This window comes from Parafrankia discariae, from assembly GCF_000373365.1.
Classification (GTDB): Bacteria; Actinomycetota; Actinomycetes; order Frankiales; family Frankiaceae; genus Parafrankia; species Parafrankia discariae.
Genome location: NZ_KB891181.1, coordinates 1 through 115,343, shown reverse-complemented (window position 1 = coordinate 115,343; position 115,343 = coordinate 1). Strand labels below are relative to the sequence as shown.

Sequence of the window (115,343 nt, the reverse complement as noted above, 5' to 3'; positions counted from 1 at the left end):
CAAGGGCAGCGTGATGGCATCCGCATCACGACGTTGCATAGCCTGGCTAGGGCATTGGACGTACCTACAGCGACGTTCTTTGAGGTAGAGGAAGAGGCAGCGATGAGCGACAGCGAGTCTCTGATGCCGCTTCGGCGGCTGTTGGTACCGGGGCCCTCGGGTAGTCGGGCAGACGAGCCTGAGCTCGCGCTAGGGCCTCTACGGCAACGGCTGGCGATCCTGACTCAGGATTACCATCACGCACGCTACTCGCAGGCGGTCCGGACATCACCGGCACTGATCGAGGACCTTACTACGGCGACCAGCCTACATCAGGGGCAGGATCGCGAAGACGCATTCCGCCTATTGGCACACGCCTATATCATCGCTGCTAGCGTGCTAATACAGTTGGGTGGCGAAGACCTGGCTTGCGAGGCGGTTCGGCGCAGCATGGAATCGGCCGAATCCGCCGAAGATCAGATATTGCGGGCCAGCGGAGTGGCTTATTATCGTTGGGCCTTCATCCGTCAAGGTCGATTCGAAGACGCGGAAAGAGTCTCGGTCGAAACCGCCTCCCAAATCGAACCGTCTATCGTAAACTCCACGCCCGCACATCTGGGTGTATGGGGACGCCTGATGATAGGGGCTAGTGCGGCGGCAGCGCGGAATAACCGTCCGGAGACTGCTACCGAACTTCTCTCCTATGCTCGTTCCTCTGCGGCTAGAATCATTGACGGAAAGATGGACTACGCCAAATACTGGGCTACCTTCGGGCCTTCCGACGTCAATGCGATGGAAGTCGAGAACGCGATGACTCAGGGAGACGCCCCCCGAGCGTTGAGCCTGGCACGATCCGTCTACAAAGCCGAGAACATGCCAATGAGCAGTTGGACTCGCCATCTCTTGGCAGTAGCAGAAGCGCAGACAGCGGTAAGGGAATACTCTAGCGCTATCCGGACCATACAAGATATCCGCTCAATGACTCCCGAATGGCTCAAAGAACAGAATCTTGCGGGAAAGGTTCTTCGGGATCTTCTAGATGTCACCAGTGTACGCCGCGCCCGCAAGGCGGGCCTTACCGAGCTGGCCTCATTTGTCGGGATACAGCCCTGAGAGAATCACCTTCCTAATGGCTGGGATCGTGGAATGCGGATCTTCTTTAGATCCTCTCCAACTCGGCACAGCCAGCGACGGTCGTACGCTGGCTGTGCCGAGTTCAATCTTGATCATGGATAGTATTATTTTTGCGTCCATGGGCGGCGGGCGGCCCGCGTGTTTCGCGGATTTCTATTCATGTGGCGTTCCCGTGCGAGTCGGTAGAATTCGAGCGGCGGGGGCGGGAGTTGGTGCGGAGGTTTGAAGTACGGGTGGTTTACTGCCCGTGTCGATCCTTCGCTGTTTGATATCCGGTAGTCGAGTTCTAGCGCGAGTGTGAGAAGTAGTTTCTTCTCCGTGCGTCTGCGCATGTTCTCTCCGGAACGTCCGTAGACCGCACCGGCTTTTTCTCTGCGTTCCGTCTGGTTGAGAGCCACTTTGTGACTTCGGGGTATCGGGTCGAGGTTGTACAGCGCTCTGAGCGCGTCGGACCGTGGCCTGCCGATGGCGTTCACAGCGGCGATGAGTGCCCGCTGTGCGATCCGTGCGCGCCGGAACAGGTCTTCAGGCTCTCCGGGGGCTAGCCGGTCGATGAGGGCCGGTGCGCCGTGGATGAGATCGTCCGGCGTCTGCGCTCCTGTCGCCATCAGCTCATCGAGCAGGACCACGAGTCCGCTGGGGTCGTTCCTATTCTCACTCTTCGACATCGGTGCGTTGTGGGCGCTCCGGAGTGGGTCAGGGCAGGTCCCCACCGTCGGGCGCTCCCTCCTTCTCACTCACTGTCACCATCTGCCCGACGATCGCCACCGTTAGCAATCGTCTAACTACTAACAATGAGTCTGCCTACTGAGCGTTGATCACGCCTACCTTTACGCAGTCCGTTGTTCAGTAGTAGTTCGCACTCTGTTGATCGGCGCCCACTCTGCGCCCAGTGCGCGCCCACTTTGCGCCCGGTCAGCGCCCGAGGAAACGCGCGGTGAGCGGCGCCCAGTTTCCGCCCGGTGCCCGCCTGATAGGCGCCCGGTGCCGGCACTTTCCGCCTACTAACCGCGCGGAAAGCGCCCAGACAGGCCGTTCTTTTCGGGGCAGGATTGTTCTTGTGCAGCCGGGGTGCGCAACCCGGAAAGGCACAGATTCCCCTTCTCTCTATTCCTGCCCGTGGCCTGTTTGGAGTTCTGCTGTGCTCGTTTTCCTGCTGCTGCTCGTGCTTCTCGTGCCCCTGTTGAAGTGGGCCGGTCGGTTCTTCTTCGCGGTCGGAGCTCTGCTGCTGTTCCTGACGGCGGTGGACTTCCTCGCGGAGCACGGTGGCGGATTCGGCGTGGCCGTCATGGTGATCATCGCGGTGATCATGCTGTTCCGCCGTGCCGGCCGACGCTGACAGCCTTTGAATACCTCTTCTTCCTCGTCCTTTCCTGCCCGCGTTAGGGGTGTCATTTCCTATGTCCAGTCCTGACCCGTCGTTCGGTTCGCTGACCCTGTCCGACCTGGCCAACCGCGCTGACATCGCGTACAACGAGCACCTTGCCACCTACACGGCGTCCACGGTTCTGTACCGGATTCACATCGAGGTTTCCGCGGAGGCCGAAACCGCATTGGATCTCGAATTCCTGGACGTGCTCGACACCGTTCAGGAGCGTGTGGAGAAGTTCCGGGAGAGCACCCGCGCGCACTGGCGGAACACCTACACGGTCTGGGCAAACGCGGCTGGTGTCGAGATTCCGCCGGACTCCTTCGGTTCCGTCGAGTGAGTACCTCTCCTCTTTATCCACCGAATCCGCTCTCTGGCATCACGGAGACCAGCCCCATGGATTTTTCCGCCGTCATTCTCATTCTTGCACTTCTCGGCGTGGCGGTTCTCGCCCCTCGCCTTCGGGTGAGTCGCCTCGTTCCGATCACGTGCATTCTCCTCGGTTTCTTCCTCGGCAGGTTCGGTATCGGCATCGTCGCGCACGGGGTGTGGGACTTCGTCGAATCGGTACTCACGTTCCTGCCGGTCCGTGTGGAGAAGCAGGCATGACGACCATTCTGCTGTGGGTCCTCATGGCCGACGCGATTCTCGCGAACCTGTGCGCGCTGTTTCTCGCAGGTGGACAGATCGTGCAGGAAATCGTCAACGGACGTGACGAACACGCCACCGAACGCGCCACCGTGCACCACGACCACACCCGCTACCGCTGACCATTCTTTTTCCGGGGGTGCCGGCACTGCCGGCACCCCCGGCCCCTTCGCACCCTGGAGGTGGTTTCCATGGCAGAGAATCCTTCGCCATCCGACCCGGTGCCTGGTTGGATTCCTGACATTGCCGCCGCACGTGCTGAGTTCCCGGCGGTGCCCAACGCCGAGAGCTACGCGGTCGAACTCGACACCGACACACCGATGTCCGGCACGGTGGTGGATCTTCCCACCCCCGTCACGGGTCAGCGGGAGGGCGAACGTCGGGCGATCGTGCCGGACAGCCTGCGGTGGGCGCAGCTTCCGGCGACCGTGCGCCACGCTGGCGGCTTCTGGGCACATGTCGCGCTGTTCCACACCGTCCGGGCTCCCTGGTACGTCCTGGTAGCGCTGAGGGCCGCTCTCGTGGGTGCCGGACGGCTCCTGTCCCACCACATCCGATGGATCATGGTGGAGGAAGCGTCAGGACTGCGGCAGGCTGCCGCCGGCGGTGATGCTTCCACGTGGCTTTCCCTGCATCGCACGGTGCATTCCGCGCGGAAGCGGCGCGTCCTCGTGGCCCTGGGCGAGATAGCCGCCATCGGGTGCGTGATGACCATGATGCCGCCGCTGTGGCATTCCCTGCCGACACTGGGCAGGGTCGTTCTGGTAATAGGAATCCTCGCTCCGCTCATCGTAGCCGGACGGCCCCGACACGGCAGGCTTATCCCTCCTGCCGTGGTGACACCACGATTCCGACGTCTGACAGCGGACATCGTGCTCCGCGCCTACTACGCGGCGAAGCTCGGCGATCCCGAAAAGCCTGGCCAGCAAATTACCTTCGGTAGCGCAATGGCGCGTGACGGAGACGGTAGCCGGGTGCTCGTGGACCTGCCCTACGGAAGGGGATTCGGCGACGCCACGAAAAGCCATGCGGCGATTGCGTCTGGCCTTGACGTCGCCACGAGTCAGGTATTTCTGTCACCGGATCGGAGTTCTACCCGGCGGCATGTCCTGTGGGTGGCAGACCGTGACCCGCTGGCGATTCCAGCCGGCCGCACGCCTCTCCTGAAGCTGCAGGAGACGGACATTTGGAAACCGGCTCCGATGGGGTTGGACGAACGCGGCGGGAACGTGTTCCTTGACCTCATGTGGAACAGTATCCTCGTGGGCGCCCAACCCCGGAAAGGAAAATCGTTCACGCTTCGCCATCTCGGGTTGTACGCGGCAGCCGATCCCTATGTGAAGCTCTCCGTTTTCGACGCTTCCGGTCGCCCTGACTGGAGAGGTTTCACAGCGGTTGCCGACCGGTGTTCCTTCGGAATGGCGATGACCCGTGACGGTGACCCGATCGATCTCCTTGTGGAGACCCTTCGGGAGATCAAAAGGGATGTTGAGGATCGGTATCTTCGACTGTCGGAGATGCCTCCGTCGATGGTGCCGGAAGGCAAGCTCACCCGGACCATTGCCCGTGACCCGTCCTACGGCATGCCGGTGCGAATCCTTATTCTGGATGAGTTCCAGTTGTACTTTTCGACCGGGAACACCGACACCGACCGGGAGATAGCTGATCTTCTCGTCTATCTTATCCGGGTGGCCCCGGCCGCCGGTGTGATCATCGGTAGTGCGACGCAGAGACCATCCGGGATCGGTTCCGGTGGAGAAGTCTCCCGACGTTTCACGGACTACCGAGACAATCATATCCTCCGCTTTGCACTGAAAACCGGAAGCTACGTCGTGTCCGATCTCGTGCTAGGCAGTGGAGCCTACTCGGAAGGTCTCGATTCGAGCACCCTTGACCCCGAATACAAAGGGGTGGGAATCCTGCGTGGCGCGATGGACCACAGCCCGACCGTGCGTACTTACCTGGCCGATGCGGAGGACTCCGCGAAAATCCTGACGGCAGCCCGGGAACGCCGCGCGAAACTCGGCACCCTCACCGGTCAGGCTGCCGGCATCCCCTTCTCTACGACGATCCCCACCCGCAACGTTCTAGAAGACGTCGCGGCGATCTTCGGTGAGGATTCCGGGCTGCACTGGCCGGAAATCTCAGAAAGGCTCGCACGGCGCTTTCCCGAACACTACGCGGACGTGAACGCCGAAGTGATCAGTGTGCAGTGCCGCGCACTCGGCGTGCCGAGCGTGAACGTCAAGCGCGCCGGAACGGTCCTGAAGGGCGCACGGGCCGATGCCGTCCGCAGCGCGTTCCAGCGGGCCCCGGGGGTGCGCTCCAGGTAGCGCAGGGTGCCGCTACCGGTAGCGGCACCGTGTACCCGCCCGATCTCCCACCCGACCCCCGGACCTGCACTGACAGTGCGGGTAGCGGTAGCGGCCAGCACCCTCCACAGGCCCGAAACGGGCCCTCAGAGCCCCGTACGGGCCTGCCAGACCGCTACCGCCACCCCGGGGGCACCCGACATCAGAGAGGCTCTCAGGTGGCCACCCCAGACGCGCCACGACCGGCGGACGACCCCACCAACCCGACCGACACCGACGACGAACACGCGGCTGTACGGCGATGGATCACCGAACACGTGGGGAAGGCACCGCCACCATCCCCACCGATGATCGCCATCATTGTTCCCGTGGAGGCTCCCCGCCACGACAGAGTCGCCCTTGGCCGCTGAAGAACAGGCACCCGACCCCACCCCGGGGGAAGATGTCCCGAACATTCTTAGCGACCCTGGCAGCATCCCAGACGGTGAGAACGTCGTGATTCTCTCGGCGCAGGATTTCAGGCTCCCTGACGTACTGCGACACGTGGAGGCTGGAAGGGTCGTGATCGTCCTTCCAGCCCTCCCACGAACCACCTAGCGGCGTAGCGGCGCGGACGGGCGGTAGAACCTCAGTTCCGCGTGCCGCCTTCCCGGCGGAAACAGAATCCGTTACCAAGGTCTACGATCCCGTCCGCGCCCGTCGCGCCCGCGAACCCTGTGCCAATCTTGATTCCCCACTGTCCGTCATGCTCGGAAAGCTCCAGACCCCACGAGGCCATGATCGCGCGGATCATGCCCCGCTTTTCGTCGGTGCCGCCGGTCGTCCACAGGTGGCTGACTGTCTGCCCGGTTTCCGCGTAGTCGTACACGTCAGAGACAAGGTCGAACTTTTCGATGGACACCCGCAGAGCCTTGCGGGTGTCCACCAAAGCATCGAGATCATCATCGTCTTCCGTGACAGAAAGACGGCTTTTGATCTTGGCGAGTTCCGCCCGCATCTCGTCCAGCTTGTGAGCGTTTCCCGCCACACGCTGGAAGGCGAGAATAGGTGTCATGTCGCTGGAAAACATCGAATCAATCACGCCGATGATCGGGCTGGCGTCGCAACCCTTGAAAATACCGCACGCCTTGCGCTGCTTGGCATGGCCACCACAGCGCAGCTTAGGAGTACGCGGATTCCCGGCGGGAGTGTTACTGGCATTGAAATGCAGCTTCGCACCGCACGACGGGCATTTAAGAACACCACTGATCCAGTTGGCTGCCTGCGCCACAGGACGTCCACCTTTGTTCCCCCGGGCGTCCGTCAAGTTCGCGGCAATCACCTTGTTCGCACGCCACCACAGAGGCGAATCAACCACAGGGGCAACCTCGTGCATCCACGTTTCGGCCACACCCTCATACGTGTACCGACACTCCTCAACCCCGGTGTGGTTTGCTGTGAATCGAACAAGGTTCTTGATTGATCCCGGATACAGATCGTAGATCCGACCAATGGATTGCAGAGATTCACGGTTGGCGACACGCTCGTAAATGTCCCTGACGGATTCCGGGTCTGCGCAGTACGCCTGCTTTGCGTAGCGTTCCCCTTTGGTCATCCAGAACGACGGAAGTGCACCGTGGTGCGCACCGTTCGCGATAATCATCGAAATTCCGCGATACGTGGTCGCCTTGACCGTCTTGGACTTCTCGGCATTCGCGTGCTGAGCAACGAGAGTGACGATACGACCGGCGAAATCAGTCTTGCCGAACTGAGGTTCGGCAATCGAGATGATGTCGCCACCCGCAGACCTAATACCGAGCAAGATCTCTGCTTGCGCATCCAAATCGTCACGACGGTCAAGCCGCGACGACTCGGTAACCATAAGAGTCGTGTAATCCCGACGCTGAATATCGGCGATCGCCTCACGCAAGGCCGGTTCCTGCGCTCCGTGGCTAGCCGAGTACCCGTGAAGCGTGAACCACTTGACGATCATGATCCCGCGCTGAGCAGCCTCCTCAGTAAGGATCTTGACCTGCGACGTCTCGTCTTGGCTACCCGTGGAAACCCGAACAAATCCGGCGCCTAGCTCGCCCACTGTCCCACCCTCGCTGCCAGTGCTGATCACGACCTACACCGTGCACACTACCCGGCATCCTACGGTCGTTGTCGGCGTAGACCACCCGGGCTTCCGGGGCGATCCCCTGGGCGACCTCGTGCAAGTTCGGGCTGGTCGGGATGCCTGTCCCGACGTCGAGGAACTGCCGGATACCCACCTCACCGGCCAGATACCGGATCGCGCGGATCAGGAAGGCGCGATTCTCCCGAGCGGCGTCACGCAAAGTCGGGAAGACGGCGATAGCTTGTTCGGCGCCTTCTCTGTCGGCCGGGAAATTATCCTTCCCGCCAAGGTAGTAGTCGTACATGCGCGCGGAGTGCGGGGCGCCGGTCCGCAGTGCGACCGTGTCCACCGCGTCCACCAGGGTCTTCCAGCGACGGTGACCCGTCGGGAGGTCGCTCACGCCGGCCCCTCCCAGCATCATCAGTGATGGTCAGATCATCTCCCCGCCCGCGCTGTCCGCTCGGGCGGCCCGCTCTCCCGCAGGAGGTGGCCGGGAGCCGACGCTGTCGGGCGCGGTCAGGTCCCGGTGCTGTCCGTCGGGGGGCATTGCCGGGTTCTCGTCTCGGCCTCGGGCAGGACGACATTCCTGGCCGTCGCGGTCAGCGAGAGGCCCGACGCGTCGGTGGCCGCCCTGACAATGGTGAGGTCGAACGGAAGGGCACCGACGGGGATCGGGATCGCGGGAAGCAGATCACCCACGCCCCCGGGAACAGGAATGTCGAAGTTGAGGGAGCCACGCAGAGAGATCTCGGAGGGAACCATCGTCAGTCTGTCGTCCCGCACCTCGAAGGTGGTGACGCCGCCCACCTCCTGCGCGCCGAGCACCGGCAGGTCGGCGGTCCCGGAGACCTCGACCCGATCCCCGCCGTCCACCGGATTGATCTGAACCTTGCCGGGCTGATCAGCCAGGAAGGTGTTCACATCGGCGTAGTCGAGGCGAACCGTCGCCTCCACATCGTCGACCGGAACCTCACCCACACTGTTGGTGAGCATCTTCCGGACGGGAATGTGCAGTCCTTTGAGGTGCGCCTCGACCGATGAGATGCGCGGGCCGGGTGTGGGTACTCCTTCGACGGTCAGACCGATGTTCTTGAACTTCCCGAACGCCACCTGGGTGAGGAACGGGAATCCGCCGATGCTGACATCGCGCACGGTCGGCGGGATCACGTCGCAGTCGAGGCCCTCGGTCACGCTCGCCGCGATCTGCCGGGCCATCTGGTCCTCGGCGGCCGACACCGCGAACCGGTCACCCGCGACGAGCACCACGAGCACCACGAGCTGGACGATCGCGAGGATCGCGAGGATCCGCCGGCGCCGCCACCACCGGCGCCGACGCTCCGGGCCAGGCGTGCCCGCGGCTGCGTGATCCGCGGCGGCTTGGTGCGCGGCGGCTTGGTGCGCGGCGTCCGCGGGCTCGCGCCCGTCGCCGTCGATTCTGAGGTTCACCGAACATCCTTCACGTGGCACGGCACCGGTGGTCCCTGGTCACCTGCGGGGGAGGGACAACTGTGCACCGGAACGGTCGCGTTCCGCGTCGGCCGTAGGCAGTCAGTTCGGGCTACTGCGGGCTCAGTACTCCGTGGCGTCACGGACGACCGGAACTACTCCGCCGGTCGAAGCTGCCGGGGTGTGTGTACTGCGATTTCCGTAGCCGGAGGTTCCGGCAGGTGGACGACGACGGGAGGCACCTGGTTCACGCAGTCTTCTCGGGTACCCGAGAAGATGTGGAGACCTCACCCGTGGCGACTTTTCTCTATCGGCTGGGCCGGCTGTCCTTCCGACGGCGCCGATACGTTCTCCTGCTCTGGGTGGGAGTTCTGGTCGCCGCCGGTTTCGCCGCCGCCAGGGCGCCGGCCGCGCCCGACGACGCCTTTTCCATCCCCGGGACCGAGTCCCAGCGGGCGTTCGATCTCCTGGACGAACGTTTCCCCGGGTCCGGGGCGGACGGGGCGGTCGCCCGCATCGTCTTCGTCGCTCCGCCCGGTCAGACGCTGACCACCGGGGGGAACCGCGCGGCCGTCGAGAGCGTCGTCGCGCGGGCGGGCTCCGGTCCACAGGTCGTCGCCGTCGCGGACCCCTTCCAGGGCGCGGCGGTCAGCGGGGACGCGACGACCGCGTACGCGACGGTGACCTATTCGACGGTCAGCGACGATCTGACCGACGCCACCACGGACGGTCTGCGGAACGCGGTCGAGAACGGCCGGGCCGCCGGCCTGACCGTCGAGATCGGCGGGGACGCGCTGACGACCCGGCCCGCGGCGGGCGGGATCACCGAGGTCGTGGGGATCGCGGTCGCGGCCCTCGTCCTGCTGGTCACCTTCGGATCCCTGGCCGCGGCCGGGCTCCCCCTGCTGACCGCGATCGTGAGCGTCGGCGTCGGCATGGCCTCGATCATGGCCCTGGCCAGCACCTTCAGTCTTTCCTCGACCACCAGCACGCTGGCGATGATGCTCGGCCTGGCGGTCGGCATCGACTACGCCGTGTTCATCGTGTCCCGTTACCGGGAGGAGCGCGCCCGGGGGCACGAGCCGTCGGAGGCCGTGGCCGTCGCCACCGGCACCGCCGGGTCCTCCGTGGTGTTCGCCGGGCTCACCGTGGTGATCGCCCTGGCCGGGCTGTTCATCGTCGGGGTGCCGACGCTGACGAAGATGGGCCTGGCCGCCGCCGGCACGATCGTCGTCGCCGTCCTCGTCGCGCTCACCCTCGTCCCGGCGCTGCTCGGCTTCCTGCAGCGCGCCGTCCTGCCCCGCGCCGCCCGCAGGCGGCCGCGGCGACAGCAGGAGCAGGACCAGGGGCGACGGCGGGAGCAGGGGCGGGCGGGGAACGGACAGCACCGCCCCAACGCGGGCACCCGCTGGGCGCGGTTCGTCCTGCGCCGCCCGCTGCCCGTCCTCATCCTGGCAGTCCTCGCGCTGGTGGCGATCGCGCTGCCGGTCCTGGACCTGCGGCTGGGCACCGCCGGTGACGAGGCGAAGCCCACCTCCACCACCGAACGCCGTGCCTACGACGACCTCGCCCAGGGCTTCGGGCCCGGTTTCAACGGCCCACTGACCGTCGTCGTCGACGCGGCGGGTTCCGCCGACGCCCGGGCGGCGGTCACCACGACCGTCCAGCGGATCGCCGGCACTCCCGGCGTCGTCTCCGTCTCCGCGGCCCGGTTCAACACCGCGGGCGACACAGCCGTGTTCAGCGCCGTTCCCGCCACCGGCCCGAGCGAGGCCGCGACCAGGGACCTCGTCCACGCCATCCGCGCCGAACGCGCCTCGGTGGCGGCGGCCACCGGGGCGACGTTCCAGGTCACCGGCACCACCGCGGTCAACATCGACATGGCGCAGAAGGTCCAGGACGCGCTCGTGCCCTACCTCGCCGTCGTGGTCGGCCTGGCCTTCCTGCTCCTGCTCGTGCTCTTCCGCTCGGTGCTCGTCCCCCTCAAGGCCGCCGTCGGCTTCCTGCTCTCGGTGCTCGCCGCCCTCGGCGCGGTCGTCGCGGTCTTCCAGTGGGGCTGGCTGGCCGAGCTCATCGGCCTGGAACAGACCGGGCCGATCATGAGCATGATGCCGATCTTCATGGTGGGCATCGTCTTCGGTCTCGCCATGGACTACGAGGTCTTCCTCGTCGCCCGCATGCGCGAGGCGCACGTCCACGGCGAGAACGCCCGGGACGCGATCGTGTCCGGATTCGGGCACAGCGCCCGGGTCGTGGTCGCCGCCGCACTGATCATGATGGCGGTCTTCGCCGGTTTCGTCGGCGCGACCGAACCGATCATCAAGATGATCGGGTTCGGCCTGGCCACCGCGGTGCTGCTCGACGCCTTCGTCGTCCGCATGACCATCGTGCCCGCCGTCCTGGCCCTGCTCGGCGAACGTGCCTGGTGGATCCCCCGTACGCTCGACAGGATCCTGCCGCGGGTCGACGTCGAGGGCGAGGCGCTGAGCCGGCCGCCCACCCCGGAAGCAGCCGCCGACGCCGACGCCGACGCTGGCACAGCCGCGGGCGCCGGCCCGGCCGACCACGTCCAGTTGGAACCCACCACCGCCCGGTGAGCGCCGCCCGTCCGAGGACCGCCGGCGCCGGGCTGGCGGTCCTCGGACGGGGCCCGCACGGTGAGAAGTACGGTCACAGCACCCGACAGGAAGCCGTCATGACGATCAGCAGCTGGGGGCACCGGCTTCGGACCCATCCCCGGACGGGCACCGCGGTGGGAGCGCTCCTGGCGTTCGTGGCCGCCGGGCCGGCCAGCAGGCTCAACCCCCAGCATGTCGCCCACGACAGCTCCCCGTATCCCGCGGTGCTGCTCGCCGCCGTCGCCTGCACCGCGCTGCTCTGGCACGAACGCCATCCCCGCGCGACCGCGGTGGTGGCCGTCGCCGGCACCGTGGTCCTGGCCGGCCTCGGCTACCTGCTCACCTCGCTGATGATCGCCCCGGCGATGGTCGCGCTCTACTGGCTGGCCGCGCACACCGACCGCAGAACCACCCTGAGCATCGTCATTCCCTCCTGTGCCCTGGTGGTCGCGACGGCGCTGATCGCCGACCCCGACGGCTATCCCCTGGAGCTCAAGACCATCGGCCCGACCGCCTGGCTGCTGATGGCGACGTCCCTCGGCGGCGCGCGACGGATCAGGCAGGACTATCTCGACGCGGTCCGGGCCCGCGCGGAGTACGCCGAGCGGACCCGTGAGGCCGAGGCCCGCCGCCTGGTGACCGAGGAACGCACCCGGATCGCCCGCGAACTCCACGACGTCGTCGCCCACCACATCACCCTGGCCCACGCGCAGGCGGGGACCGCCGCGCACCTCGTCCGCACCCGCCCCGAGCAGACGGAACAGATCCTGACCAGCCTCACCGCCACCACGTCCGCCGCCCTGCGCGACCTGAAGGCCACGGTGGGCCTGCTCCGGCAGGGCGACGACCGGCCCGCGCCGCTGGAACCGGCTCCCGCGCTCGCCCAGCTTCCCGAGCTCGCCCGCGCGTTCGCCGCCGCCGGGCTCGAAGTCACGATCAACATTCGTGGCGAGCGGCCCCCGCTCTCCCCCGGCGTGGAGCTCACGGCCTACCGGATCGCGCAGGAGGCGCTGACCAACGTGGCGAAACACGCCACGACGAACGCCGCCCACGTCGACATCACCTACTCTCCCAGCAGCATCACCTTGATGATCATCAACGGTGACGGCCGTGGACCCGGCGGCGTGGGCGACAGCGGGCCCACCCGCCGCCGGCCCGGGACGGCGCGCGCGGTCCCGCCGCCGAACGGCGGGTCCGGGCCGAACGACAGGTCCGGGCTGAACAGCGGGTTCGGCCTGATCAGCATGCGTGAGCGCGCACTGTCCGTCGGTGGGCACCTCGAAGCGGGCCACCACCCCGACGTCGGATTCCACGTCACCGCGACACTGCCGCTACATCCCGGAAGCCCCCCGACACCGAAACCGGACTGCGATGACCATCCGCGTACTGCTGGCTGACGATCAGACCCTCCTGCGAGCGACCTTCCGAATCCTGATCGACTCGTGCGAGGACATGACGGTGGTCGCCGAGGCCGCCGACGGGGACGAGGCCGTCGCCGCGGCCCGCGAGCACCACCCTGACGTCGTGGTGATGGACATCCGCATGCCCGGCACGGACGGACTGGCCGCCACCGCCACCATCTGCGCCGACGAGACGCTGGCCACCACCCGGGTCCTCATCCTCACCACGTTCGAGATCGACGAGTACGTCGCCCGGGCGCTGCGCGTCGGAGCGAGCGGCTTCCTCGGCAAGGACGTCGAGACCGACGAGCTTCTCGCCGCCATCCGCACCGTCGCGGGTGGCGACGCCCTGCTCTCACCCACGGCCACCCGCGCGCTCATCGCCCAGTTCCTCGCCACCCCCGAACCCGGCCGCGCCGCCGCGACGGACCACGCCGCCCTGGCCACCCTCACCGCCCGCGAACGGGAGATCACGGCACTGGCCGCCGAGGGCTACTCGAACCAGGACATCGCCCGGCTGCTCGTCATCAGCCCGCTGACCGCCCGCACCCACATCCACCGGGCAATGGCCAAACTGCACGCCCGTGACCGGGCGCAGCTCGTCGTCATCGCCTACCAGACCGGTCTGTCACGAGCCACCCCGCCGATTTGACAAGCCGACAGCGCCAGAAATCCGAAGCGGTTTAACACTTGTCCTTCTTTTAACATTTGTCGATAATCGCGGCGTGGATACGGCTGGAGGGTCGGGCTGATGCCTGCCGGAACAAGCACCCGCGGCCGAGGGGTCGCGCCGGGCCGGCTGAGGGCGACGCTGCTCTGCTGCCTGCTCGCCGGCACCGCGACGGTGGCGGCGAGCTGCTCGGACGGGACACCGCGCGAGCCCGCGGCGTCCGCCGCCGGGTCATCGACGACCACCACGTCGCCCGCGCCGCGGCCGGCGGGACCGGCGGCCGACCTCCAGGAGCTCACCGGCGGCAACGGGGTGAGCATGGGCTCGCCGGTGACGGTCGACCTGACCGGGCCCGGCTACGTCCAGAACGAATACGCGGCGTCGGGCACCGCGACGTCCTACCGGCCGCGGGGCGCGCTCACCCGCGACGGCCGCTGGACCTTCCAGCCCGCCGACAGCGCCGCCTACCGCACCCGGGTCCTCGTCCGACGTCCGGCGGACACCGGGGACGTCAGCGGCACCGTGGTCGTCGAGTGGCTGAACGTCAGCTCCGGCGTCGACTCGGACGTCGAGTGGTACAGCACCCACGAGGAGCTGACGCGGCACGGTGACATCTGGGTGGGCGTCTCGGCCCAGCGCATCGGGGTGATGGGCGGGGACGCCCTCACACCGGCCGCCGCCGGCAGTACGACGACCGGCCTGCGGGGCGCCGACCCGGCCCGGTACGGGTCCCTCGACCAGCCCGGGGACGGCTACGCCTTCGACATCTTCACCCAGGTGGCCCGAGCGGTACGCGCCGGCGGCGTGGTCACGGGCGGCTCCGCGCCCAAGCACCTCCTCGCCGCCGGCGAATCCCAGTCGGCGTTCGCCATGGTCACCTACATCAACGGCGTGCAGCCGCTCACCCGGGCCTTCGACGGCTTCCTGGTCCACAGCCGGGGCGGCGGCGCCCTGCCGCTCGTCGGGCCGGGCCAGCCCGCCAGCCTCACCGACCCGGCCGCGGCCACACCGGCACTCGTCCGGGCCGACACCGGCGTGCCCGTGCTCGACGTCCAGACCGAAGGCGACCTCACCGTTCCGCTGAACTCGCTGCGGGCGCGTCAGGATGACAGCGACCGGTTCCGGCTCTGGGAGGTGGCCGGAGCCGCCCACGCCGACGCCCACACGCTCGGCCCGTTCGTGAACGCGCTCAACTGCGGTGTGCCGGTCAACAACGCACCGACCCACGTCGTGGTGAAGGCGGCGATCCGCGCCCTCGACACCTGGGTCCGGACCGGCACCCCACCGCCCACCGCGCCGCGGATCACCGTCACCTCCGGCGACAGTCCCGGCGTCACCCGCGACGCCGACGGCATCGCCGAGGGCGGCATCCGTACCCCGCCCGTGGCCGTGCCGGTCGACGTCCTCTCCGGTGTTCCCGCCGCGAACGCCTCGGTGCTCTGTCAGCTGTTCGGTTCGACGAAGCCGCTGCCGGACACCCGCGTCGCGGCGCTCTACCCCACGAAGGACGCCTACCTGCGACGTTTCACGGCCGCGGTGGACATGACCGTCAAGGCCGGTTTCGCGCTGGCCACCGACCGGGCCGCGCTGCTCGCCTACGCCCAGCCAGACCGCGTCCGCTGACCGCCCGGCGCGGGCCCCCGCCCCCGCCTGGCCCTGTCCTACCTACCTACCTGGCCTGGCCTGGCCTGGCCTGGCCTGGCCTGGCCTGGCCTGGCTGCCGAGTCTCGATCAGCGCTTGGTGTCCTTCAGGTTCTCGCCGGCCTGCCTGAGGTCTCCGCCGATCTTCTCCGCGGTGCCTCGGGCCTCCATGCCCCGGTCTCCGCTGGCCCGGCCCGTGGTCCGCTTGCCGCGGCCCGCGAATCGTTGCAGGGCGTTCCTGGCCTTGTCGACCACGCTCATCGAAGATCCTTCCGTCGGGTGTCTCGTGCGGGGTTGCCGTGCGGCTATACCCGGTACCGGCCCGGCCACCCGTGCCGGCGGCCACGTCCAGCCGGCTGGCGCCCCGACAGCTGGCTGGCACCCTGAGCGACGGCCGCTGATCCGGTTCGGGCCGGGATCCCCGTTACAAACCGTCCCTGCTGGGCACTACGGCCGTATGAACGATTTGAGCATTATCGGCGCCCTTGCCGCGATCACACTTATTGTGATTGGCGTCCTCCTCGCGTTCACCTCCGCCATCTCCTGGGACACGCAGACGACGTTCGGGGCCTTCGGGATTCTGCTGGGCACGATCGGCCTGTTCGGCGGCGGTATCGGCTCGTTGATCCGACGCCGGGCCTGAGGCCCGGAAATCCGCCGGCACGTCGATGCCCCGGGGCATCGGGGCATCGACGTGCCGCGACTGACGAACACGCATGACACGCTCCCGGTAACACGTGCGACGCGCTCCCGGTAATCCGACGCGGGCTGTTTCGTGAGTCGAGGCCGCGTTCGAAGCGGGAATCCCGGTGGACGTCATCTGGCCGGCGGAAGCGGCCCCCGGAGCGGTCACCGTCGCCCGAGGCAAGGCCGATGACCGAGAGGATGCGGTGGCCCTCCAGAACCTGCGCGGCTGGTTCCAGACCGAACCGCCCACGATCGACGAGGTCCGACCGACTCCGTGGAACCCCGCGCCCCGCGCGTCTCAGAGCGCGGGAGAGGCGAGGGAGGGGTCCGCACCGCTGGCGACGCTGCGCATGGACTGGTCGCTGCCGTACCAGTCCAGGCAGAAGACGGTCGCGTCATCATCCAGGTTTTCCCCGGTGACCTGTAGGACCCTGCCGGTGAGGTCCTGGACGAGTTCCCGTGGGTGCAGGTCCCGTGTCTCCACGAGCGCCGCGGACAGATCCACCTGTGCGGCGTTGCGTTCCATCATTCCGTCGGTGACCAGCAGCAGCCGGTCCCCCGGGTGCAGCCGAAAGCTGTGGATCTGGTAGCTCGTCCCCTCGAACATGCCGAACGGCGGATCCGCCGGGAACGAGATCGCCTGCACCTCACGAGCGCGCAGCCGGTAGAACGGCACGTGACCGGCGTTCACCACGGAGACGGCTCCGCTGTGCAGATCGACCTGCAGCAACAGGCCGGTGACGAACTCGTCGGGCCGGATCTGCGTCACCATCATCGTGTTCGCCCGGGTGACCTGTTTGGCCAGGTCACCACCGCCACGGCGGACGTTGCGCAGGCTGCTGACCAGCAAGGTCGCCAGCAGCGCCGCGGTCAGCCCGTGCCCCATCGCGTCGGTGAGTGACACGTAGAGCTGGGAACGCGAGAAGCTGTAGTCGAAGGTGTCCCCGGCCACGGTCCCGGCCGGCTCCAGCCAGCCGGCCACCGTCACCTGCGCGCCCTCACAGGTGAACGACTCCGGCAGCAGCCGGCGCTGGATCTCCGCGGCCAGGCCCAGCGGGACGGAGCGCTGGCCCCACTCGAACAGATCCGTGTACCGGCGACTTGGGATCACAATGTAGGCGAGCGCGTGCCCGGCGGTCGCGACGGCGTCGACGGATTCGGTGGCGCACCCGGCGGGCAGTAGGACCTCCAGCACCCCGATCGCCTCGCCCCGGGCCGTGACCGGAACGCACACGTGCGTGCCGGTAGGGCCACGCTCCACCCGCACCCGCTGGGTCCGCATCACCTGCCCCTGGACGGTGCCGTCCACGGGCACCCGCGCCATGATGTCGCCGTCCACGGGATGGCGCGTCGGGGCCAACCGCGCCAGGTAACCGCCCGCGTAGTCCGCGATCAGGAAGGAGGCCTCGACCGCGTCGATCGTCCGCGCCAGCTCACCGGCCACCGCCTGCACGGCATGGGCGGGCGCCGCTCGCTCCACCGCCGTCAGCAGCTCCCGAAGATCGACCGGGCCGGAAGGTACCACACCGTCAATGCTAGTCACCCCGGAGAATCCTGCCCGCCAGATCATGTCGAACCTGCCGTGAAAACACAATATAATCACAATTAACATGCGAAGCGGACATCAAAGATCTAGCCTGGATTCGCCAGCGAGAACTATTCCGATATTTCGCCCGGCCGTCACCAGAAAATCGGCGACACAACCAGGTCGGCCACCGTCGGTGACGGCGCGCCTACCATACCGCCCGTACCGACGTCCGGTCGGCCGACAGCTGGTGGCCGCAGATCCTTCTCGAGGAGAGGTTCGTCCGATGAGGGCCATTTCGGCGCCGACTCTTTTACCACTCGGCCATCCGTTCGGCGCGGCCGACGTCCAGACACTCGTCGACGCCATCGCGGACGCGGGGTTCGACGCGGCGCAGCTGACGAGTTCGCACCTCGCTGGTGCCGTCGCTGACGGTATGACGCCGGAGGAGTTCTTCGGTCACCACCGGGACCGGGGGCTGACGATCCCCACCGTCGAGGTTCTGATGGAATGGGTCGCCGCCGACCGGCCGGAGATAGCCGACCAGGCCCGACCACTTCTCGACATCGCGCAGTCGGCCGGCTCACCGACGGTTATCGCGACGATGTCAGAGACCGAGGTCCCATCGATCTCCGGCGTGGCGGAGCGGCTGGCCTATCTGTGCGATCTCGCGGCGGAGCGGGGCCTGCGGATCAGTTTCGAGTTCCTGCCCTGGTCGGCGGTGCCGAACATCAGGGCGGCGGTGCGGCTCCTGGACGCGGTGGACCGCGACAATCTCGGCCTGGTGGTCGACATGTGGCACTGGTTCCGCCAGGCCGGTGGGCCCGACTACGACACGCTGCGGGACGTGCCGGCCGGGCGGATCCACGTCCTTCAGCTGTGTGACGCGCCCACCCGGCCGGCCGACGACCTGGTGATGGAGACGCTCACCGCCCGTCTGCTGCCCGGGGAAGGAGACGTCGACCTGAAGACCACCCTGGATGTGCTCTTCGCGACCGGGGCCGACCCCGTCGTGGCGACCGAGGTGTACTCCGCCTCGCTCGCGGGCCAGGGGCCGGCCGAGGCCGCGCGGCGCGCGTTCGCCGCCACGGAGACAGTCCTCGGCGGACGCCTTCCGTAGCCCGGCCCGCCGTCGCCCGGGCCGCCGTAGCCCGGCTCGCCGTCACCGCGTGCGTCTGTTCGCTCGACAGCCGCCGCTGAGGTAGCACTGATCTCATGCAGCCTCTGTCGGTCGTCATCGTGCACCGGGACCAGCCGAAGCGACTCGTCGCCACGATCGACGCGTTCCGCGCCCAGGACGTCCCGGTGAGGATCACGATCGTGGACAACGGATCAGCGGTCATGCCACCGGTCGCGGCCTCGGACGTCACGGTCGTGCTGGCCGGCAGCAACCTGGGGTTCGGGCCGGCGGCCAACGTCGGCTACCGCACGTTCCTCGCCGACGAGGACGCGGGCGAGTGGGTCGTCCTCGCGCCGCACGACGCGCTGCCCGAGCCGACGTGCCTGAGTCGCATGCTGGGTGTGCTGGCCCAGCAGCCACGGGCGGGGCTGGCCTGTGCCGACGTCGGCGACGGGGCGACGCCGGTCGTCGACCCCTACTTCGGCGGGATCCTCCGGCCCGCGAGCGTGACCGAGGGCTGGGAGCCCGCCGGGCACCCGCACGGCACGCTGATGTTCGCCCGCCGCGCGTGCCTCGACGAGGTCGGCATCTTCGACGAACGCTACTTCGCGTACTGCGAGGAGGCGGACCTCGCGCTGCGGGCGAGGTCCGCCGGTTGGGAGTCCGGGCTCGTGCGGGGGGCGATGGTCAGGAACCCCACGGTCGGCTCGACCGCCGCGGCGATCGACTACCTGCAGCTACGCAACACGCTGCTGCTGGTGCGGGACCACTCCGGCCGCTACCACGCGTTCATCCGGCTCTGCATGGCGCTGTGGCACCTCGCCTCGGGCGCGGTCGTCCCGGCCCGGCGCGGCCCCTACTGGAACCCCGAAGGACGGGTCCGGGGAGTCCTGGACTTCCTCCGTGGGCGTTTCGGCCCTCCCCCGCCGCACCTGCTCGTCAGGCGCTGACCCACGGCGCGGCCAGCACGGGCGACGGCCAGGACGGATCCCCGCCCTGACAGGTACCCGTCAGGACAAATAGGTCTCGCCGAACGCCTCGAGGAACTCGAACGTGGCCGTGGACGACACCGACGGGCTCGACACCACCACCGCGGTCACGCCGGCCTTCTCGATCTCGGCGATCGCCTCGCGGTGCCGGTCGGGCTCGACGGTCGGCGTCGCGATGGAACGGTCCTTGTAGGAGTACTGCACGTCGATCGGGTCCGGCCGCCCGGCAGCCGCCGCGGCGTCCCGGATCTCGTTGATCATGCCGGCCAGTTCCCCCAGCGAGCCGATGGAGGTCGTCCGCACCGCCGCGCTGAGCTCCGGCGGGCCCACCAGCGGCATCCAGCCCTGCGCCCGCTGCGCGATGCGGCGCCGGCTCAGCTTCGAGTTACCGCCGATCCAGATGGGAATCGGGGTCTGCACCGGCCGGGGCCGGGCGATGACGTTCCGGGCGTCGAAGTGCAGGCCCTTGTAGCTGAACGGCTCACCGCTCCAGTGCAGCGGCAGCACCTCGAGGATCTCGTCGAACAGCGTGTTGCGCTCCTCCATGTCGACGCCGAGCGCGAAGAACTCGGTCTTCATGTACCCGGTGCCGAGGCCGAGCACGATCCGTCCGCCGGAGAGCTTGTCGACGGTCGCCGCCGCCTTGGCCAGCAGGAACGGATTCCGATAGGGCGCGACGGAGAGGTTCGTGTGCAGCCGCAGCCGCCGGGTCGCGGCGGCGACGTGGCCGAGGGCGACGAACGGGTCGAGGCTCTGGTGCCCCCCGGAGGCCAGCCAGCGGGCGCTCGGGGCCGGATGCTCACTGAGGCAGAATCCGTAGAACCCCGCCCGCTCGGCCGCTGCCGCGACCTCGGACAGCGCACCGGCGTCGAGCATGTCGCGCTCGGTGCCGTTGGTTTCGGGGTAATGGTAGATGAAACGCATTTTCACCTCGTCGAGAGGGGTTTTCGGGGGCAGGCCGGCCGGCATGGGGCTCCGCGGGACGTCGGGCCGGGTGGTGGCCAGACCCGCACCGGGCGTGCCACCCTGTATCACCGACTATGACCCGCCCAAGATCATCAGGATCGCCACGGCGCCATGGTGAAGCCGAGCGCCACGGTGAAGCCGCGTGTCGCGGCGAAGCCGGGTACCACCGTCACCCTCTCCCGTCACCAGCCGCCTTAGCGGCAGTAGGATGTCACTAATATGAGCGCCGCGGCAACACCCAGCCCGGACCGAAGCGCGGCGGCACCGGCTCGCCGGCGCTACGACAGCCCGCGCCGGCGAGAGCTGGCCGCCCAGACGCGCGAGCGGATCATCGACGCCGGCTCGGCCCTGGTCCACAGCTTCGCCACGTGGGACTGGCGTGACCTGACGTTCCGCGCGGTCGCCGAGCGGGCCGGCGTCGGTGAACGCACGGTCTACCGGCACTTCCCGACCGAGGCCGATCTCCACGAGGCCGTCCTGCGCCGCCTCGAGGAGGAGGCGGGCGTGAGCTACGAGGACCTCGACCTCGACTGCCTCCCCGAGGTCACCACCCGCGCCTTCGCGACGCTGTCGTCCTACGCGGTGCCGAGCTGGACCCCCACGGACCCCGGGCAGTCGGGGTCGACGCCCAGGGACCAGCGTCGCCGCGAGGCGCTCGTCGCCGCCGTGGCCGCGCACACCGCCGACTGGCCCGAGGCCGATCGGGCCATGGCCACCGGCATGCTGGACGTCCTGTGGCACATCCCGTCCTATGAACGGCTGACCACGATGTGGAACCTCGACGGTGTGCAGGCGACCCAGGCGATCGTCTGGGCCATCGGCCTGCTGACAGACGCGATCCGGGCCAACCAGCTACCCGGATCGACCCGCCCGGGCTCCGACCAGGGCTGATGACTTCCGTCGGGGAAAAGGCCCAGATCCTTCCCGACGGCTACCAGCGCAGGAGACGGTCCGGGTACTGCCCGGGCCGCGTCCGGGCTGAGGCGTGCCCCGAGCCCTCGCGCGAGCCGGGCCGGGCGCAACGTCTATATTAGTGACACCGTCCCGCCACGAAGAGGACTTGCACCGGAGGATCTCAGTGGATCTTGGTTTGGCGCCCACCACCGAGCGGCGCACGGACGGCTCCCGGAGCGGCGGCCTGGCCACGGCCACCCGCTCCCGCGACGCCGTAACCAAGAACGGAACGGGGATCGAAATTCTCGGCGACGGCGGGCGGATGGACGCCGCCCGGGAGTCCGGCCCGGCAACGGACCGAATACGGCCGGTCCGTTTCGGCACCGTCGTGAACCACAGGTCCGCGCGGCGTGCCCCGCACGGCCGCCATGACCTCCCGCCCGCACCGGCCAGCTGAATCACCAGGCCGGACAGAACTTCTGGGCGCGGGCGAGTCGGCACAGGATCCGTCGACTCGCCCGGAAACCCGCGTCATCACTCTCGTTCCTGACCGTCCAAGGGGATTCTCATGTTCTTAGCTGGCTTGGCGCGGCCACTGGGGTTGGCGGCCGCGGTCCTCTTGGGACTCGCGACGGCGGGCTGTTCGTCCTCCGGAGCCGAGAGCGCCGCGAAAGCGTCATGCTCCACGGTGGGAGTCACCTCCGACGCGGTGAATCTGGGATTCGTCTACTCGGACACGGGTGTCGGCAGCGAGGCGCTCGTCTCCGCCCGCGCGGGTTTCGACGCCAGGATCGGTCTGGCCAACGAAGAGGGCGGGATCAACGGCCGTAAGATCGTCTACCAGTGGCGGGATGACGAGAACTCCCTGGCCCGCGACGTGCAGGTGGTCGACGAGCTTCTCCGGCGCGAGTCCGTCTTCGGCCTGGTGACGGTCTCCGCCAACCTCAGCGGCTCGATGAACACCCTGGCCACGCAGGGAATACCCGTCGTGGGCCTCGCGGCGGAGCCAGCCTGGCATGAGCACCAGAACATGTTCTCGTACAACTACGGAGCCTCACTCGAGACCGTCGGCCGGGACATCAGGGCCAGCGGTGGGTCGAAGGTCGCTTTCGTGGCCTCCGGCTCGTCGTCCTTCACCGCGGAGTCCGCCGCCCGGTACACCACGGCCATGCAGTCGGTAGGGCTGACCATCGCCGGGATGGTCTCCTATTCGAAAAGCACCGACAACCCGGCCCACGTCGCGCGCCAGCTCGCCGACACCGGCGCGGACGCGCTGCTCAACCTGGGGACACCCGACGACTTCGCGGAGATAATCAAGGCCGCCCGGGCCGAGAACCTGAACTTCCCGGTCCGTGTCTCGCTCTCCGGCTACGACCGCGCCCTGTTGCCCACGGCGGGGCCGGCGCTCTCCGGAGTCTCCTTCCCGGTCTACTTCCGGCCCTTCGAGGCCGGTGGCGCGCCGATCGAGCGCTACCGCGACGCGATGACGCGCTTCGCGCCGGAGACCGCCCTGCCCGAGCAGCAGTTCGCGATGTTCGCGTACATCTACACCGATCTCTTCCTGCGGGGACTTCAGCTGGCGGGTGACTGCCCCACCCGGGAGGGCTTCATCAGCTCCCTGCGCAAGGTCACGGACTACGACGCCGGCGGCCTGATCGAGAAGGTCGACCTGAGCAGCAACATCGGGAAGATTCCCGACTGCAACGCCTTCGTCCAGATCGATCCGACCGGGCGGGCCTACCAGGTCTCCCATGGGAGCCTCTGCCGGGACGGCAGAGGCATCTGACCCCGACGTCCGACCCCGACGACGGGTACCGGTGCCCGGCCGCGGTCCTCCCGACCACGGCCGGGCGCCGCTGTCAGCCGATCGGCACCACGGCCGCGTCCCCGGTGTGGTGCCGCCTGGTCGTGTTGGAGGAATCCGGCCGAGGTGACGGCGGTCACGAACAGGGCCAGGCCGAGGTGACGGCTGCCCGCGGGCGGGGCCGTGGCGGGGCCCGGCCGCGCGGCGACGGCCGCACTGTCAGCACACATGCAGATACTCCAGAGAATGTGTCGGCGGAATTACCCGAGCTTCGTGTGATGGTTGTCGCGCTTGACGGGCCGACCAGCCCTGTGGGCACCGAAAATCACCCGACCCCGGAATTCTTCTTGTCTTTTCGGATCGAGTGTGGGCAGTGAGCGGCCGCCTTGGTCGTGGCCTGGCCTCAACGAACCTGGCGTGACGACTCCGGAACGGGACCGCCCTCGGCACCGGCTCACGTGGGCCCGGGCCGCCGGGTTCGGATCTCCGGGTTCGGATCTCCGGGCGTACCCGTCAACGCCATCTCGCATACCGCCGGCTACCCGGATCACGTGCGGAGCCGGGCCTGTACTGTGCTGACCGTGGTCCCGGTGGTGGCCACCGTTGTACGTCGGGCGGCTGGAAGACGCGCGCCCTTTCCTGGATCGCGGAGGAGTCGTCATGGCGCAGGCGCCCAAGCGGCGGCGTTGGAGCGCGGCCGACGTTCCCGACCTGACCGGGCGGACGGCCGTCGTCACCGGCGCGAATTCCGGAATCGGCTTCCAGGCCGCCAGGACGCTCGCCGGGCGCGGCGCGACAGTGGTGCTGGCCTGCCGGAACCCGGTCAAGGCCCAGGATGCTCTGGACACCATCCGGACCGCCGTCCCCGAGGCGGACGTCTCGGTACTGCAGGTGGATCTCGGCTCGCTCACCTCGGTGCGCAAGGCCGCCGACGCACTGGTCACCGAGCGCCCCGTCATCGACCTGCTCATCAACAACGCCGGCGTCATGCTGTTACCCCAGGGCCGGACGGAGGACGGCTTCGAACAGCATTTCGGCATCAACCACCTCGGCCACTTCGCCTTCACCGGGCTCGTCCTGGCGGCCGTGACGGCCGCCGACGCCGGCCGCGTCGTGACGGTCAGCAGCAACGGGCACCGGATGGGAAAGATCGATTTCGACGATCTCGACCTGGCTCAGAACTACCGGCCGTTCCGGGCCTACGCCCGGTCGAAACTCGCGAACCTGCTGTTCACCTATGAGCTGCAACGCCGGCTGGCGGCGGCGGGCGGGTCGGCGCGATCCGTCGCCGCGCATCCCGGTGGCGCGAACACGGAGGTCGGGGGCAACCCCAGCCCACTTCAGCGCAGGCTCAAGAAGGTCGTCGATCACATCCCCAACCCCATCGTGCACTCGGCGTTCAAGGGCTCTCTGCCCCTGCTGCGCGCGGCGGTCGATCCGGCGGCGAGGGGTGGCGAGTACTACGGGCCGTCCGGGCTGCTGAGGATGACCGGCCACCCGGTCCTGGTCACCTCCAACGCCGCCTCGCGCGACACCGGGACGGCCGAACGTCTCTGGGAACTGTCCGAGCGACTGACCACGGTGACCTACCCGCTCTGAGCCGGCGCCGACGCCGGGAGACAGCGCTTCGAGCTCTTCACCAGGTTGCGACGTTTTTATACTTGGTATAACTTCGTCGCAGCCTACGGCGAGGAGCTCACATGTCGACTGACAGTGCGGCGTCAGGTACGGCGTCGAGTACGGCACCCGGGTCGGGAAATCCCATGGAGAACCCCGCCTTCCTGACGGCGCCACAGGCAGTCTTCCCCGGGTTACGCGACCAGCGCACGGTTTCGCTGGGCGAAAGAGGAGTGCTGTTAACCCGGAGCGCGGACATCGCGACACTGCTCACGAACCCCGAGGTCTTCTCCTCCGGAGTCGGCGTGACCCAGACGGGCACCGAGCGGCCGTTGATCCCGTTGCAGATCGACCCGCCGAAACACCGTGAATACCGCAGGATCCTCGATCCGCTCTTCTCCCCGCAGCGCATGAAGGAGATGGAAGGGCCGATCACCGACCTGGCCCGCGGCCTCATCGACACGATCGCCACCGACAGTACGGTGGACTTCGTGCCGCGGTTCTCCCTGCAGTTCCCGTCGCAGGTGTTCCTCGCCCTGTTGGGGCTGCCGCTCGACGAGCTCCCCACCTTCCTCAAGATGAAGGACGGCTTCATCCGGCCCGAGTCCATCACCGGGCGGCCCCGAGGCCACGAGGACTCGATCGCCCTGCTGAAGACGACCGCCGCGTCGATCTACGAGTACTTCGACGCCGTCATCGCCGACCGGCGCTCCACCCCGGGCGAGGACATCGTCAGCCGCTTCCTGCGGACCGAGGTCGAGGGCGCCCGGCTCAGCCACGAGGACATCCTCGACATCTGTTTCCTGTTCCTCGTCGCCGGTCTCGACACCGTCTCGGCCTCGCTGGACTGCATGATGCTGCACCTCGCGCTCCACCCCGAGCGGCGGCGCGTGCTGGTGGACGACCCGGCGCTGATTCCGAACGCCGTGGAGGAGCTGCTCCGCTGGGAGTCGCCGGTGATGATGGTGGCACGGTTCGCGACCCAGGACACCGAGATCGCCGGCTGCCCGGTCCGCAGGGGCCAGGTCGTGACCGGTCTGCTCGGCGCCGCCAACACCGACGAACGGGAGATCCCCGAGCCCGAGGCCGTCCGGTTCGATCGTGAGGCGAACCGGCACATCGCGTTCGGGCGGGGGCCGCACCGGTGCCTGGGCTCGCACCTGGCTCGGCTGGAGCTGCGCATCGCCCTGCGGGAATGGCACGCCCGCATCCCCGACTACCGCGTTCCGGACAACTTCCAGCCGACCTTCACGACGACGATCCGCTCGTTGGTCGCGCTCCCGCTCCAGCTCGGCCAGTCCGCCTGAACCGGCGGCCCGGTTCGGGACGGGCTCGGCCCGCGGCCCGCGGCCAGCCGTGGGCCGCGGCCGGTGAGCAGTGAGGCATGCTGGGGAGATGCGTGAAGTGAGCATCGGTGGCGACGTCATCCGGCTCGGGCAGTTCCTCAAGCTCGCCGACGTCGTCGAGGCGGGTTCGGCGGTCAAGGCGGTGCTCGCCAGCGGGACCGTCAGCGTCAACGGTGAGGTCGAGACCCGCCGGGGCCGTCAGCTGCGGCCCGGCGACGAGGTGACGGTGCCCGGCGAGCAGCTGCGCGTCGGCTGATCTCCACTCGCCGTAGATCCACTGAAATTCGCGTTCCTGCCGTTGGTGACACGCGTCACCGATGGCCGGCCTGAATGTGAGCGGCGTAACCCGGCGACCCCGCTCACGCGGCACTTTTCGGCCGCATTGTGTTCCAGGCCACGGGCGTCGGTCACATTTTTTCCGGGTCCTCGCCGGGTGCGTCCGAGGTCACGTCGATCGGGCTTACAAGAACTCCGTGGTGCATGCACTATTAATTACGGCGGCTGAGACTCGACCGCCGAACTCCTGCCCCTTCTCGCACCCGGGAGCCCGCCGTGCTGAACGCCATCCATGCCGCAACTCACTCCAGCGGGTACGAGAAGCCAGCCGCCCGCCGCTCGGACAACCCCTGGCACTTCAGCTCCGAGGAGACCTTCCTGTCCCTTGGCGCGGCCACCGCGCAGCCGGAGCGGCGAACCACCCACGCCCGCCTCGACCAGGCCCGTGAGGCTGTCGGGCAGCAGCGCCCCATCCGTCGCCGGGTTCTGCGCTGGGCGCACTCGCACAGCTGATCACGACCACCCCTTTCGGTATCAGACCACTGCCGTGCGCACCGCCACCCCCTGGCTGTGAGTAGGCGACACGAAGAAAGCACCGCGGGAATTCCTCCACGGAGGACGGCCGTTCATCCGGGAACTCATCGTGGAGCATCCGAGAGTTCCCGGCGGTGCGACCGCACCGGAACAGGCCCGTCGGCCACGGCGGGCCCGCGCGTCAGCCATGCCGGGCCGGACGAGCCAGTTCGGGTCGATGCCGGTCGACCCGCTGCCGGCGGCGGGCCAGGAGCACGTCCGCGAGGGCGTCCGCACGCTCCATGTCATCGAGGGTCGCCCGCGATCGCCCGTCGACCGTGAGGATGGCGGCGAGCAGCTCGGCGGACAGTCTCGTGCGCGCCGCGACCCGGGCCACGCTCGGCGGCAGGCCGCTCGACGATCGGGCGGACAGCGGGCGGGGCTCATCGGCCACTCGCTGCGACGGGAGCCGCGTGCCCGGCGCGACGGAGTCATCCTGGGCGGAGTCATCCTGAACGGTGCGCGGGACGGTGCGCGGGCGCGGCCGGACTCCGAGGAGATCGAACATACATTCGATTCTGGCCGCGATAGATCATCCTGTCAAGTACCACGGCGCCGACCGGCCAGGTGCTGACCGGCCCAGGTCTCGAGATCGTCCGGCAGCTCGTTTCGCGACGACTGATCGATCACGGCGTGTCGTGCCGGTTCGGGTGCTCCACAGCGGATCATGATCGGCCGTGGTTCGTGGTGGCCGCGTCTCCGGACAACCGGTGCGCGCGGGGGCGCCGGCGCCCCCGAGGTCGGACAATTTCGACCCCGCGACCTGAGGTAAACCCGGGGTGCGGCTGAATCCGGGCGGCTGAATCCGGGCGGTGGAAACACCAGTCCGAGGCCCGGACGGCGCCCCGGACGCCACCGCGGGGACTCCTGGCAGAATTTGCCGGAACCGTTCGCGCACGCGGACTGGAAGCGGCGCCGCCGGTGAGTGGCGCCACGGCGGATCGCCGGGCCGGCGAAACCGCCGGGTCCGCGCGGCGGGAGGAGGTGGGCGGTGACCGGGGCCGAACGGGCCGATGCCGCCCGTAATCGCGCGGCCATTCTGGCCGCGGCGGCGGACCTGTTCGATCGCGAGGGGGCCGAGGAGGTGTCGATGAACGACATCGCCGAGGCCGCCGGGGTCGGCAAGGGCACCGTCTTCCGCCGGTTCGGCGACCGCACCACCCTGGTCGAGGCCGTCCTGCAGCCCCGGGTGAAGACGCTGGGCCAGCGTGTCGAGCACGGGCCCGCCCCACTCGGCCCCGGCGGCGGCCCGACCGAGTCCCTGCGCGCCTATCTCGACGCCCTGCTCGACTTCGTGGTGGCCAACCGGACCCTCATCCGGGCACTCGAGCACCGCGGGCCGAACGCCTACTATTCGAACTCGTCGAGTCGGTACTGGATCGCCGAGCTCACCCGGCGCCTCGCGATCGTGCGGCCCGGGGAGGACACCGACTATCTGGCGCATATTCTGTTCACCGCGCTGCGCGCCGATGTCGTCGACTATCTCGTCGCGGCCCGCCAGATGCCCCTCGATCGTGTTCGCGCCGGCCTGCACAATCTGGCCGGGGTGTGACCTCCGAGCTGTCGATGATCGCCCGGAAAGGACCAGCCATGGCCCGGAAGTCGAACCGGCGGTCGAAACCGCTGTTGTTCGGCAGACGCGTGGGAAACCCGGGAAACCCGTCGCCGGGCACTCCGAACTGAACGGCACCGGCACCGGCACCGGCACCGGCACCGGCACCGGCCGACACTTATCCGGAGCATCCGGCGCGTTATCCGGGCGGGTGCGCCCCGGTGGGCCCGCCCGGCCTGATCATCGAGTTCACCCCCTAAACGGTGATCCGTTCGACCTTCGAGCGAGGCCGGCTACTTCGCCACCCGGGGCTACAACGTCCGGGTCTCCGGCGGCGCCGCCGACGTCCTCACGCCCAACACGAGCCCGGTCGACGTGACCGTCAGCACCGGCCCGGGAACCTCCACGCTGGTCATCCCGACCGTGCCCGAGCAGGGCGGACCCGGCGGGCGGGCGCATGGTCGGGGCAGCGTCGGCGTCCCGCACCCGCAGCGCGGCGAGCAGCCCGAGCGCGGCCAGCGCCGCGGCGACGGCGAACGCCCACCTGAAGGAGCCGGTGTCCCCGACGACCGACCCGCCGCCGGATCCCGTGGCGGCGGGTCGGGCCAGGCTGAGCGCGGTGGAGACCAACGCGACGCCGATCGCGGAGGCGAGCTGGCGCTGCGCGTTGAACAGCGCGGAGGCCTGGGCCGTCGACGCGGCGGAGATGGTGGCGAAGGCCGCGGTCTGGGCCGGCATCATCACGAAGCCGATGCCGACGCCGACGCCGAACAGCAGCCCGCGCAACGGCCAGAGGGATCCGGCCGAGTCGAGGAAGCCGAGGGAGAGCATCGCGGCGGCCGCGAGGACCAGGCCGCCGGCCATCAGCCGGCGCGGCCCGACCCGCGGGTAGAGGCGCCCGCCGATCTGGGTGGCGGTCAGCACGCCCAGGGCCTCGGGGAAGACGACCAGCCCGGAGGTGGTCGCGCTGGCGCCCCGCACCGTCTGCATGAGCTGCGGGACGAGGAACAGCACGCCCATGAAGGCCATGAACGCGATGGACAGGGTGAGGCTGACGGTGCGGAACAGGTCGTTGCCGAGTACCCGCAGGGCGAGCAGCGGCTGGGCGCGGCGCAGCTCCCACCACACGGTGGCCCCGGTCGCCAGGAGCCCGATCCCGGCGGTCGCCAGGGTCCCGGCCGACAGCCAGCCGTGCTCCGGCCCGACGGAGAGCGCGTAGAGGACGAGGGCGAAGCCACTCGCCGAGAGCAGGAAGCCCAGCGCGTCGAAGCGGCCGGCACCCGGCACCCGGGAACCCGCCAGGAACACCAGGCCGAAGACGAACGCGGCGATCCCGATCGGCACGTTGACCAGGAACACCCAGTGCCAGGACGCCTGGTCGGTCAGTACTCCGCCGAGGATCGGGCCGGCGGCCGGCGCGACGACGGTGGGCACGATGAGGATCCGGGCCGCCCGGGCCCGCTCCGCCGGGGGGTAGACCCGGTAGAGCATCGCCATCCCCACCGGGGTGAGCAGGCCGCCGCCCACTCCCTGGAGCACCCGGAAGATCACCAGGGTGGTGACGCTCCCGGCGAGCCCGCACAGGGCGGAGGCCGCCGTGAACACGCCGAGCGCGGCGAGGAACACCGGCCGGCTGCCGAACCTGTCCGCGAGCCAGCCCGACGCCGGGATGGAGACGGCCAGGCTGACCAGGTAGGCGATCACGACCTCGTCGATCGACCCGGAGCTCACGCCCAGATCGGCGGCGATGGAGGGGAGCGCCACGTTGACGATCGTGGTGTCCATGATCGTGATGAACATCGTCGCGACGAACAGCGTGGCGACGACGGCGCGCTGGCTCGGGCGGCGGTCGTGGGGGACGTCCATGCCGACTCCTTCCGTCCCGCCGCGGCCGAGGTGCGACAGGGCGCCGGCGTCGGACGTTCACGGGCCGGCGTCACCCGGCCCTCATAGTGAGGCAACCTCACTATGAGGGCCGGATGGAAGGGTCGTCAACCGAGGCGGCGGGTGGGGCCGCTCACCACCACCCGCCGCCCGGGGGGCTCAGGTCCCCTGGCCGTTGGCGCAGAGCCGCTCGCGCACCACCCGGAACGCGTCACCGGCCGGATTGACCTGGACGAACGCGGCGCACTGGAGCGGGGTGGTCGGGTTGGTGCGCAGGTTGGTCGGCTCGATGAGGCCGCCGGCGTCGTAGTCGGTCACATTGCGCAGCGCGTTCATGAAGCCCTCGCGGGTCGGGCAGTCGCCGGCCAGCTCAAGGCCACGCACGAACATGTCCGCGTAGATGTAGCCGTACATGGCGAACTTCTCTTCGGGCTGGACGGCCTGCGGCGCGAAACGGGCCATCGCGGCACGGTAACGGTCGATGGCCGGCCCGCCCGCCTCGAACGGGCGGAAATAGACCGGAAAGGAGACCCCGCTCAGTGCCGGCCCTGCCGAGGCGAGCACGCCGCGGTCGTACCCGCTGGTCGAGACGGTCGAGGTGAGAGCCAGGTTCGCCTGGCGGGTGGCCTGCACGATGGCGGCCAGGTCGTCCACGGTGGTGAAGCCCATGAGCGCGTTCGCGCCGCTGTCGGCGATCTGCTGGGCCACCCTCGCCGGGCTGTCGGCGCTGGCCGCGAAGGGAATCAACGGGGCCACCTGCAGGCCGATGGACTCGAACGCGCTGCGGTACCGCGCGGCGAGATCCACCGTGAACGTCGCCCCCCCGGTGCTCACCATGGCGACCTTCGTCCCACCGTTGGCCAGGAAGTACCGGCCGATCGTCTCCGGCGCCGCGTCGTACACGTTCGCGAAGACATTCGGGTACTTGGCGTAGGAGGGCTGAGTGAGACCGATGTACGGGACTCCCTCCTTGGCCAGGGCGTCGAGGGAGCCGCCGCTGGAGGAGGTCACTCCCACCAGGCCGAAGGTGGAGCTGCTGAGCGCCTGGGTCACCCGCACGTTCGTGGACGGGGAGGCCGCGTCGTCCCGCCAGTCGTAGATGATGTGGCGGCCCTTGACCCCGCCCTCCTCGTTGACCAGCCCGATCCTGGCGTCAACTCCCAGCCGGGCCGACGAGAGCGCCTCGCTGCCCGTGCCCGTGTCGGAGAAGACGAAGCCGAACTTCACCTGGTCGGCCGTGACTCCGGGGCTGTCGCAGGGGCCGTTCGCCCCCGCGCCGGCCCCGGACGTGGAACAGGCGGTCAACGCGGCCGCGACGATCACGACCGCCAGACCTAAAGGTCCCGCCACTCCACTTTTGCGCATTCAGATCATCCTTAGGGTCCGTCGACGGAAGCGCGGGCGAAGCCGCGAGCCCCGGTGAACAAAGCCCCCCGTGACCCAGTGATGCGAGCCCCCGTACACATAGATCATTTAATTTGGTTTAAGGGATAGTAGCGACCGCCCCCCAGGACGCCGCACAAGCCCCCGACCCGCACAGACCTTGTTACTGACGTGCAGCGGACGAATTCGCAGGGCAGCGAGGACCGGCGCCGAAGCCGCCACGAAATTGTACAAATCGGCTACCGGTCAGCGGCCGGGGCGCGCCAAGGCGGCCTGCTCCCAGATCTGGCGGGACACCGCCTGCGGATCGGCCGCGAGGCGGGACGGCACGTCCCAGATACGGGTGATCGCCTTGCCGGCCCGGTAGACAGGCCAACCCGGGTCGCCGTTCGCCGCGAACGAGATCCAGGCCGAGCGCATCTGCTCCGACAGGTCGACGACCCCGGCCGGGACGGGATTGCCCAGCAGCATCGACGACATCGTCCCGACGAAGTTGCCGAACGTGAGCGGGTTGTCGATGCCGTGGCAGGCGCCGAGCGCGCCGCCGAAGGCCGGGCTCTGCCAGGCGAACTCGTAGCAGAAGGCGCGGCCGGGATGGTTGGCGACACACCACAGCGACGGCATCCGGAACACCGCGTCGGACAGGATCAGCGCGTGCAGGTCGGCGTCGGACAGCTCCGGGTGGGCCGCCCGGTAGGCACCGACCGCCGACGGCGGCAGCCCGACGGTGGCCGCGGTCGCCGCCGGGTCGACACCCGCGTCGTTGGCGCCGAGGACGAACAACCGGTACTCGTCGCGGGTGGACCCGGCCACGAGGTCGACCTCGCCACGCAGCCTGCGCCACGGCAGGTCGGGGACGAGCTCCCCGCCCAGGACCGGCGCGTACGGAGTGATCCGGCCCTCCTCACCCTGGACGGCGTGGATCGCCTCGGGGCCCACGGCGGCCAGGTCGCCGGCGGTGGCGCGCACCCCGAGGGCCGCGGCGATGCGCTCCGAGGTGGCCCGGGCGCGCTCCTGGGTGAGGAAGTCACCGGCGACGCTCTGGGCGATCGCGCGGCCGAACAGTCCCCGCCCCTCGTCCGCCGCCACCAGCACGGCCACCGAGGTGCCGCCCGCGGACTGGCCCATGATCGTCACATTGCCCGGGTCGCCGCCGAACTGCGCGATGTTGTCCTGCACCCAGCGCAGCGCGGCCAGCTGGTCGAGCAGGCCGCGGTTGAGCGGCGCGTCGGGCAGCCAGCCGAAGCCCTCGAAGCCGACCCGGTAGTTCACGGACACCACGACCACTCCCCCGCGGGCGAGCGTCGCGCCGTCGTACTCGGGCTGACTGGCCGAACCGATCATGAAGGCGTCGCCGTAGAACCACACCAGGACCGGCAGACCGCGACCGGTGGGATCGGGCGTCCAGACGTTCACGCTCAGGCAGTCGGTGCCGTCGCCGGGATGCCACAGCGACTCGGCGCCTCCCATCCAGGAGGTCTGCGGCGGGCTGGGGCTGAACCTGGTGGCATCCAGGACCCCCGTCCACCGCCCGGCTAAGCGGGGGGCGTCGAAGCGGGCCGGGCCGTCCAGCGGGGCCGCGTAGGGGATCCCGCTGAATACCGCGATGCCGTCGACATGGTCGCCTTGGACGTGACCGGCCGCCAGGCGCCTAACAAGGTTCATGTGAAGACCCCCAGGACGTAGCAGGTGCTCCCGGGAGACCGCTGTTCCACCCGGGACATCGAAGTCTCGCGCGTGACCTGCACTTTTGCGCTCATTGCCCGGGTGTCAGACCAATCGTCGAGAAAACAAATCGGGCAAAAACCGCTAAAAGTTCAGCAGTCGACGGAGGCGACAGCGTCTCCGTGCGAGGTGTGACCAAGAACCCACCGGTCGTACACGGACATCCCGCCGATGTGCGTGATACATATAGTTGTACTGTACAGCTAGTCTTGGGGTGCACATGGTCGCCAGCGGAGTCCCGAACGGAGCGAGCCCGAGCCACGGCCCGGGCACCGGAACCGGGACGGGCGCGCCGTCGCACGTCAGCGCCAGCGCCGTCGTCGCCGTCCTGGCCGCGGTCGGCGTCGTGGTCTCGCTCATGCAGACGCTGATGGTGCCGCTGATCCCGGTACTGCCGAAGCTCCTGCACACCAACGCGGGCGACGCCTCCTGGGCCATCACGGCGACCCTGCTCACCGGGGCCGTCGCGAACCCGGTCTTCGGCCGGCTCGGCGACCTGTTCGGCAAGCGGCGCATGCTGCTGCTCTCCGGCTACATCCTCGTGGCCGGCTGCCTCGTCTGCGCCCTGAGCGACTCCCTGGTGCCGATCGTGGCCGGCCGGGCCCTGCAGGGCCTCGGGCTGGCGATCATCCCGCTGGGCATCAGCATCATGCGTGACCTGCTCCCGTCGAAGCGGCTGATCCCGGCCATGGCCCTGATGAGTTCGTCGCTCGGCATCGGCGGCGCGCTGGGCCTGCCGATCGCGGCGATCGTCGCGCAGAACTTCGACTGGCACGTGCTCTTCTGGGGCTCGGCCATCGCCACCCTGATCCTCGTGGGGCTGGTGACGATCGTGGTTCCCGAGTCCCCCGTCCGGGGCTCCGGCAGCTTCGACCTGCCCGGCGCGGTGGCCCTCTCCGCGGGCCTCGTCGCGCTGCTGCTCGCCGTGTCGAAGGGGAGCACCTGGGGCTGGGGCAGCGGCACCACCCTGGGGCTGCTCGGGGGCGCGGTCGCCGTCCTGCTGGCCTGGGGCCGCTGGGAGACCCACACGAAGGCCCCACTGGTCGACCTGCGCACCTCGACCCGGCGCCCGGTGCTCCTGACGAACCTGTCCTCCACCGTGCTGGGCTTCGCGATGTACGCGATGTCGCTGATCTGCCCGCAGATCATGCAGCTGCCGAAGGCCACCGGGCACGGCCTCGGCCAGTCACTGCTCGCCACCGGCCTGTGGATGGCGCCGGCCGGGCTGATGATGATGGTCGTCTCGCCCTTCGCCGGACGCCTGATCACGGCCCGCGGGCCGAAGACCGCCCTGCTCTCCGGCACGGCCGTGATGACCGTCGGCTACGTCGCCGCGCTCGGGCTGATGGGCAGCCCCGCGGGCGTCATGGTCATCGCCTGCTCGATCAGCGCCGGCGTGGGCCTCGCCTACGCGGCGATGCCGACCCTGATCATGGCCTCGGTACCCGCCTCCGAGGGCGCCGCCGCCAACGGCCTGAACACCCTGATGCGCTCCATCGGGACGTCGACGTCCAGCGCCGTGATCGGCGTCGTGCTGGCGAACCTGACCGTCTCCTTCGGGGCGGCGCAGGTCCCGTCGCTGACCGGCCTGCGGGTGGGCTTCCTGATCGGCGCCGGCGCGGCGCTGGCGGCCTTCCTGGTGGCTCTCGCCATCCCGGCCCGCAAGGCGCCGGCACCCACCGTCGTCGTTCCCGACCAGCGCGACCCGCGCGCCCGATCGACCGACGCCATCGAGGCCGCCGAGGCCGGGGGAGTCACCGTGCCCGCTGGTGGGCCCGGCATCGACAGACCCGCCACCCTCACCATCCACGATCATTAAGGCACGCAAAGTCGCGATCGAGCCGTCAGTCGCGTTTCGGTGACCTCGGCATCCCGGTGTGCTTATGCTCTGAGCTGAATATTGATTAACGGCTAGCTATGGCGGTGGCTGCATGTACGCGGAGTCCGGCCCGGGCTGGGCAGGGGAACGCTTCGACCGCGGGCGCCGTCTCGCCCCGGGGCTCGGGCGGGCGGCGGCATGACCCGTCGGCCGCTCGCGGGACTGCAGATCGTGGAGTGCGCGAGCTTCGTCGCCGGCCCGACCGGCGGGATGACGCTCGCGCAGCTCGGGGCCGACGTGATCCGGGTCGACCCGATCGGCGGCGGCAGCGACTACCAGCGCTGGCCGGTGGCCCCGACCGGCGAGAGCTACTACTGGACGTCCCTCAACAAGGGAAAACGGTCCGTCGCGGTCGACCTGCGTTCCGGGGCGGGCAAGGAGCTGGTCGCCGCGCTGATCACCGCGCCGGGACCGGATCGCGGCGTCCTCGTCGACAACGTCGTCGGGCGGCGCTGGATGTCCTACGACACCCTGGCCACCCGCCGGCCCGATCTGATCCACCTCCGCGTCCAGGGCTATCCGGACGGGCGGCCCGCCGTCGACTACACGGTCAACGCCGAGGTCGGCCTGCCGGGCATCACCGGCCGGGAGGAGGGCGGCGCCCCGGTCAACCACGTGCTGCCGGCCTGGGACTTCATCACCGGGCTGACCGTGTCGACGGCGGTTCTCGCCGCGTTGCGCGACCGCGACCGCACCGGGGCCGGCGCGTTCGTCGAGCTGGCGCTGTCCGACGTCGCGCTCAGCGGCGTGGCGAACCTCGGCTGGCTGTCGGAGGCCGCCGCCCGCGGCACCGAGCGGCCCAGGCACGGCAACCACGTGTACGGCAGTTTCGGCGTCGACTTCACCTGCAGCGACGGCAACCGGGTGATGGTGGTGGCGCTCACCGAGGGCCAGTGGGCCGCGCTGTGCTCGGTGACCAAGACCGGCGAGGTGTTCGCCGCCCTGGAGACGGCGCTGGACGCCGACCTGGCCCACGAGGCCGACCGGTACCGGCTGCGGGAGACCATCGCCGCGGTGCTGCGTCCCTGGTTCGCCGCCCGGGACTACCAGCAGGTCAGCAACGAGCTCGACGCCGCCCGCGTGCTGTGGGGCCGCTACCGGGGCATGTCGGACGTCGTCGCCGCGCACGCCGCGAACCCGATCCCGCTGCTCGCGGAGGTCCGGCTGCCGGCGCACGAGCCGTCCTCGGGAATTGTCACGGGGATCACGGCGCGTTCACCGATGCGCTGGGACGGCGAGTACGGCGCGCCCGGCGAGGCGCCGCGCCTGGGCCAGGACACCGCGCCCGTCCTGGGCGAGATACTCGGCCTGACGGACGCCGAGATCGGCCGGCTGATCGACACCGGCGTGATCGCGCCCCCGGCCGGGGCGAGTGGGACGACGGGACGGGCGGGGCGGGCGGGATGACGATCGGATCGGTCGCCGAGGGGCCGTACTTCGACGAGCTGGCCGTCGGGCAGCGGTTCCGCTCCGCGCCGGGGGTCACGCTGACCGCCGGCCTCGCGGACGTCCACCGCTCGATCGTCGGCGGCCGGCTCGCGCTGGCCCTCGACACGGCCCTGTGCGCCGAGGTGACCGGAGCCGCGGCGCTCGCCCCGCCGAACGTCGTCTGGGACGTCGCCATCGGGCAGTCCACGGTGGTCACCCATCACGTGAAGGCCAACCTGTTCTACCGCGGGCTGGTCTTCCGCCGGGCGCCCGAGATCGGGGACACCCTGCGGACGTCCACCGAGGTCGTGGCGCTGCGGCAGAACAGCGTGCGGGCCGGGCGCCGGCCGACCGGGCTGGCGGTGCTGCGCATCACCACCGTCGACCAGCTCGACCGGCCCGTCCTGGACTTCTGGCGGTGCGCGATGCTCCCGCTGCGCGACCCCGAGCGGGCCACCGGGCACCGCGACGACATCGACGCCATCGGGACGACCGGCGCCGGTCCCGGCCCGGCGGGGCTCGGGGCCGTCGTCGAGGGCTGGGACCTCGGGCGTTTCGCGGCCGCGACCGAGGGGGCGGGCTTCGCCGATCTCAAGGTCGGGCAGAGCTGGCGGGTCGGCGGCGGCGACGTCGTGTCCAGCGCGCCCGAGCTGGCCCGGCTCACCCTGAACATCGCCCAGGTGCACCACGACGTCCAGGCCGGCGGCGGGCGGCGGCTGGTCTACGGCGGCCACACCATCGGCCTCGCGTTCGCCCAGGTCACGCGGGCGCTGCCACGGCTGGTCACCGTCACCGGCTGGCACGGCTGTGACCATGTCGGGCCGGTGTACGAGGGCGACACCCTGCGCGGCGACGTCACGGTGGAGGACCTCACCCCGCTCGCCACGGGTGGCGGCCTGGTCAGCCTGCGCTCGCGGGTCCGCGCCGACGGCGGCTCCGGCGGCAGCGGCCCCGGCGACAACCGACCCGGCGACGGCGGCCCCTCCCGGGAACCCGACCGGGACGTCCTCGACTGGCGCTTCGTCGCGGTCCTGCCCTGACCGACGCGCCGGCCGCTCCGGCCCGGTCATGAGGGCCCGCCGGGCGCGGCGCCGGCTGCCCCGATCGGGCAGACGGTCAGGATGATCGTGCAGGTGCCGCGAGAGAGCTTCCAGCCGTCCGCCGTGTGGATGAACCAGGCGGCCGTGGAGTACGAGCGGGGTCCGTCCGGCCGCCCGGCGATCGACAGCGGGACGGCCGGGTCGGTGAAGGTCAGCGTGAAAGTGGCCACGGCGTGCTCCGGTTCCGGCAGCGCCACGTCGTGCACGGTCACCCGCAGGGTGCTGGCCAGCCCGGGAAAACGCGCGAGGTAGCGCAGCCTGTCCTCGGCGAGCGCCGATCCGCCCTCGACCGCCCCGAGCGCCCGGTCCGCGGGCCCGCTCGTGGCGAAGGCCCGTGTGACGGTCTCGCGGACGGCCCGCTCGGTGTCCGGATCGAGCGTCGGCCGGACCCCCACGTCCAGTCCTTCGGCGACGCGGCGCAGTTCGTCCTCCGTCGTCGGGGTGCCACCGCCGACCTCGAGGAGCGGCCCGCCCTGTTCGGCCCAGACGAGGGCGAGCTCCTGTTCGGGGTCCATCCGGGTGAACAGGGCCGGCCGGCCCCGAACAGTCGTGCGGGTGAAGGTCCGCCGCGGCTGCGCGCCGCGCATCCTGGATTCGACGGTGTCGAGGCTCGGTGCCGGCCCCCAGGTGACCGTCACGTCGACGAACGCCCGCGGACTTCCGGACGTGGAGAAGTAGTCGGCGCGGTAGGCGATCGTGTCGGGGATGAGGTCGCTGCTGCCGGCGCCGAACGACGGGTCCTCGGCGAGGACCATCCCGGCGGGTAGCCAGGTGACGCTGACGCCGCCGACCTCTCGGTCGTGCCCCAGCCCGCTACCCGGCCCGGCCGGGCCCGTCGGCGCCGCTGTCGGGCTGGACGTCGTCGGGGCGGACGGCGGGCCGGCGGTCGGCGCCGGGCGGGCCGGCCTGACCTCGACGGTGTCGGAGTCCGACCGGGCCAGGCCCAGACCCGTGGGGATGGCGACCGCGAGCACCGCCACCGCCGCGGCGAGCGCGGCCCGCCGCCTGCGCCGGCGCAGGCGGAACCGCTCGCGCACCAGGCGGGTGGTGTCCGGGCGGGCCGTGACCTCGGCCGTCACGGCCCGCAGGGCCGCTCGTAGCTCCCGTTCGACGTCGATGGTCACGGGGTCCTCCTTTCCGCCGGCTGGACGTCGTCGAGGTGCGCGCCGGCCCGCAGCCGGGCGAGGCCGCGTGAGGCCTGGCTCTTGACCGAGCCGACGCTGCAGCCGAGCATGGCCGCTACCTCCGCCTCGGGCAGGTCGTCGAGGTAGCGCAGGACCAGCACCGCGCGCTGCCGGACCGGCAGGGTCATCAGGGCTTGGACGAGCTCGTCGCGCACCGACAGCCGGTCGGCGTGGTCCGGCAGGTTGGCCTGGTCCGGCAGGCCGATCTCGATGTCCGGGCCCCACGGCACCTCACGGATCCGGAACCGGCGCCACCGGCTGGCCGCCGCGTTGACCAGCGCCCGGCGCACGTACGCCTCCGGGTACCCGGCGGACACCCGCGGCCAGTGCCGGTAGGTGCGCTCCAGCGCCCCCTGGACCAGGTCCTCCGCCGCTCCCCGGTCGCCGACGAGCAGCACGGCGCAGCGCACCAGTCGATCACTCGTGCGTGCGACGAACTCCTCGAACGCCCGTTCCTCGCGTTCCAGCACCCGATACGTCCCTTCCGTGCTCCTGCCCTCCTTCAACGCCGCCGCCCGCCGTCAGGTTGAGCGCGACCCGAAGAAGCCCTGCGGCGCAAGGAGCCCGCGGCGGGGACGGGAGACACGGAGCAGCGGCCCCGCGGGCGCGGGCGGTGTCCCTGCGTGGCGCTCCGGTGGCACTTTCGGGTGAACCCGATCGGGTACCCATTGCTCACGGGCAGAACGGACGATAGCGTCCAAATCGCACTAAAGCTTCACAAGGGGAGGGGGTGGGACACCAGACCAGCCGTACTGCGCTGGTCGTTAACGCGAGGAGATTCGCGCATGAGTTCTGTCGGTTCCTGGAAGCGCCGCGTCCTGGCGCTCGCCGTCGCCGCGACGGCCTGCACCGTCGGCGGTGGCATCGTGGCGGGGCCCGCGCAGGCGGCCACCTGCTCCGACGTGGAAGTCGTGTTCGCCCGGGGCAGCGGTGAGCTGCCCGGCCTGGGCATCACCGGCAGCCCGTTCGTCAACGCCGTGAAACAGAATCTGCCCGGTAAGACGGTCGCCTCGTACGCCGTGAACTACGCCGCGGACTACGCGCAGACGTCGGCCGGCCCCGGGGCCACCGACATGACCCGGCACGTGAAGGCCACCGCGGCCGCCTGCCCGAACACGAAGTTCGTGCTGGGCGGCTACTCGCAGGGCGCCAGCGTCACCGACATCTCGATCGGGATCCCGACGTTCCTCGGCATCGGCGAGACCATTCCGACCGACCTCGCCCCGCGGGTCGCGGCGGTGGTCGTCTTCGGCAACCCGCTGGCGCTTACCGCCGGAAAGATCACCACGTCGAGTCCGCTCTACGGCCCGAAGGCCAAGGAGTACTGCAACCTCGGCGACCCCGTGTGCGCCTCGGGGTTCAACTTCTTCGCGCACATCACGTACGGCTTTGACGGCGGCGCCGCCGACGGCGGGAAGTTCGCCGCGACGAAGGTCCTCGCGCTGAAGTAGTCCGCACGCTGAAGTAGTGCCCGTGCCGAGGTGGTCCGTGCTGAAGTAGCCCGCACGCTGAAGTAGTGCCCGTGCCGAGGTGGTCCGTGCTGAAGTAGCCCGCACGCCGAGGCCGCGGTGAAAGCGGCCCGCCGGGACGAACGACGTCGTTCGTCCCGGCGGGCGGTCCGCCCCGCCCCGCCGCTACTCGGGGATGGCGCGCAGGTACTGCGCCATCGACAGCGGCGTGATGCTGAGAACCCCGGAGTCCACCGGCATGGTGATCCCGGTGATCCAGCGCGCCTCGTCGGAGGCGAGGAAGGCCACCGCCCAGCCGACGTCCCAGCCGGTGCCCGGGGTGCCGAGCAGGCCGGCCTCGTTGCGCAGTCTCGTGCGGAACCCGGCCCGTGGGTCCTGCCCGGAGACGGAGTTCACCATCGGGGTGGTGATGTGCCCGGGCGCGATCGCGTTGACCCGGATCCCCTGCCGGCCGTGCGAGTAGGCCATGTCGACGGTCATGGCGAGCATCGCGCCCTTGGCCGCCGAGTAGGCGATCGTGCCGTCGCCGCGCAGCGCGGAGATCGACGAGATGTTGACGATCGAGCCGGAGCCCTGCGCGGCCATCACCGGCACGGTGTACTTGGACGCCAGGAAGACCGTGCGCAGGTTCACGTCGAGGGCACGGTCCCAGGCCTCCTCGGAGAGGTCCACGACGGTGCCCAGCGAGGCCAGCCCGATGTTGTTGACGAGGATGTCGACGGTGCCGAAGTTCTCGACGGCCGCCGCGACCATCGCCTCGCACTGGTCCGCCCGGGTGACGTCGGCGGCGAACACCTTCGCCTTGCCGCCCTCGTCCTCGATCATCTTCAGGGTCAGTTCGGCGCGCTCGGGACGCAGGTCGACGAGCAGCACGCTCGCGCCCTCCCGGGCGAGCATCACGGCGCTGGCCTTCCCGGTGCCCATCCCGTCGCCCGGTGTCGAGCCGGCACCGGTGACGATGGCGACCTTTCCCTCGACCCGTCCGCTGTTCCTCGGCATTCGACGTCCCCTTCTCTCCCGCGGCCCTCACGGCCGCGTTCACCCAGGCCCAGGCCCGAACCCGGACCTGTGGCCGCGGTCAGCCGCGCCAGCGCGTCAGGAGAGCCGCGCCCGCCTCGATCCCGCCCACGTTGGTCACCGCGGCGACCTCCGCGCCGACCACCTGCCGCGCACCGGCCTCGCCACGGAGCTGGCGGATCGCCTCGGCGGTATGCCCGAAGGAGGCGTGCAGCCGCCCGCCGGACAGCTGCCCGCCCCAGGTGTTGAGCGGCAGGTCGCCGCCGAGCGCGATCCGCTTGCCACCCTCGACGAACGCGCCGGCCTCGCCGACGCCGCAGAACCCCATCGCCTCCAGCCACCAGACGGCCTCGATGGTGAAGCCGTCGTAGAGCTGGGCGACGTCGACGTCCGCCGGCCGCAGGCTGGTCCGGTTCCACAGGGCCGCCGCGGTGGCGTGGCCGACCCGGCCCATGTCCGCCCACTGCTCCCACGAGGGACGTCCGTCCACGACCCCGGCCATCGCCTCGACGGCGACCGGTGCCCGCAGGTCGGGGGCGGTCTCCGCCGCCGAGACGACGATCGCGGTGGCCCCGTCGACGGGAACGTCGCAGTCGTACAGGCAGATCGGCGTGGAGATCATGCGTGACGCCAGGTAGTCGTCGACGGTCAGCGGGTCGCGGTAGACGGCGTCCGGGTTGAGGGCGGCGTGCGCGCGCTGGGTCACCGGGATCCAGGCGAGCTGCTCGCGGGTGACGCCGTACTCGTGCATGTACCGGGTGGCGTAGGGGGCCACCTGGCACACCGGGGAGAGCGCGCCGACCGGCAGCAGCCAGGCCAGCGGACCCTCGGCCGCCGGGTGGATCGACCCGTAGGCGGGGCGGCCGCCGGCGTTGCGCGCGGCGCTGCCCTCCTTCACCGTCCGCCAGATGACCACGTGGCGGGCCTGGCCGGTCGCGACCGCCTGTGCCGGGCCGTAGAAGGGCAGGCTCATGCCCTCGACCTGGCCCTGCCGCCAGGTGGTGGTGAGGCGCAGCGCGTCCTGGATCTCGTACAGGTTGCCGTTGGCGTAGCCGGGCAGGTTGGCTTTGCCACCGCCGGGGAACATGGCCAGGCCGTCGATGTCGTCGACCCGCAGCCCGGCGTCCTCGATCGCCGCGTGGACGGCGTCGAGGGTCAGCTGGAAGCCGGAGCGGTCGAGACGCCGCCCGACGGCCGACTGGCCGACGCCGGAGAGCACGACCCGCCGCTCGAAGTGCTCGGTGCCCGTCACGCGCCCGCCCCGGCGCCGGCCTCAGGCGTGCGGTCGACGGCGGCGGAGCCGGGACCGGCGATGGCGCTGGGCACGGCGACGAAGCTGGGGACGGCGAAGCCGCCGGGCCCCGGCTCGAAGCCGACCTCGACCTCCAGGCCGATCGCCGCGGCCTGCGGGGGGCAGCCGCGCAGCCGGCCGGCCACCCGCACACCCGGATGGCCCGGGAACTCGACGAGGACGATCGCGTAGGGCACCTCCAGCCCGGGCAGCCAGCGCTGGTGGTTCACCGTGAAGCTGTAGACCCGGCCCCGCTCGGTGATCTCGACGAACTCCACCGGACGGCTCCGGCACACCCGGCAGGCACCGTACGGCGGGAAGGAGTCGGCCCCGCAGGCCGGGCAGTGCTCGACGAGCAGCCGGCCCTCCCGGGCCGCCGCCCAGAACGGTTCGGTCTCCTCGGTCACGGCCGGGGGTATACCTACGGTCGCGGTCAAGCTTCTCCCCCTCGCGCGGCTGACCTGCACCGCCTTCTCTTCGCGGCTTTCTCTTCGCGGCTTCCTGTCGCGGCTTCCTGTCGCGGCTTCCCTTCGCGACGAAGAGAAGTGTACGCTCACTCCGCTATTCTGCCACGCAGGCCCGGACCCGCGCGCGGGCACGCGTACAGCCGCCGAGTCCGCTCCCCGACCCGGACGACCCGGACGGCCCGGCCGCGCCGTCCGGCCGGCCGGCCGGCACCCGTTAAGGAGCCCTGGTTGCCAGGCAATCGCATCGTCTTTGGAGCCGCCGCCCTCCCCGAGCCGGACCGGGCGTGGCTCGCCGCCGCGGAACGCCTCCCGATCGAGTCCGTCTGGCAGGGCGGCCACATCCTCCCCCGGACGGGCACCGGAGAGGTGATCACCCGGCTCGCGCTGATGACCGCCTGGACGGAACGGGTCCGCGTCGGCACCTCGATCCTGCTCGCCCCGCTCTACCCCCCGGTGATCATCGCCAAGCAGCTCGCCGACCTGGACGTCCACAGCGGCGGACGGATCTCGGTCGGGGTCGGCGTCGGCGGCGAGTTCCCCCAGGAGTTCGACGCCGTCGGGGTGCCCGTCGCCGAGCGCGGGGCGCGCACCGACGAGACCCTGGACCTCCTCCGAGCACTGTGGGCCGGCGGCCCGGTGACCCACCACGGGAAGTTCTTCCACCTCGACGACGCGGAGCTGGTCCCGGTCGAGCTGCGCGGGGCGGACCGGCCGCCCCGGCGCCCCGGCGGCCCGCCGCTGCTGATCTCCGGCCGCAAGGGGCCCGCCATGCGCCGCGCCGCCCGCGTCGGCGACGGCTGGCTGCCCTACCTGATGTCACCGGACGCCTATGCCCGCACGGTCGGCACCGTCCGGGAGCACGCCGCCGCGGCCGGCCGTGACCTGGAGAAGGCCGATTTCGAGTGGATGATGTACCTCTACTGCTCGATCCGCCCGGACGGCGACCGCGCCCGTGACGACGTCGCGTCGTTCCTCGGCGGCGCCTACGGGAACAAGCCCGGCGGGATGCTCGAACGGGTCGCCCCCGCCGGCACGCCCGACGAGGTCGCCGCCCGCTTCCAGCAGTACGTGGACGCGGGGGTCCGCCACTTCGTCATCTCGCCGGCGGCGCACGAGAACACCCTCGAAGTGGTCCGACTCGCGGCCGAGGAGGTACTGCCCCGCCTCACCCTGCCGGCCGGCGACGTGGCCGGCGAGGTGACCGCCGGCGTGGCGGGCCGGGCGGCCGACGGAGCGGCTGACGGGGTGGCGCCGTGAGCGCCGCCCCCACCGGACGTCCCTGCGCGGGCCTGACGGTCGTCGAGGTCGCGGTCGGCACCAGCGATCTCGGCCTCGGCCTGGCGGGCGGCGTGCCCGGCATGCTCCTCGCCGACCTGGGCGCGCGGGTCGTCCGGGTCGTCGGGACGACGACGCCGGCGATCGACGAGCACGTGGCCTGGGGCGAGGTCTGGCACCGCGACAAGGAACTGGTCGTCACCGACGACGCCGCCCAGGTCCGGGACCTGCTCGCCGGCGCCGACGTCGCGTTCGTCTACGGGCCCGAGGCGCTCGTCGAGCGGCGCGGCCTGGGCCACCTCGACCTCCGGGCGGCCAACCCGGGCCTGGTGTACGTCCGCTGCCGGCCCAGTCGGACGTCCAAGGGCCGCGGGGAGGACTTCGGGCTGCTGGTGGAGGCGCGGGCCGGGTTCTGCACCCAGCTCGTCGGGCACCGGCCGGGCCCGGTCTTCGTCGACGCGCAGGCGGCCGGCAGCGGCACGGCCTTCCTGCTCACGACGTCCGCGCTCGCGCTGCTGCGCCGCCGGGTCGGGACGGGCACCGGCGGCTGGGCCGAGACGTCGCTCTACGACGGGCTGCTGTCCACCCTCGGGTGCATGATCGGGCGCTCCGAGCGCGCCGCCACCGAGATCGAGTCGTACTGGGAGAAGGGCTCGACCTTCCCGAACTTCCTGTACCGCTGCGCCGACGGCGAGCTGCTGCAGGTCTGGTTCGGCGGCAAGGGGATGTACGCCCGCCTCATCGACGTCCTCGGCGACACCCCCAGCGACGAGGGCTACTACGCCGACCAGATGACCGGGGCGCTCAACGAGCGTGCCCGCCGCTGGCGCTCGCCGTTCGCGCTGCGCCCGCGCGAGGACTGGCTGAACCGGCTGCGCGCGGCGGGCATCGCCTGCGAGCCGGTGCTGCGCCCCGGCGACGCGCTGACCGACCCGCACCTGGCCGAGGTCGGCCTGGCCGTGACCCGCGCGGAATCCGGCCACCGGGACGTCGTGGTCGGCTCGCCGATCTCCGTGCGCCCCGTGCGCCCCGCACTCGCGGACGGCGACCCGGCGGCGGCCGGCACAGGAACCGCGGCCGGCGCGTCCGGGCGTCTCCTGCGGGGGGTTCGCGTCCTGGACTTCTCCGCGTTCGTGGCCGGGCCGCTGGGTGCCCAGATCCTCGCCGACCTGGGCGCGGAGGTGGTCAAGGTCGAGCCGCCCGAGGGCGAGGCCATGCGGGCCGCCGCCTACGCGGTGGCCGCCTGCCAGCGCGGCAAGCGCAGCCTGGCGATGGACCTGAGGGCTCCCGAGGCCCGGCCCGTCGTGGAACGGCTGATCCGGTGGGCCGACGTCGTCGTGCACAACTTCCGGGTCGGCGTGGCCGAACGGCTCGGCATCGACGCGGAGACCGTCGCCCGGCTCAACCCACGGGCCGTGTACTGCCACGCCAGCGCCTTCGGCCCGACCGGGCCGCGGGCGAGGTACCCCGGCAACGACGCCCTGATGCAGGCGCTGACCGGCCTGGAGCAGGCCGTCGGCGGCACCGGCAACGACCCGGTCGCCCCCACCTGGATCCCGCTGGACGTCAGCGGCGGCTGGGTGGCCGCGACCGGGATCCTGGCCGGCCTGTACGCCCGGGAGTCGACCGGGTGCGGGCAGCGGGTGGCGACGAGCCTGCTGGGCGCCGGGATGCTGCTGCAGAGTGGGGTGTTCCAGCGCGACGGCGAGCGGGTCCCGACCCCGGCGCTCGACTCCACCCAGACCGGGTACGGCCCGGGCTACCGGATCTACGCCGGCGGCGACGACCACTGGTTCGCGCTCGTCCTGCCCGACCGGGACGCCTGGGCCCGCCTGCGCGAGCTGACGGCGGCCGACGGCCTGCCGGAGTCCTACGCGCCGCTGCGCGGGGGCGTGGACGACGCGCCGGCCCGCCGGGCCGAGACGGTCCTGGCGGGCGTGTTCGCCGCCGCGCCGGCCGCCGAGTGGGTGGCCCGCCTGCGTGGGGCCGGCCTGCTCGCCGACCTCGTCGAGCCGCTCGACCGAGACGGCTTCCGCCGCGCGGTGCTGGACGACCCGGTCAACCGCCAGCTCGGGCGGGTCGCCTCGTACGAGGTCGCCGACTGGGGTTGGTTCGAGCAGATCGGGATCCTGCCACGGTACGGCCCGGCCGGCCCCGGCCCCGGCACCGACCCGGACCCGGACGCCGGTGCCGGCACCGGCGCGGGACCGGGACCGGGCGGGCTGATGCTTCCGGGCGTCGGTGAGCACAGCGTCGCCGTGCTCACCGACCTCGGCTTCCCCCCGGCGGAGATCGACGCCCTCCTGGCCGCCAAGGCCGTCCGCCAGACCTGATCCTCGCAAGAGGGAAAAAGTGTATGCTCACTTACCAGACTGACGCCGCGAGAATCAGCCTCGTGGCCTACCCGGCGCCGAAGCTGACCGCACCTCACAGCCGGCCAGCGCACCGCGCGCGAGTCCCGGCACTTCAACCGGCGCGGCGGGTGTTCCCTGAATCGTTCTCCCGGAGGTGGCACGCGGTGGACTACCAGCTGATCGATGCCGATGGCCACTACTACGAACCCGACGACTGCTTCTCCCGGCATATCGAAGCCGCCTTCCGGGATCGCACCGTCCGGGTGGAACGCGGGGCCGACGGCCTCGGCCGGGTCCATCTCGGCGACCGCCGCACCTTCATGAGCGTGATGCCCGGGGATTACGCGTCCGCCCCCGGCGCGCTGCAGGGCCTGTTCGTCGGCGAGGTGGCGGACGGCTTCACCCACCGCGAGGTCCTGAACGCGAAGGACCACCCCGCGTTCATCGAACGTCCCGCGCGGCTGGACCTGATGGACGACCAGGGCGTCGAGGCGACCATCATGCTGCCCACCCTGGGTGTGGCCGTCGAGCAGGACATGGCCGACGACGTCGAGCTGACCTACGCCAGCCTGCGCGCGTTCAACCGGTGGCTCGAGGAGGACTGGGGCTACGCGGAGCAGGACCGGATCTTCGCCGTTCCGATGCTCTCCCTGCTCGACCTCGACCACGCGGTGGCCGAGCTGAGGCGGGTGCTCGACGCCGGCGCGCGGCTGGTGCACCTGCGCCCCGGGCCGGTGGGCGGGCGCTCCCCCGCCCACCCGGACTTCGACCGGTTCTGGGCGACGGCCGCCGAGGCCGGGGTCGGCGTCGTCTTCCACGTCTCCAACAGCGGCTACAACGCGGTGTACGGCCAGCTCTGGTCCGAGGACGCGGGCAACCCCTCGCACCTGCAGTCGCCGTTGCAGTGGGCGCTGTGCAACACCGAGCGGCCGATCGTCGACACGCTCACCGCGCTCACCCTGCACAATCTGTTCGGCCGACACCCCGACATCAAGATCATATCGATCGAGAACGGCAGCAGCTGGGTGCGGCCGCTGCTCAAGACCGTCGACAAGGCCGCCGCGCTCGGCCGGCGCGGCCCGATGATCGGCGGCACGCTCACGGCGAAGCCCAGCGAGATGCTCGCCGAGCACCTGTGGGTCTGCCCGTTCCCCGAGGACGACGTGCACGACCTCCTCAGCGTGCTCGGCCCGGACCAGGTCCTCTTCGGCTCGGACTACCCGCACCCCGAGGGACTCCGCCAGCCCCAGGACTACGTCAGGCGCCTCGACGCCTGCGACCCGCTCACCCGGCGCAAGGTGCTGCGCGGCAACACCGCCGACCTGCTCCGCATCCCCGACAAGGCGTCCGCGACGTCCGCGTAGGAAGTCGGCGGGGCTGTCAGCGCGGGACTGTCAGCCTGGGACTGTCAGCCTGGGGCCGCCAATGCGGGGCCGCCGGCGCGGGGCTGTCGGCGTAGGCCGGTTGACGTAATAGGCCGGTTGACGTAATAGGCCGGTCAGCGCGAGACGGTCGGTGCCGCACCGGCCGGCCTCCTCGCCATTTCATTTCTCTCTCGCCTTTTCGGATCAGATTCGACCGAGATCGAACCCGGAAAGGGCGAGGAGGATACGAAAAGGCGAGTAGCCGTCGCCACTTCCGGGGCATCTCCGGCGGGAGACCATCGAAGCGAGTTGCCGCAGCCACCCCATGCGCCGCTCACACAACTCACTTCGGCGTGAACCCGTCACTTCGACGTGGACCCGTGAACGGTGAACCCCACGCGGGCACGGACCTGCGGTGTAGGTGTGGGTGGGGGGTGCGTGGTGGTTCAGGGCTGGGATGTGGGCTGGGCGGCGCCACGGGCACGGAGCAGGCGGCCTGGGGCGGCGCCGGGGATGTCCTTGCCGTACGAGCGGGTGGCCACGCCGTTGACCCACACGTGCTCGATGCCGGTGCTGCGCACCACCAGACGGTCGGCGCCGCCGGGCTGGTCGTACACCCGCTCGACCGGGGTGGTGCCCACCGTCGCCGGGTCGAAGGCGACCAGGTCGGCGTGGAAGCCCTCCCTGACCAGCCCGCGGCCGTCCACCCGGAAGGCCTGGTGGGGATGGCCGGTGAGGCGCCAGACCGCGTCCTCCAGCGAGATCGCGCCGCGCTCGCGCACCCAGTGCCCGAGCAGGTGGGTGGAGTAGCAGGCGTCGCAGAGCTGGTTGGCGTGGGCGCCGGCGTCGGAGAGCCCGAGCAGGGTGCGCTTGTCCGCCAGCAGCTGGGCGATCTCGGCGTCACCGTCGTTCTCCAGCACCACCCGGAACCGGGTGGGGACGCTGTCCGAGAGCGCGAGGTCGAGCAGAAGATCGAAGGGAGTGGTGCCCCGCTCCCGCGCCAGCCGGTCCAGCGGGATGCCGACGACATCGTGGTGCGCGCCGGTCTCCTCGACGTCGATCTTGGACCAGCGGTGGCTCCACGCGCTCAGCGTCACGTCGCGGGCCCGGTCCCGCCAGGAGGCGTCCCGGTAGAGGTCGGCCCGCTCCTCGCGCGGCCGGGCCAGCGCCTCCTTCCACTCGTCGATCTCGGCGAGCGGCACCGGGTCGTCCATCGTGATCTGCATGACGATGGGGCGGCAGGCGATCTGCGGGTAGACCTCGCCGGGCAGCGCCCCGCCCCGCTGGACGGTGCGCAGCGCCGCGCCCGGCTTGTCCGCGCGGGCGACCAGCGCCGTCCACGTCACCGGGACGCCGAAGCGGGTGGCCAGCTCGGAGAACTGGTCGATGAACAGGCCCGGCCCGATCGAGACCTGGACGACGCCGCGCCCGAGCTCGCCGAGCACCGAGACCAGCGAGTAGACCTCGTCGACCTCGGCGAAACGGCTCGGCACGGGACGGCCGTAGGCGCCCTGGTGGGCGGGCTGACGGGAGGTGGAGAAGCCGATGGCGCCGGCGTCGAGGGCCTCGCGGACGATCTCGCGCATCCGCTCCAGCTCGGCGGGTGTCGCCGGGCGCTCCGCACCCCCGACCACGAACGCGCGTAGCGGCGAGTGGCCGATGAAGGCGCCGACGTTGAGGCGCTTGGGCCGCTGGTCGAGGGCGGCGAGGTACTCCGGGAAGGTCTCGAAGGACCAGGAGATGCCGGCGTCGAGCGCGTCGAGCGACATTCCCTCGACGTTCTCCAGGATGCGCATGACGGTGTCACGGTGCTCGGGCCTGGTCGGCGCCACCCCGAAGCCACAGTTGCCCATGATCACGCTGGTCACGCCGTGCCAGCTCGACGGTGTGAGGTCGCCGTCCCAGAGGATCTGGGCGTCGTAGTGGGTGTGCACGTCGATGAAGCCGGGCGCGAGGGTGAGCCCGTCGAGGTCGACGACCTCGCAGTCGGGCGTCGGGATGAGCTCACCGGGGGCGCCGACGGCGACCACGCGGCCACCGCTGACGGCGACCTCCGCGGCGCGGGCCGGAGCACCCGTCCCGTCGATCAACGAGGCGTGGCGCAGCAGCAGATCCATCGAAACTCCGATCGGTCGCCCGCGGCAATGACAGTTCTCAGAAGATAGCAAATACTCGCTCACTTATCGACGACTGTTCACCGGTCGACGACCGCTCACCGACTGCCTGCGCTCACTGATTGCCGGCACTCACCGACTGCCGGTGCTCACTCACTATCGGTGCTCATTGAATGTCAGCGCTTATTGAATGTCAGCGCTCACCGGTCGCCGGCGGCGGCCGGGACCAGTTCGCGCCGCAGCTGGGCGACCTCGGCGCGCCACCGCTCCACGGCGGCCTCCTTGATCTCCGCGTAGCCCTTGACCGCCTGCACGGACTCGGCGGCCCGGACCAACGTCTCGTAGGGGACGGCGGACCCGGCCGGGTCCGGTCGGACCAGGTCGGTGATCAGCGCCTCGTACTCCGCGATCACCGCGCGCTCGGTGCGGCGGTCGGGGTCGTAGCCGAAGAGGTCGAAGGGCGTCCCGCGCAGCCGCTTCAGCGCCCGCAGGCCGTGGAACGCGACGGCGTAGGGCCAGCCCATCGGCAGCTTCCTCGACACGCCCAGCCGGCGCAGGGCCGGCGGGTGGAGGTGGTAGGTCACCTTGTACGGGCCGTCGATGCCGAGGTCACGCGCGACGTCGTCGTAGTCGGTCCTCAGGTGCAGCCGGGCGACCTCGTACTCGTCCTTGTAGGTGAGGACCTTGTGCCAGGAGTCGGCGACCGCCCGGGTGAGCTCCCACCCCCTGGCCTCGTCATCGCGCGCCGACGCCTGCTCGACCAGGCCGAGGAAGCGCCGCGCCAGCGAGTCGCCCGAGTAGTCGATCACCTGGGCGGCCCGGCGGACCAGCAGGTCACGCAGCGCCGGGGGCGGCGGGCGCTCGGCGACGAGCGCCGCCGCGCGGGCCAGCGCCGCCGGCGACGGGTCGGTGAGGCTGGGCTGCCTGCCCGGTGCCGGCCCGGCGCCGGTGGTCCCGCTGCCAGCGGACCCCGCACCCGCGGGCCCGGCGAGGCTGGCCTCGGCGGCCGCCGGGTCGTGCGCGGCCCAGCGGCCCCACTCGAAGGCCTCCCGGTTCTTCGCCGCGGCCCGGCCCTGCCGGCGCATCGCGTGCTCGACGTCGTCCAGCGTGAACGGCAGCCCGCCGAGCTGGAAGGCGGCGCCGAGCAGGACGACGTTGCCGAGGAGCTGGTCGGCGAACACCCGCTCGGCGATCCGCCGCCCGGCGATGAAGGCGACCCGCTCGGGGCCGACCTGGTCGGTGATCGCCCGGCGCAGCTGCGCGTCGTCGGGCGCGGTCACGCCGCCCTGGAGCATCGGCGTGGTCGGGGTCAGCTCGGTCTCGACGACCGCCACGGTGTGGCCGGGGCGGACCCGTTCCAGCTGCGGCCCGCCGGCGGCCTGCAGGATGTCGCCGGAGAGGTAGAGGTCGGCCCCGCCCGGGCCGACCGTCGCCGAGCCGATCTCGGCCCTGGTCGCCGCCAGGTGCAGGTGGGAGACCACGGCCCCGGCCTTCTGCGACAGGCCGGTCTGGTCCACACCGCCGACGACGAGGCCGGCCGACTCGGCCGCGGCCGCGAGGATCCGGCTGGCGGTGATGATGCCCGTCCCGCCGATGCCGGTGACGTAGATGCCGTACTGGCCGTCGACGCCCGGGTTGGCGGGCACCGGCAGGGTGCCGGCGGGCAGCGCCGGCCGCGCCGACCCCGACCCGCCTGTCCCGCCGGCCGCGCCATCGGTCCCGCCGGCCGCCGCGGCCCGCCTGGCCTTCGCCGCGCGGCGGGCCTGACGCTGCGCCGGGGATCTCGTCCACGGCCAGGTCCGCGACCGGGGCTGCACGGTGACGAAGGACGGGCAGTCGCCGTCCAGGCAGGTGTAGTCGCGGTTGCAGGACAGGTCGTCGACGCGCCGCTTCACGCCGAGCTCGGTCTCCACCGGGAGCACCGACAGGCAGTTGCTCTTGGCGCCGCAGTCGCCGCAGCCCTCGCAGACGGCCTCGTTGATGACGACCCGCCGGGGCGGCTCGGGCAGCAGCCCGCGTTTGCGCAGCCGCCGCGACTCCGCCGCGCAGCGCTGGTCGTAGATGATCACGCTGACGCCGGCCACGCCCCGCAGTTCCTCCTGCACCTCCGGGAGGTGGTCCCGCCCGAGCACCCTGACGCCCGGCGCCCAGCGGGCCCGGCGGCCGTAGCGCTTCGGATCCTCGGCGCACACCACGACGCGGCGCACGCCCTCGGCCTCCAGCGCCCGGGTCATCGCCGGGACGTCCATCAGCCCGACGACGTCCTGGCCGCCGGTCATGGCGACCGCGGTGTTGTACAGGATCTTGAACGTGACGGCGACCCCGGCGGCGACGCTCGCCCGGATCGCCAGGATGCCCGAATGGCTCAGCGTGCCGTCGCCGAGGTTCTGGATGAGGTGCGGCTCGTCGACGAACGGCGCCAGCCCGATCCACGGCACGCCCTCGGCGCCCATCGGGGTCGGCGGCAGGCTGGTCATGCCCTGGTGCCGGGTCTCGAAGTACATGATCCCGTGGCAGCCGACGCCGCCGCCGACGAGGGCGCCGTCCGGGAAGACCGTCGAGCGGTTGTGCGGGCAGCCGCTGCAGAAGCCCGGCGGGCGGGACGGCAGCGCGAGCAGCGGCAGCGCCGTCCGCCGCGGCTCGTCGCGCCGGCCGGCGGCCAGCGCCGGGCGGACCCGGACGAGGGCCCTGCCGACCGCGGCCGGGTCCAGCTCACCGACCGTCGACAGCAGCGCGCGCCCGTCCAGGTCCTTCTTGCCGGCGACGGGAGCCGTGATCCCGGCCTGGTGCAGGATCGAGCGCAGCTGCGTCTCGACGAACGGCCGCTTCTCCTCGACGACGAGGATCTCCTCGACCGACCGGGCGAACTCGACGACGGTGCTCTCGACCACCGGGTACGTCATCGCCAGCTTGAGCACGCGGACCCCGGCCGCGGCCAGGTCGCCGGGGCGGACACCGAGATCGGCGAACGCCTGGACCACGTCGAAGTACGTCTTGCCGGCGCACACGACGCCCAGCGGCGCGCCCGGCCCGGCGCCGACCACCCGGTCCAGGCCGTTGTGCCGGACGTAGGCCTGCGCGGCGCGCAGCCGGTGGTCGACGACGAGCGCCTCCTGGCCGGGCACCGCGTGCGGACCGACCTTGGCCTGCGGCCGGTGCCGCCACGGCACGCCGTCGACCAGGATGTCCTCGGGATCCTCCGGGGTGTGCCGGGCAAGGTCGAGGTCGACGCTGCCGATGCCGTCCGCCACCGCCGTGACGATCTTCATTCCCACCCAGGAGCCGCCGTACCGGGACAGCCGGTAGGCGTGCACGCCCAGGTCGAGGACCTCCTGCTGGTCACCGGGATACAGCACCGGGACGCAGGCGTCCTCAAACGTGTACTGGCTGTCGCAGGGCAGCGTGGACGACTTGGCGGTCGGGTCGTCGCCGCAGAACATCACGACGCCGCCGTTCGGGCCGGCGCCCATGGCGTTGGCGTGCCGCAGGACGTCCCCGCACCGGTCGAGGCCCGGGGTCTTGCCGTACCAGGCGCCGACGACGCCGTCGACGCCGGCGTAGCCGCTGACCGCGCCCATCTGGCTGCCCCACACCACGGCGGCGCCGAGCTCCTCGTTCAGCCCCGGCCGGTGCAGGACGCGGTGCTCGGCCAGCTGGTCGCCGAGCTTGTCCAGGGTCAGGTCGAACGTGCCCAGCGGCGAGCCCGGATAGCCCGACACCATCGTCGCGGTGGTCAGGCCGTCGCGGGCGTCCAGCCGCTCGCGCAGCACGAGCAGGCGCGCCACGGTCTCGACGCCCGAGAGCAGCGCCGCAGCGGGCGGGGCGGGCACGGGGGGCTCGGCCGCAGGCGGATCGGCGACGAGCGGCCCCTCCGACGGGGACGCCTCGATCACGTCACCGGCCGCCGCGGGCTCGCCGGTCACCCCGGTCACGGGAACATCCGCGGGTTCACATACGCGAACTCCCCGCCCTTGACCACCGCGCGGCGGCGGTCGGGATCCTGCAGCACGGTGATGTCGACGAGCGGGTCGCCGTCGACGATCAGCAGGTCGGCGAGGTGACCCGCGCGGACCTGGCCGACATCCAGGCCCACCAGCGGGCCCAGGTTCCGGGTCGCCGTGTCGATCGCCTCCTGCGGTGACATGCCGACCAGCTCCACGTAACGCTGCAGCTCGGCCGCGTAGGTGCCGTGCCTCGTCCACTGGTGGCCGAAGTCGCCGCCGGCCAGGATGCGGATGCCCGCCGCGCGCAGCAGGCCGATGCCCTCGACCTGGGCGCGGAACTCCCTCTCGTAGCCCGAGCGCTCGATCTTCTCCGCGGTGACGCCCCAGGGCTCGGCGTGGCCGCTGACCATGGCGTACAGGTAGTGCAGGCCGGGGCACACCCAGACGTCGTCCCGGCGGGCCTCGAGCTCGCGCACCGCCTTGTCGTCGAGGAAGCAGGCGTGGTGGATGACCCGGACCCCGGTGCGCGCCGCCATCGCGACGCTGTCCGACCCGCGGGCGTGCACCGTGATGAACGCCCCGTACCGGTCGGCCTCGTCGACGGCCGCGGCCAGCATCTCGTCGTTCATGTAGAGGTCGTCGGAAGGGTACTCGGGGACGATGCCGTCCCCGGAGACGAACAGTTTCAGCGCCCTGACGCCGGTGTCGCACTGGCGGGAGACGGCCTCGCGGAGGTCCCGGGCGTCGGAGACGACGGTGGTCATCCCGGTGTCCGCGCTGATCGCGCCCCGCTCGGTGATCATCGTGCCGCTCGGGACGACCCGCGGGCCGGGGATGAGGCCCCGCTCGATCGCGTCCCTGGTGCGCACGTCGTCGAGCGGCTGGGAGACACCGGCCCCGACGACGAGGGTGTAGCCGCTCTCCAGGAACGTCCGGGCCACGGCGGCGACGTCGAGCGCGTGCGGCGCGGCCGGCGCGTTCGCGACGGCGACGTGGTCGAAGACGAAGTCGAGCGGCCAGCTCATGTGCACGTGGGCGTCGCCGAGCCCGGGTAAGACGGTCGCCCCGTGCAGGTCGACGACCCGGGCCGAGCCCGAGTCGATCTCGATCCGCCCCGCCGCCACCCGCGCGATCCGGTCGCCCTCGATCAGGAGGTCACCGTCGGCGATGACAGCCGGCCCGGTGCCGGTGCCGGGAGCGGAGTCGGTGCCGGGAGCGGAGCAGGTGATTATCTTCGCGTTCCGGATCAGAGTGCGATCGGTCATATTCGCCTTTCCTCCCGACACGTCGGCGGCGCGCCCGCCGCCCCGGCGGCGAACCCCGTTCCGAGGGTCACCCGCGGTCGCCCCTCGGCGCCACCTTCCGACGACCGCCGCTAGATGATCACGGTCCGGGTGCCCTCGGCGCGGTCGAGCAGGGCGATGCCCTCGTTGATGTCGTCCAGCCGGATCCGGTTGGACACCATCGCGCCCAGGTCGAGCCGGCCGGTCTCGGCCAGCCGGATGAACCGCGGCAGGTCACGCAGGATCTGGGCACCGCCGACCACGGAACCGGCGAGCCGCTTGCCGGAGAAGATCGCCGAGATGGCCGGCAGGGTCAGGGTCGCCGTCGTGGACGGCATGCCGACCAGCGTGACCACCCCCTGCTTACGGGCCATGTCGAAGGCCTGCACCATCAGGTCGGGCAGCCCGACGACCTCGAAGCTGAAGTCCACCCCGCGCCCCTCGGTCAGCGCGCGCACCTGCTCGACCGGGTCGGCCCGCGCCGGGTCGACCACATGGGTGGCACCGGCCCGCAGGCTGGCCTCCCGGCGGCCGGGCACGAGGTCGACACCGATGATGGTGGCCGCCCCCGAGATGCGCGCGCCCTGGATCACCGACTGCCCGACCCCGCCACAGCCGATCACCGCGACGGACGAGCCGGGGGTCACCCCGGCGGTGATGAGGGCCGCGCCGAGCCCGGTGGTCACCCCGCAGCCGAGCAGCGCCAGTTCCTCGTCGGCCAGGTCGGTGGCGGTCGGCACGACCGAGGCCTCGTCGACCACCATCGCCTCGGCGAACGTGCCGCAGCCGCACACGGCGGCCGCCGTGCGGCCGTCGGCCAGGGTGAACCGCGGCGCCGCCTTGACCGGCCCGCCGAGCTCACAGTGGTTCGACATGCCGTTGACGCACCACCAGCAGGTGCCGCAGGCCGGCGAGACGGCGGCGAGCACCCGCTGGCCGACCTTCACCCGGCGGACCTCGGCGCCCACCTCCTCGACCACACCGCACGCCTCGTGACCGGGAACGATCGGCAGCGGCAGCGGCGACTGCCCGTTGATGACGTGGAGATCGGTGTGGCAGATACCGCTCGCGGCGATGCGCACGAGCACATCCCGCGGGCCCACGGCAGGCTGGTCGAGATCCTCGACTACCAGCGGCTTCCCGGCCTCGTACGCGACGGCGACCCGCACCGGCGACCCTCCTGTCAGCACCGCCGGCCCCAGGGATCGTGACGGGGGCCGCGCGCAACGCCGAGGATATTCAGTAACCGCTCACTCCACAAGAGGCTCGCCGACAGGCCTGCTTATATTGCGCCCAGCTCCGCTCTGGGCAGGTAAGTATGTGAGCACCCTGTTAGCATGGCGCCCTACGGATCCGTCCCTGGCGTGCCGGGCCCGGCGCGACGACGTCGATCGTGAGGTTCTCGTGGGATCGTTGGATGGCCGCGTAGCCATAGTCACCGGCGCCAGTCGCGGGATCGGGTCGCGCGTCGCGACGCGCCTGGCCGCGGAGGGGGCCGCGGTCGCGCTGGTCGCGCGCACGGTCGACGCGGGTACCTCCCGGCTGCCCGGCTCGATCACCGAGGTGATCGAGAGCATCAGGGCCGGCGGCGGTCACGCCGTCGCCGTTCCCGCCGACCTCACCGCGCCCGACGACGTCGAGACGATCATCGAGCGCGCGCAGGCGGCCGTCGGCCCGGCCGACATTCTGGTCAACAACGCCGGGGTCAACTTCTACGGGCCGGCGCTCGACATCCCGCCGCGCCGTTACGGGCTGATGTTCCAGATGATGGTCCACACCCCGTTCCGGCTCTGCCAGCTGGTGGTTCCCGGAATGGTCAGCCGCGGGCAGGGCTGGATCGTGAACATCACGTCAAAACAGGCCCGGCACCCGATCGGCCCGCCCTATCCGGAGTGGGCCAGCGACGGGTGCGTCCCGTACGGCATGTGCAAGGCCGCGCTGGATCGGCTGTCCACCGGTCTGGCCGCGGAGCTGGCGGGCACCGGGGTGGCCGTGAACGCGCTCGGGACGTCCGGGCTGGTCATGACGCCCGGCGTCGCCGCCGTCTCGCCGCACACCCCGGACAACGCCCCGGTGGAGCCGGACGAGGCCATGGCCGAGGCGGCCCTGCTGCTGTGCAGCGGGAACCCCGCCGAGTTGACCGGGCGTATCACCTACAGCATGGAATACCTTGGCAGGCCGTTCCCGGACGGGCCGTGGGCCCTGTCCGCCACGTTCTGACCGGACACCACGCTTTCCGGCCGACCCGGCGGCACGGCCGCCACCGGGCCACGAGCGAAACGGCCGCCACCGGGCCACGAGCGAAGGAGGACCTGTGCGTATCGAGGTCGACCCGGACCGCTGTGAGGGTCACGCGCGTTGTTGGGACATCAGCCCCGGCGTCTTCGAGTTGGACGAGCAGGGCCACGGCACGGTCATCCTGTCGGAGATCCCGGCGGAGCTGGCCGAACAGGCGGCGGACGCCGCCCGCAACTGCCCGGAGCGCGCGATCACCATCAGCGACTGAACCGGAACAGCGACTGAACCGGAACCGGCCCGCCGACCCGTGCTGTCACGGGTCGGCGGGCCGGTTCCGGTTCCGGGTGGACTCAGCCGGGTGGTGGACTCAGCGGGCGCCAGATGCCCCGGGCCGGTCGAGTGTCCCGAGCAGCAGATGGGTGTCCTGCTGGAAAACCCGGATCTCGCGGACCAGCCCGGCCGTCACCGTGATCAGCTCGACGACGTCGACCGTCGCCGAGCGGCCGGTGGACGTCGCCGTCCAGGTCTGTGTGGTCAGCTGGACGACCAGGTCACCGCATCCGGAGATCCTGGGTGGGCTGATCACCCGGGTCCAGTACCGGCCGAACTCGACGCCCATCCGGCGCGCGCCGGCGTGGCCCTCGTACCAGCCGCCGTGCGGCAGGGACGCGGGCTGCTGCATCCGGATCTCCGGGTCGAACAGCGCGAACGCCCCGGCCGCGTCGGCGGCCAGGAACCGCCGCGCCAGCTCCTCGACGATCGCGACGGGGTCCTTCTCCTCGGCCTCCTCGGCGCTCACGTCACTTCCCGCCGGCCGGCGCGGCCCGGCGCTCCCGGTACGCCCGGATCGTCTCGGTGAAGCCCCGGTGCAGGTGCTGTGGAGCCGGCTCGTTGCGCCCGAACACCACCGTGTCGACGATCCCGGCCCGCAGGCCGGGCTCCGTGCGGCCGGCGACCCAGAAGTCCTCGCCGTCCACCACCGTCTCGCAGATCCACGGTGCCATGTCGACGGCCTTGGTCCGCTCCTCGGCGGACAGCCCGGGACGCAGGTAGACCGAGTGCAGGACCCGCGACGTGGTGCTGTCGACGGGCAGGATCTGCCACAGCTCGACGTGCCGGCTGTCGAAAGTCAGACAGGTGTTGGGGAACAGCGAGTACTGCGGGCTGAAGTGCTGCGTCACATCTCCCCACTCGCTTTCCGGGGTGTCGCGCAGCGCGTCGATGGAACGCAGCGCCGAGGCGTTGCGCAGGTGCCGCCCCAGCGGGTCGAAGGTCAGCACCCCGCCGTAGGCGTAGGTGCGCAGCGTCTTCCGGTGCAGGTAGTTGAAGTGGTAGTTCTCCCGGAAGGTGTCGAGGGTGACCTTCCAGTTCGCGGTGACCTCGTGCGGGTGCGGCTCGCTGTGCTGCTCCCAGCCCGCGAAGTCGAGCATCTCCAGCTCGCCGGCCAGCCGCGGGCCGAGGTAGTCGTCGATGTCGAGCGGCTGGCCGGGGCGCAGCCGCCCGACGATGAGCCCGTAGCCCTCGGCGACCGGGAGCTCGACGAGGCCCTTGTCCGCCAGGCACATCCCGTCGAAGTACTCGGCCGAGGGCACCCCGACCAACCGGCCCGTGTTGTCGTAGCTCCAGGAGTGGAACGGGCAGCTGAACCGCGCGGCCTTGCCCGCGCCGTCGACGAGCCGCACGCCGCGGTGCCGGCAGACGTTCGCCAGCGCCCGCACCTGGCCCGTGGCGTCCCTGGTCAGCAGGATCGGCGTCCCGAGGATGTCGACCGTGCGGTAGGAGTCCGGTCCGACCAGGGCGCCGGAGAGGCTCAGCACGATCGGCTGGTCGAGGAAGAGCGCCTCGACCTCCTCGCGGTGGTACTCGGCCGAGTAGATGTCCGTCGACACCTCGAGGACCGACTCCGCCTGGTCGGTGGTCCGGTTCTCGATGTGGTCGATCAGCCGGCGCACCAGCTCGTGGTCGAAAGCCTCTCGGTCCACGCCCCACTCCCGTCGTTCTGACGATTCTCCGCGGCCTCCGGCGCCGGTGAGACGCCGGAGAACCTCAGAGCGTGATGGTTGCCGGGTCCGCGGGCGTGAAGTTGTAGACGCGCGCGGCGTTTCCGATCGTGATTTTGTGCTGGACCTCGTCGGAGAGGTGCCCGAGCCAGCCGCCGGCCAGCTTCACGGTGTCCGGCCAGGTGGAGTCCGAGTGCGGATAGTCGCACTCGAGCATCACATTGTCCTCGCCGATGATGTCGAGCAGACGGACGCCGGCCTGATCCTCGATGAAGGTGCCGAAGACATGGTCGGCGAAGAGCTGGCGAATGTTGGTGTCGAGGTTGAACTTCGCCTCGCCCTTGGTCTCGCCGCGCTCGTGCGAGGCGTTCATGTCGATGTCGAACCGGGACGCCCAGAACCGCTGCTTGTCGATGACCTGTTCGGCCCGCTCCAGGAAGTACGGAATCCAGCCGATCGAGCCTTCGGAAAGAGCGATCTTGAGGTTCGGGAACCGGTCGAAGATGCCACTGAACAGCCAGTCCAGCAACGTGCCGGCCTGGTTCGCCGCCGCCGAGTAGGCCATGAAGGCCAGCGTCGGCATGTCCGGCGAGGTGCGGATCAGGTTGGACGACGACCCGACGTGCATCGAGATCACATAGCCGGTCTCGTTGCAGGCCTCGAGCATCGGGTCCCAGAAGTCGGTGTGGATCGACGGGAGCCCGAGCTTGGTCGGGTTCTCCGAGAAGGCGATCGACCGGCCGCCGCGCGCCGCCGTCCGCCGGATCTCGGCCGCCGCGGCCACCGGGTCCCACAGCGGGATGATCATCATGGGGATGAAGCGGCCGGGGTAGGCCGCGCCGAACTCCTCCAGGATGAAGTCGTTCCACGCCTGCACGCAGAGCAGCCCGAGCTCCTTGTCCTTGGCCTCGTGGAAGACCTGGCCGCAGTAGCGCGGGAACGACGGGAACAGGATCGAGGACAGCACGTTGCCCTGGTTCATGTCCGCCACCCGGGCCGCGGGCTCGTAGCAGCCGGGCCGCATGTCCTCGTACGAGATCGGCTCCGGCGAGAACTCCTCGCGGGTCTTGCCCGCCACGGCGTTGAGGCCGGTGGTGACGATCTGGCGGTCCTCGTAGACCCAGAACTCCGACTTGCCGTCCCGCACGATGCGGGGCCCGGTGTCGCGCCAGCGCCGCGGCAGGCGCTCCTGCCACAGCCGCGCCGGCTCGATGAGGTGGTCGTCGACCGAAACGAACCAGCTGAACGACACAAGTCCTCCCTGACTTCGACACAAGGGAGCGCAGCCATAAGAAAGCGAACGCTCACCTATATCGTAGCTCAGGGTGCGCCCGGAGCACCAGGGGAGCCGCCGGACCGGTCGACACCCGGTCCGGCGGGCCTTCCTCTAGTCGGTGCCCGAGTCGTCCGCCGGCTCGGCGAAGCGCGCGGCGAGGCGGGCACGGTGCGCGGCGGGCCCGCCGAACAGCGCCCGGTTCAGCAGCGCCCGCTTGAGGTAGACGTGGACGCCGCCCTCCCAGGTGTATCCGATTCCGCCATGCAGCTGCATGGCCTGGCCGGCGACGTCGACCGCGGCCGCGCCGACGTAGGACTTCGCCCGCGACACCGCCACCGAGGCGTCCGGGGCGTCGGATGCCACCGCCGCCACGCCCGCCGCGAGCAGCTCCCGGCCCACCGAGATCCGCACGAACATGTCGGCGCAGGCGTGCTTCACCGCCTGGAACGACCCGATCGGACGTCCGAACTGCCGCCGGGTGCCGGCGTAGTCGACGGTGGCCTCGAGCATCGCCTCCGCCAGGCCGAGGCTGTCGCAGGCCACGGCCAGCGCCGCGCGGTCCAGCAGGCGGCGGACGGACCCGGCCGGGTCCGCGCCGAACCGCCACACCGACTCGGCGCCCACCACCGCCCCGTCCACCGCGACGGTGCCCAGGCCGCGGGTCTCGTCGACCACCGGCTGCCCGGTCACGGTGACTCCGGGGTCACCCAGTCGGACCCGCACCACCACGGGCTCGCCCGCCGGGTCGAGGGCCACCAGGAGCAGCTGGTCGGCCTTGACCGCGTCGAGCACGAAGCCGGAGCCACCGTCGACCCGTACATCCCCGCCGGCCCCGGGCGCCGCCGGGCGGAGGTGGAACGGGATGGTGACGTCGTCGCCGGCTGGCAGCGCGACGGCGAGGCGCTGGTCGCCGGCGGCCACGGCGCCGAGCAGTTCGTCCCGGCCGGCGCCGGGCGCGAGCAGGCGCAGCGCGCCGACCCCGAGCACGGCCGAGCCGAGATAGCCGGTGCTGGCGGCGGCCCGGCCGATCTCGTGCAGGACGACCGCGACCTCGGCGAAGGTCGCGCCGGCGCCGTCGAGCTCCTCGGGCACCTCCAGCCCCAGCCAGCCGGAGCCGGCCAGCAGCGACCAGTCCACCGGGACGGGCGCCTCGTCGGCACCGGTGTGGCCGGTGGTCTTGCGCAGGATGTCGCGCGCCACGTCACGCAGCTCGCGGTGCAGCTCGCGCAGGTCATCCACCTCCTGCGGCCCGCCCGCGGCGCCCGCGGCATCCCCGGTGCCCGTTCCGGCGCTCATGCCGGCACCACCGGCTCACGGGGCAGGCCGAGCCCGCGCTCACCGATGATCGTGCGCTGGATCTCGCTGGTGCCGCCGGGGATCGTCCACTCCCAGGAGCCGATGAAGTCCAGCACCCAGGCCCCCGACTCCCAGCCGCTGGACGCCGGCTTGCGCAGCTCGGTGTGCGCCGGCAGCCCGGTGACCTCGACCGCGAAGTCCATCGTCCGCTGCAGCAGTTCGCTGTAGTAGAGCTTGACGACCGAGGCGTCCGCCGGGCCGGCGGTGCCGGCCTCGTGCCGCTCGACCAGCCCCAGGCACAGCGCCCGCAGACCGGCGATCTCGGTCTCCAGCTCGGCGAGGCGGTCCTGCACCCGGGGATCGTCGACGAGCCGCCCCCCGCCGGGCGCCGGCCCGCGGCAGGCCTCGACCAGCCAGCGGAACCCGGCGTTGCCGAGGCGTTCGGCCAGTTCGAGCATCGTCATCCCCCGCTCGGCGCTGAGCGTCGCCTGCGCCACCTGCCAGCCCTGGTTCACCGGGCCGACCAGGTTCTCCGCCGGGATCACCACCCCGTTGAGGAAGATCTCGCAGAAGTGCGACTCGCCGGCCGCGTTGCGCACCGGACGGACGTCCAGCCCGGGTGAGCGCATGTCCATCAGGAAGTAGGAGATCCCGCGCCGCTTGGGCGCGGCGGGATCGGTGCGGGCCAGCAGCAGGCACCAGTCGGCGTGCGCGGCCCCGCTGGCCCACAGCTTCTGCCCGTCGACGACGAAACCGTCACCCTCGCGGCGCGCGGTGGTGCGCAGGCCGGCCAGGTCGGAGCCGGCCTCCGGCTCGGAGAAGCCCTGCACCCAGATCTCGCCGTCGAGGATCGCCGGCAGGTGCCGGGCCCGCTGCTCGGCGGTGCCCGCGGCGAGCAGCGTCGAGGCGGCGTGGTGGATGGAGACGAAGCCGAGCACCAGCCGCGGCGCGTCGTGGGCGGCCAGCTCCTGGTAGAGCACCACCTGCCGGGCGGCCGACATGCCGCCGCCCCACTCCGCGGGCCAGTGCGGGACGGCGTAGCCACCCGAGCGCAGCTCCTGGAACCAGGACTGCTGGAAGGCCACGAACTCCGCGTCGCCGGCGAGCGTCTGCGCCCGCCGCCAGTCGGCCGGCACGTGCTCCCGGCACCACTGACGGACCTCGGCGCGGAACTCCGTCAGGTCCTCGGTGGACGTGTTCATCGCGGCTGCCCTTCCTCGCCGAGGCCCGCGCCGGCACCCGCGCCGGAACGGGCCGCGGACCAGGACCCGGACCCGGCGAACGGGCCGGACAGGCCCGCCCGGCCGATCCGGCGGGTCAGGTGGTCACGGGTCGCCGACAGGCTCAGCGGATGGCGGCGCACCGGCTGGCTGTAACGGGAGATCCACGACAGCGTGGTCTCGTCGCAGAAGCCCATAGCGCCGTGCAGCTGATGGGTCACCCGGAACACCAGGTCGGCGGCCTCCAGAGCGGCGAGCCGGAGCGCGAGCGCGTCCTCGACGGCGTCCCCGTGGCCGGCCTGGATGCTCCACAGCGCGAACTTGGCCAGCTCCTCGACCCCGACCCGCTCGACCTCGGCGTCGGTCAGCTGGAACTGCACGCCCTGGAACCGGGCGAGCGGCTGGCCGAACTGCTGGCGGGCGAGGACGTGCGCCCGGGTCAGGTCGAGCGCGCGGTCGAGCATGCCGAGCAGCGTCCAGACCGGCAGCACCAGCCCGAGCGCGGCGTCCGCGAGGCCGTCGGCGGTGGCCGCGGCGCCGGCTTCGGTACCGGCCTCGGTACCGGTCTCAACGGCGATCTCGGCGGCGGAAGCCGGTTCGAGTTCGAGCTCGGCGACGAAGGCGCCGTACCGGGGCCCCTCCGCCGGCGGGCGGGCCGTGGCCACGCCGCGGCGCCCGTCCAGGGTCACTGTCGACCAGCGCGGGCCGAGCCCGGCGACCGCGGCCGCCGGGGTCGGCCCGCTTCCGGCGCCGGTCCCGGTCCCGGGGGCGACGACCAGGCCGGCCGTGGAGCCGTCCGCCGGCCGGCACAGCCGTTCGGCCAGCGGGTAGGGCAGCGCCCACCAGCCGGCGGCCCGGCAGAGCGCGGCCGCGGCCTCCAGCTCGTCGCCGCCGGCGCGCGGGTCGAGCTCCCAGGCGCCGATCTCGACCAGCAGCGGCTCGATCAGGCCGCCCCGCTTCTCCGGCTCCCACTCGGCGGCCTGGACGAGCTCGTCGCCGCCGGCCGCCTCGAAGGCGCGCAGGGCCGTCCGGCCGTACTCGGTGGCCTCGTCACTCAGCTCGGTGTTCATGTCCGTACTCCTGACGGTGGCCGTGGCCGCCCCCGCGGCCGTGGCCGCGCCCAGGACGGCGGTCATGACGCCGCCAGCAGGGCGCGCGCCATCAGGATCCGCTGCATCTCCACGCTGCCCGAGGCCACGGTGGCCGACACCGAGTAGCGCCGATGGTCGGCGACCGCCCGGCGGAACCGGCGGCCCTCCTCGTCGGGCAGGGACGCCTCGGCGACGATGTCCATGAGCACCTCCGCGCTCTCCTGGTCCAGCCGGGTCACCGCGATCCGGTAGGCGGCCGAGTCGTCCGGCCGGATCCGGCCGCTGGCCTGCAGCGACACGACGCGGTAGGCGAGCAGCCGAGCCCGCCGGGCGTGCACGAGCATCCGGGCCCACCGGCCGCGCAGCTCCCCCGGCAGGTTCTCCCACTGGTCACCGAGCACGACGGGCGCGGCCTGCAGCAGCCGCTCGACCCGGGCGTAGCGGGCGATGCCCACCCGCTCGAAGGCCAGCACCTCCTGGACGAGCGCCCAGCCCTCGTCCACGGTGCCGAGCACGTCCGCCTCGGTCACCCGCAGCTCGTCGAAGAACACCTCGTTGAGATGGTGCGGGCCGATCATGCTGGCGATGGGCCGGACCTCGATCGCCGGGTCGGACATCGGCACCAGGAAGACGGTGAGGCCCTGCTGGCGGCGGGCGCCCCTGGACGTCCGGGCCAGCAGGAAGCACCACTGCGCCATGGTGGCGTAGGACGTCCAGACCTTCTGGCCGGTGACGCGCCAGCCGTCGCCGTCGCGGCGGGCGGTGGTGCGCAGGGAGGCCAGGTCGGAGCCCGCCTCGGGCTCGCTGAAGCCCTGGCACCAGATCACCTCGCCGCGGGAGATCGGGGGCAGGTGGCGGGCCTGCTGCTCGGCCGTGCCGTGCCGCATGATCGTCGGCCCGACCCAGTTGACGCCCATGTACTGCGCGCCGCGCGGCTCGTGCAGGGCCCACATCTCCTCGCGGACGGCCATCTGCTCCCACGGGGACGACTCGCGCCCGCCGAACTCGCGGGGCCAGGCCATGCACAGCAGTTCGCGCTCCGCGAGCGTCCGACAGAACGCCTGGGCGACCTCGAGGTCAGCGGGGTCGGCGGTGAAGGCACCGAGGAAGTCGGGTGGCACGTGTTCGCGGACCAGCTGACGAAGCTCCTGGCGCAGCGTCGCCACGCCCTCGCCCATCTCGTACTCCATGGTCCGGAAAATTAGTCCGAATCGCGTCAACCTTCAATACTTATAAAGATAACGAGCGGTATGCTCACAAGGTGTCGATCAGTCGCCGCGGGCGTGTCTCGCAGGTCCGGATCGCCGAGACCGTGGCCGCGGCCCTGCGCGCGCGCATCCTCGCCGGCGACGGGACGGACGGCTACCAGCTCCCGACCCAGGACCAGCTCGTCCAGGAGTTCGGGGTGAGCTATCCGTCCGTGCGGGAGGCCATCCGGATCCTGGAGACCGAGGGCCTGGTCACCGTGCGGCGCGGCAAGGTCGGCGGCGCCGAGGTGCACCGCCCGGACGAGGCGTCCGCCGCCTACCATCTCGGGCTCGCGCTGCAGGCCGGCCGGGTCACCCTGGGCGACCTGGCCACCGGGCTGCAGACCCTCGAGCCGCTGTGCGCCGCGCAGTGCGCGGCGGCGCCGGACCGGCACGAGCGGATCGTCCCCGTGCTGCGGGCGAACGTCGAGGCCACCGCCGGGTCCGTGGGCACCGGCAGCGCGTTCACACAGGCCGCCCGCGAGTTCCACGAGCTCGTCGTCGCGCTCACCCCGAACGCCACGATCCGCCACATCGTCAGCAGCCTGGTGGCGCTGTGGTCCGCCCAGGAGCAGGCCTGGGCCGAGTCGGCCGCCAGCCGGGGGGCGTACCCCGGCGAGGTCGAGGCCGAGCAGGTCGTCCGCACGCACCGGCGGATCCTCACCGAGATCGCGGCCGGCCACGCGCCGGCGGCCGAGCGCATCACCCGCGCCCACCTCACCGCCTCACAGGCCTACCTCCTCGACAGGTTCGACGACAGCGTGGTCACCGTCACCGACGCGAGGTCCCGGCAGACGGACGCCGTCCCGAACCCCATCTGGCGCGTCTAGCCCGGACGTACGTCGCGCCCGGGCCAGCACGCCGAACGTGGACGGTCAGCGGGCCGTCCAGCCGCCGTCCACCGCGATGGTCTGGCCGGTCACGTACCGGCCCGCGTCGCTGACCAGCCACAGGACGGCGCCGAGGAAGTCCTCGACCCGGCCGTCGCCGGGCAGCGGGGTGTTGCGCCGCAGCCAGTTCTGGCCGCGTTCGGTGTCGTAGAGGCTGTCGGTGATCTCGCTGCGGAAGAAGCCCGGGGCGATGGTGTTGACCCGGATCTCGTGCCGGGCCCACTGGACGGCCAGCTCGGCGGTGAGCCCGGACAGCCCCGCCTTGCTCGCCGCGTACGACGCCTGCGGGATGCCCGGGATGCCGACGATGCCGCTGATCGACGAGATGTTGACCACCGAGCCGCGCCCGGCCGCCTTCATGTGCGGGAACACCGCCTGGCTGAGCCGGAGCGGGGCCACCAGGTTCAGCGCCAGGGTCCGGTTGATGGCGTCGATCGGCTCGCTCTCGGCGCGCTCCTCGCTGAGGCGGGCGCCGGCGGCGTTCACCAGGATCTCCGGCCCGCCGAGCTCGGCGGCGACCTGCGGCACCACCGCGTCGACCTGCTCCGGGTCGAGCAGGTCGGCGCCGACGGCCAGGCCGCCCAGCTCCTCGGCGAGCGCGAGGAGCCGGTCGCGGCGGCGGGCCACCACGGCCACCCGGGCACCGGCCGTGGCCAGTGCTCGCGCGATGCCCGCGCCGAGGCCGGACGACGCGCCGGTCACCACCGCGACCCGGTCCTTGAGGGCGAACAGGTCGAACAACCCGAACTGGTCGGGAACCGCTGTCATGCGGTCACGATCCGTCCCGGACGCTCCTCGGTCAACTCATCCCCCTCGATCAGGACACGGCCGTTGACGAGGGTGTAGTCGTAACCCCGCGCACGCTGCACGAACCGGTTCGCCCCGTGCGGGAGGTCCGCGAGCATCTCGGGGGCGTCCAGGTCGAGCCGATCAAGATCGATCACGTTGACGTCGGCGAACGCGCCGGGCCGCAGGACGCCCCGGTCGGCGATCCCGAACAGCTCGGCGCCCTCGGCGCTCAGCTTGCGCACCGCCGTGCCGACGTCGAGCAGGCCCCGCTCCCGCACCCAGTGCCGCAGCAGGAAGGTGGGCTGCCCCGCGTCCATGGTGAGGGCCACGTGCGCGCCCGCGTCCCCGACGCCGACGACGACGTCCGGATTCGTGATCATCGCGGCCACGGCGGCGAGGTCCTGGTTGAGCACCGGGTAGTAGAGCAGCCCGCGGCCGTCGGTCGCCAGGGTGAAGTCGAGGAACGCCGCCGCCGGGCTGCCCCCGCGCCGCGCCGCCTCGGCCGCGAGGCTGTTGCCCGGGTCGACGTCGTAACGCGCCGGGCCGGGCGGGAGCAGGTACAGCTTCGCCGGGTCCTTCGGTGCCAGCGGGCCGGACAGCTCGACCGGGTTCTCCGCCTCCTCGACCAGCGCGCGGCGCACCTCGGCGTCGCGCAGCGCCGCGAGCCGCTCCGCCCACGGCCGCGCCATGAACTTCCCCCAGCCCGGCAGCGCGTCGTACGGCGTGCGGCCGACGAGCCCGTAGAGGATGCCGCTGCCGCGGGCCGCGGTCTGCGGGCGCAGGTCGGCGCCGCGGCCACGGGCGGCGGACACCTCGTCCATCACCCACGACCACAGGCCGGGCCGGCGGTCACTCTGCATGATCGCGAAAGTGAGCGGGCGCCCCGAGGCGCGGCTCACCTCCTCCATCCAGGCCAGCTCGGCGACGGAGTTCTGCCGCTCCGGTCCGTCGCGCTCGCCGATGCGGGGGACGACCTCGATCGTGCCGCGCCCGCGCGAGGCGAGCGCCCCGGCGATCGCGGCGAGCTCCGCCTGCAGGGCGTACGTGCCCGGCACGGCGCGGCCGTCCGGCACGGTGTGCATGAAGCTGCGCGAGGTCGAGAAGCCGAGCGCGCCGCCGTCGATCGCCTCGCCGACGACCGCCGCCATCTTCGCGATGTCCTCGTCGGTCGCGGGGGCCTCGTCCAGGCCGCGCGGGCCCATGACGTAGTAGCGCAGCGCGCAGTGGCCGATCATGCCGCCGACGTTGACGCCGAGCCGCCGGCGGCCGAGCGCCTTCAGGTAGTCGCCGTAGCTCTCCCAGCTCCAGTCGACCCCGTCCATGATCGTGTCAGCCGGGATGTCCTCGACGGACTCCATCATCTCGGCGAGGTAGCGCTGCTCACCCGGCCGCACCGGCGCGAACGTGACGCCGCAGTTGCCCAGGACGACGCTGGTCACGCCGTGCCACGAGGACGGGCTGGCCACCGGGTCCCAGAACAGCTGGGCGTCGAGGTGGGTGTGGATGTCGACGAAGCCCGGGGTCACCAGGCGCCCGCGGGCGTCGATCCGGCGGCGGCCGGGCTCGCTCACCGCGCCGACCGCGGTGACCCGCTCCCCGTCGATCGCCACGTCCGCGCGGCGGGGCGCGGAACCGGACCCGTCGACCACCTCGCCGCCATAGATCACGATGTCGTGCATGGCATCCGTTCCTCCGGTCCGCCGGACGGGCGGTCGACAGATAAGTAAGCCCTCATTCATCAAAAATGCTAGGGAGGCCCGACGTCTCCGTCAAGCGGCACGGAGGCCGCCCGCGGGTCGCCCGGGCCGGCCCCGGCCCGCCGACCCGGGACACGGACATGAATGCCGCGGGCGACAGTGACGCACCTGACACCGAAAACACGGAGAAGCGGCGTTTCCCGGCGCCGACGATTCACCCGACTGAAGTAGTGTACGTTCATTCACCAGCTGTAGCGCCGGGCAGCTGTGGCACAGGCACGCCGGGAGGAACCATGGCCGAGCAGGTAGCCCACTCCCCCGACGCCGCCGGGTCGCAACGGCCTCGCCGGCTCACCGCCGAGGCCCGCAAGCGCTCGATCCTGAAGGCCGCCCGCCAGGCCTTCATCGAGACGGGCGACATGAACGGCACGACCATCAAGACGATCGCCGAGCGCGGCGGAATCAGCGAAGGCGTGATCTACCGCCATTTCGAGAGCAAGGACCAGCTCTTCTACGAGGCCGTGGTCGAGCCGCTGCGCGAGGCCGTGGACGAGCTCGTCGCCGCGACCGAGGTCGTCGATCTCGAGGAGCCGCTGACCCCCGAGCGGCAGCTGCAGACGATGAACGGCCTCTACCGCCAGCTCATCTCCACCCTGGAGGAAGTCCTCCCGCTGCTGGGCCTGGTGCTCTTCGGCGACCCGAAGGTCGGCCGGCGCTTCTACCGCAAGCACTTCGCCGTGGCGATGGACCGGCTCGCCGACGCCTGGCGCGACGTCGAGGACCGCTACGGGTTCGAGTTCGAGTCGCCCGACCTCTCCGCCCGCGCGGTGATGGGCATCGCCCTCGTCCTGGCCATGGAGAGTCGCCACAACGACCTGTTCAACCGCGATCGGGCGGTCACCCTGATCAGCGAGAGCACGATCAAGGGCTTCTTCCCCGCGATCGAGCCCTCCCGCCGCCGCCGCTGACCCCCCGGCCGCCGCACCCACCGGCCACTCCGGGGCGCCATTAGCGAGTAAGTGCTCACATGGTTGATAGGGTCAGCCACCAGCGCGGACCACACCAAAGAAGATCAACCTAAGCTAGCGAGCACTCGCTCATGGTGTTAGGCTCCGCCGAGAGTCACCCCCAGGGAGGCACTGTGCGTGACCGGCTGATGTACCGGGATGCGTTCTTCATCAACGGAACGTGGGCCGCGCCGGCCGGCTCCGGGACTCTGGACGTCGTGTCGCCCTCGACCGAGCAGGTCGTCGGCGCGTTACCCGAAGCCACCCGCGAGGACATGGACCGGGCGGTCCGCGCCGCGCGTGACGCCTTCGAGCACGGCCCCTGGCCGCGCATGTCCGCCGCCGAGCGGGCCGACGTCCTCGCCCGGGCCGCCGAGGCCCTGCGCAAGCACGAGTCCGAGATCGCCCAGGTCACCACCGACGAGATGGGCTGCGCCACCAGCCAGGCCAGGGCCGCCCAGACCGGCCTGGTCGCCCCCGTCTTCGACTACTACAGCGAACTGGTCCGCACCTACGAGTTCGAGCGGACCGTGCTGGCCGGTGACCGCGGCGCCCTGGTCACGCAGGAGCCGGTCGGCGTCATCGCCGCGATCGTGCCCTGGAACGCTCCGGTCACGCTGGCCGCGTGGAAGACCGCGCCGGCGCTGGCCGCCGGCTGCACGGTCGTCCTCAAGCCGGCACCCGAGGCCCCGCTGAGCAACTTCGTCCTCGCCGACGCGATGGACGAGGCGGGTGTCCCGCCCGGCGTGGTCAACGTCGTCCCCGGCGGCCGTGAGGTCGGCGAGTACCTGGTCACCCATCCGGACGTCGCCAAGGTCGCGTTCACCGGGTCCACGGCGGCCGGTCAGCGGATCATGAGCCTGTGCGGCGAGGCCGTCCGGCGGGTGTCCCTCGAACTGGGCGGCAAGTCGGCCTCGATCCTGGTCGACGACGCCGACTTCGACACGGTCGTCCCGGCCGTCGTGCGTGGCGGCATGCACCTCTCCGGCCAGGTCTGCGGTGCGCACACCCGTGTCCTGGTGCCGCGGTCGCGCTACGGGAAGGTGCTCGAGATCGCCGGCGCGGCCGCCGAGGGCGTCTCGGTCGGCGACCCGCACGACCCGTCCGTCTTCGTCGGCCCCCTCGTCGCCGAGCGGCAGCGCACCCGGGTCGAGGGCTACATCGAGGGCGCGGTGCGGGACGGCGCCCGGGTGGTCGCCGGCGGCGTCCGCCCGGCGCACCTGCCGCGCGGCTGGTACGTCGCGCCGACCATCATCGGCGACGTCGACAACACCATGCGGATCGCCCGGGAGGAGATCTTCGGGCCGGTCCTCTGCTTCCTCCCCTACGACGACCTCGATGACGCCGTCCGCATCGCGAACGACTCGCAGTACGGGCTGTCCGGCGGCGTGTGGTCGGCCGACCCGGCGCGCGGCGTGGCGGTCGCCCGGCGCATCCGCACCGGCAGCGTGGCCGTCAACGGCGCCTACCCGCCGTTCCCCCTGGTGCCCTTCGGCGGGTTCAAGCAGTCCGGTCTCGGCCGCGAGCTCGGTCCCGAGGGTCTGGCCGGCTTCCTGGAGACCCGCAGCATCGGTCTTCCCGCGGCGCTGGTGGCGGCGTCCCGGCCGACCCCGTGACTTCGGGAAACGTCTCATGCCGGGAGAGCACGGCTTAGCATCCACCTCGTCCGGGATGCCGATGCTTTCCGACGCGGAGAACCGTCCCGGGCGGCCGCCAACGACACCGGGAGGATCGCGTGCCGAAGGGCATTCTGGTCGTGCAGACCCGTCCCGTCTCCGCCGAGCGCGAGGACGAGTACAACAAGTGGTATTCCGAGGAGCACGTCCCCGACATTCTCAAGATCCCCGGTTTTGTGGGCGCGCGCCGCTACCGGGTTCGCGACACCGCCGATGTGCAGGCCGATCCGGGGACGCCCGAGTACATCACCATCTACGAGATCGAGGCTGACGACCTCGCCACGCCGCTGCGGGACCTGCGGACCTCCTCGAACGAGGGCCGGGTCCGGCGCAGCACCTCACTGCAGACCGACCCGCCGCCGCTGCGGACCTTCTACGAGCTCCTCGACTAGCACCGGCCGCGCCGGCCGGCCCCGGCGCCCACGCGTCGGGGCCGGCCGGATCACCAACAGTCCCAGATCACCAACAGTCCCCGTCGCCAAGAGGAGAACCGGTGTCGACACTCACGCCCCCCGACGCGGTGGCCCTCCCGTTCCTCGACGGCGGGCCACGACGGCTGCTGATCGGCGGCGAATGGACCGGGGCGGCCTCCGGCCGGACCTTTCCCAGTATCAACCCGTCCACCGGCGAGACGCTGACCGAGATCGCCGAGGGCGGCGCCGCGGACGTCGACCGGGCCGTCGCCGCGGCCCGCGCCGCCTTCGAGGGCCCGTGGCGGCGCCTGCTCCCCAGCGAACGGCAGGACCTGATCTGGGCGTTCGCGGACGCCGTCACGGCACATCAGGAGGAGCTGAAGCTACTCGAAGCGCTCGACATGGGCGCGCCGATCGGGCGCCGCCGGCCCGGTACGAAGCCGGGCTCCTCCTGGGAGGCCGGCGTCCTGCGTTACTTCGCCGGCTGGGTCACCAAGATCCACGGCGAGACCATCCCGAACTCGATCCCGCGCGAGGTCCTCAGCTACACGCTCAAGGAGCCGATCGGGGTGGTCGCCGCGATCGTGCCCTGGAACCGGCCGGTCAGCAACGCCATCTGGAAGATCGCGCCCGTGCTCGCCGCGGGCTGCACGATGGTGCTCAAGCCGGCCGAGGAGGCCAGCCTGGCCGCGCTGCGGCTCGGTGAGCTGCTCACCGAGGTCGGGCTGCCGCCCGGCGTGGTGAACATCGTGACCGGCCCCGGCGAGACGGCGGGCGCCGCCCTGGCCGCGCACCCGGACGTCGACAAGGTGGCCTTCACCGGGTCCACGACGACGGGGCGGCACATCGTGCGGGCGGCGGCCGGCAACCTGAAGCGGGTCTCCCTGGAGCTGGGCGGCAAGTCGCCCGATGTGGTCTTCGCCGACGCGGACCTGGAGCGGGCGGTGCCCGGCGCGGCGATGGCGGTGTTCACCAACTCCGGCCAGATCTGCTGCGCGGGCACCCGCATCTTCGTCGAGCGGTCGATCCACGACGAGTTCGTCGAGCGGGTCGCCGCGTTCGCCGCGAACCTGCGGGTCGGCAACAGCCTCGACCCGCAGACCAGGATCGGGCCGCTGGTCTCGGCCGAGCAGCTCAAGCGCGTCGTCGGCTACCTGGACCTCTCCCGGGAGGAGGGCGCGCGCGCCGCGACCGGCGGTGCCCGCGTCGAGACCGACGACCTGGCCCGGGGCTACTTCGTCGCACCCACCGTCCTCACCGACGTGCACGACGGGATGCGGGTGGTCCGGGAGGAGATCTTCGGCCCGGTCGCCTGCGTCCTGCCCTTCGACTCGGTCGAAGAGGTGACGGCCCGCGCCAACGACACCGAGTTCGGCCTGGCCGGCGGGGTGTGGACCCGGGACGTCGGCAAGGCCCACCGGCTGGCCCGCGACCTGCGGGCCGGCACGGTGTGGGTGAACAACTTCAACCTCATGGACCCCGCCGTCCCCTTCGGGGGCTACAAGGCCAGCGGCTGGGGCCGGGAGATGGGGCACCAGGCGCTCGACGAGTACCTCAACGTCAAGTCGGTCTGGATCGACACGGCCTGATCCGGACGGCCTGATCCGGTCCGGCCGGGTGCGGGCGCCCTGGTGGAAACGACACGACCACCCGTGAACGTCTCGGAGAGAGGGATGAACCAGATGCCCACGCCAGCCGCCGCCGCCCCGATGCCCGACGAATGGTGCCTGAAGGACTTCGACCATCTCTCGACCGACCTCGCGGCCGTCTTCCCCGAGACGATGGACCGGATGCGGAACTTATGCCCGGTCACACACACCGGGCAGCACGGTGGCTTCTGGGTGGTGACGAAGTACGGGGACGTCCTCGACGTCGCCCAGGACTGGGAGTCGTTCAGCTCCGCCCACGGCCTGGCGATCCCGCCGAGCACGACGCACGTCCGCAACATCCCGGTCGAGGTCGACCCGCCGGAGCAGCGCGTCTACAAGAGGCTGGTCAACTCGCACTTCACGCCGAAGGCGATCGCCGGCTGGGAGGCCCCGTCACGCGCGCTCGTCACCGACCTCATCGACGAGTTCATCGAGCGCGGCGAGTGCGAGTTCATGGACGACTTCGCCCGCCCCTTCCCGAGCCTGTCGTTCTTCAAGTTCGCGTTGGACGCCCCCACCGAGGATCTCGACAAGGTCTCCTTCCTCGCGTCCAAGGCCTCCCTGCCCAACGATCCACAGGGCAAGGAGTGCTGGGCCGGGCTCTCCGAGTGGATCAACGACTTCGTCGAGCGGCGGCGGGCCCGCCCACCCCGCGGTGACGTTGTCGACGCCCTGCTCAAGGCGGAGTTCGAGGGCCGACCGCTCACCCAGCAGGAGATCGTCGGCATCGTCCAGCTCGTCATCCTGGGCGGGCTGGAGACGACGGCCGGCGCACTCGGTCTGATGCTGCTGCGTTTCACCCGGCAGCCGGAGATCCCCGCCTACCTGCGCGCGCACCCCGAGCGGATTCCCGCCGGGGTGGAGGAGCTGCTGCGCCTCGACGGGCCGTTCATCGCGATCGCCCGGACCGCCACCCGGGACATCGAGCTGAACGGAAAGCGGATCAGCAAGGGCGACCGGGTCCTCATCTACTGGGCCTCGGCCAACCACGACGACGCCGAGTTCCCGAACCCGAAGGCCTTCGACGTCGACCGCTCACCGAACCGCCATCTCGCGTTCGGCGCCGGGCCGCACCGCTGCCTCGGCTCGAACGTCGCCCGGCTGAACCTGCGGATCGCCCTCGAGGAACTGCTGCGGCGGATGGACGACATCCGCCTCCGCGAGGACGCCGACATCCATTTCCATTCGACGCTCACCCGGGCGCCCCTGCATCTCCCCATCACCTTCACCCCCCGCAGAATTGACCGGTGACGACGGATGACCCCGTGGAGAACGCCCTGCTGGTCGATGACGTCCTGGACAATCCGGTCTGGGCGGCACTGACCGGACCACACGCCTCGTTCGCCGAGGCCGACAGACGGGCGCGGCGGCGGGCGCGGACCCGGACATCGTGATGCTCGGCGCCGACGACGTCCCCGAGATGCTCGACCTGACAGGGACAATGCGGCGATCAGACGAAATGCCAGGCGCGCGTCACTGGCCCGGCGATGTCCACGGTGACCGTGTCTCCCTGACTCGCGGCGACCTGGCCGAGCCGGTACGGGTAGGCCCAGGAGTGCCGTGGTACCCATCGCGGTGGCGAGCCAGCCAGCCGACGTCATCGCCGAGCAGGTTGCGGCACAGATCGAGAACGCTCCAGCCAGGGCACGGGCGTCGGGCGCTCACGGGCAAACAGCTCCGCCGCGTCCTCCACGGGGCTGCCGGCGGTCATCACCAGCCGATCGTCCGTCCTCCGGCTATCCCACGGCAACCGTATTTGCCGCCACAAAGATCTAAAGACGGTGCCGACCCCGGCCCTGAAGCCGGCGGCGAGCTTGGTGTAGGTGTGTCCGCAGCGCGGGTGTACCAGCATGAGCAGGGCTTGGCGGTCCACGGGCAGGCGCCGCCAGCGGGTGCCGCGTTCGCGGCGGCGGGTGTTCAGCAGGTCGGTGAGGAAGCACAGGGTGCGGGTGGACAGGGCGGTCTCGGTCGACAACCCGTCTACCAGGAGCTTCACCTCTTCCCAGACCCGGCCTCAACGCCCGCACTGCCGCGATCAGCCAGGTCGACAAAGGTCCACGGTGTTTCCCGACGATTCACCGCCGCCCGCTTTCGCCGTTCCAGCGCTTTTCTGTGGTTCGATGTATGAGTGAGGGTTGGTGACAAGCGTCGCCCCGAACGGACCCTTCCAGACAAAGATCCCTTCCTGCGGCTGGGTCACCTCCCAACGACCAGAATGTTTCATACGGTGGTGCTTGCGACACACCGGTCCGAGATTCCGGGTGAGCGTCGGCCCACCGCATCCGTGCGCGACCGTGTGATCGATGTCGGCACGTTGCGACGTACGCGCGCACCCCGGGAAGACACAGTCACGGTTTCGCGCCCGGACGTGGCGGGCCTGGGCCGCGGTCGGGAAACGCCGGTCGGCGATCTCCACCAGCGCGCCTTGAGGATCAGTGAGGATCCGCCGCCATGTCGACCCCGGCCGGGCAGCCATCTCCCGGGCCACTGCGGCGGGAATCGGACCGTATCCGACGATCTCCCCAGGCTCCTCCGCCAACCCCAGCAGGACCGTCACCGGGACCACGACCTGCACCTCGCACGGCAACGGCACCGCGTGCTCGGCACGCCCGCAGAGCAGATCGACCAAGACATCCGCGCGGATCTGATCACGGCTACGGGAATCCCCGGCAGCCCGGCACGCGGCGATCCCCTGCGCGATCAGATCAACCCGCCGGTAGCAGGCCGCCGCCTCCTCGGCCGGCAGCACCGCGGACAGGCAACTGACCCCGTCCTCCCCCGGCGACACCCACACCCGCCGTTCCTTCTTCCGCTCCTGTGCCCGTTCGGCCGCCCCGGCCGGGTCCAGCCTGTGCACGGCACGGCGGCACCCCTCGGTGAACGCCCCCCGGTTCACCCGCGCACCACCAGCCAGCACCCGCGCCTCGACCTGCGCCGCGAGCGAGTCGTCCAACGGGCGCACCGCGTTCTCCAGGGAGCGCAGTCGCTGCAGATCCAAGATGCCGGTACTCAGCGCCTCCAACGCGTGGGGCAGCCGGCTCGCCACCGTGCACGCGAACAGCAGCTGACTCGCCGCGGACTGCGGAGACACCCCCAGCACCGCCGCGACCTCCTCCGGCGCGAACTCCTCGAACAGAACCTCCCCGCCCGCTGTCGGGGGCCGCAGGCTGGCGAACTGCGCCAACAGCGTCAACAGATCCGCGTTCCCCGCCGCGATCGACCGCACGGCCGCGCCGATCCCCGCCAGCAGCGCACGCACCCGTGCTTCGAACACTCCCTCCTGATCCGACGACTCGACCGGGCTCGCACCACCCTCGTCGACCTCCGCACTCCGCATGGCTGTCACTCCGCAAACGGCTGTCGTTCCGCAAGCTTTCATGGCACAGACATCCACCTCGCGACCTTATCGAACATACATTCGATACTAGAGGTGCGCACCCCATCCCGACAAGATCGAATCCGACGAGACCACGCCGAGTTCACATTCGCCGCGATGGATTCCGCGTTTCGAGCAACAAACAGGAGGTGAAATCTACGGAATGGCTGATGTTTCCCATTGACGTGGTAGCGGCGAGACGCCCGAGGTCCCGCGGGTGCAAGCTTTGCCGAGACCGCCAGTTTGAGACGGAGGCCATAAGGAACATCCGGAGGAGGCACACCTCGCACATCCCGTTTCCACCCTCGGATAGCCGATATCTTTCCGGCCGGGCCGGGCCCGTAGTCCTCGAACGAGCAATTCGACAGGGTCACCGTGAGCGCGGTCCCATATGGCGGCGGTTCCGAGCGGGAACGGACAGTCCGGGCGGAGAAAGATATCGGGGAAAATATATTGAGCCGGGCCTCCGTCTGGCTTCCGATGTTTGTTCGTCGAGCGGCGGACGGATCAGTCGTCAGGCGATACCGCCGGCCGGCGCGGCAGTACCGGGTGCGCGGCAGTACCGGGTACGCGGCAGTACCGGGTACGGCGGTGTGCGGCACTCGTGAACGGTCTCCGCTCGGGTCAACCGCAGCGTGGCAGGACCGTCGACCGGGGATCCCGCGCCACGGATCCAGCCACGCAGGCCCGCGGGTCCGATTTGATCTGCGCTCGTCGCCTCGCGCGGCGGCGGACCGCTCGAGACCCGGTGGGCGAGCGACACGGCGGACGCAGGGGTGGGGTGCCGGGCCCTCCAGTTCCCACGGACCACCGACATCGACCGTGCTCCGAGATGCCCGCGGCCTGCGAGGGGGTCCCGGATCCACGGAACACCATGATCCACTTAGCTGTGGACGGCGGGATTCGGACGACGGGGTCCGGACGGCTGAGGTGCGCACGGCCACGACGTCGAGCAGGCGACGTGTGCGGGAGCAGCGGAACTCAGGACCACACCGTTGGTGAGCGCCCGGTGGTGGTGGCCGAGGGTGACGGATTGTTGAGTGTCAGCCAGGGTTGCTTCGTAACAAGGTTGCGAAGATGAAACCGGCGCCGACCGGCGGTAGCGCCGCTACGGCAACACGCCACCCGGAGTCCGGCAGGTCCCCGGCGCGGGCGGTGAATGTGGGGTGGGGGCTCGATGGGGGACGTACGTGCAACGGCACGAAGCAGGTAACGCGCCGCCGACAGCGGACGCGGGTCGGGACAGTTTCGACGCGCACCAGAACGTCGGCGCCCAGGAAACCACCGGCACACGCCGGAACACCGGCTCGGGCCGGAAGGCCGACCCAGACCGGAAAGCCGACCCAGGCCTGAAGATCGGCCCAGACCGGAAGGCCGGAGCAGGCCGGTCGGCCAGGCCAGGCCCGGCGGCCGCACCAGAGCGCAAGACCACGCCAGAGCGCAAGACCGCGACGGGTCAGCAGGCCGGGTCCGGCCGGTCGGCCAGGCCAGGCCCGGCGGCCACACCAGAGCGCAAGACCACGCCAGAGCGCAAGACCGCGCCAGAGCGCAAGACCGCGGCGGGTCAACAGGCCGGGTCCGGCCGGTCGGCCAGGCCAGGTCGAGCTGCCGTGCCGGGGCGGAGCGCCGGGCCCGGCCGGAACAACGACTCGGCCCCGAGCACGGGCGGAAGCAGGGCGACCGGCATGAGCCGGAGAGCCGCCGCCCCAGGCGACGTGGTGACCGACACCGTCGAGGTCATCACCGCTCAGGACATCACCACCGGGGCCACCACCGCCGAGATCGCCGGCACCACCTCCGAGACGGGCACCACCTCCGAGACGGGCACCGCCTCCGAGACGGGCACCGCCTCCGAGACGGGCACCGCCTCCGAGACGGAGACCGCGTCCGGATCAGGCACCGACCCGGTACCTTCAGGCGGAGTCGCCTACGGAGGCGGCGCGGACACGGATGGAGCCGGTGAACGTCTCGGTGAGGCCGACGATGGTCGCGGCGGCGCCGGCTTGAACGGTGCCGGGACGGGCGGGCCCGCCGGGAGTGGTGCGGACAGGGACGTGATGGCTCGGACCCGGCCATATGAGCTCCCCGCGGCGCCGCACTCGCCGATGCGGCCGGAAAAGACTCTCGCCAGCCCGGCGGTTCGGACCAGCCCGGCGACTCAAACCAGTACCGCGACTCGGGTCGACTCAGCGGCTCAGACCGGCCCCCCCGGCCTGGGCGGCGCCGTGAGCGAAGGCGGGAGCTCGGCTGGAAGCACCGGCGAGAGTCCCGTTCCGGCCGGGCCTGAGCCCGGGGCCGGGAGCCGGGGGAAGGACGGCCACCGCGGCGGTAGTCACCGCGGTGGGGCGGCCCGCCGCGGTGGGCCACGCCGACGGCGTCGCCGCTCAGTGTTCGGGGTCGCCGCCGCCGCGATGGTCATCCTGCTCGGCGCGATCGGCCTGGTGACGCTCACCGGCGGCCCGGACTCGCCGCGTTCGGCCACCGGCCCGGCGGCGAGTCAGGCCCCGGTCACGGCGGAGGAGCCCGGGGCCCAGCCCGCGCAGCCGCGGCCCGAACCGACCCCGAGCGGGCCGGCCGCGCCGGGGGTGCGGTGGCCCTCCGGGGCGAACGGGAACCCGCCGCTGGACATCCGGGCCTGGGAGACGTGGACGGGGCGGCCGACGAACGTCGCCGTCGTCTTCACCAAGCGTAACGACTGGAGCCAGATCGCCTACGACAACTGGCCGATGTCGGACTACCCGCCGGGGCTGTACAACGGGCAGCTGTCCATCGCCCAGCCGCTGTTCCCGCGCTCCGGTGACGAGCGGACCTGCGCCCGGGGTCACTATGACGCCTACTGGGCGGCGTTCGGCCAGACCCTGACGCGTAACGGCCGGCCCGACGCCATCGTCCGGCTCGGCTGGGAGTTCAACGGGAACTGGTTCTGGTGGTATCCGCGGGACACCGCGACCTGGAAGACCTGTTTCCAGCGGGCGGTGACCCAGATCCGGTCGACGGCGCCGGCGGTGCGGATCGACTTCAACGTCAGCGCGCACCGGGACCGGATGCCCAACGGGGACGACGTGTGGGCGGCCTACCCGGGCGACGAGTTCGTGAACATCGTCAGCAGCGACGCCTACGACTCCTACCCGCCGTCGCGTTCCGCGGAGACCTTCGACCAGCAGTGCGACGTCCCGTCGGGGGCGTGCACGGTGGCCGCGTTCGCGCGGGCGCACGGCAAGCAGTTCGCGGTGCCCGAGTGGGGGCTCGTCCGGGTGGACGGGAACGGCGGCGGCGACAATCCGCTGTTCGTCGAGAAGATGCACGACCTGTTCGACCGGAACCGGGACATCCTCGCCTACGAGGCGTATTTCAGCACCGCCGAGACGGACAACGTGCGTTCCTCGCTGATCGACCCGCCGCTGAACCCGCTGGCCGCGCAGCGGTACCTGGAGCTGTTCGGCGCCGGCGCCGGAGCCGGAGCCGGAGCCGGCGGCAGTGGCGGCCCCGGCGGCCAGTGACCCGGGCCGTGACCCGGGCCGGATCGAGGAGCGTGGTGACTGCTCCCCGCGCCGGCCCGGGTCACGGCGGCCCTGCCCCGCGTGGGGTCAGGCGGAGGCCTCGTACTCGGCCACGAAGGGCGTGTCGGCCTTGATCTTGCCCACGGTCTTGGCGCCACCGGGATCGCCGAGCGGCTCGTCCCGGCCGGGCAGCACCTTGGTGAAGAACTCCTTCTCGCTCTTCACGAAGGGCCGCTCGGCCTTGGGCACTTCCAGGTCGAGCATGATGGCGCCGATCGGGCAGGCGGACGCGCAGGCGCCGCACTCGGTGCACTCGTTGGGGTTGATGTAGAGCTTCCGGTCGCCCTCGTAGATGGCGTCGACCGGGCACTCGTCCAGGCATGCGGTGTCTTTGACGTCGATGCAGGGTGACGTGACGACGTAGGGCATCGGAATTCTCTTTCCTTCTTCACGGACGCCGGGCGTCCGGGGGAGGTCTCGTTACGCGGTCGGCCTCGTTACCTGGTCGGCCGGATGGACGGGCTCAGGCCCGACCGGCCGGCACCGTCCAGGAGTCCTCGCCGGTGAGCAGTTCCTGCAGGTCACCTCGGCCGCCCGCGCGGGCGGTGGTGAGGCGCTCCTGGTACTGCTTGTCGAAGCTGGGCCGCTCCACCGCGCGGTACACGCCGATCGGCGCGAGCTCGGGGTGGGTGTCGGCGATCCGGGCGAGGGCGTAGGCGTAGGTCGGGCTGGTCGAGCGCGGGTCGTGGATCACGATGCCCTTCTCCGTCGACCGGCCGAACTTCAGGTCGCCGGTCTCGGGGTCGCGCAGGATCGCCCACTGGCTGTCGGCGCCGAACAGGATCGGCTGGCCGGCCTCGAGTCGGATCGGGCCGTCGGCCGCGGTGGGCTCGGTCGCGGAGGCCGCGGCCTCGTCGCGCGGCGCGACGTTGAAGGTCGGGCAGTTCTGCCGGATCTCCACCAGCGCCGAGCCGTCGTGCGCGTGGGCGGCGGCGAGGATCTCCAGCATGTGCTTGCGGTCGGTGTCGACCGTGCGGGCGAGGAAGGTCGCCTCGGCGCCCAGGGCCAGCGCGGCCGGGTTGAACGAGTGGTCCAGCGAGCCGAACGGGCTGGACGGGGTGACCGTGCCGGGCTTCGTCGCGGGCGAGAACTGGCCCTTGGTCAGACCGTAGATCTGGTTGTTGAACATGACGATCTTGAGGTTCACGTTGCGGCGCAGCGCGTGGATCAGGTGGTTGCCACCGATCGACAGCGAGTCACCGTCACCGGTCATGACCCAGACGGACAGGTCCGGCCGGTTGATCGAGATGCCGGTCGCGATGGACGGCGCCCGCCCGTGGATCGAGTGGATGCCGTAGGTCTCCAGGTAGTACGGCAGCCGGGACGAGCACCCGATGCCGGAGACCACCACGAAGTTCTCGCGCGGGATCCCGAGGGTCGGGAGCAGGTTGCGCATCCCGTTGAGGATGGCGTGGTCACCGCACCCCGGGCACCAGCGGGCGTCCTGCCCGGTGGAGAAGTCCTTCGCCGTGAGCTGCTTGCCTACCGCGTCCGAGCTGGTCACTTGCCCGCCTCCGAATCCGATCCGAGCTCGCTGCGGCCCAGCTCGCTGATGCCGAGCGTGCTGGCGCCGCCCGCGGCCTTGATGTCCTCACTGGTGATCTCGGTGTCGCCGAGGTCGGCCCCGTGGACGAGCCGGGTGAACACCGCGGCCAGTTCGACCGCGCGGAAGGGAAGCCCGCGGGTCTGGGTGTAGCCGACGGTCTCGACCCCGCACTGCATCCGCAGCAGGCCGGAGAGCTGGCCGAGGTTCATCTCGGGGACCAGCACCGTGTCGTAGGACGACAGCACGGCCGCGAGGTTCGCCGGCAGCGGGTTGAGGTAGCGCAGGTGTGCCTGGGCGATGGCCAGCCCCTGGTCGCGGACGAGCCGGCAGGCGGCGCCGATCGGCCCGTAGGTCGAGCCCCAGCCGACCACCAGCACCCGGGCGCCGAAACCGGGCGCCCCGCTCGGGTCGTCGACCTCCAGCTTCGGCACCTTGACGCCGTCGACCTTGTTCTGGCGGGTGCGGACCATCAGGTCGTGGTTGTCCGCGTCGTGCGAGAGCTCGCCGCTGCCGTCGGCCTTCTCCAGACCACCGATGCGGTGCTCCAGCCCGGGGGTGCCGGGGATCGCCAGCGGGCGGGCGAGGGTGCGCGGGTCGCGGGCGTACGGGTGGAACGCCGGCTTGCCGTCCTTGCCCACGGCGTTGGGCGCGGTGGCGAACTCGATGCCGAGCTCGGGGAGCTCCTCGACCGCCGGGACCTTCCACGGCTCGCTGCCGTTGGCGATGTAGGAGTCGGACAGCAGGATGACCGGGGTGCGGCGCTCCAGCGCGATCTGCGCCGCCTCGAACGCCGCGTCGAAGCAGTCGGCGGGCGACTGCGCGGCGAGCACCGGCAGCGGGGCCTCGCCGTGCCGGCCGTAGAGGGCCTGCAGCAGGTCGGACTGCTCGGTCTTCGTCGGCAGACCGGTGGACGGGCCACCGCGCTGCACGTTGACGATGACCAGCGGCAGCTCCAGCGAGATCGCCAGGCCGATCGCCTCGGACTTGAGCGCCATGCCGGGGCCGGAGGTGACGGTGACGCCGAGCATGCCGGCGAACGAGCCGCCGATCGCCGCGCCGATCGCCGCGATCTCGTCCTCGGCCTGGAAGTGGCGGACGTCGTGCGAGGTGAGCTTGCTCAGCTCGTGCAGGACGTCGGTCGCCGGGGTGATCGGGTACGCGCCGAGGAACAGCGGCATCCCGGCCTGGTGCGCGGCGGCGACGAGGCCGAAGGCGATGGCCTTGTTGCCGCGCATGTGCCGGTAGGTGCCCGGGGGCAGCGCGGCGGGCTTCACCTCGTAGGAGACGGCGAACGCCTCGGTGGTGTCGCCGTAGTTCACGCCCGCCTTGAGCGCCGCCAGGTTGCCGGCGAGGATCTCCGGCGGCTTCTTGGCGAAGCGCTTCTCCAGGTAGGCGACGGTGCTGTCGGTCCCCTGGTTGAACATCCAGGAGACCAGGCCGAGGGCGAACATGTTCTTCGTCCGGGCGGCGTCCTTGCGCTTGAGGCCGAGGCCGTCGGTGGCGCCGACGGCGAGCCCGGTCAGGTCGACCGCGTGCACGATGTAGTTGCCCAGCGACCCGTCGGTCAGCGGGTCGGAGTCGTACCCGGCCTTCTCCAGCGAGCGCACGTTGAACGCGCCCGAGTCGACGATCAGGACGCCGCCGGGACGCAGGTCCTTCAGCGTCGCCTTGAGCGCCGCCGGGTTCATCGCGACGAGGACGTCGGGCTGGTCACCCGGGGTGGTGATGTCGTGGTCGGCGACGTGCAGCTGGTAGCTCGAGACGCCGCCGACGGTGCCGGCTGGCGCCCGGATCTCGGCGGGGAAGTCCGGCAGCGTGGCCACGTCGTTGCCGGCCTCCGCGGCCTGCGCGCCGAAGCGGTCGCCGGTGAGCTGCATGCCGTCGCCGGAGTCGCCGGCGAACCGGATCACGACTCCTTTGAGGCGGCGGACCCGCGATTCAGGCTGTTCGAAGAGCTCGGTTGTCATCTCGAACCTCGTCTTGGATGGGGGTGCTCTGGGAAAGGGAGCGGACGCGCAGGACAGCGCGGGCCACCAGATCCGCGGCGGCGCGGATCTCCTCCGTCGTGGTGGCGCGGCCCAGGCTGAAACGCAGGCTCTCCCGGGCCTCGGTGGCCGTGCGGCCCATGGCCAGCAGCACGTGGGACGGTTCGTCCCCGCCGCCGCTGCACGCCGAGCCGGCCGAGATCGCCACGCGCGGAGCACAGGCCTGGACCTCGTCGGCACCGGCGCCGACGAAGCGGAGATTGACGGTGTTCGGCAGCCTGGCGCGGACCGGGCCGTTGAGCTCGACGGCCCCCGGCCCGAGCCGCTTCGCCAGGAGCTCCGTCAGCAGCGCCACCAGTGCGCGCTGCCGCGTGCCGTCGTCGGCCATCGACTCGGCCGCGATGCGGGCGGCCGCGCCGAAGCCGGCGATCCCGGCGGTGTTGAGGGTGCCGGCCCGCAGGCCGCGTTCCTGACCGCCGCCGTGCACCCTGGGTGCGAGGCGCGGCCAGGCGTCCTTCGACGCGATCAGCGCGCCGACACCTTTGGGGCCGTAGAGCTTGTGCGCGGACGCGACGGCCAGGTCGACGCCCGTCCGCTCGAACTCGACCGGGATGCGGCCGAGGGCCTGGGTGACGTCGCACAGGAGCAACGCCCCGGCGGAACGCGCCGCTTCGACCAGGGGCCGCGGGTCGTTCACGGCCCCGGTCTCGTTGTTCGCGGCCATCACCGCGACCAGCGCGACGTCCGGCCCGAGCCGGCGCCGCAGGTCGTCGACGTCGATGGTGCCGTCGGGGTGGACGGCGATCCGCTCGGCGGCCGTCGCGCTGTCTGCCGACACCGCGCTGCCGGCCGACACCGCGGCGTCGGCGGCGCCGAGCACCGCGGGGTGCTCGGTGGCCCCGACGAGGATCCGGCGCCGCCCGGGTTCGGCGGTGGCGAGGACCCCGCCGATCGCCAGGTTGGCGGCCTCGGTCGCCCCGGAGGTGAACACGACCTCGCGGGGGCGGGCGCCGGCGAGCGACGCGACCTCACGCCGGGCCCGCTCGACGATCCGGGTCGCCTCCTGGCCGGGGGCGTGCTTGCTGGCCGGGTTGGCGAACCGCTCGGTGAACAGCGGGAGCATCACCTCGACCACCCGCGGGTCGACGGGTGTGGTCGCGTTGTGGTCGAGATAGATCACTGTGGCTCCCCGGGGCCGGGCCGCTGGCTGCTGCCGGACGGTCCGCCGCAGGTCGGGCAGTGCGGGTCGCGCCGGGCCCGCAGCACCTGGAAGTCCAGGTCCCAGAGGTCGAACTGGAGCAGCCTGCCGGCCGCCGGCTCACCGAACCCGGAGATGATCTTTATGGCCTCGGTCGCGGCGAGGCAGCCGACCATCCCGGACACGGCGCCGAGGACGGTGAAGCCCAGCGGCTGCCAGGACGGGTCGCCCTCGGCGAAGACGCAGCGCAGGCACGGCGACCCGGGCCGGACGACGAGCATGTTCCCCTCGGTGGCGTTCATCGCGGCGACGACCGCCGGGGTCCGGGTCGCCACGCAGACGTCGTTGAGCAGGTAGCGGTCGGGGAAGTTGTGCCGGGCGTCCACGACGACGTCCGCCTCGGCGACGAGGCGGCCCAGCTCGGGGAGCTGGGACAGCTCTCGGTCGAGCGCGACGATCTCGACTCCCGGGTGGTGCGCGCGCAGGGTCTGCTCCGCGCAGGCCACCCGGGAGCCACCGATCCACTCGGGACGCATCAGGGTCTGCCGGTTGAGGTCGGGCTCCTCCAGCGCGCCCGGGTGGACCAGGACCAGCCGGCCGACCCCGGCGGCGGCGAGATAGGTCGCCGCCGCCCCGCCGACGCCGCCGATGCCCGCGACGAGCACGGTCGCGCCGCGCAGCCGCTCCTGGGCCGCCGGGCCGAAGCCGGGCAGGCCGAGCTGCCGGTCGTACCGACCGGGCAGGCTCGCTCCCCCGCTGCGCTGCGCCGGGGGCGCGCCCTCCGGCGCGAGCGTCCCGGCGGCCGGCGCGGCCGGGGCCTGGACGGGAGCCGGTGCCAGACCCGTCGGTGCCAGCGCCGTTGCTGACACCGCGGTCTCGGACGCCCCGCGGGCATCGACCGGACCTGTCTGGTCGGCCGGGCCAGACGGGCCGGACGGGCCGGACGCCGGCGGCGAACTACGCCGGGTCGCTATCATGCTGCGCTCCATGACTGGTCCGTGGGTTCCGTCGGGGGGTCGGTGTGGTGGGCCGGGGTTCGCCGTCAGGAGACGAGGGCGACGCGGCCGATCTCGGGCAGGCTCTCCTTGATCCGCTTCTCGATCACCGCGGTGACGGTGGCCGAGGCGCTGGAGCAGCCGTTGCAGGCGCCGACGAGCCGGATGTGGACCTCGGCCGTGCCCGGCTGCCCGTTGCCCGCGAGCACGGTGACGAGCTGCACGTCGCCGCCGTCGCCCTGCAGGAACGGCCGGATCTCGGCGATGACGTCCTCGACCTGGCCGCGCAGCCGCTCGTCGGCCTCGGCGCGCTCGGGCTCCTCCGGGGTGCCGAACGAGTTGCCGCAGCCGCACGAGCTGGTCGCGTTCGGGTTGGTGAAGGTGAACCCGGAGGAGGTCAGCGACTCGACGTAGTCGATCCGCAGGCCCCGCAGGTGCCCCATCATCGACGAGTTGACGAAGACGTCGAACCCGTCGGAGTGGATGACGATGTCGTCGCTCTCCGCCCCGGGGGCCAGCGCCAGGTTGTAGGTGAGGCCGGAACAGCCGCCCGGGTTCACGCCCACGCGCAGGCCGTAGCCGGCCGTCTCCGTGCTGCCGCCGAGCAGGGTCCGCACCTGGGCGCGGGCACGCTCGGTCAGTTCGATGGTGCTCTGGACGAGGGTCATGACCGCGCTACCTCCAGGTCGGCGATGTCGGTGCTGGCGCTGTTCGTGCTGGCGCTGTTCGTGCCGGCGAGGTCGGCGCGCGCCTTCCGCGGAGCGGTCCGCTCCTCGCGGGGCTTCTCGGCGCGGGGCTTCTCGGCGCGCGGCTCGGTACGGGCGTGCTCGGCGTCGTGGCGGTGGCCGCCACCGGAGCAGGAGCCGGACTTGTCACGCCCACCCGAGCAGGAGCCGGGGCGGACGCTGACGGCGAACTCGAACGGGTCGTCGTCCATGAGGTCCGGGTCGAGCAGGTCGACGTCCACCAGCTCGGCCTGCGTCAGTTCGGCCTCGGCCATCTCGGCCTCCACCTCGTCGAGGTCGATCTCGTCGAGGTCGGCGAAACCGGTGCCGGCGGGGTCCGGGTTCGCCGGGACGGCCGCGCGGCCGGTGCCGGTGCCGGTGGCGGTGCCGGTGGCGGTGCCGGTGGCGGTGCCGGTGGCGGTGAGCCGGGCGCCGGCGGCGGCGACGGCCTTCTCGATCAGCTCGTAGACCTCGACCGGTTCGATCCCGGCGGCCTCGAGCGCGTCGTACGGCCCCGGGCCGATCTTGCTGCACAGGATGGCGGAGCAGTCGGAGAGCATCTCGATGGTCTTGTCGAGCACCGAGGCGCCGTCCCCGCACTCCGTCGGGCCCTCGCAGTAGCGCTGCACGTCACGGGTCTGGACGAGCCGGGCCCAGTTGTGGCCGGCCTCGTAGATCCAGAACTCGGTGGCGTGGCCGAAGTGCTGGTTGACCACGCCGCTGCCCTTGGTCGCGACGGCGACCAGGACGACCTCGTCGGGCCTGGTCGCCGGGCCGGCGACGGTGACCGTCTCGCGCTCGGCGCGGGTCTCCTGACGCCACCGCTCGATCTCGGCGTGGGCGGCCTGGCGGCCTTCCAGGTCGTAGGCGATCTCGCGGCCCTGGTAGGTCTCCGGGGTGAACTCGTCACCGCGGTCCTCGCCGAGCAGGCCGACGGCGTCCGCCCGGCACTGCCGGCAGTGCCGCATCATGTTCATGTCGGCGCCGTCTTCGCCCTCGCAGCGGTCCTGCAGGGCCTTGAGCTGCTGGGGCGTCGGGCCCGGCTGGCCGGCGAGTCCGAACACGGTGCCGTGCTCCGGGGCGGAGACCAGCGGCATCACGTTGTGCAGGAAGGCACCGAGCCCGCGGACGGTCTTCGAGACCTCGACGAGGTGCTCGTCGTTGACCCCCGGGATCATCACCGAGTTGACCTTGGCGAGGATCTTGCGCTCGGCCAGCATGGCGAGGCCCTCGAGCTGGCGCTCGGAGAGGATCTTCGACGCCTCCCGGCCGGTGTACTTCTTGCCCTTGTAGGCGACCCAGGGGTAGATCAGCTCGCCGATCTCGGGGTCGATCATGTTGATCGTGATCGTGACGTGGTCGACGTTCAGCGCGGCGATCCGGTCGACGTGGTCGGGCAGGGTCAGCCCGTTCGTCGACAGGCACAGCTTGATGTCCGGGCAGTCCCGGGCGACCAGTTCCAGGGTGCGGAAGGTGCGCTTCGGGTTGGCGAGCGGGTCGCCGGGGCCGGCGATGCCCAGCACGCTCATCTGCTTGATCTCGCTGGCGACCAGCTTGACCTTGGCGAGAGCGTCCTCGGGGGTGAGCAGGTCGCTGGTGACCCCGGGCCGGCTCTCGTTCGCGCAGTCGTACTTGCGGTTGCAGTAGTTGCACTGGATGTTGCAGCCGGGCGCCACCGCGACGTGCATCCGGGCGTAGTACTGGTGCGCTTCCTGGCTGTAACAGGGGTGGTTGGCGATCTTCTCGGCGATCTCCGGGTCGGTGGCCGGAGTGCCGCTGCCGCAGCTCTTCTTGGAGGCGCAGCCGCCGCCCGTGGTGGCGGGTAGCGACGCCGCCGGAGCGGCGGGCAGCACCGGAAGCATGACGGGCTCGTTGGTCACGACAGGCCCTCCTCCTCGTCGGTGGTCCCGCTGGTCACGGCGGCGCTGCTGTCAGCCGCGGAACTTGTGGCATGGGCGGTACCGCCGTCGGCGGCCCGGCTGGACGCGGAGGTCGCCCGCGCCGCGGGCTCGAGCTCACGCTCGAGCGCGCCGACCACCCGGCCGTTCTCGAACGCGACGGCGTAGACGATGTGCTCCTGCAGGTAGAGGCCGACGTTGATGACCTCGCCCCGGGTGCCGGGCTCGACCAGGATCTGGCCGGTCGCGATGTTCGGGTCCGGGAACGTCCCGTCCTGGCGCAGGGCCTTGGTGGTGGCGACGACATCGCCTACATCGAAGGTCGACTTCATCGGTCCTGGCCCTTCTCGTCGGATTGGGCGGTCGCGGGTCGCTCGACCGTGATGTCGGTGGTGGCGACGAACCCGGCGGGCTCGGGTGCACGGTCCTTCAGCACCTTGAACAGGCGGTGGTCCAGCGCGGTGGCGGTGGTGAAGGCCTCGTAGGCGCGGATGAGGGCCGCCCGGTAGTCCCGCAGCAGCACCTCGGGGGACACCTCGGCGTCGGCCCCCTCGTGCAGGCCGGCGATCTCCTCGGCGAAGTAACGCAGGATGTGCAGTCGGTTGACGGCCACCACGCGCGGGTCGTAGTCGACGTCGAGCAGCTCGAAGTACTGCTCGGCGGTCGAGCAGCGGCGGAACTCCTCGAGCTGGCTGGTGAGGGCGCTCATGCTCCCGCTCCCTTCCCGGCGCCGCCGGCCGCGCCGGCACGCAGCTCGTTCTCCAGCAGCGCGATCTCGGCGTAGGCGTCGTAGGTACGGCGGGCGAGGTCGAGGATGTTCTCCCAGCCGAGCGGCAGTTCCTCGGAGAGATCGTGCAGATCGAGCTTGAGCTGCGAGGCCTTGCTGTTCATCTTGCGCAGCCGGGCCTTGACGGCGGCCTCGTCGGTACCGGCGGCGGTGCTGGCGCTGGTCTCAGGAGTCATCGCGAGCGACCTCCCCCCACTGCTCCACGAGCTTGGCGGCGACGGTCACCATGGCCTCACCACGGGCGGCGAGGTCCTCGAGCGAGTTGAAGCCGAAGCGCTGGACGTCGCGCAGGATGTCGGAGAGCACCACCAGCCGCCCGCCGAAGACGATCACCCGGCCGAAGCCCTCGTGGTTCAGGTCGAGCACGGTGGTGGCGATGACCCCGGTCGCCTTCTCCACCGAGGCGGCGACGGCCTGGTAGAAGGAGCGCACCCGCCCCTCGATGACGGCGTCGATGTCGCAGTTGGAGGCGATCTGCCGCCGCTGCTCGCGGGTCAGGATGAACGGGCCGAGCAGCTGCTCGTCGGGCAGCCGGTCGAGGTTGCCGTAGGTGTCACCGGCGCGGAGCTGGTCGACGAGGTCCCGCAGGAACCCCTCGAACTGGCCGCCTGCGCTGGGGGCCGGTGTGGTCATGCCGTTCCTCCCATGGTCATCGGGGTCGACTGGGTATCGGGGTCAGCGGGGCCTAGTCCGTCGCGGCGGGGGCCGGCGACGAGGAGGCCGGGGTCCAGGCGGGGGCCGCCTGCGGGCTGTGCGCCTTGAGGACCTTGCGCAGCCAGGGCGGCGGGCTGCCCGCGAGCACCGCGACGAACTTGGTGAGCAGGGCGTCGATCTCGGTGCCCTTGGCGACCTTCATCGGATGGATGCGGGCCTTGACGACCTTCGCCGCCGCGGTGCCACCGATGTCGCAGACGTTGAGGATGGCGCAGTCGACGACCGCGGCCAGCCGCGAGGCGATCTTGTCCTCCTCGTCCTCCTCCGCGGGCCCCAGCTCCCTGGTCTCGAACAGGCGGTAGCCCTCGGGCCCGACCTCGTACACGTCGAACCGGCGGCACCAGCCGAAGTGCTGGTCCACGGCACTGCCGTCACTCGTCGCGAAACCGATCTTCAACATGGGGACTCCTGGCAAAGAACGTCGAGCTGGTCGAACGGCGCGAGTGGGGGCTGGGCGGCGTCTTCGGGCCGCGCGCGGTGATCCAGATGGAGGTCGGAGCGGTGATCCGAGTGGTGGTGCTGGTGGTCGAGCAGCCGGTTGGCCGCGTCGACGAGCAGGCGCAGGCTGCCGCCGTATCCGCCGGTGGTGCGCAGGGCGGAGCCGAGCCGGTCGTAGATCGGGAACCCGACCGACAGGTGGGCGGCACCGATGCGGTCGGCGACGGTGCGCACGTGGCTCGATCCGATGAGCAGCTCCGCGCCGCCTTCGAGGGCGCGTTCCTCCAGCTCGGTGAGGTCACCGATGACGATCTCGTCCCAGGGGGCGGTGGCGAGCACGGGCGCGGCCGTCGGCGACACCGCCGCGACGATCTCCGCGCCGACGTCGCGCAGCAGGGAGCCGACGGCGACCAGCGCCTCGGGCTCCATCGCGAGCGCGATCCGGGCCCCCCCGAGGACGAAGTGGGTGTCGAGCAGACCGTCCGCCAGCCGGGCGCGGGCGCGGCGCACCTCGGGTGCCGGCCCGCGTCCCGAGTAGGCCATCAGTTCGGTGACCAGCCGGTCCATCGCGGCGAGACCGCTGAGGTGGTCGTGCTGGACGAGGTCGGCGGCGGTGCGCGCGGCCAGGTCGACCCCGGCCTCCGCGGCGGTCGCGCCGGCGGTGATGATCAGGCCGGCCTCGTCGAGGCGGCGCAGCTGCGCGAGCCCGGTGCCACCGGTCGTCGTCGGCTGCCAGGACGGGGCCAGGTGCCCGTCGAGGGAGCCGGAGAGGTCCGGGACCAGCACCGGCGCCATCCCGAAGGAGCGGATCAGCGCGCAGAGCTCGTCGAGGTCGGCCGCCGACAGCGACGGTCCGACGAGCACGGCTACCGTCTCGGGCGCGGAGCCGGCGCCGCGCGTACCCGGATACTCGTCGAAGTCGGCGTGGTCGAAGGGGACGGTGGCGACCAGTGAGCGCAGCGCGGCCGACCAGCCGTCCGACAGCCCGCCGGCGAAGTCCGGCGTGGACACCCGGACGATCAGCGGCGCGCCCTCGGGCGTGGTGTGGTTCATCATCGCGATGTACTGGCGCACCTGGCCGGCGACGTCCTCGCCGCTGACCTCGGTGACGCCGGTGGTGAGCAGCCCGATGATCCGCGGGTTCTGCCTGGCGCGGATGCCGTCCAGGTTCGCGATGAGGTCGTCGCCGCTGCCGAGCACCGCGGACACCTCGGTGACGCCGGTGGTCTGCAGCGGGACGGGCTCGTTGAAGTGCCGGGTCAGCAGCGCCTTGGCGAACGAGGCACAGCCCTTCGACCCGTGCATGACGGGCATCGCCGCGGCGAGGCCGAGGAAGACCAGCGCCCCGCCGAGCGGCTGGCTGAACCGCAGCGGGTCCAGGCCGGGCCGGCGGTCACTCGTGACGACCCGGGCCATCAGGCCACCCCCTCGACGTCCCAGGGCGCGGGGGCGCGGACCTGCTCCCACACCGGGTTCGACAGCGCCATGTCGAGGCGGCGGGCCAGCTCGACCGCGCCGCGGTAACCGGCGTAGGGGATGTGCCGCTCCTGGTTGATGTCGAGGAACGGCAGCCGGCCCTTGAGCGCCGTGTACTGGTTGCGGCCGCCGGCGACGAGGATGTCCGCGCGGGTCTCCTCGGCGATGCGCAGCAGCTCGCGCGGGCTGCCCTCGGAGACGATTTTCGCGTCCGGGCCGAGCAGTTCGCGGATCTTCTCGACGTCGCCGTCGGAGCTCTTGGTGATGCCGTTCGCGACGACCTCGATGCCGAGGTCCTGCAGCGCGGAGACGATCGACCAGCTCTTGACCCCGCCGGTGTAGAGCACCGCGCGCTTGCCGGCGAGCCGCTCGCGGTAGGGCTCCAGCGCCAGGTCGACGGCGGTCTGCTCGAGGGCGATGACCTCCTCGGCGCGCCGGGCCAGCTCCGCGCCGCCGAGCAGGCGGGCGAACTCGCGCAGCGTGTCGTTCATCGCCCGGACGCCGTAGAAGCTGCCCTCGAACCAGGGGATGCCGTAGCGCTCCTCCAGGCCGCGGGCCAGCCCCAACAGCGCCCGCGAACAGACGACCATCGTCGCGCGGGCCCGGTGCGCGGCGGCGACGTCGGCGTAGCGCGCGTCACCGCTGATGCAGGCCCGGACCCGGATGCCCATCTTGGCCAGCACCGGCAGGACGTCCCACAGCTCGCCGGCGATGTTGTACTCGCCGACCAGGTTCACGTCGAGCTCGGTCACGTCGGACGGCTCGACCGTCCCGATGACGTGCTCGAGCAGCGCCTCGCCGGCGAGCCGGTTGCCGAGGTTCTTGTTGCCGGCGAAGCCAGGCGCGTGCACCGGGATGACCGGTACGCCGGTGTGCTCGGCGGCCGCCGCGCAGACGGCGTCGATGTCGTCGCCGATCATCGCGGTGACGCAGGTCGAGTAGACGAAGACCGCCGGCGGGTGGTGCCGGCGGACGGCTTCGAGGATGGTGTCGAACAGGCGCTGCTCGCCGCCGAAGATGACGTCCTGCTCACCGACGTCGCTGGTGAAGCCGCGGCGGTAGAGGTCGGGGCCGGAGGAGAGGCTCCCCCGCCCGTCCCAGGAGTTTCCGGCGCAGGCGATCGGGCCGTGCACGACGTGGGCGCTGTCGACAATCGGAACCAGGGTGATCATCGCACCGTCGAAGGTGCAGCCGCCGCTGGTGCCGCCGGGCGCGGGCTTGGGGCAGCCGGCCTTGCGCTCCTTGGCGGATTTCTCGCGGTTGTGATCACAGGCCGGTTCGGTGAATAGCGTTGCACGGTCAGTGGCGGCCATGGCGATCTCTCGGCTTAGGGAGGGTCGTCCCTCGGTGAGCTGGGTGAGCGGGCCGTTCGATGGACCAGCAGTTCTTCTGAACCGGTGATGGTGCTGGGGGTGCCGGGTAGCGGTGGTGCGGGCGGATGGTGCTGGCGGGATGGTGGCCGGCCGGCTGGGGCGCCGGCCCCGGCAGTGGCGGGGCACCGGCCTCCGCGGCGCGGGGGGCGCGGTCCCAGCGCGCGGGCGGGGGCCCCGGCGGAGCGGGGGCGCGGGGCCGCCAGCCGGCCGACCACTGGGAAGGCCGTGCGCGCCGCCCGGGGGACACCGGACGCTCAGGAGGCGTCCCCCGGACGGGGCCTAGCGCACGGCGTCGTAGCTATGGTCCGGGCTGGTCCGGTCAAGCTCGTCCAGCACGGTGTTCACGAGCTGCGTGAGCAGGTGCAGCCCGCCGGTGTAGCCGACGATCGGGAAGCGGTGCAGGTGGTGCCGGTCGAAGATCGGGAAACCGACCCGCACCAGCGGAACGTTCGCCTCCCGGGCGATGTACTTCAGGTAGGTGCTACCGATCAGCAGGTCGACCGGCTCGGTGAAGACCAGCGACCGCAGGTGCCACAGGTCCTTCTCCGGCCAGACGGTCGCCGCCTCGCCGAACTTGCTCGCCGAGAGGACCTTCTCCATGCGGGGCTTGAAGTCCTTGTCGGCGTTCGTGCTGACCACGTGCACCGGGATCATGCCGAGCTCGAGCACGAAGCGGGTGAGCGCCACGACGAGGTCCGGGTCACCGGCGATGGCGACCCGCTTGCCGTGGAGGTAGGCGTGCGAGTCCGTCAGGGCGTCGACGAGACGACCGCGCTCGACGGTGAGCTCGGCCGGGATCTCGACACCGGCGAGCCGGGCGATCTCGGTCAGGAACTGGTCGGTGCCGCGGACCCCGATCGGGGTCTCCAGCACCAGCGTGTCCTGCTTCCACACGTCGCGGATCAGCTCGGTGGTCTTGCGGGTGGCGGACTCCTGCAGGAGCACGGTGGCGCGGCTGAACTTCGCCTTCGCCGCCTCGGCCAGCGGCGTGCCGCCGGGGTAGAGGTCGTACTCCCCGTCGGCCGGCGAGTCGAGCGAGTCGGCGTGGTCGCCGAGGATCAGCGGGTCCACGCCCATGAGCTCGAGCACGCGCCGGTACTCGCGCAGGTTGCCGGTGTAGGTCTCGAAACCGGGGATGATGTTCAGCCGGGGCTTCCCACCGGCCGCCGGCTCCGTCGCGTCCGCCGACTTCGTCAGGTTCTCAAGGATTCCCTTGAGCATGCTGTCGTACCCGGTGATGTGCGAGCCCACGAAGCTCGGGGTGTGGGCGTAGGGAACCGGGTAGTCGAGGGCGACCACCTCCTTCTCCTTGGCCGCGCCGATGTAGGCGAAGAGGTCCTCACCGATGACCTCGGCCATGCAGGTGGTGCTGATCGCGACCATCTTCGGCTTGTACAGCGCGGTCGTGTTCTCCAGCGCCTCGACCAGGTTGTTCAGGCCGCCGAAGACCGCCGCGTCCTCGGTCATCGACGTGGATGCCGCGGGGACGGGCTCCTTGAAGTGCCGAGCGAAGTGGCTGCGGAAGTACGCGACGCAGCCCTGCGAACCGTGCACGAGCGGCAGCGTGCCCTGGAACCCGAGGCCCGCGAGCACCGCGCCGAGCGGCTGGCAGGCCTTCGCCGGGTTGACGGTCAGCGCCTCCCGGGCGAAGTTCTTCTCCCGGTACTCCCAGCCGCGGGTCCACTCGAGGACGCGGGCAACCTCGGCGGAGTCACTGCCGTTCTCGAACTCGGCCTTGCCCTCGAACTGCTTCTGGTAGACCTCGTCCTTGAACAGCTCGCTGTGGTCGAGGACCCGCAACGGAATGGAACTGCCTGTCTCGGGAGTCGTCGTCACCGGACATCCTCCTTTCTACCGTGACTGATGGCCGCCGGCGATCGCCGGCGGGGACCGGAGACTCCGGTCAGAAAACCTCGCCGGCCTTCGACCAGGGGGTCTCCATGAGGTCCCAGGTCGGGCTGTTGATGGCGATGTCCATGTCGCGGGCGAAGACCGCGAAGCCGTCGACGCCGTGGTACGGCCCGGAGTAGTCCCAGGAGTGCATCTGGCGGAAGGGGATGCCCATCTTGTGGAAGACGTACTTCTCCTTGACACCCGCACCCATGAGGTCCGGCTTGAGCCGCTTGGCGAACTCCTCCAGCTCGAACGCCGTCGGGTCGTCGTAGAGCACGACGCCTTCCTTGAGTTCGGCGTACGTGCGGGTGTAGTCGTCCTTGTGCGCGAACTCGTAACCGGTGCCGACGACCTCCATGCCGAGGTCCTCGTAGGCGCCGATGGTGTGGCGGGGGCGCAGACCGCCGACGGCGAGCATGACGCGCTTGCCGTCGAGACGCGGCTTGAACGCGGCCGTGATCTCGTCGAAGCGCTTCTGGTAACGCGCGATCGCGGCCTCGGTCTTCGCCTGGATCGTCTCGTCGAACTTGGCGGCGATGGCCCGCATCGAGTTAACGATCTTCGTGGGGCCGAAGAAGTTGAACTCGATCCACGGAGTGCCGTAACGCTCCTCCATGGTGGTGCAGATGTAGTTCATGGAGCGGTAGCAGTGGATCAGGTTCAGCTTCGACAGGTGCGTCGAGGCCATCTCGTTCAGCGTGCCGTCACCGGACCACTGGGCGATGACGCGCAGGCCCATGTCCTCGAGGATCCGCCGGGACGCCCAGGCGTCGCCGCCGATGTTGTAGTCGCCGATGAGCGCGACGTCGTACGGGGTCTCCTGGAACGACTCGCCGCCGGTGCCGAGAACGTGGTCGCGGACCGCGTCGTTGGCGATGTGGTGGCCGAGGGACTGGCTCACCCCGCGGAAGCCCTCACAACGGACCGGGATGACCGGCTTGCCGAGCTTCTTCGACGCCGTGCGGGAGACCGCCTCGATGTCGTCGCCGATCAGACCGATCGGGCACTCGGACTGGACCGAGATGCCCTTGGCCAGCGGGAAGAGCTCGTTGATCTCGTCGCAGACCTGCTCCAGCTTGGGGTCACCGCCGAAGACGATGTCCTTCTCCTGGAAGTCCGTGGTGATCTGCATCGCGGTGAAGTTGGTGACACCCCACGGACCGCGGGCGTAGTTGCGCCGGGTGGCCCAGGAGTACTGGCCGCAGCCGACCGGGCCGTGGCTGATCGTGACCAGGTCCTTCACCGGGCCCCACACCACGCCCTTGGAACCGGCGTAGGCACAGCCACGGATCGTCATGACTCCGGGGCGGGACTTGATGTTGGACTTGACCTCGCACTCCTTCGACCCCTCGGGGTCGTTGGACTTGAGGTGCTTGGCGCGGAACTTGGCCGCCTTCTGGGGGTACTGCTCCAGGACCTCGGCGATCATCGCCTCGGTCTCGGCCCGCTGCGGAGCCGGAGTCGTCGTCATGATCGGGACCTCATCCTCGACAGTGTCAGAGCAGGTGGCCGGAGCCTCAGGCGACGGTCGCGTCGGCCTTCTTGCCGATGATCGTCTCGTCTTCCTGCTCCATGATCCCGAACTCGATCAGGAGCTCCTCGAGCTCGTCCATGGTGATCGGGGTCGGGATGGTCTTCATCTCGTTCTCGTCGATCTTCTTGGCCAGCGCGCGGTACTCGTTGGCCTGGCTGTTCTGGGGGTCGTACTCGATGACCGTCATCCGGCGCAGCTCGGCGTGCTGCACGACGTTGTTACGCGGGATGAAGTGGATCATCTGGGTGTTGAGGCGACGGGCGAGCTCCATGATCAGCTCGTCCTCGCGGTCGGTGTTACGGCTGTTGCAGATGAGCCCACCGAGGCGCACACCACCGGAGTGCGCGTACTTGAGGACACCGCGGGCGATGTTGTTCGCGGCGTACATCGCCATCATCTCGCCGGAGGTCACGATGTAGATCTCCTGGGCCTTGCCCTGGCGGATCGGCATCGCGAAGCCACCGCAGACCACGTCACCGAGGACGTCGTAGGTGACGAAGTCCAGGTTCTCGTAGGCGCCGGCCTCCTCCAGGTACGTGATGGAGGTGATGACGCCACGGCCGGCGCAGCCCACGCCCGGCTCCGGGCCACCGGACTCGACGCACTTGATGCCCCACTGGCCCTCGACCAGGACCTCGTCCAGCTCCAGGTCCTCGACCGAGCCCTTCTCCGCCGCGAGCTGGATGACGGAGGTCTGGGCCTTGGCGTGCAGGATGAGGCGGGTCGAGTCAGCCTTGGGGTCGCAGCCGACGATCATGACGCGACGGCCCATCTCGGCCATGGCAGCCATGGTGTTCTGCTGGGTGGTGGACTTGCCAATACCACCCTTGCCGTAGAACGCGATCTGGCGCATTGCATTCTCCTCCTGGAGCTGCGTACGCCTGCACGGTTTCGCGCAGTGCGTCCCGCGGGTCGGAAATCGGTTGCGGTCGTGGCCCCGCGAACCGCTGGGCGCTGGTAGCTCGCCCTCCCGGCTTGCCGCGATATGTAGAAACCGTAGGAGGGATTCATTTCGGGCGCATGTACGTCGGTAACCGCTCCGTTAACAAGAAATCGACCCCACGGGGGGCTACCTCACCACCCAGGAAAGCCTGAAAGAAAATTCCGAGGATAAGTTTTTGGTGGGATTCCCGGGCCGCCCCGCGACCTGCACGTGCGGCGGCACGGGCCGCGGCGGAAGGCGCGGCACAGGCCCACCGGGGGCACCCCCACCCGACGGCCGATCCGGTTTCAGCCGGATCAGCGGGCCGTTAATCAGGAGTGTCCTCCCTGGTGACCGCCCCCGATACACCGACTTCGGCGTGACGTACAACACCGAAACCCGGACCCTGAGTACTCGGTCACCCCCGCATCTGCGCCCGACGAGGCCGCGCGTATCCGCGTTTGCGGAACTCTATCAGCAGATTCCGCCGTGTTCGCGGTGGACTATCGTCCTAATTGCGGGTAACGGGGGTCGCGGACCCCTCCCGAGCACCCTCGGCAGGGCTCCCCCGGAAGCGGGCCGGCCAGGCCTTTACGTTTTCGAAACCACCCGGGCCGCTCCTGTCTGGACCAGGTCCGGAAGGTCGGATAGCGTTGCCTCGCGCACACGGGATAAAAGCACCGGTCAACACCCGGCAGACAGCACCCGGCAAACAGCACCCAGCAAACAGCTCGGTCCCATCAGCAGCGGTACCGAAAGCCAGGACGGTAGGAAGTGACGGAAGCTCAGGCCGTCGACGCCTGGACCGGCTCGCCCATCACATGGGAAGAACTGCGCACCGCGGTCGTCGGCAACAACGGTGTCTATCGGATCGACATGGCAGTCCTGCGCGAGATCGGCGGCTACGGCCGGCTCGGCACCAATGTACGGCAGATCCTCAGCCGGAAACTCGCCGGAGTCGGCCTCGGCCACCTCCCCGCCGAGCTGCCGTCCTACCAGGACAAGCAGGTCCTCCTGTACCAGTACGGGACCCCGGCGGCGGAGATCGTCGACGCGCTCAGCGAGGGCGCGACCGACGGCGCGGAGTCCGCGCTGCTCCGGCTGAACTCCTCGCAGGACCTGGCCAAGGTGCGGGACGCCTCGATCAAGGCGGTCGAGCTCCTGTCGATCCTCAGCGAGCGGTGCAAGGACTGCCAGGGTCCGTTGCACTGACGCCGGCCACCCGTGGCAGGGCGGGACAGGGCACCCGGGCACCCCCGGAGAGCCGCTCCCGGTCCCTCGGCCAGCATCAGAAGGTCACGACCCGAGCGTGACGTCCGCCGGACGGGTCGGAAGGGCCGGATCGGCCCGTCCGGCCGGGAGGATCCTCCCGGCCCGGCCGGCCGCCGCCCCCGGCCGCCCGCCGCCCGCCTGCTGCCGCCCGGCCGCCCGCCGCCCGCCTGCTGCCGCCCGCCTGCTGCCGCCCGGCCGCCCGCCGCCCGGTTTCCGGAATCGAACTTCCGTTTCTATCCGAGGACGCGAGTTCCCGTCGGCTTGTCAGCCGAGCGACGAAACTAGACCGCACCCCCATTTTTGCTGCATAGTGCGCCGAGCAGGGATTTCGGCGAACGGGGAGGCGGATGGCGCTGGGCACGGAAGGTTCCGGTTCGGATACGGCTCGAGATAGCACACGTGCGCCTTCGGTGGGGCTGGGCCTCGCCGTCGCGTTGTTGACCGGGGTGGCGGTCACGCTGGCGCTGGCGGTCTACTCGAAGACCCACGACCCCGCCCGTCGACCGCTGTTCACCCTCGGTTTCTCCGGCATGTTGCCGATGAAGGCCTGGCTCACCACGGCCGCGGCCGTCCTCCTGTTGGTGCAGCTCACGACCGCTCTGTGGATGTGGGGGCGGCTGCCCGGGGCCGGCCGGGCGCCCGGCTGGACGGCTCCCGTCCACCGCTGGAGCGGCACGGTCGCCTTCGTGCTGACGCTGCCCGTCGCGTTCCACTGCATCTGGGCCCTCGGATTCGCCAGCAGCGATTCCCGCGTGCTTGTGCACAGCCTCGCGGGGTGCGTTTTCTACGGTGCCTACGCGGCGAAAATGCTCGGCCTGCGGACGCGGAAACTCCCGGGATGGGCGCTGCCGGTACTGGGGTCGGCGGTTCTCCTCACCCTCGTCGTGCTCTGGTTGAGCGCGTCGCTGTGGTTTTTCACCCGCCCCGACATCCCGAAATACTGAGGAAGGCCGGCATGACGCAGGAAGCTCCGACACGGCGCGTGGTGGTTCCCGGCCTTGTCGTGACCGCGGCGGGTGCCGCCGCCGGCTACGTGATCGCCTCGGGCAGCAGTGCCGCCGACCCGAAACCGCCCGCCGCCGAGGCGAACGCGGCGGGCGGCGCGCCGGCCGCGGGGAACCCCACGACCCCACTGGCCAACCTCGCCGACATCCCCGCGAACGGCGGCCTGGTCATCGAGGACGCCAGCACGGTCCTGACCCGGGACGGCGGCGACGGGATCAAGGCGTTCACGTCCGTCTGCACCCACCAGGGCTGCAACGTCAGCTCGGTCGAGGGAGGGCAGATCATCTGCCCGTGCCACGGCAGCAAGTTCGACGCGCGGACCGGTGCTCGCGTCGCCGGGCCGGCGAAGCAGCCGCTGGCGCCGATCCCGGTGACCGTGCGCGACGGCGCCGTCTTCAGCGGCTGAGCAGGGGGAGAACATGGACCTGAGCACCATCCGGGTGACCACGGCCACGGGAACTGTCGAGCTGACCCCGGACCGGTCCTATGTGATCGGCCGCAGCCGCGACGCGGACATCACCGTCGCCGACACGAAGGTCTCCCGCCGGCACGTCGAGCTCGCCCCGGGCCCGGACGGCTGGACGGCGCGTGACCTGAGCACCAACGGAGTCTGGAGCGAGGGCGCGCGGGCGAAGCAGTTCGCCGTCGACGGCGAGATCCGCATCCGGCTGGGCGGGCTGGCCGGCCCGGAGGTCCTGCTCCGGGCGTTCCGGCCGGTCCAGCGCCCGCCGGCCGCGCCGCCGCGGCCGCAGCTCGACAACGCCGACGCCGAGACCATGCTGGCCGGGCAGGGCCGCCGGCCGGTTCCCGGGCAGGCCGCCCCGCCCGCCCCGGCCACTCGAACTCCCGAGCCGGTGGGTGCCGGGGCCAGCACCAGTGCTGGTGCTGGTGGCGGGGCCGGCGCTGGTGGCGGGGCCGCGCGGCGGCACCCCCTGGCCGGCTGGCTGCACGCGCTGCCGACCCTGGTCTGGCTCGCCGCCGTGGGGTTCGCCCTCGGCGCCCTGGTCGCCCTCTCCTGACCCCCGGCCGTCCTGTCATGTGACCCCGACCGTCCTGTCGTGCCGGCGGTGCCGCGCCGGCACGGCAGGATGGGAACCGTGGTCACCGTCAGCCCGGAACGGTTCGAGGAACTGGTCGTCGCCGCGCTGGACAGCCTGCCGCCCGAGCTGGGACGACGGATGCGCAACGTCGCCATCCTGGTCGAGGACGACTCCGCGGACGGCCTGCTGGGCCTCTACGAGGGAATTCCCCTCACCGAGCGGGGCGACTGGTACAGCGGCGTGCTCCCCGACCGCATCACGATCTACCGCAATCCGATCTGCGCCATGAGCGCCTCGGAGGCGGACGTCGTGCGTGAGGTGCGGATCACCGTCATCCACGAGATCGCGCACCACTTCGGTATAGGCGACGACCGGCTGGACGAGCTCGGCTGGCACTGAACCGCGCCGAACCCCGCTGAACCGGCCGGTGCCCCGGAGCGGTCAGCTCCTTCCCGGGAACGGGGGTGCGGTGGCCGACCGCCTGCGCCGCCCGGTCAACGTGGCCTCGATCTCCTCCAGCAGGTACTCGCGGGCGACCTCCCGGTCGTCCAGGCGGCTGATCAGGTCGATGGGGGTGATGCCCCCGAGCAGACCACCCGGGCTGCACGGCCGGACCACCACCGGGATCAGCCTGCGCTCCACCCCGCCCTCGCCGGCGCCGGTGCCGTCGCTCTCCCAGGCCGCCTGCCACTGGGACTGGATCTTCCGCGCCGCGGTCAGGTAGCTCTCGCTCAGCACGGCGATCGTCCGGGTCGAGTACTGGACCGCGTCGTGCCACTCCGCGACGCGGCCCGTGCCCGCCACCATGTCGAGGGCGTCCAGGTGCACCTTGTAGTCGGCGACCTGGAGCTGGTGGGCGATCCACTGGCCCCAGTCCACGTCGGCCTCCGTGCACGAGATCAGGAAATCCCACCTGCCGGTCGCCGGCTCGGGCACCGGCAGCTGTTCGGCCGCCACCGTACGGGCCTCCTCCCCCGAACCGGCCGCGCCGGCCGTGTCGGCCGTGTCGGCGTTCTCGCGTCCCGCGATCCACGCGACGCCCTGGTACTTCTCCATGTCGACCTCGACCCGCACGAAGTCGTCCGGGTCCAGCCCGCGCAGCCGCTCGGCGACCGTCGACTGGTAGATCGCGTCCGAGACGATCAGGGCGGTATCCGGGCCGTCGGCCTTTCCGAGGACGCCGCGCAGCTCTTTCGCGTCGACCAGCCTCGCCGTGACGATCGCGGGGGTGCCGGCGAGGCCGGTGCCGTCCACGAACGCCCGGCCCTCATGCACGGCGACGCGCAGCCGGATCCGTCCGACGCTGTTGCGGGTGCGGTTGTACTCGCCGAGGGCGATCCGCAGCTCCCGGGTGAAGTCGGCGACCACCGCCTCGGCGGGTACCCGACCTTCGACGATCATCATGAATCCGTCACCGCGGTCGTTGAAGTACATGGAGTCCGCCGGGATACGGACGGCGGCCGCCGCCTGGGCGGTGACGGCGCTGATGCCCTTGCGCCACTCCAGATGCACGAGCGCACCGTTCCTGCTGAAGCCCACCGCGTCGACCACGACGATCGTCCCCAGGACGGAGACCGGAGCGGCCGAGCCGGACGGGCCGGATCTCCCGAAGGGCTCGGCGGCCCGGCCACCCCCGACAGAGACGCCCGGCACAGCGGCGGCGCTCCCGGCCGCGGCCGAAGCCGGGGCTGGGACCGAAGCCGGAGCCGGGGAGCCGTGCGACGGGCCGCCGGCCGACCGGCGGAAGACGTCGTTACCGGGATACTCCTCGGCCGCGAAGGCCAGGACGCGGTCAGCGGCGTCCGGCCCGCCTCGTCCCGACGCCACCTCCTCGCCCACCTCCCACCAGAAGTCCCGGGAGGTGTGGCTGTCCCAGCTGGGCTGACTCTCGCGGTCGATACCCGCGCGCGCCAACAGTGATGTGGCGGAAAGCTTCCGGTGGTAGACCCTCGCCAGTTCACCCAGCTCGGATTCGGAAAAGGACCTGGCCATGGACTCCCCCGTCCGGCTCGTGCCTCGTATGCCGGTACCTCATGCATTCCGACGCCCACGCGGGCCCTCCGTGCTGCCCGTCGACTGGTGTCGACCACAATCGTAGTGCCCTGACGCGGCCGGTCCGGCGCGGTACCGCCGCACGGCGCAGCGTCGGGGATACGACAGCCACATCGCGGATCGTTCGGCGCCCCGGAAAACTGCTCATCCGGACGGCCGGTGACGGCGGCACCGGCGAATGGGAGGTACCCCGAATGCGACGCGGGTCGAGAAGCCTTCGAAATACGGGATCGCCGGCGGTCGTTCTGTTCGCCGGTCTCACATTCGTCCTGACCGGCTGCGGCGGTGGGAGCGCCACGCCCGGGGCCGGTGGCCCCGTCGGCGCGGCGGCCTCGGCCCCGCCGTCCGCGAGCGGCCCGGCCGTCGACGGGGTCGCGGTCGACGGGACGTGGCGCGGAAGCCACACCTGCGCCCAGGGAGCCACCGGCCTGTCACTGCGGATCGCGGGGACCGACCCGGCCGCGCTCACCGCCGTCTTCGACTTCTACCCGCTGCCGGGGAACCCCGCTGTTCCCCGCGGCTCGTTCACCATGACCGGGTCCGTTCAGGGCGGGCGGATATCGCTCACCGGCCACGAATGGGTCAGCCGCCCCGCCGGCTACGAGATGGTGAATCTCACGGGTGCCCCGAGGGCCGGCACACCCGACCGCGTCGATGGCGGCGTCGACGGTGTGGGCGGATGCACGGGATTCTCAGTCGAACGCGCTACCCCCGCGGAGAGCTGACGCCCCATTTCCGGGCGTTCGCGGGCAGGATCGGTATGTGCGGACACGTCAGGCAGCGGAGGGCGACTGGCCGGCCATCTGGCCGGTCTGGGAGGCCGTCGTCGCCGAGGGCGAGACGTGCATGTGGGCGCCGGGCACCGACGAGCGGAGCGCGCGGGGCCTGTGGATGCTGCCGGCACCCGCGCACGTGCTGGTGATGGAAGTCGAGGACGGCCCCGGTTCGACCCGTGTCGTCGCGACGGCGCTGCTCACCCCCAGCCAGCCGGGTCTGGGCGACCACGTGGCGCTGGCCCAGCTGCTGGTCGACCCGGCCGTGGTCAACTTCGGCGGGGGCGCGTTCGGCCCCGGCGGCTACGGGGCCGACGGCTACGGGGCCGATCTGGCCAGCAGCCGCGGGGTGGGCCGGGCCGCCGCCGAGGGGATGGTCGACTACGCCGCCGACCTCGGCTACCGCGCGATGCAGCTCAACTCGGTGGTCGCCGCGAACACCCGGCTGGTGGCCCTGTGGAGATCACTGGCGTTCCGGGTGATCGGCACCCTGCCCGCGGCCTACCGCCACCCGTGGCACGGCGAGGTCGACCTCTACGTCATGCACCGCTTCCTCCCGCCCGGCAAGCCGGCCCCCCGCGTCCTCACCTGACGGGAGCCGCGGCCGAGCCTGGACGCTCCAGACCTGGACGCTCCAGACCGGACGGCCGCCCACGCGGCGACGGGTCGGCCCACCGGTCGGCCTCAGCTCGCCGCGGGCCCGGCCGCGTCGCCCGCTCCCGCCTCGGCCGCCCGCGCCTCGGCCCAGATCTCGTTGAACAGCGCGATGCGCTCACCGATGCGCGTCCGGTCGAACTTCAGATGGGTGCTGGTGATGCTGGCGCCCTGCAAAGCGCCGACCTCCACCTCGTAGCTGACCTCGTCATCGAACAGAATGAAGTCACGAAAGGTCTTGCGCCAGCCCGTCCCGCCGCCGAGCTGGTCGCCGCCGGGCACCACGACGCTGTGGACGACGATGCCCGCCTTCCGCTGGTCATCACAGATCTTGATAAAATCCGCGTTACGCCGGACCTTTTCGTTGTTGAGAATGAATACCCGCCGGACGAGCACGCCGCGGGCGACCGCCTCCTGCTGCGCCGCGAGATACGCGCGGCCGAGCTCGCTCTTCCAGAATCCGTCGCTGAAACTACGCCGCCCGCCGTCGGCGGCGGTGGTGCTGGTCGCCGAGATCGTGTGCCGGGTTCCCCGGGTGAGCGCCAGGATCCAGTCCCGATCCTCGCCCTGGCAGGTCACGGAATCACCTTCCAGGCCGCGCAGCAGCTCGTTCAGCGCCCGGATCTCCTCGGCCACGAGCCGGCCCAGCACGGGTGCCGGGGGGACCAGCTTCGCGGCCCGCTCGACCAGCCCGCTGACGGGCCGGGCACCGGGAACCGCCACCTCGACAGCCGAGTTCTCCAACGACTCCAGCAGGCGGACGCCACGGTCGACCCGGTCCAGCCGCCGGCCGACCGCCTCGACGCCGTTCTCGACGTCGACCAGGTGCTGCGCGGTGAGGACGACGCCGCCGATGAAGACGGAGAGCATCGTCGTCCAGGTCGTTTCTCCGTCGAGTAGATAGCTCAGCAGAAAAGTTGCGCCGCCGGTGGCGACCGCCACCACGACCTGTCTGATGATCCTGACCACGCGCGCCCTCCCCCGTTCAGTCCCTGTCACACGCCGACAAGGTCTTCCGCGCGGCCCCCTGGTCGGCCCCCGCGGTCCGGTCCCGGGCGGACCGGTCCGACGGCGGCTCGAGCCCGGCCAGCATGAGCTGGTCCCGAATCTGCCCGGTCAGGCTGGCCCACTCCCGGGAGAAGCCGGGCCGTCTTTCCAGCGCGCCCCAGACCTCGGCCAGCTCCTCGACGACCCGCGCGCCGGGCATCCACAGATGGAGCAGGCGGTCGATCACCGGACGGAAACGCCGCACCACCTCCGGCGCGGAGTCAACCCCGATTCGGCTGTTGTCGAGCAGGGCCTCCACCGTGGACAGCAGCCAGTCGTGAAAGGCGAGATCCTCGCACGCGGCCACCGCGTCGGACGGATCGCACCTGCCCAGCCGAAGCCTCAGTGTCCGCAGCGTCTCGTCGTGGATGACGAACTCGACGCTACGGGCTGATTGTGGCAGCAGAGGCGAATCGAAAGACCGCCAGCTGACGGCGAAACGCAGTTTCGTCCGACGTGCGCGCAACGAGGCCACCCGATCGATACCGGGGCTACGTTGAACACGGCCGAGCAACCGGCCGCTCACCGCGCCGAGATCAAGGGATGCCCTGGTCGGCGCCGTCAGGAATCCCGCTGCCAGGTCGTCCTCAGTACTGCGTCCGACAACCTCGACGGTCCCGGGGTTCGCCACGTAGTGCGACCATGGCAGCCGCCGCTCGCCGACGGCGCGGATGAGCCGGGCCCTGCTGGACGCCTGCAGGACCGTGCCTCCGGTGACGGACGCTCGGGCCACGACCGTTCCCGCGCCGTCGGCCCTGGTGCCCGAGGCGGTGGCGAGGGGGCAGTGCACCCCCACCCGGACGTCGGGTGAGAACGCGTGGGCCATGGGCCGGGTCGCGCTGCGGACCCGACCGCCCGGGACGATGTCCAACAGCGTGGCGGCGGTGGCGGCGCCGACCCGGTGTGAGTTCTGCAGCAGGGTGGTGAGCACCTCGCCGACGAGCAGGTCCAGCTCCTCGGCCGGCTCGGGCGTCTTCGGTGCGCGTGGGGCGGCCGTCGCCCGGGGAACAGCCGCCGCGCGTGGGGCCATCATCAGCGGCCCAGGAAGAGGTAGGAGAGTCGGTCCGCGGGTTCGGGTGGCAGCGGAACGCCTTCGGCAGCCGCGCGACGTCTCGTGACCGACAGCGCGGCCGAGTCGACCCCGACCTGACCGAGGATCACCCGCACGGCGTGCTCGATCGGCAGGTAGCCGGTGTCGAGCAGGGAGAACGTCCGGTAGGCGCAGAAGGGCGCGGGGGCCGGGGTGAGCCGGCCGATCGCCGGGAGGTCGGCCCACCGGTCGGGAAGACTCTCCAGATCGACCGCCACCGGACGAACCACCGTCTCGCCGCCGGCCCGTAACAGGCCCAGCCGCAGCAGCTGCCACACCGTCGCCAGGAAGGCGCATGACCAGACCCGGTGTGCCCGGTGTTCGCTCCACAGCTCCACGTCGAGGAACACCGAATGGCGGCGGGAACCGTTCTCCGTCGGCGGCCGCCAGGACTCCGCGGCTCCCATCGCCCGGCCCCCGACCGGGGACGGCGAGCGGGCCCCGTTGCACAGCCAGCCCGTCTCGTCCGGCGGCGGACGCGAACCGTTCGCCCCGTAGGGCGGGTCGACGACGAGCGCTCCCTCGACGATGCGCGCCAGCGGCGCGTGCTCGGTGGCCGTGCACGCCGACTCCCGCGCGATGTAGTCGACGGTGACGCCGCTGGCACCGGCGGCGGCGAGCAGCTCGGGCACCGCCACCGCGGGCGGCGGCATCTTCCCCTGGTCGGAGTAGTCGTCGATCAGCAGGCAGGTACTCACCCGAGGGGTCCGGCCGGCGACGCCGGCCAGGGATTCCAGCCGCGGCCGGTCCACCCACGGCGCGATGCGGCGGAAATGCTCCGCCAACGCGCCGTCACCACCGGTCAGGTCCTCCGGGTAGAAGTGACCGACCTCGACCGACAGCTGGGCCAGCGGCAGCTCCGCGGTGCGCTCGACGGCGCTCGTCTCCCGGAACACCGCGGCCCCGGAGGAGCTCGCCGGCCCGCCGGGGAAAGGTTCCACGTGCGTCAGAGCCCCTCCCACGCGCCGTCGTCCGTCAGGCGCTTCGCGAGTTCCTCGAACGCCTGCCCGGTCTCCTCGTTGGCGATCCGCGTGGTCGAGATGTCGTCCTCGACGATGATCTGCTCGCGCCACTGCAGGACCGGGTCGAGCGGGATGGAGCCGAGCATCACGCTGCGGCCGATCCGCAGCTTCGCCGCCAGCTTCTGCAGGCTGGTGTTGTACGACTGCAGCCACACCGACTGTTCCGGCCGCAGGACGGACAGCTGAGGCGAGTCCGGTTCGAGGACCGCGGTGCGCACGAACCGGATGGAGTCCTCCAGCTCGCGACGCTGGTGTCCCCAGGCCGTCCCCGCGTCGAGAACGCCGTACGGGCCGAACACCAGGCCGGCGGCGGAGACGATGTGCTGGCGGGTCCAGCGGTGGAACACCAGCCAGCGGGCCTTCTTGTCGGCGATCACCGGGTCGGCCGTGGCGCGCAGCACCAGCTCCGTCGCGTAGGAGCGGCCGGCGCTGAGGTCGACGAGGGTGAGCTCGAACTCCTCGTCGAGGCGCAGGAACAGGTCGCTGCACCGCCGGGCCATGGCCGCGTCGACGGGGAACTCGCCGCCCCCGGAGTCTCCCGGCAGCAGGGTGAGCCGGCCGGCGCCCAGCGGCCTGGCCCGCGGCCCGCCCAGCTCCGACTGCGCCCAGACGTCCAGCTGGTCCGCTTCGGCCGCCCGGCCGGCGAGGTACTCGTGCAGCCCACCGCCGCTCGCCGTGCCCTGCCCGGCCGCCTCCACCCCGAAGATCGCGCCCGCGGTGGGTGAACCGAAGTCGAAGTCGAGGTAGCAGACGTCGCTGCCCTGCATCGCGCGCCGGTAGGCGACGTTGCAGCTCGTCACGGAGCGCCCGGTGCCGCCCTTGTCGGACGTCGCAAACACGATCATCGACGCGGCCCTCAGGCCTGCCGGGCCACGGCGAGCGCGTCGAGATCGCGCAACGCCGCCTGCACGATCGAGATCGACGTCGCCGGCTGCCGTTCACGCAGCTCCCGGGCTCGCCGCAGGTTCGCCCCGATGCCGTGCAGCTGGGTGCGGGCCGGGAGGGCGGCTGTCGGTGACTCCCGCAGCAGCTCGGTCATGTGCAGGTGGTCGGCCTCCGCGAGCATGTCCAGCGCCAGCTCGGCCAGCGTGGGACTGTACGGGCGCCGGTCGGTGAGCGCCGCGACCGTGACGAGCGCCTCCATCACCCGTTCGGTGAAGTACCACGACGGCCCCTTGTCCGTCGGCGGCACGTTCAGGAGGCTGGTGTCGTCCCACAGCCCGGCGCCCGGGGGGTCGGCGAGCTGACGGAGCCGCACGTGACGTTTCCAGATCTCGTCCGCCAGGGCGACCAGCCGGTCCCGCAGAGCACTGTCGCGGGTGATGGACGCGGCCCGCGCCACCCGCTTGAGCAGCGCGGTCGAGAAGTCCGCCACCGGCCACACCAGGGGCGGCCCGAGGTCCTCGGCTCCGGTGAGCACCAGCCGCACGCCCGGGACGTGCAGCCCGATCGCGGGCTCGCGCTGCCTGGCCCGTCTGGTGACCCGGCCGCGCACGGCCAGCTCCGCCAGTACCTCCCCGATCCGCGCGATGTCGACGTCCCGAGCTCGCTCGCTGGCCAGCGCCTCGATCGTGATCGAGGCGGCCAGCAGCGTGTCGTAGTCCGTCTCCGGCCCTTCCTCGGCGGGATCCGCGCCCCGCCAGGGAACCTCCTCGACGGGCCAGCGGCCCCGGCCGAGACGCGCGATGGTGCTCCAGTAGATGCGGGCCAGATTCGAGCGCAGCTGCAACGCGCCCACCAGGCTCTCCTGGTCCGGGTTGATCAGGCCGAGCCTCCGGGTGCGTTCCGAGAAGAGGTCCGCGATACCGTCGAGCGCGACGACGGTGAAATACAGGGACGGTTTCGCCAGCGCGACGCCCGGAGCCTGGTAGACGTCGACGTTCGATTCCAGTTCGACCGGCGGCGCCTCCCGGATGATGCCCCAGGACCAGCCGCACTCGAACAGCACACCGTCGTCCTCCACGACGTCGGCCGCCAGTTCCACGCCGAGCTTCAGCTCACGCAGCGAGGTACGGGCGGGCACGAGCGCGTCACGGAGCTCGTCGAGCACCTTCTCGGTCGCTTTTTGCTCCGTGTTGACCAGGTCGCACAGCGCCCGGCCCTCCTCTGAATAAGGAGTGAAGGTCCGCACGGTGAAGCAGCGCAGCAGTCCCACCATCGACGCGGTCAGCCGGCGCGACGCGGCCCTCTCCAGCTCCAGCATCTCGGCCAGCAGCGCGTCACGCCGAACGGTCGACCGGAACTCCCGGACGAAGCCGAGAACGGCGAGCGACAGCGTGATGGACATCGAGAAGGAGTCGACGATCTCCAGCGCCTGCTGCTCGGGGGTCGGTGTCTCGTCCGGCCCGGCCGACTGGAAGTAGGAGCCGCCGGCGAAAACCGGGGCCTTCCGCTCGTTCGTGTACCGGCCGAAATACTCACCGAGGGTCTGCACCATGATCTGCGGGATCTGCCGGGCGTCGCCGATCCGCTTCAGCGCGTCACGGACATCCTTGGCCGTCTCGTCCGGCTTTACGATCTCCATGCCGGTCATCTGGTACGACGGATACATGAGACAGAGAAGCTGCTCGGCGTCACTGGTCGAGTTCGACTCGGCCCGGCCGCCGAACTTCCACTCGCCGCTCGGGTACGAGTACTCGACGGCCGACTCCCACATCTCCAGCAGAAGTTGCCTCGGACGGATATCCAACGCCGTCTACCTTCTTCCCGTTCCCGGGCCGCTAGGCGCCTGCGGTCGCGACTGAGGCGGCCGGTTCCCACTTTCTGGTACGGCCGCGGACGAGGACCATGCTCGCGTATCCCTCGCGTAGCTTCTCGGTGCCGACGAACCGGTCGGCCTTCAGATCCGTCGCCGTTCCGTCGAGACTGGCGACAATATCGTCCATCGCCACCGAAACCGCCGGGAAACGAATGTTCCCGACCTGGTATCCGCTGGATTTCTCCATATAAGCCATTGCGAACGGCGCACCGGGTACCAGCGCCTTCAGGAAGCAGTCGGAGGCCCGACGGAAATCCGCCATGTGGCCCGAGATGGAACAGGCGACGAAGAACATCGTGCCGATGTCCCACTGGGACCTGGGCAGGTCGAAGACGCTTCCCCGCTCGACCGTCGCCCGGTCCGCCAGCACCCGGCGCGGGTCGGCCACGCCGCTGTAGGCGGGTTCGCGGGTCAACACCTTCCAGAAGGGGTCCCAGGTGGAGCTGTAGGACCGGATCTCCTCCTTCAGCCACGCGACGTTACTCGCGGAGCGTTCCCACAGGGTTATCCGATCGCACCAGGGCAGCATCGACAGCGCCGGGTAGAGGTTGCTGCCGGTGCCCACGTCCAGCCCACGCAGTGAACGGGCGGCGGCCGCGGCCGCCGCCCGGGTGGCGAAGAACTCCCGCACGCCCTCGAGAATCTCCCGGTCGTCGTCACGCAGGACGGCGTAGTTGTGCGCGTGGTAGGCACCGGGATCGAACTCGTCCCACCGCGGCTCGTCAGAGGCGTCCATCGGGTACTTGCTCTTTTCTACCTGCACAGCGGCTCCCACGAATTACACGCGTCACTGTTTTGAACCAGGCTGTGGCCGGGGCGGGCGACGGGCCGCGGACCCGGGACGCGTCCGGGGGCAGGCGCGGGGGCCCTCCACGCGGCGACGAACCACCCGCGAACGGGCACGGCGGTGACAGAAACAGCGCCGTGCCGAACGGCGACGGCGCGCGCGAGAGCGAAACCGGGAGCGAGACCGCTCGACGGACGATTCTCCGTACGATGCGTCCAGGCGAGCCGGACCCGGCTGTCCAGCCGGGAGCAGGCGCGGACCGCCTCGGCTAGTGCGTGACGGTCCGCGACGCGTGATGGCCGTTTTCCCGACCGTCCGACAGCTGTGATGACGTCAGGTCGAGTTCGAGCAGCAGCCGCGGCTCGTTCTCGCCGTAATAGTCGTCGACGTCCCTGGTCTTCACGAAACCCAGCGAGCTGTACAGGTGTATCGCGGCCGAGTTGTCGGGTGCCACCGCCAGCTGCACCCAACGCACGCCACGCTCGCGCAGGCGTCTGAGGGTCTCTCTCGCCAGCCGACGACCAATGCCCTGCTCCCGACGGGAGCCATCCACCCCGAGGGCCAGGAAGTGGGCGAGATCGGTTTCGCTCTCCGATCCGGAGCGCACGGCTATCGAGTAACCAAGCAGCTCGCCGCCCTCGTCGGCGACCAGGATCTCCTGCCAGTGGACGTCGAAGAGCTGGCGCAGGACGAAGTAGGGGTACGCGAGCGGACCGAAGATCTGCTGGTCGATCCTGCTGAGCTTGGAGAGGTCCCCCTCGACGACCGCCCTCACCATGACCGTGTTCACGGCTCGCCCCTCCTGGACTTCCCTGGCCTGTCGACATGCCGGCCCGTGGGAGACAAGCGCGCAAATCAGCCGACCTGACACGGCCCATGCGCCGTCCAGCGCCCCCGCTACCCCCGTGACCTTCCCATATTCGGTACGTCACTCCTCGGTGGAGGGCCGCACGGCGAAGACTACCCTGCAGGCAAGGGGAGCCCTCGGCTGGCACGAAGATGCCTGCCGAGTGATCAACCGGATGTGACGGCACACAACGATGATGCCTCACTGGATGCGCACAATCCGTAAAACGGATGATGTGCAGAGGATATATTTTCACCGCCAAAAGTCTGGATTGACTGCTAAGAAGCAACAAAACGCACTGTGGACAAGGCTGGCGGCGCCAGAACGTCAACCACACGCAAATCACACACCGTCACATCGGGCGCCGGCTCTACCGGGAAGTAGATCCGGTCTCGGCCACCGATGAATGAGGAACGCGCCGCGTCGGCACGCTCACAGCCACAGCGGCGCCGCTCGATGCTCTCGTGTCAGCGCACCCCTCCCGGGGACTGTGAAGGGTGTCACCAGGTCAGACCACGACGAAACGGGCACGGGGTCGAGATACGCACCCGATTCGAAGGAGCCTCGCCCGTGGCGGACCGGACAGCGCTCGACCCGTTCTCCAGCATGGACACCATGGATGGCACGGATTCCGACCTCGCGGTACTCGTGATCATGGCCGGGGCGGCCGTCATCGGCTACCTGGCGTCCCTGCTCGTACACCGGATCCTGCGGCGGATCGGCCGGCACTCACGGATCGTCGAGGATCTCGCCGAACGGGGGCGACGGCCCGCCCGGCTGACACTCGTCGTTCTGGGCCTGCTCATCTCGGCGAACGCGACGGTGGAGCAGTCGTGGACGCCGGCCGCCATCCGCGTGCTGGGCCTCGCGCTGATCGCCGCGCTCGCGTGGGTGGTGGGCGTGCTGGCCTTCGTCGTGGAGGACCTGGCGCTGTCGCGCTACCGGATGGACATCGCCGACAACCGGCACGCGCGGCGGATCCGCACCCAGGTGACCCTGCTGCGCCGGATCACCGTCGTCGTGATCACCGTGATCGCGGTCGCCTCGATGTTGATGACCTTCCCGAGCGTGCGGGTCGCCGGCGCGAGCATCGTGGCGTCGGCCGGCGTGGTCGGCATCATCGCCGGGCTCGCCGCGCAGACGTCGCTGGCGAACGTCTTCGCCGGGCTGCAACTCGCGTTCACCGACGCCATCCGGGTCGACGACGTGGTGGTCGTCGAGGACGAGTGGGGCCGGATCGAGGAGATCACCCTCACCTACGTGGTCGTGCACATCTGGGACGACCGGCGGCTGATCCTGCCGTCGACCTATTTCACCACCAACCCGTTCCAGAACTGGACCCGCCGGGAGTCCGCCGTGCTCGGCGCGGTGGAGTTCGACCTGGACTGGTCGGTGCCCGTCGCCGACATGCGCGCGGAGATGCACCGGATCGTCGAGAACACCGACCTCTGGGACGGGCGGGTCAGCGTCCTGCAGGTCACCGATGCCGTCGGGGACCACGTGCGGATCCGGGTGCTGGTGAGCGGGAACGACGGGCCGACGGTCTTCGACCTGCGCTGCCACGTCCGGGAGGCGCTGGTCGACTGGCTGCGGCGCAACCACGCGGCGGCGCTGCCGCGCACCCGGATCGAGATCGACGACGCGATGGTCGGCGCCCGCGCCGAAGTACACAGCGGCGCGCGTTCCAACGGGCACCGCGTCGAGCTCGGCAAGGCCGGGCTGAACAAGGACAGGCCGAGCGATGACGGACGGGGCGGTGACGGGCCGAGCCGGAACGGGCTGGGCCGGGCCAGGGCCGTCGAGGTCGGGCCGAACAAGGCCGAGCCGGGCGGGACGGCCGCCCACACGGAGGATCTCTCCGATGCCCGGCTCTTCGCCGGCAGTGCCGATGCGGAGGAGCGGTCCCGGGCGTTCAGCGAGACGGCCGAGCATTCCCCGGTCGAAGCCACCGCTCCGACCACTCCGGACCCAATGCCGTGAAGCTTAAGTCGATCTTGAATAGTTGATGTTCGCTGTTCGTGGCTGGCGGGTGGTACGGCGTGGCGGCGTGGCATCGGTGCCGCTGGGTGGTTTGGTCACGGTTCGTGGCTTCGATGGTGACTCCGGACCAGGTGTCGGTGGGTGTGCTGGTGACGGCGGTGCCGCGGGACGCGGTGGACGAGGCGGTGGCGGCCTGCGGCGTCGGTGAGCGGCGCAGGGGCGGGAAACTCCCACCCCATGTGACGGCCTATCTGACGTTGGCGATGTGTCTGTTCTCAGACG

General features: G+C 71.0%; 102 protein-coding genes and 2 pseudogenes (1 of these 104 running past the window's edge). 47 read left to right on the top strand and 57 right to left on the bottom strand.

Annotated features, from left to right (window positions below; translation table 11 throughout):
• Positions 1-1,092, top strand: the 3' portion of a protein-coding gene (locus B056_RS40530; protein WP_076784674.1) for a helix-turn-helix domain-containing protein. It extends 120 nt beyond the left edge of the window; the window shows 1,092 of its 1,212 coding nt (coding positions 121-1,212); its start codon lies beyond the left edge, outside the window; the stop codon is at positions 1,090-1,092.
• A gap of 125 nt (positions 1,093-1,217) precedes the next feature.
• Here B056_RS40530 and B056_RS42640 read toward each other — a convergent pair whose 3' ends face one another.
• Positions 1,218-1,781, bottom strand: coding sequence for a hypothetical protein (locus tag B056_RS42640; RefSeq protein WP_154676948.1), 564 nt, complete (start codon positions 1,779-1,781; stop codon positions 1,218-1,220).
• Positions 1,782-2,254: 473 nt separating this feature from the next.
• Between B056_RS42640 and B056_RS0110160 the strand changes: the two genes are divergently transcribed.
• The 5 genes from B056_RS0110160 to B056_RS0110140 all read left to right on the top strand — a co-directional run bounded on the left by B056_RS0110160 (position 2,255) and on the right by B056_RS0110140 (position 5,463).
• Positions 2,255-2,452: a hypothetical protein gene (locus B056_RS0110160; protein ID WP_018501758.1), complete on the top strand. Its 198-nt coding sequence runs from the start codon at positions 2,255-2,257 to the stop codon at positions 2,450-2,452.
• A gap of 61 nt (positions 2,453-2,513) precedes the next feature.
• Positions 2,514-2,822 carry a hypothetical protein gene (locus B056_RS0110155; RefSeq protein WP_018501757.1) on the top strand — a complete coding sequence of 103 codons (309 nt, stop codon included), beginning with the start codon at positions 2,514-2,516 and terminating at the stop codon, positions 2,820-2,822.
• Between the two features lie 56 nt (positions 2,823-2,878).
• Positions 2,879-3,091, top strand: coding sequence for a hypothetical protein (locus tag B056_RS35995; RefSeq protein ID WP_018501756.1), 213 nt, complete (start codon positions 2,879-2,881; stop codon positions 3,089-3,091).
• Entirely contained in the window at positions 3,088-3,252 is a 165-nt protein-coding gene (locus B056_RS42635) for a hypothetical protein (protein ID WP_018501755.1), read from the top strand. The genes B056_RS35995 and B056_RS42635 overlap by 4 nt, the downstream gene beginning before the upstream one ends.
• A 69-nt stretch (positions 3,253-3,321) precedes the next feature.
• Positions 3,322-5,463, top strand: a complete 2,142-nt coding sequence (locus B056_RS0110140) for a cell division protein FtsK (RefSeq protein ID WP_035751062.1) — start codon at positions 3,322-3,324, stop codon at positions 5,461-5,463.
• A gap of 607 nt (positions 5,464-6,070) precedes the next feature.
• Here B056_RS0110140 and B056_RS35990 read toward each other — a convergent pair.
• From B056_RS35990 to B056_RS0110125, 3 genes and pseudogenes are all read right to left on the bottom strand, one after another.
• On the bottom strand, positions 6,071-7,516 hold the full coding sequence (locus B056_RS35990) for a recombinase family protein (protein ID WP_035751060.1): 1,446 nt from the start codon (positions 7,514-7,516) through the stop codon (positions 6,071-6,073).
• A 64-nt stretch (positions 7,517-7,580) separates the two neighbouring features.
• A pseudogene (locus B056_RS35985) lies at positions 7,581-7,958 on the bottom strand (SAM-dependent methyltransferase); the annotation flags it as partial.
• A 98-nt stretch (positions 7,959-8,056) separates the two neighbouring features.
• On the bottom strand, positions 8,057-8,986 hold the full coding sequence (locus tag B056_RS0110125) for an LmeA family phospholipid-binding protein (protein ID WP_018501751.1): 930 nt from the start codon (positions 8,984-8,986) through the stop codon (positions 8,057-8,059).
• Between the two features lie 293 nt (positions 8,987-9,279).
• Between B056_RS0110125 and B056_RS0110120 the strand changes: the two genes are divergently transcribed.
• From B056_RS0110120 to B056_RS0110105, 4 genes are all read left to right on the top strand, one after another.
• Entirely contained in the window at positions 9,280-11,583 is a 2,304-nt protein-coding gene (locus B056_RS0110120) for an MMPL family transporter (protein ID WP_084647127.1), read from the top strand.
• 98 nt (positions 11,584-11,681) lie between these two features.
• Entirely contained in the window at positions 11,682-13,001 is a 1,320-nt protein-coding gene (locus tag B056_RS0110115; protein WP_035751090.1) for a sensor histidine kinase, read from the top strand.
• Positions 12,976-13,656, top strand: a complete 681-nt coding sequence (locus tag B056_RS0110110) for a response regulator transcription factor (RefSeq protein ID WP_018501748.1) — start codon at positions 12,976-12,978, stop codon at positions 13,654-13,656. The genes B056_RS0110115 and B056_RS0110110 overlap by 26 nt, the downstream gene beginning before the upstream one ends.
• A gap of 99 nt (positions 13,657-13,755) precedes the next feature.
• Positions 13,756-15,297 carry an alpha/beta hydrolase domain-containing protein gene (locus B056_RS0110105; protein WP_018501747.1) on the top strand — a complete coding sequence of 514 codons (1,542 nt, stop codon included), beginning with the start codon at positions 13,756-13,758 and terminating at the stop codon, positions 15,295-15,297.
• A 108-nt stretch (positions 15,298-15,405) separates the two neighbouring features.
• Here the strand turns inward: B056_RS0110105 and B056_RS0110100 are convergent, their stop codons facing one another.
• Positions 15,406-15,576: a CsbD family protein gene (locus tag B056_RS0110100; protein ID WP_018501746.1), complete on the bottom strand. Its 171-nt coding sequence runs from the start codon at positions 15,574-15,576 to the stop codon at positions 15,406-15,408.
• Between the two features lie 196 nt (positions 15,577-15,772).
• On the opposite strand from B056_RS0110100, the gene B056_RS0110095 reads away from it, so the two are divergent.
• Positions 15,773-15,958 carry a hypothetical protein gene (locus B056_RS0110095; protein ID WP_018501745.1) on the top strand — a complete coding sequence of 62 codons (186 nt, stop codon included), beginning with the start codon at positions 15,773-15,775 and terminating at the stop codon, positions 15,956-15,958.
• Positions 15,959-16,300: 342 nt separating this feature from the next.
• On the opposite strand, the gene B056_RS0110090 is transcribed toward B056_RS0110095, so the two are convergent.
• Positions 16,301-17,536: a PP2C family protein-serine/threonine phosphatase gene (locus B056_RS0110090; protein ID WP_407672343.1), complete on the bottom strand. Its 1,236-nt coding sequence runs from the start codon at positions 17,534-17,536 to the stop codon at positions 16,301-16,303.
• Between the two features lie 277 nt (positions 17,537-17,813).
• Here B056_RS0110090 and B056_RS0110085 point away from each other — a divergent pair, with 277 nt between their 5' ends.
• Complete coding sequence (locus tag B056_RS0110085) at positions 17,814-18,647, top strand: sugar phosphate isomerase/epimerase family protein (protein ID WP_018501743.1); 834 nt, start codon at positions 17,814-17,816, stop codon at positions 18,645-18,647.
• A 95-nt stretch (positions 18,648-18,742) separates the two neighbouring features.
• Complete coding sequence (locus B056_RS0110080; protein ID WP_018501742.1) at positions 18,743-19,597, top strand: glycosyltransferase; 855 nt, start codon at positions 18,743-18,745, stop codon at positions 19,595-19,597.
• 60 nt (positions 19,598-19,657) lie between these two features.
• Here B056_RS0110080 and B056_RS0110075 read toward each other — a convergent pair whose 3' ends face one another.
• Positions 19,658-20,560: an LLM class F420-dependent oxidoreductase gene (locus B056_RS0110075; protein ID WP_026239528.1), complete on the bottom strand. Its 903-nt coding sequence runs from the start codon at positions 20,558-20,560 to the stop codon at positions 19,658-19,660.
• Between the two features lie 261 nt (positions 20,561-20,821).
• Here B056_RS0110075 and B056_RS0110070 point away from each other — a divergent pair, with 261 nt between their 5' ends.
• From B056_RS0110070 to B056_RS0110040, 7 genes are all read left to right on the top strand, one after another.
• Positions 20,822-21,493, top strand: a complete 672-nt coding sequence (locus tag B056_RS0110070; RefSeq protein WP_018501740.1) for a TetR/AcrR family transcriptional regulator — start codon at positions 20,822-20,824, stop codon at positions 21,491-21,493.
• A 187-nt stretch (positions 21,494-21,680) separates the two neighbouring features.
• On the top strand, positions 21,681-21,953 hold the full coding sequence (locus B056_RS0110065; RefSeq protein WP_154676946.1) for a hypothetical protein: 273 nt from the start codon (positions 21,681-21,683) through the stop codon (positions 21,951-21,953).
• 231 nt (positions 21,954-22,184) lie between these two features.
• Positions 22,185-23,282, top strand: a complete 1,098-nt coding sequence (locus tag B056_RS0110060) for an ABC transporter substrate-binding protein (protein WP_018501738.1) — start codon at positions 22,185-22,187, stop codon at positions 23,280-23,282.
• Between the two features lie 678 nt (positions 23,283-23,960).
• The gene (locus tag B056_RS0110055) at positions 23,961-24,899 is read left to right on the top strand and encodes an oxidoreductase (RefSeq protein ID WP_018501737.1); all 939 of its coding nucleotides are present in this window, start codon (positions 23,961-23,963) and stop codon (positions 24,897-24,899) included.
• 164 nt (positions 24,900-25,063) lie between these two features.
• Positions 25,064-26,224 (top strand): cytochrome P450, encoded by a 1,161-nt coding sequence (locus tag B056_RS0110050; protein ID WP_026239526.1) that lies wholly within the window; start codon positions 25,064-25,066, stop codon positions 26,222-26,224.
• Between the two features lie 88 nt (positions 26,225-26,312).
• A complete protein-coding gene (locus B056_RS0110045) occupies positions 26,313-26,519 on the top strand; it encodes an RNA-binding S4 domain-containing protein (protein ID WP_026239525.1) in 207 nt (68 codons plus the stop codon).
• 296 nt (positions 26,520-26,815) lie between these two features.
• Complete coding sequence (locus B056_RS0110040; RefSeq protein WP_018501734.1) at positions 26,816-27,052, top strand: hypothetical protein; 237 nt, start codon at positions 26,816-26,818, stop codon at positions 27,050-27,052.
• 202 nt (positions 27,053-27,254) lie between these two features.
• Here the strand turns inward: B056_RS0110040 and B056_RS0110035 are convergent, their stop codons facing one another.
• Positions 27,255-27,506, bottom strand: a complete 252-nt coding sequence (locus B056_RS0110035; protein ID WP_230202925.1) for a hypothetical protein — start codon at positions 27,504-27,506, stop codon at positions 27,255-27,257.
• 597 nt (positions 27,507-28,103) lie between these two features.
• Between B056_RS0110035 and B056_RS0110030 the strand changes: the two genes are divergently transcribed.
• Positions 28,104-28,664 (top strand): TetR/AcrR family transcriptional regulator, encoded by a 561-nt coding sequence (locus B056_RS0110030; protein WP_018501732.1) that lies wholly within the window; start codon positions 28,104-28,106, stop codon positions 28,662-28,664.
• 249 nt (positions 28,665-28,913) lie between these two features.
• On the opposite strand, the gene B056_RS0110025 is transcribed toward B056_RS0110030, so the two are convergent.
• The 3 genes from B056_RS0110025 to B056_RS0110015 all read right to left on the bottom strand — a co-directional run bounded on the left by B056_RS0110025 (position 28,914) and on the right by B056_RS0110015 (position 33,596).
• Positions 28,914-30,530 carry a DHA2 family efflux MFS transporter permease subunit gene (locus B056_RS0110025; protein WP_018501731.1) on the bottom strand — a complete coding sequence of 539 codons (1,617 nt, stop codon included), beginning with the start codon at positions 30,528-30,530 and terminating at the stop codon, positions 28,914-28,916.
• 177 nt (positions 30,531-30,707) lie between these two features.
• Positions 30,708-31,913, bottom strand: coding sequence for an ABC transporter substrate-binding protein (locus B056_RS0110020; RefSeq protein WP_026239524.1), 1,206 nt, complete (start codon positions 31,911-31,913; stop codon positions 30,708-30,710).
• A 264-nt stretch (positions 31,914-32,177) separates the two neighbouring features.
• Positions 32,178-33,596 (bottom strand): carboxylesterase/lipase family protein, encoded by a 1,419-nt coding sequence (locus B056_RS0110015; protein ID WP_026239523.1) that lies wholly within the window; start codon positions 33,594-33,596, stop codon positions 32,178-32,180.
• Between the two features lie 280 nt (positions 33,597-33,876).
• Here B056_RS0110015 and B056_RS0110010 point away from each other — a divergent pair, with 280 nt between their 5' ends.
• The 3 genes from B056_RS0110010 (at position 33,877) to B056_RS0110000 (ending at position 38,003) form a co-directional block, all read left to right on the top strand.
• Positions 33,877-35,475 (top strand): MFS transporter, encoded by a 1,599-nt coding sequence (locus B056_RS0110010; RefSeq protein WP_018501728.1) that lies wholly within the window; start codon positions 33,877-33,879, stop codon positions 35,473-35,475.
• Between the two features lie 198 nt (positions 35,476-35,673).
• Positions 35,674-36,942 (top strand): CoA transferase, encoded by a 1,269-nt coding sequence (locus B056_RS0110005; protein WP_018501727.1) that lies wholly within the window; start codon positions 35,674-35,676, stop codon positions 36,940-36,942.
• Positions 36,939-38,003, top strand: coding sequence for a MaoC family dehydratase (locus B056_RS0110000; RefSeq protein ID WP_018501726.1), 1,065 nt, complete (start codon positions 36,939-36,941; stop codon positions 38,001-38,003). Before B056_RS0110005 ends, B056_RS0110000 begins: the two co-directional genes overlap by 4 nt.
• 26 nt (positions 38,004-38,029) lie before the next feature.
• On the opposite strand, the gene B056_RS0109995 is transcribed toward B056_RS0110000, so the two are convergent.
• The gene (locus B056_RS0109995) at positions 38,030-39,187 is read right to left on the bottom strand and encodes a hypothetical protein (protein WP_026239522.1); all 1,158 of its coding nucleotides are present in this window, start codon (positions 39,185-39,187) and stop codon (positions 38,030-38,032) included.
• Complete coding sequence (locus B056_RS35980; RefSeq protein ID WP_018501725.1) at positions 39,184-39,717, bottom strand: SigE family RNA polymerase sigma factor; 534 nt, start codon at positions 39,715-39,717, stop codon at positions 39,184-39,186. Before B056_RS35980 ends, B056_RS0109995 begins: the two co-directional genes overlap by 4 nt.
• Before the next feature lie 315 nt (positions 39,718-40,032).
• On the opposite strand from B056_RS35980, the gene B056_RS0109985 reads away from it, so the two are divergent.
• Positions 40,033-40,698 carry a cutinase family protein gene (locus tag B056_RS0109985; protein ID WP_018501724.1) on the top strand — a complete coding sequence of 222 codons (666 nt, stop codon included), beginning with the start codon at positions 40,033-40,035 and terminating at the stop codon, positions 40,696-40,698.
• Positions 40,699-40,881: 183 nt separating this feature from the next.
• Here B056_RS0109985 and B056_RS0109980 read toward each other — a convergent pair whose 3' ends face one another.
• The 3 genes from B056_RS0109980 to B056_RS45350 form a co-directional block, all read right to left on the bottom strand.
• Positions 40,882-41,715: an SDR family NAD(P)-dependent oxidoreductase gene (locus tag B056_RS0109980; protein ID WP_018501723.1), complete on the bottom strand. Its 834-nt coding sequence runs from the start codon at positions 41,713-41,715 to the stop codon at positions 40,882-40,884.
• A gap of 79 nt (positions 41,716-41,794) precedes the next feature.
• Complete coding sequence (locus tag B056_RS0109975; RefSeq protein ID WP_018501722.1) at positions 41,795-42,985, bottom strand: thiolase family protein; 1,191 nt, start codon at positions 42,983-42,985, stop codon at positions 41,795-41,797.
• Entirely contained in the window at positions 42,982-43,431 is a 450-nt protein-coding gene (locus tag B056_RS45350) for a Zn-ribbon domain-containing OB-fold protein (protein ID WP_018501721.1), read from the bottom strand. Before B056_RS45350 ends, B056_RS0109975 begins: the two co-directional genes overlap by 4 nt.
• 288 nt (positions 43,432-43,719) lie before the next feature.
• Between B056_RS45350 and B056_RS0109965 the strand changes: the two genes are divergently transcribed.
• The 3 genes from B056_RS0109965 to B056_RS0109955 all read left to right on the top strand — a co-directional run bounded on the left by B056_RS0109965 (position 43,720) and on the right by B056_RS0109955 (position 48,484).
• On the top strand, positions 43,720-44,748 hold the full coding sequence (locus B056_RS0109965; RefSeq protein WP_018501720.1) for an LLM class flavin-dependent oxidoreductase: 1,029 nt from the start codon (positions 43,720-43,722) through the stop codon (positions 44,746-44,748).
• Complete coding sequence (locus tag B056_RS0109960) at positions 44,745-47,099, top strand: CaiB/BaiF CoA-transferase family protein (protein ID WP_018501719.1); 2,355 nt, start codon at positions 44,745-44,747, stop codon at positions 47,097-47,099. The genes B056_RS0109965 and B056_RS0109960 overlap by 4 nt, the downstream gene beginning before the upstream one ends.
• A gap of 185 nt (positions 47,100-47,284) precedes the next feature.
• Positions 47,285-48,484 (top strand): amidohydrolase family protein, encoded by a 1,200-nt coding sequence (locus B056_RS0109955; protein WP_018501718.1) that lies wholly within the window; start codon positions 47,285-47,287, stop codon positions 48,482-48,484.
• Positions 48,485-48,930: 446 nt separating this feature from the next.
• Here the strand turns inward: B056_RS0109955 and B056_RS0109950 are convergent, their stop codons facing one another.
• From B056_RS0109950 to B056_RS0109935, 4 genes are all read right to left on the bottom strand, one after another.
• A complete protein-coding gene (locus B056_RS0109950; protein ID WP_018501717.1) occupies positions 48,931-50,601 on the bottom strand; it encodes an N-acyl-D-amino-acid deacylase family protein in 1,671 nt (556 codons plus the stop codon).
• Between the two features lie 197 nt (positions 50,602-50,798).
• Positions 50,799-54,530, bottom strand: coding sequence for an indolepyruvate ferredoxin oxidoreductase family protein (locus B056_RS0109945; RefSeq protein WP_018501716.1), 3,732 nt, complete (start codon positions 54,528-54,530; stop codon positions 50,799-50,801).
• On the bottom strand, positions 54,527-55,807 hold the full coding sequence (locus B056_RS0109940) for an amidohydrolase family protein (protein ID WP_018501715.1): 1,281 nt from the start codon (positions 55,805-55,807) through the stop codon (positions 54,527-54,529). Before B056_RS0109940 ends, B056_RS0109945 begins: the two co-directional genes overlap by 4 nt.
• A 110-nt stretch (positions 55,808-55,917) precedes the next feature.
• Positions 55,918-56,994: a Zn-dependent alcohol dehydrogenase gene (locus tag B056_RS0109935; RefSeq protein WP_018501714.1), complete on the bottom strand. Its 1,077-nt coding sequence runs from the start codon at positions 56,992-56,994 to the stop codon at positions 55,918-55,920.
• 235 nt (positions 56,995-57,229) lie between these two features.
• Between B056_RS0109935 and B056_RS0109930 the strand changes: the two genes are divergently transcribed.
• Together B056_RS0109930 and B056_RS0109925 are read left to right on the top strand one after the other, a co-directional pair.
• Complete coding sequence (locus B056_RS0109930) at positions 57,230-58,045, top strand: SDR family NAD(P)-dependent oxidoreductase (RefSeq protein WP_026239520.1); 816 nt, start codon at positions 57,230-57,232, stop codon at positions 58,043-58,045.
• 94 nt (positions 58,046-58,139) lie between these two features.
• Positions 58,140-58,331 (top strand): ferredoxin, encoded by a 192-nt coding sequence (locus B056_RS0109925; protein WP_018501712.1) that lies wholly within the window; start codon positions 58,140-58,142, stop codon positions 58,329-58,331.
• Positions 58,332-58,430: 99 nt separating this feature from the next.
• On the opposite strand, the gene B056_RS0109920 is transcribed toward B056_RS0109925, so the two are convergent.
• From B056_RS0109920 to B056_RS0109890, 7 genes are all read right to left on the bottom strand, one after another.
• The gene (locus B056_RS0109920; RefSeq protein WP_018501711.1) at positions 58,431-58,862 is read right to left on the bottom strand and encodes a nuclear transport factor 2 family protein; all 432 of its coding nucleotides are present in this window, start codon (positions 58,860-58,862) and stop codon (positions 58,431-58,433) included.
• 1 nt (position 58,863) lies between these two features.
• Positions 58,864-60,045 carry an aromatic ring-hydroxylating oxygenase subunit alpha gene (locus tag B056_RS0109915; protein WP_018501710.1) on the bottom strand — a complete coding sequence of 394 codons (1,182 nt, stop codon included), beginning with the start codon at positions 60,043-60,045 and terminating at the stop codon, positions 58,864-58,866.
• A gap of 64 nt (positions 60,046-60,109) precedes the next feature.
• The gene (locus tag B056_RS0109910) at positions 60,110-61,315 is read right to left on the bottom strand and encodes an amidohydrolase family protein (RefSeq protein ID WP_018501709.1); all 1,206 of its coding nucleotides are present in this window, start codon (positions 61,313-61,315) and stop codon (positions 60,110-60,112) included.
• Between the two features lie 135 nt (positions 61,316-61,450).
• A complete protein-coding gene (locus tag B056_RS0109905) occupies positions 61,451-62,635 on the bottom strand; it encodes an acyl-CoA dehydrogenase family protein (RefSeq protein ID WP_018501708.1) in 1,185 nt (394 codons plus the stop codon).
• Positions 62,632-63,837: an acyl-CoA dehydrogenase family protein gene (locus B056_RS0109900; RefSeq protein ID WP_018501707.1), complete on the bottom strand. Its 1,206-nt coding sequence runs from the start codon at positions 63,835-63,837 to the stop codon at positions 62,632-62,634. The genes B056_RS0109905 and B056_RS0109900 overlap by 4 nt, the downstream gene beginning before the upstream one ends.
• The gene (locus B056_RS0109895) at positions 63,834-64,925 is read right to left on the bottom strand and encodes an acyl-CoA dehydrogenase family protein (RefSeq protein ID WP_051105586.1); all 1,092 of its coding nucleotides are present in this window, start codon (positions 64,923-64,925) and stop codon (positions 63,834-63,836) included. The genes B056_RS0109900 and B056_RS0109895 overlap by 4 nt, the downstream gene beginning before the upstream one ends.
• A gap of 62 nt (positions 64,926-64,987) precedes the next feature.
• Positions 64,988-66,136, bottom strand: a complete 1,149-nt coding sequence (locus B056_RS0109890; protein ID WP_018501705.1) for an acyl-CoA dehydrogenase family protein — start codon at positions 66,134-66,136, stop codon at positions 64,988-64,990.
• Between the two features lie 71 nt (positions 66,137-66,207).
• On the opposite strand from B056_RS0109890, the gene B056_RS0109885 reads away from it, so the two are divergent.
• Positions 66,208-67,023, top strand: coding sequence for a FadR/GntR family transcriptional regulator (locus B056_RS0109885; RefSeq protein ID WP_018501704.1), 816 nt, complete (start codon positions 66,208-66,210; stop codon positions 67,021-67,023).
• A gap of 45 nt (positions 67,024-67,068) precedes the next feature.
• Here the strand turns inward: B056_RS0109885 and B056_RS0109880 are convergent, their stop codons facing one another.
• Positions 67,069-67,851: an SDR family NAD(P)-dependent oxidoreductase gene (locus B056_RS0109880; protein ID WP_018501703.1), complete on the bottom strand. Its 783-nt coding sequence runs from the start codon at positions 67,849-67,851 to the stop codon at positions 67,069-67,071.
• Entirely contained in the window at positions 67,848-69,551 is a 1,704-nt protein-coding gene (locus B056_RS0109875) for an N-acyl-D-amino-acid deacylase family protein (protein ID WP_018501702.1), read from the bottom strand. The genes B056_RS0109880 and B056_RS0109875 overlap by 4 nt, the downstream gene beginning before the upstream one ends.
• A gap of 311 nt (positions 69,552-69,862) precedes the next feature.
• Here B056_RS0109875 and B056_RS0109870 point away from each other — a divergent pair, with 311 nt between their 5' ends.
• The 6 genes from B056_RS0109870 to B056_RS42630 all read left to right on the top strand — a co-directional run bounded on the left by B056_RS0109870 (position 69,863) and on the right by B056_RS42630 (position 75,708).
• The gene (locus B056_RS0109870) at positions 69,863-70,537 is read left to right on the top strand and encodes a TetR/AcrR family transcriptional regulator (protein ID WP_018501701.1); all 675 of its coding nucleotides are present in this window, start codon (positions 69,863-69,865) and stop codon (positions 70,535-70,537) included.
• A gap of 173 nt (positions 70,538-70,710) precedes the next feature.
• Positions 70,711-72,192 carry an aldehyde dehydrogenase gene (locus tag B056_RS0109865; protein ID WP_020572422.1) on the top strand — a complete coding sequence of 494 codons (1,482 nt, stop codon included), beginning with the start codon at positions 70,711-70,713 and terminating at the stop codon, positions 72,190-72,192.
• A gap of 119 nt (positions 72,193-72,311) precedes the next feature.
• Positions 72,312-72,644 carry a DUF4286 family protein gene (locus B056_RS0109860; protein WP_018501699.1) on the top strand — a complete coding sequence of 111 codons (333 nt, stop codon included), beginning with the start codon at positions 72,312-72,314 and terminating at the stop codon, positions 72,642-72,644.
• A gap of 101 nt (positions 72,645-72,745) precedes the next feature.
• Positions 72,746-74,254 carry an aldehyde dehydrogenase family protein gene (locus B056_RS0109855; RefSeq protein WP_018501698.1) on the top strand — a complete coding sequence of 503 codons (1,509 nt, stop codon included), beginning with the start codon at positions 72,746-72,748 and terminating at the stop codon, positions 74,252-74,254.
• Positions 74,255-74,338: 84 nt separating this feature from the next.
• The gene (locus B056_RS0109850; RefSeq protein WP_018501697.1) at positions 74,339-75,565 is read left to right on the top strand and encodes a cytochrome P450; all 1,227 of its coding nucleotides are present in this window, start codon (positions 74,339-74,341) and stop codon (positions 75,563-75,565) included.
• Positions 75,562-75,708 (top strand): hypothetical protein, encoded by a 147-nt coding sequence (locus B056_RS42630; RefSeq protein WP_018501696.1) that lies wholly within the window; start codon positions 75,562-75,564, stop codon positions 75,706-75,708. The genes B056_RS0109850 and B056_RS42630 overlap by 4 nt, the downstream gene beginning before the upstream one ends.
• Before the next feature lie 377 nt (positions 75,709-76,085).
• Here B056_RS42630 and B056_RS44295 read toward each other — a convergent pair.
• From B056_RS44295 to B056_RS43555, 3 genes and pseudogenes are all read right to left on the bottom strand, one after another.
• A pseudogene (locus tag B056_RS44295) lies at positions 76,086-76,289 on the bottom strand (IS5/IS1182 family transposase); the annotation flags it as partial.
• Between the two features lie 60 nt (positions 76,290-76,349).
• Entirely contained in the window at positions 76,350-77,651 is a 1,302-nt protein-coding gene (locus B056_RS0109835) for an HNH endonuclease signature motif containing protein (RefSeq protein WP_020572420.1), read from the bottom strand.
• A 1,786-nt stretch (positions 77,652-79,437) separates the two neighbouring features.
• On the bottom strand, positions 79,438-79,590 hold the full coding sequence (locus B056_RS43555; protein WP_018501692.1) for a hypothetical protein: 153 nt from the start codon (positions 79,588-79,590) through the stop codon (positions 79,438-79,440).
• A 487-nt stretch (positions 79,591-80,077) separates the two neighbouring features.
• Between B056_RS43555 and B056_RS0109820 the strand changes: the two genes are divergently transcribed.
• Positions 80,078-81,190, top strand: coding sequence for a glycoside hydrolase family 26 protein (locus B056_RS0109820; protein WP_018501690.1), 1,113 nt, complete (start codon positions 80,078-80,080; stop codon positions 81,188-81,190).
• Positions 81,191-81,277: 87 nt separating this feature from the next.
• Here B056_RS0109820 and fdxA read toward each other — a convergent pair whose 3' ends face one another.
• The 17 genes from fdxA to nifH all read right to left on the bottom strand — a co-directional run bounded on the left by fdxA (position 81,278) and on the right by nifH (position 98,665).
• Complete coding sequence (gene fdxA / locus B056_RS0109815) at positions 81,278-81,619, bottom strand: ferredoxin (protein WP_018501689.1); 342 nt, start codon at positions 81,617-81,619, stop codon at positions 81,278-81,280.
• A gap of 94 nt (positions 81,620-81,713) precedes the next feature.
• On the bottom strand, positions 81,714-82,754 hold the full coding sequence (locus tag B056_RS0109810; protein WP_018501688.1) for a 2-oxoacid:ferredoxin oxidoreductase subunit beta: 1,041 nt from the start codon (positions 82,752-82,754) through the stop codon (positions 81,714-81,716).
• Complete coding sequence (locus tag B056_RS0109805) at positions 82,751-84,763, bottom strand: 2-oxoacid:acceptor oxidoreductase subunit alpha (RefSeq protein WP_026239519.1); 2,013 nt, start codon at positions 84,761-84,763, stop codon at positions 82,751-82,753. The genes B056_RS0109810 and B056_RS0109805 overlap by 4 nt, the downstream gene beginning before the upstream one ends.
• A complete protein-coding gene (locus tag B056_RS0109800) occupies positions 84,735-85,961 on the bottom strand; it encodes a cysteine desulfurase family protein (protein ID WP_018501686.1) in 1,227 nt (408 codons plus the stop codon). The genes B056_RS0109805 and B056_RS0109800 overlap by 29 nt, the downstream gene beginning before the upstream one ends.
• Positions 85,958-86,968 carry a HesA/MoeB/ThiF family protein gene (locus B056_RS0109795; protein WP_018501685.1) on the bottom strand — a complete coding sequence of 337 codons (1,011 nt, stop codon included), beginning with the start codon at positions 86,966-86,968 and terminating at the stop codon, positions 85,958-85,960. Before B056_RS0109795 ends, B056_RS0109800 begins: the two co-directional genes overlap by 4 nt.
• 53 nt (positions 86,969-87,021) lie before the next feature.
• On the bottom strand, positions 87,022-87,642 hold the full coding sequence (locus B056_RS0109790) for an iron-sulfur cluster assembly accessory protein (protein ID WP_018501684.1): 621 nt from the start codon (positions 87,640-87,642) through the stop codon (positions 87,022-87,024).
• Entirely contained in the window at positions 87,639-89,579 is a 1,941-nt protein-coding gene (gene nifB / locus B056_RS0109785; RefSeq protein WP_018501683.1) for a nitrogenase cofactor biosynthesis protein NifB, read from the bottom strand. Before nifB ends, B056_RS0109790 begins: the two co-directional genes overlap by 4 nt.
• Positions 89,576-89,929, bottom strand: a complete 354-nt coding sequence (locus tag B056_RS0109780) for a nitrogen fixation protein NifZ (RefSeq protein WP_018501682.1) — start codon at positions 89,927-89,929, stop codon at positions 89,576-89,578. Before B056_RS0109780 ends, nifB begins: the two co-directional genes overlap by 4 nt.
• Entirely contained in the window at positions 89,926-90,306 is a 381-nt protein-coding gene (gene nifW, locus B056_RS0109775) for a nitrogenase-stabilizing/protective protein NifW (protein ID WP_018501681.1), read from the bottom strand. The genes B056_RS0109780 and nifW overlap by 4 nt, the downstream gene beginning before the upstream one ends.
• The gene (locus tag B056_RS0109770; RefSeq protein WP_018501680.1) at positions 90,303-90,560 is read right to left on the bottom strand and encodes a CCE_0567 family metalloprotein; all 258 of its coding nucleotides are present in this window, start codon (positions 90,558-90,560) and stop codon (positions 90,303-90,305) included. Before B056_RS0109770 ends, nifW begins: the two co-directional genes overlap by 4 nt.
• Complete coding sequence (locus B056_RS0109765) at positions 90,550-91,017, bottom strand: NifX-associated nitrogen fixation protein (protein WP_018501679.1); 468 nt, start codon at positions 91,015-91,017, stop codon at positions 90,550-90,552. Before B056_RS0109765 ends, B056_RS0109770 begins: the two co-directional genes overlap by 11 nt.
• A gap of 52 nt (positions 91,018-91,069) precedes the next feature.
• Positions 91,070-91,498, bottom strand: a complete 429-nt coding sequence (gene nifX / locus B056_RS0109760; RefSeq protein ID WP_018501678.1) for a nitrogen fixation protein NifX — start codon at positions 91,496-91,498, stop codon at positions 91,070-91,072.
• Positions 91,492-92,952, bottom strand: a complete 1,461-nt coding sequence (nifN, locus tag B056_RS0109755; RefSeq protein ID WP_018501677.1) for a nitrogenase iron-molybdenum cofactor biosynthesis protein NifN — start codon at positions 92,950-92,952, stop codon at positions 91,492-91,494. The genes nifX and nifN overlap by 7 nt, the downstream gene beginning before the upstream one ends.
• Positions 92,952-94,325, bottom strand: coding sequence for a nitrogenase iron-molybdenum cofactor biosynthesis protein NifE (gene nifE / locus B056_RS0109750; protein ID WP_018501676.1), 1,374 nt, complete (start codon positions 94,323-94,325; stop codon positions 92,952-92,954). The genes nifN and nifE overlap by 1 nt, the downstream gene beginning before the upstream one ends.
• Before the next feature lie 339 nt (positions 94,326-94,664).
• Positions 94,665-96,221: a nitrogenase molybdenum-iron protein subunit beta gene (gene nifK, locus B056_RS0109745; protein WP_026239517.1), complete on the bottom strand. Its 1,557-nt coding sequence runs from the start codon at positions 96,219-96,221 to the stop codon at positions 94,665-94,667.
• A gap of 67 nt (positions 96,222-96,288) precedes the next feature.
• Entirely contained in the window at positions 96,289-97,749 is a 1,461-nt protein-coding gene (gene nifD, locus B056_RS0109740; protein ID WP_018501674.1) for a nitrogenase molybdenum-iron protein alpha chain, read from the bottom strand.
• Between the two features lie 46 nt (positions 97,750-97,795).
• Complete coding sequence (gene nifH, locus B056_RS0109735; RefSeq protein ID WP_018501673.1) at positions 97,796-98,665, bottom strand: nitrogenase iron protein; 870 nt, start codon at positions 98,663-98,665, stop codon at positions 97,796-97,798.
• 843 nt (positions 98,666-99,508) lie between these two features.
• On the opposite strand from nifH, the gene B056_RS0109730 reads away from it, so the two are divergent.
• The 5 genes from B056_RS0109730 to B056_RS0109710 all read left to right on the top strand — a co-directional run bounded on the left by B056_RS0109730 (position 99,509) and on the right by B056_RS0109710 (position 102,450).
• Positions 99,509-99,946 carry a hypothetical protein gene (locus B056_RS0109730; RefSeq protein ID WP_018501672.1) on the top strand — a complete coding sequence of 146 codons (438 nt, stop codon included), beginning with the start codon at positions 99,509-99,511 and terminating at the stop codon, positions 99,944-99,946.
• A 407-nt stretch (positions 99,947-100,353) separates the two neighbouring features.
• Positions 100,354-100,950 (top strand): DUF6529 family protein, encoded by a 597-nt coding sequence (locus B056_RS0109725; RefSeq protein ID WP_026239516.1) that lies wholly within the window; start codon positions 100,354-100,356, stop codon positions 100,948-100,950.
• Positions 100,951-100,961: 11 nt separating this feature from the next.
• A complete protein-coding gene (locus B056_RS0109720; protein WP_026239515.1) occupies positions 100,962-101,417 on the top strand; it encodes a Rieske (2Fe-2S) protein in 456 nt (151 codons plus the stop codon).
• A 13-nt stretch (positions 101,418-101,430) separates the two neighbouring features.
• On the top strand, positions 101,431-102,030 hold the full coding sequence (locus B056_RS0109715) for an FHA domain-containing protein (RefSeq protein ID WP_018501669.1): 600 nt from the start codon (positions 101,431-101,433) through the stop codon (positions 102,028-102,030).
• 69 nt (positions 102,031-102,099) lie between these two features.
• Positions 102,100-102,450 carry a metallopeptidase family protein gene (locus B056_RS0109710; protein ID WP_026239514.1) on the top strand — a complete coding sequence of 117 codons (351 nt, stop codon included), beginning with the start codon at positions 102,100-102,102 and terminating at the stop codon, positions 102,448-102,450.
• A gap of 42 nt (positions 102,451-102,492) precedes the next feature.
• On the opposite strand, the gene B056_RS0109705 is transcribed toward B056_RS0109710, so the two are convergent.
• Complete coding sequence (locus tag B056_RS0109705) at positions 102,493-104,043, bottom strand: toll/interleukin-1 receptor domain-containing protein (protein WP_018501667.1); 1,551 nt, start codon at positions 104,041-104,043, stop codon at positions 102,493-102,495.
• Positions 104,044-104,297: 254 nt separating this feature from the next.
• On the opposite strand from B056_RS0109705, the gene B056_RS0109700 reads away from it, so the two are divergent.
• Entirely contained in the window at positions 104,298-104,828 is a 531-nt protein-coding gene (locus B056_RS0109700) for a hypothetical protein (RefSeq protein ID WP_018501666.1), read from the top strand.
• Between the two features lie 37 nt (positions 104,829-104,865).
• Positions 104,866-105,468, top strand: coding sequence for a GNAT family N-acetyltransferase (locus B056_RS0109695; protein ID WP_018501665.1), 603 nt, complete (start codon positions 104,866-104,868; stop codon positions 105,466-105,468).
• 92 nt (positions 105,469-105,560) lie between these two features.
• Here the strand turns inward: B056_RS0109695 and B056_RS0109690 are convergent, their stop codons facing one another.
• The 7 genes from B056_RS0109690 to B056_RS0109660 all read right to left on the bottom strand — a co-directional run bounded on the left by B056_RS0109690 (position 105,561) and on the right by B056_RS0109660 (position 113,024).
• Positions 105,561-106,499 (bottom strand): hypothetical protein, encoded by a 939-nt coding sequence (locus tag B056_RS0109690; protein WP_018501664.1) that lies wholly within the window; start codon positions 106,497-106,499, stop codon positions 105,561-105,563.
• 16 nt (positions 106,500-106,515) lie between these two features.
• On the bottom strand, positions 106,516-107,610 hold the full coding sequence (locus tag B056_RS0109685; protein ID WP_018501663.1) for an SCO2521 family protein: 1,095 nt from the start codon (positions 107,608-107,610) through the stop codon (positions 106,516-106,518).
• On the bottom strand, positions 107,610-108,608 hold the full coding sequence (locus tag B056_RS0109680) for an SCO2522 family protein (RefSeq protein WP_018501662.1): 999 nt from the start codon (positions 108,606-108,608) through the stop codon (positions 107,610-107,612). The genes B056_RS0109685 and B056_RS0109680 overlap by 1 nt, the downstream gene beginning before the upstream one ends.
• Before the next feature lie 5 nt (positions 108,609-108,613).
• Complete coding sequence (locus tag B056_RS0109675) at positions 108,614-109,534, bottom strand: SCO2523 family variant P-loop protein (protein ID WP_026239513.1); 921 nt, start codon at positions 109,532-109,534, stop codon at positions 108,614-108,616.
• 11 nt (positions 109,535-109,545) lie between these two features.
• Complete coding sequence (locus B056_RS0109670) at positions 109,546-111,378, bottom strand: SCO2524 family protein (protein WP_026239512.1); 1,833 nt, start codon at positions 111,376-111,378, stop codon at positions 109,546-109,548.
• Positions 111,379-111,409: 31 nt separating this feature from the next.
• Positions 111,410-112,210: an SCO2525 family SAM-dependent methyltransferase gene (locus tag B056_RS0109665; protein WP_018501659.1), complete on the bottom strand. Its 801-nt coding sequence runs from the start codon at positions 112,208-112,210 to the stop codon at positions 111,410-111,412.
• A gap of 292 nt (positions 112,211-112,502) precedes the next feature.
• A complete protein-coding gene (locus B056_RS0109660; protein ID WP_018501658.1) occupies positions 112,503-113,024 on the bottom strand; it encodes a GNAT family N-acetyltransferase in 522 nt (173 codons plus the stop codon).
• Between the two features lie 663 nt (positions 113,025-113,687).
• Between B056_RS0109660 and B056_RS0109655 the strand changes: the two genes are divergently transcribed.
• On the top strand, positions 113,688-115,061 hold the full coding sequence (locus B056_RS0109655) for a mechanosensitive ion channel family protein (protein ID WP_063826612.1): 1,374 nt from the start codon (positions 113,688-113,690) through the stop codon (positions 115,059-115,061).
• A gap of 113 nt (positions 115,062-115,174) precedes the next feature.
• A partial coding sequence (locus tag B056_RS40525; RefSeq protein WP_195905872.1) for a transposase domain-containing protein occupies positions 115,175-115,343 on the top strand: 169 nt, incomplete at its 3' end.

Coding starts and splice junctions, on each gene's coding strand:
- B056_RS42640 (WP_154676948.1), bottom strand. CDS start 1,781: ATGTCGAAGAGTGAGAATAGGAACGACCCCAGCGGACTCGTGGTCCTG.
- B056_RS0110155 (WP_018501757.1), top strand. CDS start 2,514: ATGTCCAGTCCTGACCCGTCGTTCGGTTCGCTGACCCTGTCCGACCTG.
- B056_RS35995 (WP_018501756.1), top strand. CDS start 2,879: ATGGATTTTTCCGCCGTCATTCTCATTCTTGCACTTCTCGGCGTGGCG.
- B056_RS42635 (WP_018501755.1), top strand. CDS start 3,088: ATGACGACCATTCTGCTGTGGGTCCTCATGGCCGACGCGATTCTCGCG.
- B056_RS0110140 (WP_035751062.1), top strand. CDS start 3,322: ATGGCAGAGAATCCTTCGCCATCCGACCCGGTGCCTGGTTGGATTCCT.
- B056_RS0110115 (WP_035751090.1), top strand. CDS start 11,682: ATGACGATCAGCAGCTGGGGGCACCGGCTTCGGACCCATCCCCGGACG.
- B056_RS0110110 (WP_018501748.1), top strand. CDS start 12,976: ATGACCATCCGCGTACTGCTGGCTGACGATCAGACCCTCCTGCGAGCG.
- B056_RS0110105 (WP_018501747.1), top strand. CDS start 13,756: ATGCCTGCCGGAACAAGCACCCGCGGCCGAGGGGTCGCGCCGGGCCGG.
- B056_RS0110100 (WP_018501746.1), bottom strand. CDS start 15,576: ATGAGCGTGGTCGACAAGGCCAGGAACGCCCTGCAACGATTCGCGGGC.
- B056_RS0110095 (WP_018501745.1), top strand. CDS start 15,773: ATGAACGATTTGAGCATTATCGGCGCCCTTGCCGCGATCACACTTATT.
- B056_RS0110085 (WP_018501743.1), top strand. CDS start 17,814: ATGAGGGCCATTTCGGCGCCGACTCTTTTACCACTCGGCCATCCGTTC.
- B056_RS0110080 (WP_018501742.1), top strand. CDS start 18,743: ATGCAGCCTCTGTCGGTCGTCATCGTGCACCGGGACCAGCCGAAGCGA.
- B056_RS0110075 (WP_026239528.1), bottom strand. CDS start 20,560: ATGCGTTTCATCTACCATTACCCCGAAACCAACGGCACCGAGCGCGAC.
- B056_RS0110070 (WP_018501740.1), top strand. CDS start 20,822: ATGAGCGCCGCGGCAACACCCAGCCCGGACCGAAGCGCGGCGGCACCG.
- B056_RS0110055 (WP_018501737.1), top strand. CDS start 23,961: ATGGCGCAGGCGCCCAAGCGGCGGCGTTGGAGCGCGGCCGACGTTCCC.
- B056_RS0110050 (WP_026239526.1), top strand. CDS start 25,064: ATGGAGAACCCCGCCTTCCTGACGGCGCCACAGGCAGTCTTCCCCGGG.
- B056_RS0110045 (WP_026239525.1), top strand. CDS start 26,313: ATGCGTGAAGTGAGCATCGGTGGCGACGTCATCCGGCTCGGGCAGTTC.
- B056_RS0110025 (WP_018501731.1), bottom strand. CDS start 30,530: ATGGACGTCCCCCACGACCGCCGCCCGAGCCAGCGCGCCGTCGTCGCC.
- B056_RS0110020 (WP_026239524.1), bottom strand. CDS start 31,913: ATGCGCAAAAGTGGAGTGGCGGGACCTTTAGGTCTGGCGGTCGTGATC.
- B056_RS0110015 (WP_026239523.1), bottom strand. CDS start 33,596: ATGAACCTTGTTAGGCGCCTGGCGGCCGGTCACGTCCAAGGCGACCAT.
- B056_RS0110010 (WP_018501728.1), top strand. CDS start 33,877: ATGGTCGCCAGCGGAGTCCCGAACGGAGCGAGCCCGAGCCACGGCCCG.
- B056_RS0110005 (WP_018501727.1), top strand. CDS start 35,674: ATGACCCGTCGGCCGCTCGCGGGACTGCAGATCGTGGAGTGCGCGAGC.
- B056_RS0110000 (WP_018501726.1), top strand. CDS start 36,939: ATGACGATCGGATCGGTCGCCGAGGGGCCGTACTTCGACGAGCTGGCC.
- B056_RS0109985 (WP_018501724.1), top strand. CDS start 40,033: ATGAGTTCTGTCGGTTCCTGGAAGCGCCGCGTCCTGGCGCTCGCCGTC.
- B056_RS0109980 (WP_018501723.1), bottom strand. CDS start 41,715: ATGCCGAGGAACAGCGGACGGGTCGAGGGAAAGGTCGCCATCGTCACC.
- B056_RS0109950 (WP_018501717.1), bottom strand. CDS start 50,601: ATGGATCTGCTGCTGCGCCACGCCTCGTTGATCGACGGGACGGGTGCT.
- B056_RS0109940 (WP_018501715.1), bottom strand. CDS start 55,807: ATGACCGATCGCACTCTGATCCGGAACGCGAAGATAATCACCTGCTCC.
- B056_RS0109905 (WP_018501708.1), bottom strand. CDS start 62,635: ATGAGCGCCGGAACGGGCACCGGGGATGCCGCGGGCGCCGCGGGCGGG.
- B056_RS0109900 (WP_018501707.1), bottom strand. CDS start 63,837: ATGAACACGTCCACCGAGGACCTGACGGAGTTCCGCGCCGAGGTCCGT.
- B056_RS0109895 (WP_051105586.1), bottom strand. CDS start 64,925: ATGAACACCGAGCTGAGTGACGAGGCCACCGAGTACGGCCGGACGGCC.
- B056_RS0109890 (WP_018501705.1), bottom strand. CDS start 66,136: ATGGAGTACGAGATGGGCGAGGGCGTGGCGACGCTGCGCCAGGAGCTT.
- B056_RS0109880 (WP_018501703.1), bottom strand. CDS start 67,851: ATGACAGCGGTTCCCGACCAGTTCGGGTTGTTCGACCTGTTCGCCCTC.
- B056_RS0109875 (WP_018501702.1), bottom strand. CDS start 69,551: ATGCACGACATCGTGATCTATGGCGGCGAGGTGGTCGACGGGTCCGGT.
- B056_RS0109870 (WP_018501701.1), top strand. CDS start 69,863: ATGGCCGAGCAGGTAGCCCACTCCCCCGACGCCGCCGGGTCGCAACGG.
- B056_RS0109850 (WP_018501697.1), top strand. CDS start 74,339: ATGAACCAGATGCCCACGCCAGCCGCCGCCGCCCCGATGCCCGACGAA.
- B056_RS0109835 (WP_020572420.1), bottom strand. CDS start 77,651: ATGCGGAGTGCGGAGGTCGACGAGGGTGGTGCGAGCCCGGTCGAGTCG.
- fdxA (WP_018501689.1), bottom strand. CDS start 81,619: ATGCCCTACGTCGTCACGTCACCCTGCATCGACGTCAAAGACACCGCA.
- B056_RS0109805 (WP_026239519.1), bottom strand. CDS start 84,763: ATGACAACCGAGCTCTTCGAACAGCCTGAATCGCGGGTCCGCCGCCTC.
- B056_RS0109795 (WP_018501685.1), bottom strand. CDS start 86,968: ATGGAGCGCAGCATGATAGCGACCCGGCGTAGTTCGCCGCCGGCGTCC.
- B056_RS0109790 (WP_018501684.1), bottom strand. CDS start 87,642: ATGACCCTCGTCCAGAGCACCATCGAACTGACCGAGCGTGCCCGCGCC.
- B056_RS0109780 (WP_018501682.1), bottom strand. CDS start 89,929: ATGAAGTCGACCTTCGATGTAGGCGATGTCGTCGCCACCACCAAGGCC.
- nifW (WP_018501681.1), bottom strand. CDS start 90,306: ATGAGCGCCCTCACCAGCCAGCTCGAGGAGTTCCGCCGCTGCTCGACC.
- B056_RS0109770 (WP_018501680.1), bottom strand. CDS start 90,560: ATGACTCCTGAGACCAGCGCCAGCACCGCCGCCGGTACCGACGAGGCC.
- B056_RS0109765 (WP_018501679.1), bottom strand. CDS start 91,017: ATGACCACACCGGCCCCCAGCGCAGGCGGCCAGTTCGAGGGGTTCCTG.
- nifX (WP_018501678.1), bottom strand. CDS start 91,498: ATGTTGAAGATCGGTTTCGCGACGAGTGACGGCAGTGCCGTGGACCAG.
- nifN (WP_018501677.1), bottom strand. CDS start 92,952: ATGGCCCGGGTCGTCACGAGTGACCGCCGGCCCGGCCTGGACCCGCTG.
- nifE (WP_018501676.1), bottom strand. CDS start 94,325: ATGGCCGCCACTGACCGTGCAACGCTATTCACCGAACCGGCCTGTGAT.
- nifD (WP_018501674.1), bottom strand. CDS start 97,749: ATGACGACGACTCCGGCTCCGCAGCGGGCCGAGACCGAGGCGATGATC.
- nifH (WP_018501673.1), bottom strand. CDS start 98,665: ATGCGCCAGATCGCGTTCTACGGCAAGGGTGGTATTGGCAAGTCCACC.
- B056_RS0109725 (WP_026239516.1), top strand. CDS start 100,354: ATGGCGCTGGGCACGGAAGGTTCCGGTTCGGATACGGCTCGAGATAGC.
- B056_RS0109720 (WP_026239515.1), top strand. CDS start 100,962: ATGACGCAGGAAGCTCCGACACGGCGCGTGGTGGTTCCCGGCCTTGTC.
- B056_RS0109715 (WP_018501669.1), top strand. CDS start 101,431: ATGGACCTGAGCACCATCCGGGTGACCACGGCCACGGGAACTGTCGAG.
- B056_RS0109710 (WP_026239514.1), top strand. CDS start 102,100: ATGGGAACCGTGGTCACCGTCAGCCCGGAACGGTTCGAGGAACTGGTC.
- B056_RS0109705 (WP_018501667.1), bottom strand. CDS start 104,043: ATGGCCAGGTCCTTTTCCGAATCCGAGCTGGGTGAACTGGCGAGGGTC.
- B056_RS0109700 (WP_018501666.1), top strand. CDS start 104,298: ATGCGACGCGGGTCGAGAAGCCTTCGAAATACGGGATCGCCGGCGGTC.
- B056_RS0109685 (WP_018501663.1), bottom strand. CDS start 107,610: ATGATGGCCCCACGCGCGGCGGCTGTTCCCCGGGCGACGGCCGCCCCA.
- B056_RS0109675 (WP_026239513.1), bottom strand. CDS start 109,534: ATGATCGTGTTTGCGACGTCCGACAAGGGCGGCACCGGGCGCTCCGTG.
- B056_RS0109655 (WP_063826612.1), top strand. CDS start 113,688: ATGGACACCATGGATGGCACGGATTCCGACCTCGCGGTACTCGTGATC.